At 42.5% G+C, this 115,343-nt stretch carries 100 protein-coding genes, 1 tRNA gene and 2 pseudogenes (1 of these 103 running past the window's edge); 55 read left to right on the plus strand and 48 right to left on the minus strand.

The genetic code is table 11. The features are described 5' to 3' along the window. Positions 1-67 precede the first annotated feature (67 nt). From lpcA to artM, 5 genes are all read left to right on the plus strand, one after another. A complete protein-coding gene (lpcA, locus tag HMPREF9064_RS07135) occupies positions 68-652 on the plus strand; it encodes a D-sedoheptulose 7-phosphate isomerase (RefSeq protein WP_006717286.1) in 585 nt (194 codons plus the stop codon). 141 nt (positions 653-793) lie between these two features. Then, entirely contained in the window at positions 794-1,528 is a 735-nt protein-coding gene (artP, locus tag HMPREF9064_RS07130) for an arginine ABC transporter ATP-binding protein ArtP (protein WP_006717287.1), read from the plus strand. Positions 1,529-1,545: 17 nt separating this feature from the next. Then, positions 1,546-2,265: a lysine/arginine/ornithine ABC transporter substrate-binding protein gene (locus HMPREF9064_RS07125; protein ID WP_006717288.1), complete on the plus strand. Its 720-nt coding sequence runs from the start codon at positions 1,546-1,548 to the stop codon at positions 2,263-2,265. Positions 2,266-2,269: 4 nt separating this feature from the next. Beyond that, positions 2,270-2,932 carry an arginine ABC transporter permease ArtQ gene (artQ, locus tag HMPREF9064_RS07120; protein WP_006717289.1) on the plus strand — a complete coding sequence of 221 codons (663 nt, stop codon included), beginning with the start codon at positions 2,270-2,272 and terminating at the stop codon, positions 2,930-2,932. Between the two features lie 2 nt (positions 2,933-2,934). Then, positions 2,935-3,615, plus strand: a complete 681-nt coding sequence (gene artM / locus HMPREF9064_RS07115) for an arginine ABC transporter permease ArtM (protein ID WP_006717290.1) — start codon at positions 2,935-2,937, stop codon at positions 3,613-3,615. Between the two features lie 180 nt (positions 3,616-3,795). Here the strand turns inward: artM and HMPREF9064_RS07110 are convergent, their stop codons facing one another. Beyond that, entirely contained in the window at positions 3,796-4,029 is a 234-nt protein-coding gene (locus tag HMPREF9064_RS07110) for a zinc ribbon domain-containing protein (protein WP_032997779.1), read from the minus strand. Between the two features lie 262 nt (positions 4,030-4,291). Between HMPREF9064_RS07110 and HMPREF9064_RS07105 the strand changes: the two genes are divergently transcribed. The 30 genes and pseudogenes from HMPREF9064_RS07105 to rlmKL all read left to right on the plus strand — a co-directional run bounded on the left by HMPREF9064_RS07105 (position 4,292) and on the right by rlmKL (position 38,371). Continuing rightward, positions 4,292-5,887, plus strand: a complete 1,596-nt coding sequence (locus HMPREF9064_RS07105) for a carbon starvation CstA family protein (RefSeq protein WP_006717292.1) — start codon at positions 4,292-4,294, stop codon at positions 5,885-5,887. 278 nt (positions 5,888-6,165) lie between these two features. After that, positions 6,166-6,624: a division/cell wall cluster transcriptional repressor MraZ gene (gene mraZ / locus HMPREF9064_RS07100; protein ID WP_006717293.1), complete on the plus strand. Its 459-nt coding sequence runs from the start codon at positions 6,166-6,168 to the stop codon at positions 6,622-6,624. Between the two features lie 102 nt (positions 6,625-6,726). Beyond that, positions 6,727-7,695: a 16S rRNA (cytosine(1402)-N(4))-methyltransferase RsmH gene (gene rsmH, locus HMPREF9064_RS07095; RefSeq protein ID WP_006717294.1), complete on the plus strand. Its 969-nt coding sequence runs from the start codon at positions 6,727-6,729 to the stop codon at positions 7,693-7,695. Then, on the plus strand, positions 7,695-8,012 hold the full coding sequence (ftsL, locus tag HMPREF9064_RS07090) for a cell division protein FtsL (RefSeq protein ID WP_006717295.1): 318 nt from the start codon (positions 7,695-7,697) through the stop codon (positions 8,010-8,012). The genes rsmH and ftsL overlap by 1 nt, the downstream gene beginning before the upstream one ends. 17 nt (positions 8,013-8,029) lie before the next feature. Further along, entirely contained in the window at positions 8,030-9,856 is a 1,827-nt protein-coding gene (gene ftsI, locus HMPREF9064_RS07085) for a peptidoglycan glycosyltransferase FtsI (protein WP_006717298.1), read from the plus strand. Positions 9,857-9,917: 61 nt separating this feature from the next. Then, entirely contained in the window at positions 9,918-11,384 is a 1,467-nt protein-coding gene (gene murE / locus HMPREF9064_RS07080; protein ID WP_006717300.1) for a UDP-N-acetylmuramoyl-L-alanyl-D-glutamate--2,6-diaminopimelate ligase, read from the plus strand. Positions 11,385-11,392: 8 nt separating this feature from the next. Beyond that, a complete protein-coding gene (gene murF / locus HMPREF9064_RS07075; protein ID WP_006717303.1) occupies positions 11,393-12,772 on the plus strand; it encodes a UDP-N-acetylmuramoyl-tripeptide--D-alanyl-D-alanine ligase in 1,380 nt (459 codons plus the stop codon). After that, on the plus strand, positions 12,766-13,851 hold the full coding sequence (gene mraY, locus HMPREF9064_RS07070) for a phospho-N-acetylmuramoyl-pentapeptide-transferase (RefSeq protein ID WP_006717305.1): 1,086 nt from the start codon (positions 12,766-12,768) through the stop codon (positions 13,849-13,851). Before murF ends, mraY begins: the two co-directional genes overlap by 7 nt. A 39-nt stretch (positions 13,852-13,890) precedes the next feature. Next, complete coding sequence (gene murD, locus HMPREF9064_RS07065) at positions 13,891-15,195, plus strand: UDP-N-acetylmuramoyl-L-alanine--D-glutamate ligase (RefSeq protein WP_006717308.1); 1,305 nt, start codon at positions 13,891-13,893, stop codon at positions 15,193-15,195. Between the two features lie 15 nt (positions 15,196-15,210). Beyond that, a complete protein-coding gene (ftsW, locus tag HMPREF9064_RS07060) occupies positions 15,211-16,401 on the plus strand; it encodes a putative lipid II flippase FtsW (RefSeq protein ID WP_006717310.1) in 1,191 nt (396 codons plus the stop codon). A gap of 45 nt (positions 16,402-16,446) precedes the next feature. Continuing rightward, positions 16,447-17,511 (plus strand): undecaprenyldiphospho-muramoylpentapeptide beta-N-acetylglucosaminyltransferase, encoded by a 1,065-nt coding sequence (gene murG, locus HMPREF9064_RS07055; RefSeq protein WP_006717313.1) that lies wholly within the window; start codon positions 16,447-16,449, stop codon positions 17,509-17,511. Positions 17,512-17,570: 59 nt separating this feature from the next. Then, positions 17,571-19,001: a UDP-N-acetylmuramate--L-alanine ligase gene (gene murC / locus HMPREF9064_RS07050; protein ID WP_006717316.1), complete on the plus strand. Its 1,431-nt coding sequence runs from the start codon at positions 17,571-17,573 to the stop codon at positions 18,999-19,001. A gap of 12 nt (positions 19,002-19,013) precedes the next feature. Next, on the plus strand, positions 19,014-19,943 hold the full coding sequence (locus HMPREF9064_RS07045; protein ID WP_032997780.1) for a D-alanine--D-alanine ligase: 930 nt from the start codon (positions 19,014-19,016) through the stop codon (positions 19,941-19,943). Then, on the plus strand, positions 19,940-20,707 hold the full coding sequence (locus HMPREF9064_RS07040) for a cell division protein FtsQ/DivIB (protein ID WP_006717319.1): 768 nt from the start codon (positions 19,940-19,942) through the stop codon (positions 20,705-20,707). Before HMPREF9064_RS07045 ends, HMPREF9064_RS07040 begins: the two co-directional genes overlap by 4 nt. A 22-nt stretch (positions 20,708-20,729) precedes the next feature. Continuing rightward, positions 20,730-22,010, plus strand: a complete 1,281-nt coding sequence (gene ftsA / locus HMPREF9064_RS07035; RefSeq protein ID WP_006717321.1) for a cell division protein FtsA — start codon at positions 20,730-20,732, stop codon at positions 22,008-22,010. 87 nt (positions 22,011-22,097) lie between these two features. Beyond that, positions 22,098-23,384 (plus strand): cell division protein FtsZ, encoded by a 1,287-nt coding sequence (gene ftsZ, locus HMPREF9064_RS07030; protein ID WP_006717322.1) that lies wholly within the window; start codon positions 22,098-22,100, stop codon positions 23,382-23,384. 43 nt (positions 23,385-23,427) lie between these two features. Next, entirely contained in the window at positions 23,428-24,345 is a 918-nt protein-coding gene (gene lpxC, locus HMPREF9064_RS07025) for a UDP-3-O-acyl-N-acetylglucosamine deacetylase (RefSeq protein ID WP_006717325.1), read from the plus strand. Positions 24,346-24,514: 169 nt separating this feature from the next. Continuing rightward, positions 24,515-24,967 carry a hypothetical protein gene (locus HMPREF9064_RS07020; protein ID WP_006717329.1) on the plus strand — a complete coding sequence of 151 codons (453 nt, stop codon included), beginning with the start codon at positions 24,515-24,517 and terminating at the stop codon, positions 24,965-24,967. A 145-nt stretch (positions 24,968-25,112) separates the two neighbouring features. Further along, on the plus strand, positions 25,113-26,276 hold the full coding sequence (locus HMPREF9064_RS07015) for a chorismate mutase (RefSeq protein WP_006717331.1): 1,164 nt from the start codon (positions 25,113-25,115) through the stop codon (positions 26,274-26,276). Positions 26,277-26,409: 133 nt separating this feature from the next. Beyond that, positions 26,410-28,293, plus strand: coding sequence for a molecular chaperone HtpG (gene htpG / locus HMPREF9064_RS07010; protein WP_006717333.1), 1,884 nt, complete (start codon positions 26,410-26,412; stop codon positions 28,291-28,293). An 82-nt stretch (positions 28,294-28,375) separates the two neighbouring features. Next, positions 28,376-28,720 (plus strand): ArsC family reductase, encoded by a 345-nt coding sequence (locus tag HMPREF9064_RS07005; protein WP_006717336.1) that lies wholly within the window; start codon positions 28,376-28,378, stop codon positions 28,718-28,720. 190 nt (positions 28,721-28,910) lie between these two features. Then, positions 28,911-29,246, plus strand: coding sequence for a hypothetical protein (locus tag HMPREF9064_RS09745; RefSeq protein ID WP_006717337.1), 336 nt, complete (start codon positions 28,911-28,913; stop codon positions 29,244-29,246). An 85-nt stretch (positions 29,247-29,331) separates the two neighbouring features. Further along, positions 29,332-29,781 (plus strand): hypothetical protein, encoded by a 450-nt coding sequence (locus tag HMPREF9064_RS07000; RefSeq protein WP_006717339.1) that lies wholly within the window; start codon positions 29,332-29,334, stop codon positions 29,779-29,781. Positions 29,782-30,007: 226 nt separating this feature from the next. After that, positions 30,008-30,262: a hypothetical protein gene (locus HMPREF9064_RS10080; RefSeq protein ID WP_314310886.1), complete on the plus strand. Its 255-nt coding sequence runs from the start codon at positions 30,008-30,010 to the stop codon at positions 30,260-30,262. Between the two features lie 330 nt (positions 30,263-30,592). Beyond that, a pseudogene (locus HMPREF9064_RS09620) lies at positions 30,593-32,395 on the plus strand (TonB-dependent copper receptor); the annotation flags it as partial. A 124-nt stretch (positions 32,396-32,519) separates the two neighbouring features. Further along, the gene (gene dapE / locus HMPREF9064_RS06990) at positions 32,520-33,653 is read left to right on the plus strand and encodes a succinyl-diaminopimelate desuccinylase (protein ID WP_006717342.1); all 1,134 of its coding nucleotides are present in this window, start codon (positions 32,520-32,522) and stop codon (positions 33,651-33,653) included. A 1-nt stretch (position 33,654) separates the two neighbouring features. Next, a complete protein-coding gene (locus HMPREF9064_RS06985; RefSeq protein ID WP_006717344.1) occupies positions 33,655-34,335 on the plus strand; it encodes a M15 family metallopeptidase in 681 nt (226 codons plus the stop codon). A gap of 232 nt (positions 34,336-34,567) precedes the next feature. After that, positions 34,568-35,191, plus strand: coding sequence for an ADP-ribose diphosphatase (gene nudF, locus HMPREF9064_RS06980; RefSeq protein WP_006717345.1), 624 nt, complete (start codon positions 34,568-34,570; stop codon positions 35,189-35,191). Between the two features lie 66 nt (positions 35,192-35,257). Further along, entirely contained in the window at positions 35,258-36,085 is an 828-nt protein-coding gene (gene cpdA, locus HMPREF9064_RS06975; protein ID WP_006717347.1) for a 3',5'-cyclic-AMP phosphodiesterase, read from the plus strand. Positions 36,086-36,223: 138 nt separating this feature from the next. After that, positions 36,224-38,371, plus strand: coding sequence for a bifunctional 23S rRNA (guanine(2069)-N(7))-methyltransferase RlmK/23S rRNA (guanine(2445)-N(2))-methyltransferase RlmL (rlmKL, locus tag HMPREF9064_RS06970; protein WP_006717349.1), 2,148 nt, complete (start codon positions 36,224-36,226; stop codon positions 38,369-38,371). Positions 38,372-38,470: 99 nt separating this feature from the next. Here the strand turns inward: rlmKL and HMPREF9064_RS06965 are convergent, their stop codons facing one another. The 7 genes from HMPREF9064_RS06965 to frdA form a co-directional block, all read right to left on the minus strand. After that, positions 38,471-40,720 (minus strand): nitric-oxide reductase large subunit, encoded by a 2,250-nt coding sequence (locus HMPREF9064_RS06965; protein ID WP_006717351.1) that lies wholly within the window; start codon positions 40,718-40,720, stop codon positions 38,471-38,473. Positions 40,721-40,986: 266 nt separating this feature from the next. Further along, positions 40,987-42,477, minus strand: coding sequence for a sodium/proline symporter PutP (gene putP / locus HMPREF9064_RS06960; RefSeq protein WP_006717353.1), 1,491 nt, complete (start codon positions 42,475-42,477; stop codon positions 40,987-40,989). Positions 42,478-42,489: 12 nt separating this feature from the next. Beyond that, positions 42,490-45,951, minus strand: coding sequence for a bifunctional proline dehydrogenase/L-glutamate gamma-semialdehyde dehydrogenase PutA (gene putA / locus HMPREF9064_RS06955; RefSeq protein ID WP_006717354.1), 3,462 nt, complete (start codon positions 45,949-45,951; stop codon positions 42,490-42,492). Between the two features lie 212 nt (positions 45,952-46,163). Next, complete coding sequence (frdD, locus tag HMPREF9064_RS06950) at positions 46,164-46,508, minus strand: fumarate reductase subunit FrdD (protein ID WP_006717356.1); 345 nt, start codon at positions 46,506-46,508, stop codon at positions 46,164-46,166. Between the two features lie 9 nt (positions 46,509-46,517). Beyond that, positions 46,518-46,910 carry a fumarate reductase subunit FrdC gene (gene frdC, locus HMPREF9064_RS06945; RefSeq protein ID WP_006717357.1) on the minus strand — a complete coding sequence of 131 codons (393 nt, stop codon included), beginning with the start codon at positions 46,908-46,910 and terminating at the stop codon, positions 46,518-46,520. An 11-nt stretch (positions 46,911-46,921) separates the two neighbouring features. Further along, on the minus strand, positions 46,922-47,692 hold the full coding sequence (locus HMPREF9064_RS06940; protein WP_006717359.1) for a succinate dehydrogenase/fumarate reductase iron-sulfur subunit: 771 nt from the start codon (positions 47,690-47,692) through the stop codon (positions 46,922-46,924). Positions 47,693-47,696: 4 nt separating this feature from the next. After that, positions 47,697-49,505, minus strand: a complete 1,809-nt coding sequence (gene frdA / locus HMPREF9064_RS06935; protein WP_006717360.1) for a fumarate reductase (quinol) flavoprotein subunit — start codon at positions 49,503-49,505, stop codon at positions 47,697-47,699. Positions 49,506-49,826: 321 nt separating this feature from the next. On the opposite strand from frdA, the gene epmA reads away from it, so the two are divergent. Further along, positions 49,827-50,798 carry an elongation factor P--(R)-beta-lysine ligase gene (gene epmA, locus HMPREF9064_RS06930; protein WP_006717362.1) on the plus strand — a complete coding sequence of 324 codons (972 nt, stop codon included), beginning with the start codon at positions 49,827-49,829 and terminating at the stop codon, positions 50,796-50,798. Positions 50,799-50,842: 44 nt separating this feature from the next. Here the strand turns inward: epmA and fecE are convergent, their stop codons facing one another. From fecE to HMPREF9064_RS06905, 5 genes are all read right to left on the minus strand, one after another. Continuing rightward, the gene (gene fecE, locus HMPREF9064_RS06925; protein WP_006717364.1) at positions 50,843-51,610 is read right to left on the minus strand and encodes a Fe(3+) dicitrate ABC transporter ATP-binding protein FecE; all 768 of its coding nucleotides are present in this window, start codon (positions 51,608-51,610) and stop codon (positions 50,843-50,845) included. Then, on the minus strand, positions 51,610-52,593 hold the full coding sequence (fecD, locus tag HMPREF9064_RS06920; RefSeq protein WP_006717366.1) for a Fe(3+) dicitrate ABC transporter permease subunit FecD: 984 nt from the start codon (positions 52,591-52,593) through the stop codon (positions 51,610-51,612). The genes fecE and fecD overlap by 1 nt, the downstream gene beginning before the upstream one ends. Further along, entirely contained in the window at positions 52,593-53,582 is a 990-nt protein-coding gene (gene fecC / locus HMPREF9064_RS06915; protein WP_006717368.1) for an iron-dicitrate ABC transporter permease FecC, read from the minus strand. Before fecC ends, fecD begins: the two co-directional genes overlap by 1 nt. Further along, a complete protein-coding gene (locus tag HMPREF9064_RS06910; protein WP_032997782.1) occupies positions 53,582-54,475 on the minus strand; it encodes a Fe(3+) dicitrate ABC transporter substrate-binding protein FecB in 894 nt (297 codons plus the stop codon). The genes fecC and HMPREF9064_RS06910 overlap by 1 nt, the downstream gene beginning before the upstream one ends. Before the next feature lie 82 nt (positions 54,476-54,557). Further along, positions 54,558-55,628 (minus strand): metallophosphoesterase, encoded by a 1,071-nt coding sequence (locus HMPREF9064_RS06905; protein WP_006717372.1) that lies wholly within the window; start codon positions 55,626-55,628, stop codon positions 54,558-54,560. Positions 55,629-55,836: 208 nt separating this feature from the next. Between HMPREF9064_RS06905 and HMPREF9064_RS06895 the strand changes: the two genes are divergently transcribed. The 6 genes and pseudogenes from HMPREF9064_RS06895 to HMPREF9064_RS09755 all read left to right on the plus strand — a co-directional run. Beyond that, positions 55,837-56,166, plus strand: a complete 330-nt coding sequence (locus tag HMPREF9064_RS06895; protein ID WP_006717376.1) for a YbaB/EbfC family nucleoid-associated protein — start codon at positions 55,837-55,839, stop codon at positions 56,164-56,166. Positions 56,167-56,241: 75 nt separating this feature from the next. Continuing rightward, entirely contained in the window at positions 56,242-56,844 is a 603-nt protein-coding gene (recR, locus tag HMPREF9064_RS06890; protein ID WP_006717378.1) for a recombination mediator RecR, read from the plus strand. A gap of 27 nt (positions 56,845-56,871) precedes the next feature. Beyond that, positions 56,872-58,794 carry a DNA topoisomerase III gene (locus tag HMPREF9064_RS06885; RefSeq protein WP_006717380.1) on the plus strand — a complete coding sequence of 641 codons (1,923 nt, stop codon included), beginning with the start codon at positions 56,872-56,874 and terminating at the stop codon, positions 58,792-58,794. 160 nt (positions 58,795-58,954) lie between these two features. After that, the gene (gene secG, locus HMPREF9064_RS06880) at positions 58,955-59,305 is read left to right on the plus strand and encodes a preprotein translocase subunit SecG (RefSeq protein WP_006717383.1); all 351 of its coding nucleotides are present in this window, start codon (positions 58,955-58,957) and stop codon (positions 59,303-59,305) included. A gap of 15 nt (positions 59,306-59,320) precedes the next feature. Beyond that, positions 59,321-59,406: transfer RNA gene (locus tag HMPREF9064_RS06875), tRNA-Leu, on the plus strand. Positions 59,407-59,639: 233 nt separating this feature from the next. After that, a pseudogene (locus HMPREF9064_RS09755) lies at positions 59,640-59,777 on the plus strand (excalibur calcium-binding domain-containing protein); the annotation flags it as partial. Between the two features lie 51 nt (positions 59,778-59,828). On the opposite strand, the gene nhaA reads toward HMPREF9064_RS09755, so the two are convergent. From nhaA to HMPREF9064_RS06825, 10 genes are all read right to left on the minus strand, one after another. Next, a complete protein-coding gene (nhaA, locus tag HMPREF9064_RS06870) occupies positions 59,829-60,995 on the minus strand; it encodes a Na+/H+ antiporter NhaA (protein WP_006717385.1) in 1,167 nt (388 codons plus the stop codon). Between the two features lie 175 nt (positions 60,996-61,170). Continuing rightward, positions 61,171-61,944, minus strand: coding sequence for a monofunctional biosynthetic peptidoglycan transglycosylase (gene mtgA, locus HMPREF9064_RS06865; RefSeq protein ID WP_006717387.1), 774 nt, complete (start codon positions 61,942-61,944; stop codon positions 61,171-61,173). Next, a complete protein-coding gene (trpR, locus tag HMPREF9064_RS06860) occupies positions 61,922-62,230 on the minus strand; it encodes a trp operon repressor (protein WP_006717389.1) in 309 nt (102 codons plus the stop codon). The genes mtgA and trpR overlap by 23 nt, the downstream gene beginning before the upstream one ends. Positions 62,231-62,262: 32 nt before the next feature. Then, entirely contained in the window at positions 62,263-64,497 is a 2,235-nt protein-coding gene (locus tag HMPREF9064_RS06855) for a transglycosylase SLT domain-containing protein (protein WP_006717391.1), read from the minus strand. Positions 64,498-64,591: 94 nt separating this feature from the next. After that, entirely contained in the window at positions 64,592-64,888 is a 297-nt protein-coding gene (locus HMPREF9064_RS06850) for a YciI family protein (RefSeq protein WP_006717394.1), read from the minus strand. Positions 64,889-64,907: 19 nt separating this feature from the next. Further along, positions 64,908-65,369, minus strand: coding sequence for an acyl-CoA thioester hydrolase YciA (gene yciA / locus HMPREF9064_RS06845; protein WP_006717396.1), 462 nt, complete (start codon positions 65,367-65,369; stop codon positions 64,908-64,910). Between the two features lie 3 nt (positions 65,370-65,372). Further along, positions 65,373-65,924 (minus strand): septation protein A, encoded by a 552-nt coding sequence (locus tag HMPREF9064_RS06840; RefSeq protein ID WP_006717398.1) that lies wholly within the window; start codon positions 65,922-65,924, stop codon positions 65,373-65,375. A 1-nt stretch (position 65,925) separates the two neighbouring features. Then, complete coding sequence (locus HMPREF9064_RS06835; protein WP_006717400.1) at positions 65,926-66,684, minus strand: hypothetical protein; 759 nt, start codon at positions 66,682-66,684, stop codon at positions 65,926-65,928. A 158-nt stretch (positions 66,685-66,842) separates the two neighbouring features. After that, positions 66,843-68,519 (minus strand): DNA repair protein RecN, encoded by a 1,677-nt coding sequence (gene recN, locus HMPREF9064_RS06830; RefSeq protein WP_006717403.1) that lies wholly within the window; start codon positions 68,517-68,519, stop codon positions 66,843-66,845. A gap of 74 nt (positions 68,520-68,593) precedes the next feature. Then, a complete protein-coding gene (locus HMPREF9064_RS06825; RefSeq protein ID WP_006717405.1) occupies positions 68,594-69,511 on the minus strand; it encodes an NAD(+) kinase in 918 nt (305 codons plus the stop codon). A gap of 127 nt (positions 69,512-69,638) precedes the next feature. Between HMPREF9064_RS06825 and grpE the strand changes: the two genes are divergently transcribed. Then, positions 69,639-70,217, plus strand: coding sequence for a nucleotide exchange factor GrpE (grpE, locus tag HMPREF9064_RS06820; RefSeq protein WP_032997785.1), 579 nt, complete (start codon positions 69,639-69,641; stop codon positions 70,215-70,217). A 107-nt stretch (positions 70,218-70,324) separates the two neighbouring features. Here grpE and HMPREF9064_RS06815 read toward each other — a convergent pair whose 3' ends face one another. From HMPREF9064_RS06815 to mnmC, 3 genes are all read right to left on the minus strand, one after another. Then, positions 70,325-73,321, minus strand: coding sequence for a TonB-dependent hemoglobin/transferrin/lactoferrin family receptor (locus HMPREF9064_RS06815; RefSeq protein ID WP_006717409.1), 2,997 nt, complete (start codon positions 73,319-73,321; stop codon positions 70,325-70,327). A gap of 278 nt (positions 73,322-73,599) precedes the next feature. After that, positions 73,600-76,749 carry a TonB-dependent hemoglobin/transferrin/lactoferrin family receptor gene (locus tag HMPREF9064_RS06810; RefSeq protein ID WP_006717411.1) on the minus strand — a complete coding sequence of 1,050 codons (3,150 nt, stop codon included), beginning with the start codon at positions 76,747-76,749 and terminating at the stop codon, positions 73,600-73,602. Between the two features lie 196 nt (positions 76,750-76,945). After that, the gene (mnmC, locus tag HMPREF9064_RS06805) at positions 76,946-78,964 is read right to left on the minus strand and encodes a bifunctional tRNA (5-methylaminomethyl-2-thiouridine)(34)-methyltransferase MnmD/FAD-dependent 5-carboxymethylaminomethyl-2-thiouridine(34) oxidoreductase MnmC (RefSeq protein ID WP_006717413.1); all 2,019 of its coding nucleotides are present in this window, start codon (positions 78,962-78,964) and stop codon (positions 76,946-76,948) included. 166 nt (positions 78,965-79,130) lie between these two features. Here mnmC and fabB point away from each other — a divergent pair, with 166 nt between their 5' ends. Further along, positions 79,131-80,351 (plus strand): beta-ketoacyl-ACP synthase I, encoded by a 1,221-nt coding sequence (gene fabB, locus HMPREF9064_RS06800; RefSeq protein ID WP_032997786.1) that lies wholly within the window; start codon positions 79,131-79,133, stop codon positions 80,349-80,351. A gap of 142 nt (positions 80,352-80,493) precedes the next feature. Then, positions 80,494-82,350 (plus strand): ATP-binding protein, encoded by a 1,857-nt coding sequence (locus tag HMPREF9064_RS06795; protein ID WP_006717417.1) that lies wholly within the window; start codon positions 80,494-80,496, stop codon positions 82,348-82,350. A gap of 83 nt (positions 82,351-82,433) precedes the next feature. Here the strand turns inward: HMPREF9064_RS06795 and mglC are convergent, their stop codons facing one another. From mglC to HMPREF9064_RS06775, 4 genes are all read right to left on the minus strand, one after another. After that, positions 82,434-83,444, minus strand: coding sequence for a galactose/methyl galactoside ABC transporter permease MglC (gene mglC / locus HMPREF9064_RS06790; protein ID WP_006717420.1), 1,011 nt, complete (start codon positions 83,442-83,444; stop codon positions 82,434-82,436). An 18-nt stretch (positions 83,445-83,462) separates the two neighbouring features. Next, a complete protein-coding gene (mglA, locus tag HMPREF9064_RS06785) occupies positions 83,463-84,995 on the minus strand; it encodes a galactose/methyl galactoside ABC transporter ATP-binding protein MglA (RefSeq protein ID WP_050540570.1) in 1,533 nt (510 codons plus the stop codon). Between the two features lie 73 nt (positions 84,996-85,068). Then, positions 85,069-86,061: a galactose/glucose ABC transporter substrate-binding protein MglB gene (gene mglB / locus HMPREF9064_RS06780; RefSeq protein WP_006717423.1), complete on the minus strand. Its 993-nt coding sequence runs from the start codon at positions 86,059-86,061 to the stop codon at positions 85,069-85,071. 216 nt (positions 86,062-86,277) lie between these two features. Further along, complete coding sequence (locus tag HMPREF9064_RS06775; protein WP_032997787.1) at positions 86,278-87,297, minus strand: substrate-binding domain-containing protein; 1,020 nt, start codon at positions 87,295-87,297, stop codon at positions 86,278-86,280. Positions 87,298-87,539: 242 nt separating this feature from the next. On the opposite strand from HMPREF9064_RS06775, the gene galT reads away from it, so the two are divergent. From galT to lnt, 5 genes are all read left to right on the plus strand, one after another. Further along, positions 87,540-88,583 carry a galactose-1-phosphate uridylyltransferase gene (galT, locus tag HMPREF9064_RS06770; protein ID WP_032997788.1) on the plus strand — a complete coding sequence of 348 codons (1,044 nt, stop codon included), beginning with the start codon at positions 87,540-87,542 and terminating at the stop codon, positions 88,581-88,583. Positions 88,584-88,804: 221 nt separating this feature from the next. Next, positions 88,805-89,959 (plus strand): galactokinase, encoded by a 1,155-nt coding sequence (gene galK / locus HMPREF9064_RS06765; protein WP_032997789.1) that lies wholly within the window; start codon positions 88,805-88,807, stop codon positions 89,957-89,959. Then, positions 89,953-90,990, plus strand: coding sequence for a galactose-1-epimerase (gene galM / locus HMPREF9064_RS06760; RefSeq protein ID WP_006717430.1), 1,038 nt, complete (start codon positions 89,953-89,955; stop codon positions 90,988-90,990). The genes galK and galM overlap by 7 nt, the downstream gene beginning before the upstream one ends. A 224-nt stretch (positions 90,991-91,214) precedes the next feature. Next, positions 91,215-92,111 carry a CNNM family magnesium/cobalt transport protein CorC gene (gene corC / locus HMPREF9064_RS06755; protein WP_032998092.1) on the plus strand — a complete coding sequence of 299 codons (897 nt, stop codon included), beginning with the start codon at positions 91,215-91,217 and terminating at the stop codon, positions 92,109-92,111. A 112-nt stretch (positions 92,112-92,223) separates the two neighbouring features. Continuing rightward, complete coding sequence (gene lnt, locus HMPREF9064_RS06750; protein WP_032998093.1) at positions 92,224-93,768, plus strand: apolipoprotein N-acyltransferase; 1,545 nt, start codon at positions 92,224-92,226, stop codon at positions 93,766-93,768. 59 nt (positions 93,769-93,827) lie between these two features. Here lnt and infA read toward each other — a convergent pair whose 3' ends face one another. Further along, on the minus strand, positions 93,828-94,046 hold the full coding sequence (infA, locus tag HMPREF9064_RS06745; protein ID WP_006717435.1) for a translation initiation factor IF-1: 219 nt from the start codon (positions 94,044-94,046) through the stop codon (positions 93,828-93,830). A gap of 217 nt (positions 94,047-94,263) precedes the next feature. Here infA and pepB point away from each other — a divergent pair, with 217 nt between their 5' ends. Both pepB and ndk read left to right on the plus strand, forming a co-directional pair. Beyond that, the gene (gene pepB / locus HMPREF9064_RS06740) at positions 94,264-95,571 is read left to right on the plus strand and encodes an aminopeptidase PepB (RefSeq protein WP_006717439.1); all 1,308 of its coding nucleotides are present in this window, start codon (positions 94,264-94,266) and stop codon (positions 95,569-95,571) included. Positions 95,572-95,582: 11 nt separating this feature from the next. Beyond that, on the plus strand, positions 95,583-96,008 hold the full coding sequence (gene ndk / locus HMPREF9064_RS06735) for a nucleoside-diphosphate kinase (RefSeq protein WP_006717440.1): 426 nt from the start codon (positions 95,583-95,585) through the stop codon (positions 96,006-96,008). A gap of 151 nt (positions 96,009-96,159) precedes the next feature. Here ndk and apbC read toward each other — a convergent pair whose 3' ends face one another. Then, entirely contained in the window at positions 96,160-97,272 is a 1,113-nt protein-coding gene (gene apbC / locus HMPREF9064_RS06730; protein WP_032997790.1) for an iron-sulfur cluster carrier protein ApbC, read from the minus strand. Between the two features lie 171 nt (positions 97,273-97,443). Between apbC and metG the strand changes: the two genes are divergently transcribed. Beyond that, on the plus strand, positions 97,444-99,504 hold the full coding sequence (metG, locus tag HMPREF9064_RS06725) for a methionine--tRNA ligase (protein ID WP_006717446.1): 2,061 nt from the start codon (positions 97,444-97,446) through the stop codon (positions 99,502-99,504). Positions 99,505-99,635: 131 nt separating this feature from the next. On the opposite strand, the gene iscX is transcribed toward metG, so the two are convergent. The 11 genes from iscX to trmJ form a co-directional block, all read right to left on the minus strand. After that, positions 99,636-99,830, minus strand: a complete 195-nt coding sequence (gene iscX / locus HMPREF9064_RS06720) for a Fe-S cluster assembly protein IscX (RefSeq protein ID WP_006717448.1) — start codon at positions 99,828-99,830, stop codon at positions 99,636-99,638. Beyond that, complete coding sequence (gene fdx, locus HMPREF9064_RS06715) at positions 99,830-100,171, minus strand: ISC system 2Fe-2S type ferredoxin (RefSeq protein WP_006717450.1); 342 nt, start codon at positions 100,169-100,171, stop codon at positions 99,830-99,832. Before fdx ends, iscX begins: the two co-directional genes overlap by 1 nt. A gap of 10 nt (positions 100,172-100,181) precedes the next feature. Continuing rightward, positions 100,182-102,041 carry a Fe-S protein assembly chaperone HscA gene (gene hscA / locus HMPREF9064_RS06710; RefSeq protein ID WP_006717453.1) on the minus strand — a complete coding sequence of 620 codons (1,860 nt, stop codon included), beginning with the start codon at positions 102,039-102,041 and terminating at the stop codon, positions 100,182-100,184. 23 nt (positions 102,042-102,064) lie between these two features. Continuing rightward, complete coding sequence (hscB, locus tag HMPREF9064_RS06705) at positions 102,065-102,586, minus strand: Fe-S protein assembly co-chaperone HscB (protein WP_006717455.1); 522 nt, start codon at positions 102,584-102,586, stop codon at positions 102,065-102,067. A gap of 11 nt (positions 102,587-102,597) precedes the next feature. Beyond that, a complete protein-coding gene (gene iscA / locus HMPREF9064_RS06700; RefSeq protein ID WP_032997792.1) occupies positions 102,598-102,921 on the minus strand; it encodes an iron-sulfur cluster assembly protein IscA in 324 nt (107 codons plus the stop codon). A gap of 41 nt (positions 102,922-102,962) precedes the next feature. Then, a complete protein-coding gene (locus tag HMPREF9064_RS06695) occupies positions 102,963-103,409 on the minus strand; it encodes a hypothetical protein (RefSeq protein WP_006717458.1) in 447 nt (148 codons plus the stop codon). Positions 103,410-103,421: 12 nt separating this feature from the next. Continuing rightward, positions 103,422-103,877, minus strand: coding sequence for a hypothetical protein (locus HMPREF9064_RS06690; protein ID WP_006717461.1), 456 nt, complete (start codon positions 103,875-103,877; stop codon positions 103,422-103,424). 87 nt (positions 103,878-103,964) lie between these two features. Then, positions 103,965-104,348 (minus strand): Fe-S cluster assembly scaffold IscU, encoded by a 384-nt coding sequence (gene iscU / locus HMPREF9064_RS06685; RefSeq protein ID WP_006717462.1) that lies wholly within the window; start codon positions 104,346-104,348, stop codon positions 103,965-103,967. Positions 104,349-104,404: 56 nt separating this feature from the next. Further along, the gene (locus tag HMPREF9064_RS06680) at positions 104,405-105,619 is read right to left on the minus strand and encodes an IscS subfamily cysteine desulfurase (RefSeq protein ID WP_032997793.1); all 1,215 of its coding nucleotides are present in this window, start codon (positions 105,617-105,619) and stop codon (positions 104,405-104,407) included. A gap of 37 nt (positions 105,620-105,656) precedes the next feature. Beyond that, a complete protein-coding gene (gene iscR, locus HMPREF9064_RS06675) occupies positions 105,657-106,139 on the minus strand; it encodes a Fe-S cluster assembly transcriptional regulator IscR (RefSeq protein WP_006717467.1) in 483 nt (160 codons plus the stop codon). 82 nt (positions 106,140-106,221) lie between these two features. Further along, positions 106,222-106,947: a tRNA (cytosine(32)/uridine(32)-2'-O)-methyltransferase TrmJ gene (gene trmJ / locus HMPREF9064_RS06670; protein ID WP_032998095.1), complete on the minus strand. Its 726-nt coding sequence runs from the start codon at positions 106,945-106,947 to the stop codon at positions 106,222-106,224. Between the two features lie 153 nt (positions 106,948-107,100). Between trmJ and suhB the strand changes: the two genes are divergently transcribed. Continuing rightward, positions 107,101-107,901 (plus strand): inositol-1-monophosphatase, encoded by an 801-nt coding sequence (gene suhB, locus HMPREF9064_RS06665; protein ID WP_006717470.1) that lies wholly within the window; start codon positions 107,101-107,103, stop codon positions 107,899-107,901. A gap of 106 nt (positions 107,902-108,007) precedes the next feature. On the opposite strand, the gene yedE is transcribed toward suhB, so the two are convergent. From yedE to putP (HMPREF9064_RS06640), 5 genes are all read right to left on the minus strand, one after another. Then, the gene (gene yedE / locus HMPREF9064_RS06660) at positions 108,008-109,069 is read right to left on the minus strand and encodes a YedE family putative selenium transporter (RefSeq protein ID WP_006717472.1); all 1,062 of its coding nucleotides are present in this window, start codon (positions 109,067-109,069) and stop codon (positions 108,008-108,010) included. A 179-nt stretch (positions 109,070-109,248) separates the two neighbouring features. Beyond that, a complete protein-coding gene (locus HMPREF9064_RS06655) occupies positions 109,249-109,920 on the minus strand; it encodes a DUF484 domain-containing protein (protein ID WP_006717475.1) in 672 nt (223 codons plus the stop codon). Positions 109,921-109,986: 66 nt separating this feature from the next. Beyond that, positions 109,987-111,285 carry an adenylosuccinate synthase gene (gene purA, locus HMPREF9064_RS06650; protein ID WP_006717478.1) on the minus strand — a complete coding sequence of 433 codons (1,299 nt, stop codon included), beginning with the start codon at positions 111,283-111,285 and terminating at the stop codon, positions 109,987-109,989. 88 nt (positions 111,286-111,373) lie between these two features. Further along, positions 111,374-112,339, minus strand: a complete 966-nt coding sequence (gene cmoB / locus HMPREF9064_RS06645) for a tRNA 5-methoxyuridine(34)/uridine 5-oxyacetic acid(34) synthase CmoB (RefSeq protein WP_006717479.1) — start codon at positions 112,337-112,339, stop codon at positions 111,374-111,376. A 23-nt stretch (positions 112,340-112,362) separates the two neighbouring features. Next, positions 112,363-113,883, minus strand: a complete 1,521-nt coding sequence (putP, locus tag HMPREF9064_RS06640) for a sodium/proline symporter PutP (protein ID WP_006717481.1) — start codon at positions 113,881-113,883, stop codon at positions 112,363-112,365. Positions 113,884-114,020: 137 nt separating this feature from the next. Between putP (HMPREF9064_RS06640) and rng the strand changes: the two genes are divergently transcribed. Beyond that, a protein-coding gene (gene rng / locus HMPREF9064_RS06635) for a ribonuclease G (protein ID WP_006717483.1) crosses the window boundary here: on the plus strand, positions 114,021-115,343 show its 5' portion. 153 nt of this gene lie beyond the right edge of the window; the window shows 1,323 of its 1,476 coding nt (coding positions 1-1,323); it begins with the start codon at positions 114,021-114,023; the stop codon falls past the right edge of the window.

A 115,343-nucleotide genomic window follows, 5' to 3' on the forward strand; every position in this document is an offset into this window, starting at 1 on the left:
AATTTACGTTGAGAGATCTTGTGTTTTTTCATACAATCTAGCGAATTTTACTTTAAAGGAGAAGCAGATGTACTTTGATAAAATTAAAGCTGAACTTACTGAAGCGGCAGATGTATTAAATAAATTTTTAGCTGACGAGAATAATATCAAATTAATCCAAAAAGCAGCATTATTGATTTCAGAGAGTTTTAAACAAGGTGGTAAAGTGCTGTCTTGTGGTAACGGAGGTTCTCATTGTGATGCGATGCATTTTGCGGAAGAATTAACGGGGCGTTATCGTGAAAATCGCCCCGGTTACCCAGCAATTGCTATTTCCGATGTTAGCCATTTAAGCTGCGTGAGTAATGATTTTGGCTATGATTATGTGTTTTCGCGTTATGTGGAAGCGGTAGGACAAAAAGGTGATGTTTTATTTGGTTTGTCTACTTCAGGAAATTCCAAAAATGTGCTTAATGCTATTGAAGCAGCAAAAGCGAAAGGAATGAAAGTCATTGCCATGACCGGTAAAGATGGCGGTAAAATGGCAGGAATTGCAGATGTAGAAATTCGAGTGCCTCATTTTGGTTATGCAGATCGCATTCAGGAAATTCACATTAAAGTTATTCATATTTTGATGATGTTAATTGAATTTGAAATGGCAAAAGCAAATTAATAAAGTGCGGTCGCTTTTTCATCTGTTTTTTAAATCCCAAATTTTTTTTGGGATTTTTTATATTTCAATGTTGCATAATTATTCATAAAATAATAATATATTTTCAATTTTATGATAATTGATACAGAGACGCAGTAAACAATGACAATTAGTGTTAAAAATCTGAATTTTTTTTATGGCGCCAATCAAGCCTTATTTAATATTAACTTATCCGCTGATGATGGTGATGTGGTGGTATTACTAGGGCCTAGTGGTGCAGGCAAAAGTACGTTGATTCGAACATTAAATTTACTAGAAGTACCACAATCGGGTAAATTGAGTATTGCCAATAATCAGTTTGATTTGTCTTCAGGGAATGATCTGAAACAACTTCGTCAGTTACGTCGTGATGTAGGCATGGTATTTCAGCAATATAATTTATGGCCGCATATGACCGTATTACAGAATCTTATTGAAGCACCGATGAAAATTCTTGGTGTAAGTGAGTCAGAGGCTAAACAACAAGCATTGGAATTGTTGCAACGTTTACGTTTAGAGGAGTTTGCTGAGAGATTTCCGTTGCACTTGTCCGGCGGTCAACAGCAGCGAGTGGCGATTGCACGAGCTTTAATGATGAAACCGCAAGTATTGTTATTTGACGAACCAACCGCCGCATTAGATCCAGAAATTACAGCTCAGATCGTTTCTATTATTGAAGAATTGCAACAAACCGGAATTACGCAAGTTATTGTTACTCACGAAGTGAATGTAGCGAAAAAAGTAGCAACTAAAGTGGTTTATATGGAACAGGGGCGTATCATCGAAATGGGCGATAAGACTTGTTTTGAGAACCCTCAGACGGAGCAGTTTAAACAATATTTATCACACAATATCTAATCTTGAAGGAGAATATTATGAAAAAATTATTATTAAGTGCAATTTTATTAGGCTCTGCAGTAGCGGCCCACGCGCAGGATTTAACTTTTGCTATGGAACCAAGTTACCCACCGTTTGAGTCTACTAATGAAAAAGGTGAAATTATCGGTTTTGATGTAGATATTGCCAATGCTATCTGTAAAGAAATTCAAGCTACCTGCCATTTTAAAGGCGAGGCATTTGATTCTTTGATTACTAATTTAAGATCAAAACGTTTTGATGCGGTTATTTCTGCAATGGATATTACGGAGGCTCGTGGTAAACAAGTATTGTTCTCTGATCCATACTACGACAGCACAGCCAGCTATGTTGCATTAAAAGGCAAAGCTACTTTAGAAAATGCGAAAAATGTTGGTGTACAAAATGGGACGACCTATCAGCAATATACAGTAGCGGAAACAAAACAATACAGCGTGAAATCCTATGCCAGCTTACAAGATGCGGTACTGGATCTAAAAAATGGACGTATTGATATTATCTTCGGTGATACAGCAGTGCTTGCGGATATGATCTCCAAAGAAGATAACGTTCAGTTTGTCGGCGATAAAGTGAATAACAAAAAATATTTCGGTAATGGTTTTGGTATTGCATTGAATAAATCTAACAAAGAATTAGCAGAAAGCTTCAATAAAGGTTTAGCGGCAATTAAAGCCAATGGCGAATATCAAAAAATCTACGATAAATGGATGACCAAATAATCCTATGTTTTCTGATTATTTTTCTTTAATGTTGACTGCGGCCCTGATGACTTTAGGGCTTGCGGTTTGTTCGTTAGTGTTAGGGCTTTTTTTAGGCATGCTATTTGCCGTGTTAGAAGCTAATCGTTTTGTCGGTAAACCCACCGCGCTGCTTGTTGCTTTATTGCGAGGCTTACCGGAAATTCTGGTCGTATTGCTGGTTTATTTTGGTTCTAGCGAATTGGTTGAATTGCTCACCGGTGAATATGTTGAATTCGGTGCATTCGGTTGTGGTGTATTCGCATTGTCCTTAATTTTTGCAGCCTATGCTTCACAAACACTCCGTGGCGCTATTCAGGCGATTGCTAAAGGTCAGTGGGAGTCTGGAACAGCATTGGGATTGAGTAAAGGCTACACTTTCCTTCGTATTATCATGCCACAAGTATGGCGTCATGCATTGCCGGGATTGAGTAATCAATGGTTGGTGTTATTGAAAGACACGGCGTTAATTTCTTTAATTGGTGTAGATGATCTGATGCGTCAAGCACAGCTGATTAATACGAATACACACCAACCTTTCACTTGGTATGGTATTGCCGCGTTGATTTATCTTTTAGTGACATTAGTGAGCCAAGTCGGCATTCGTAAATTAGAACTGCGTTTTACTCGTTTTGAAAGGGAAGTGTAATTATGTTTCAAGAATATTTAAGCGTGATTGCACAAGGTATTCCTACCAGTTTGCTATTAACCGTTGTGTCATTGTTGATTGCCTTTAGTCTGGCTTTGTTGTTTACCATACTACTTTCTATCGGTAATAAAGTGGTGAAAAGTGCGGTCAATTTATATCTTACTTTATTTACCGGCACGCCTTTATTGGTGCAGTTTTTCCTGATTTATGCAGGGCCTGGGCAGTTTCAATGGATTGTGGACAGCCCGTTGTGGCTGCTGTTTTCTAATGCTTGGTTTTGTGCTGCGTTAGCATTGGCGTTAAATAGTGCAGCCTATTCTACCCAATTATTCCATGGCGCAGTGAAAGCAATTCCTAAAGGCCAATGGGAAAGTTGTGAAGCGCTTGGGCTAAGCCGTTTGCAAACCTTGAAAATTTTACTTCCATATGCATTAAAACGCGCTTTACCTTCATACTCTAATGAGATCATTTTAGTGTTTAAAGGAACGGCGCTAGCTTCCACGATCACTATCATGGACATCATGGGCTATGCTCGCCAGCTTTACGGCACAGAATATGATGCGCTCACGATTTATGGTATTGCCGGTGGTATTTATCTCGTGATTACCGGTATTGCGACACTGTTATTACGTAAACTGGAAAACAAAGTGCTTGCTTTTGAACGGTTGGATATGCGTAGTTAGAAGTAAGTGCGGTTATTTTTTCGTATATTTTTAAATCCCAAATTTCTTTGGGATTTTTTTATATAGAGTAAACCGTTGGCTACCATTAAAATCAATGGTGAATATCAGAAAATTTATGATAAGTAAGTAGCAAAATAATCATTAATAAAATGAAAAATGGGCAATGTATTGCCCATTTTTTTATGCATGGTTTGTTATCCAGCTTGCTACGAGTAAGACCACCGTAAAAATTGCGCCCCAAATTAAGTGTAGCTTGACACTTTTGCGATTAATTTCTTCATTCTGTAAACGGCGTTCCTCTAGTTTTTTCTTGTAAGCTTCAAGATTCTCCGGTTTAAAGGAAAAACCGCAGTTTGGGCAGGCTTCTGCACTTTCGTTGATTTTTTTACGGCATTCCGGGCAACGATGTAACATGACTTCTCCGGTGAGATCAAATTTTAAGAAAAGCACAATGTAGTGATTTTTGTTTAAAACGCAAGAAATTTATACCGCACTTTTTAGTTCAATTTAAAAACGTGATTGATATCACATTTTGCAAAGATATTCTGAATCGATAGATTGCCGTTTATTTACTTCATTGTAACAGAAGCCTAAAATAGCGCGGCTTTACTCATATAGGAGTAATAGTTAAATATTAACCCGAACACGTTATGTGTTCTTTCCATAGGATTTTCATATGTTGTGGTTCTTCTTCTGTGTTCTGGTGTTGATTTTAGGTTATGCGATTTATGGCAAAATTATTGAAAAAATCTTTGTCATTAACCCTAAACGTCAAACACCAGCTTATCAAGTCAATGATGGCGTCGACTATATGCCGATGTCTAAAACTAAAATTTGGCTAATCCAATTATTAAACATTGCAGGTACAGGTCCGATTTTTGGTCCGATTCTTGGTGCGTTATATGGGCCTGTCGCTATGTTGTGGATCGTTGTTGGTTGTATTTTTGCCGGTGCGGTACATGACTATTTCTGCGGTATGTTAAGTATTCGTCATGGTGGTGCAACTATGCCTTACTTAGCCGGTAAATTCTTAGGTCGTCCAGTAAAAGTTTTTATCAACGTTTTAGCGCTTGTTCTTCTTTTATTAGTTGGCGTTGTCTTCGTTGCAAGCCCGGCGCAATTAATGGGTACGATCACCATGGACATCATGGGCGCATCTCAAGGTGCATTGCAATTAGGTGATGCCGAAGCGGTTCATAAGGCTGTTGAAGCTGGTGGTTTAACCGTATGGGGAATGGATAAAGCAACTGTAGTTTCCGTATGGACTGCGATTATTTTTGCTTACTATATTCTTGCAACCTTGTTACCAATTGACAAAATTATCGGACGTATTTATCCACTCTTTGGTGCGTTATTACTCTTTATGTCTGTAGGTATGGTGTATGGTTTAGTATCCGCACATTTCAGTGCGGTAGATCCTATCGAATTCTTCCGTACGATTGATGCAGATGGTCAAGGTTTAACCTTAGATAAATTCACACAAAACTTCCAAGTGAAGGGAGATGTACCAATTTGGCCATTATTGTTCTTAACCATTTCTTGTGGTGCATTATCCGGTTTCCACGCAACACAAACCCCATTAATGGCGCGTTGTGCTGAAAATGAAAAAGAAGGTCGTTTCATTTTCTACGGTGCGATGATTGCTGAAGGTATTATTGCATTAGTATGGTGCATGGTTGGTCTTGCATTCTATGAGAACCCGCAAGCGTTACAAGATGCGATTGCCGCAGGTTCACCATCTAAAGTGGTATATGACAGCTCATTACACTTCTTAGGTTTCGTTGGTGGTATCTTTGCAGTATTAGGTGTCGTTGTACTTCCAATTACTTCTGGGGATACGGCATTCCGTGCAGCACGCTTACAATTAGCGGAAATTTTCAAAATTGATCAACGTTCACTGCCTAAACGTTTATTAATTGCAGTGCCATTGTTCGTATTAGGTTATTTTGTTTCAACCATCGACTTCAGCGTATTATGGCGTTACTTCACTTGGGCAAACCAAATGACGGCAATGGTAATGTTATGGACAGCGGCAGCTTATTTATACCGCTATCATAAATTCCACTGGGTGGCATCTATCCCTGCATGGTTTATTACTACTGTCTGTGCAACCTATTTGTATTACAACAAAATCGGTTTCGGTTTAGACTATCAATTGTCAGTTTACCTAGGCTTTGCAACAACGGTTGTTTGTGTCGTGTTGTTCTTCGCTTTAGTTAAACGTTCTAATGAAGCAGACCCAGAATCTTTAGTAGATAGCCTTGCTAAATAGCAAAAATATTGACCGCACTTTTAGCGGTAAAGACTAAAATAAAATACCCTGTTGATGAAGATTAACAGGGTATTTTTTATCCGATGATTCCTTCATATCTAAATGCACATTCAACTTAAAAATAGATAAAACTTTCCTGATGCATCTCATTAAATTGCTTGCAACTTATACACACAAATAATAAAATTAATCAAAAGTGGTAAAAAGTGTTTTTTTGTGGAAAATTTTGGGGTTGAACTCCCGAATTGAAATAAACAGAACAACTAAGGTGAGAAAAAATGTTTCGTGGTGCGGCAACGATTAATTTGGATGTGAAGGGAAGAATTTCTATTCCTACCCGTTATCGTGCCGAGCTTTTGGAACAGAACCAGGGGCAAATGGTTTGTACCGTAGATATTCGTCAACCTTGTTTATTGCTTTATCCGTTAAAAGAATGGGAAATTATTGAGCAAAAATTGCTCGGACTTTCTAATTTTGATCCATTACAACGTACCTTACAACGAGTGATGCTGGGTTATGCCACTGAGTGTGAATTGGACAGTGCTGGACGAATTTTAATTAGCGGTCCTTTACGCCAGCACGCTAAATTAGAAAAATCCATCATGCTTGTTGGACAATTAAATAAATTTGAAATTTGGAGCGAGGCCGAGTGGCAGGCTCAAATTGAAAAAGACATGGCATTAGGTGCAACAGATAGCTTTGCACTGTCAGAAGAATTAAAAACGCTGTCATTATAAGAGTAAAACTCACCGAACAGCGGCACTAGCAAAAGATAAGCGGCAATTATGCCGCTCTATCTTATCTTTAAATTATATTTTATATATCACCGGTAATAATTTATGAGTCATTTAAATGCGTTTTCATCAGCTGAACATGCGACGGTTTTATTACATGAAACCGTTGATGGTTTGGCTTTAAAAGAAAACGGCATTTATATTGACGGTACGTTTGGTCGCGGGGGGCATTCCCGATTAATCCTTTCTAAGTTATCGGCTAACGGTAGATTAATTGCCATTGACCGAGACCCTAAAGCCGTCGTTGAGGCTCAAAAAATTCAAGATTCACGATTTCATATCGAACACAGCGCATTTTCAGATATTTTACCTATTTGTGAGAAGTTAAATTTAGTCGGCAAGATTGACGGCATTTTGCTTGATCTTGGTGTGTCATCTCCGCAATTGGATGATGCTGAGCGCGGTTTTAGTTTTATGAAAGATGGTCCATTAGATATGCGAATGGATGATAGTAAAGGCATGTCCGCAGCGGAATGGTTACAACATGTTTCTGAACAAGATTTGGCGTGGGTTTTAAAAACGTTTGGTGAAGAGCGTTTTGCAAAGAAAATTGCCTCGGCCATCGTGAATTACAATAAAAGTGCGGTGCAAAATGGCGGTGAATGTTTAACACGTACGTTACAACTCGCTGAATTAATTGCACAGACTGTGCCATTTAAAGATAAACATAAACATCCTGCTACACGAAGCTTTCAGGCGATCCGTATTTTTATTAATTCAGAGTTAGATGAGCTGGAAAAGGTCTTGCAGTCAGCGTTAACTGTGTTAGCCCCGGGCGGGCGTTTATCGATTATCAGTTTCCATTCATTGGAAGATCGCATGGTGAAACATTTTATGCGTAAACAAAGCCAAGGCGAGGATATTCCGAAAGGTTTACCATTGCGTGAAGACCAAATTCAACGTAATCAAACCTTAAAAGTGATTGGCAAAGCGATTATGCCAAGTGATGAGGAAATTGCCCAAAACCCAAGAGCACGTAGTGCCGTCTTAAGAATTGCGGAGAGATTAAGCTAATGTTAGAAAATAACGATAGATTCCCTTTGCGAAACATTATTCTTGAAGATTTATTTACGTCAAATAAATTGGTGTTGATTTTATTACTGGCGATTACGCTAAGTGCATTAGGCACGGTTTGGCTTACTCATCAAACACGTGGATTAGTGGCAGAGAAAGGTGATTTGGTTTTACAACATCAAGCGCTTGAGAATGAATATCTTAATTTAAGATTAGAAGAAGCAACCCTCAGCGATAATACACGCATAGAAGCTATTGCCAAGCAATTCGGCATGCAACGAGCAACCCCAGAACAAGAAGTTGTTATTCTTGAATAAACGCGGAAATCACAAATATGGTTAAATTTAATAAATCAATTAAGCCGATACAAGCGAAAAAGAATAACCCTAAACCGTCGCCACAAAATACTTCTTCGGTAAAACCGAATAAGCCTAAAATGGTTTATGAGAGAAGTTTCTTAAAAGGGCGTTATTTGTGGGCGTTAACCAGTGTTTTCTTGGGCTTAATGGCATTGGTTGCTCAAGCGGCTTATATGCAAATTATCAATGCGGACTCTTTGATGGGGGAGGCGGATAAACGTTCTCTACGCACACAAGAAATTCAATTTGTTCGCGGTTCTATTTTAGATCGTAATGGGCAACTTTTATCGGTAAGTGTGCCGATGTATTCTGTGGTAGCGGATCCAAAATTTATTTTTGATGAAAATTCGTTAAAAGACAAAGAACGTTGGCAAAAATTGGCGGAAGCGTTAGGGATTTCTTATAGCAATTTGGTTAAGCGAGTTGAAAAAGATCCGAAATCCCGTTTTGTCTATTTATCTCGTCAAATTTCACCAACGCTTGCACAGTATGTTAAAGAGCTAAAAATTACCGGCATTATCCTCAAAATGGAAGCGCGTCGCTTTTATCCTCGCGTGGAAGAAACAGCACATTTGATTGGTTATACCAATATTGATGGCGCAGGTATTGAAGGCATTGAAAAAAGCTTTGATTCCATGTTAGTGGGCAAATCCGGTTCCATGACATATCGTAAAGACCGATTCGGTAACATTGTCGAAAATATTTCTGATGTGAAGAAATATGATGCACAAGACGTGACATTGAGCATTGATGAAAAATTGCAATCCATGGTTTACCGTGAAATTAAGAAAGCGGTTGCCGAGAATAAAGCGGAATCTGGCACGGCTGTGTTGGTGGATGTGCGCACCGGTGAAGTATTGGCAATGGCCAATGCTCCTTCTTATAACCCAAATAATCGAGTGGGAGTAAAATCCGAGTTAATGCGTAATCGCGCGATTACCGATACCTTTGAGCCGGGTTCTACTGTAAAACCGTTCGTGGTTTTGACCGCACTTCAACGTGGGGCAGTACGTCGTGATGAAATTATTAATACTGGTCCGCTCATCTTGAACGGCCATGAAGTAAAAGACGTCGCACCACGTGATCAGTTAAGTTTAGATGGCATTTTAGAAAACTCCAGTAACCGCGGTGTGAGCCGTTTAGCGTTACGCATGCCGCCGAGTGCTTTAATGGAAACCTATCAAAATGCCGGTTTAGGCAAACCGACTGATTTAGGTTTGATTGGCGAACAATCCGGTTTATTGAATGCCAATCGCGCTCGCTGGTCTGATATTGAGCGTGCTAACGTAGCCTATGGTTATGGTTTGAATGCAACGCCATTACAAATTGCTCGTGCTTATGTCACTTTAGGTAGCTTTGGTATTTATCGCCCGCTTTCTATTACTAAAGTGGATCCACCGGTCGTGGGACAACGTGTGTTCTCTGAAAAAATTACACGTGAAGTTGTCAACATGATGGAAAAAGTCGCGATTAAAAATGGCCGTGCGATGGTCGAAGGTTATCGTGTCGGGATTAAAACCGGTACGGCGAAGAAATTGGAAAATGGCCGCTATGTAGATAAATATGTGGCTTATACCGCAGGTATCGCACCAATTACCGACCCACGTTATGCTTTGGTGGTACTGATTAATGATCCGAAAGCAGGGCAGTACTATGGTGGTGCAATTTCCGCACCGGTATTTTCCAGCATCATGAGCTATGCGTTGCGTAGCAACAATGTACCGCCGGATGGCGTTGAAACGGATAAAACAACAAAACGCACTGTTCGTTTGAGTAGCAAAAAGTCAAGTGAAGTCAACTAAATTAGACATAAAGTGCGGTGCGTAAATAAAGCGTTTTTCACTCATTCATTGAGAAAACATTATGTATCGATTAACTCATCTTCTCGGGATTCACATAGCAGAAAATGTGAATCTCACCGAAATGACATTAGACAGTCGAACTGCAAAGGCCGGCTGTCTTTTTGTTGCAATTAAAGGACATCAAACCGACGGTCGTCAATATATTCCACAAGCGTTGCAAAATGGCGCAAGTGCGGTCATTTTTGAGGCTGATTCTGAGACGCAACATCTTCAGGTGCGCTATGAACAACAGGTTCCGCTCATTGCGTTTTACCGTTTAAGCGAACATTTATCCCATCTTGCGGATGTGTTTTATGGGCAGCCTTCCAAGCGTTTAACGTTGGTTGGGGTTACCGGCACCAACGGAAAAACGACAACCGCACAATTATTAGCACAGTGGACAAAGATTTTAGGGCATACCAGCGCCGTGATGGGCACCATTGGTAACGGTTTATTCGGCCGAGTCAAAGAAGCGACAAATACCACAGGTTCTGCGGTGGAAATCCAAGCATCACTGGCGGAGTTTGTCGCACAAGGCGCAGATTTTGCGGCGATTGAAGTGTCATCTCACGGTTTAGTACAACATCGTGTAGAGGCCGTACATTTCAGTGCTGCGGTGTTCACTAATTTAAGTCGTGATCATCTGGATTACCATCACACGATGGAAAATTATGCCGCAGCAAAAAAACGTTTATTCAGCGAATTGGATAGCCGTCATCACATCATTGATGCGGATGATCCTGTTGGAGCCGCATGGTTAGCTGAGATGCCGGAAGCAGTTGCAGTAAGTGCCAACGCAGATTTTGCTCCACGACAAGCCAAATGGTTGAAAGCGGTAAACGTCTCCTTTAACCACAAAGGCGCTAGCATTCAATTTGAATCTTCTTGGGGCAATGGCGAGTTACAAAGCGCGCTTATTGGTGCATTTAACGTCAGTAATTTATTGTTGATCATGGCAACCTTGTTGGCGCTTGGTTATGACTTAGCCGAACTCATTGGTAGTGCACATAAATTAACCGGCGTATGTGGTCGGATGGAAATGCTGCATGCTCCGCATAAACCGACCGTGATCGTGGATTACGCTCATACACCGGACGCGTTGGAAAAAGCGTTACAGGCAGCACGGTTACATTGCCATGGTAAGCTTTGGTGTATTTTCGGCTGCGGTGGTGATCGCGATAGTGGTAAACGTCCACTTATGGCGAAAATTGCCGAACAGTTGGCGGATAAGGTCATTGCTACGGATGATAATCCCCGTACAGAAGATCATACGCAAATTATGGCGGATATTTTAAAAGGGTTTATTCATCCGCAAGCCGTACAAGTGATACACCAACGTGAAGAGGCCATTGCCACTGCGATTCAAAGTGCGGTGGAAAATGACGTTATTTTAATTGCCGGCAAAGGGCATGAAGACTATCAAATTATTGGTAAAACAAAGCATCATTTTTCCGATCAGGAAGTTGCCCGTCATTATTTATCTCAGTAACAAAAAATATGATTACATTATCTCTCTCTCAAATCGCCTCCATTTTAGAGGCTCAGCTTATCGGTGATGGCAACGTGACTGTCGAAAATGTGAGTACAGACAGCCGTAAAGCCGTCAACAATGGGTTGTTTTTTGCGTTGAAAGGCGAAAATTTTGATGCACATGACTACGTTATGAAAGCGGCTGAACAAGGTTGTGTTGCCGCCGTGGTTGAACATCCAACAGAGGGCAATATTGCCCAATTAATTGTGAAAGACAGCCGTCTTGCCTTAGGGCAGCTTGCCAAATGGTTGCGTGAGAAAATCAATCCGAAAGTGGTGGCGATGACAGGGTCATCGGGCAAAACCACGGTAAAAGAAATGACGGCCTCTATCTTGCAACAATGTGCGGTGGATTTTGACGACGTTTTATTTACCCAAGGCAATTTTAATAACGACATCGGTGTTCCGCTAACGTTATTACGGTTAACCGAAAAACATAAATTTGCAGTGATTGAACTTGGCGCCAATCATATTGGTGAAATTGCCTATACCACCGCCTTGGCGCAGCCTGATGTGGCGTTAGTCAATAATGTCATGGCAGCACATTTAGAAGGTTTTGGTTCTCTTGACGGTGTTGCAACAGCGAAAGGCGAAATTTTCCGCGGGTTAACTCATCATGGCGTTGCCATCATTAACCAAGCGCATAACTATCAACAAAAATGGCAAAAAGAGATTGGGCAACATGAAGTTCAATATTTTTCCTATGACAATCCACAAGCTGATTTTTATGCAGAACATATTCAGTTCTCCGAACAAGGGGCGTCTTTTGTATTACACACGCCACAAGGCAATGTGCAGATCGATTCCCCCTATTTAGGCGAACACAACGTATCTAATGCCTTAGCTGCTACAGCGTTGGCAATGAATGTGGGCGCAACGTTAGCGCAGGTAAAAAAAGGGTTGGAAACGCCATCCTTGGTGAAAGGGCGTTTATTCCCAATTCACCCTTGCGACAATCTTTTATTACTAGACGACACTTATAACGCCAATGTGGGCTCCATGAAATCCGCGATTTCCGTGTTGCAAAAATATCCGGCTTTTCGCGTCTTTGTTGTTGGTGATATGGGTGAATTAGGCGATAATACACCGCTTTGTCATCAAGAAGTGGGTGAGTTTGCCTGGGCAGCTAAATTGGATTTGGTGATTTCTTTTGGACGTTCCAGCTCCGTGATAAGTGCGGTCAATTTTGGACGCCATTTTACTGATAAAACAGAACTTGTCGCTTATTTAACGCCAATTATTAAACAACAATTAACACAACAAAAAGTCGTTGTTTTGGTGAAGGGGTCACGCAGTATGAAAATGGAAGACGTGATCGATTTATTAAAGGGTAATTTTTTATGTTAGTTTGGATTGCTGAGTTTCTCACCAAATACAATTCTGATTTCCATGTGATTTCCTATATTACCGTGCGTGCTATTTTAGCGTTGCTCACGGCACTTTTATTGTCCTTATGGATTGGACCGAAAGTCATTCGTCGCTTACAATTGCTGAAATTTGGTCAAGTCGTACGCAATGACGGCCCTGAAAGTCACTTCGCCAAAAAAGGTACACCGACGATGGGTGGTGTCATGATTCTTTTTGCCATCGGTGTGAGTACATTATTATGGGCAGATTTAACCAATCCATATGTCTGGTTTAGCTTGTTCGTTTTATTTGGCTACGGCGCTGTCGGCTTCGTGGACGATTACCGCAAAATTACCCGTAAAAGCACGGATGGCTTAATTGCCCGTTGGAAATATTTTTGGCTTTCTGTTATTGCCTTAGTGGCGATTTTCGGTATGTATGCGATCGGTAAAGACACCGATGCCACCCGCTTGGTTGTGCCATTCTTTAAAGAATTTATGCCGCAATTGGGCATTTTTTATATTGTATTGGCTTACTTTGTTATTGTCGGTTCCAGTAATGCCGTGAATTTAACGGATGGGTTAGATGGTCTAGCGATTGTACCGACCGTGATGGTGGCCGGCGCATTTGCATTGGTGGCGTGGGCGACAGGTAACATCAATTTTGCGGAATACTTACACATTCCATACCTGAAATTCAGCGCGGAACTGACCGTGTTCTGTACCGCCATTGTTGGCGCGGGTCTTGGTTTCTTATGGTTTAACACTTACCCGGCACAAGTATTTATGGGCGATGTGGGCTCATTAGCGTTGGGCGGGGCTTTAGGTGTGATTGCCGTATTGGTGCGCCAAGAATTTCTATTACTGATCATGGGCGGCGTGTTTGTCATGGAAACGCTGTCCGTGATTTTACAAGTGGGTTCTTACAAATTACGTAACAAACAACGCATTTTCCTGATGGCGCCGATTCATCATCATTTCGAGAAAAAAGGCTGGCCGGAGCCACGTGTTATTGTACGTTTCTGGATCATTTCCTTAATGTTGGTATTAATTGGTTTAGTGACCTTAAAACTACGTTAATCACCCTAAAAAGAGCGGTCATTTTTGAGAGAGAATTTCATGCAATATCAAGATAAAAAAGTCACTGTTATCGGACTGGGTAAAACAGGGTTGTCCTGTGTTGATTTTCTGCGCGCTAAACATGCAGATGTTCGTGTCATTGATACACGCAATGCACCGGCGGGCGCAGAACAACTTGATAAAGCCATTCCTCTGCATACCGGCAGTTTAAACCAGCAATGGCTCTTAGAAAGCGATTTGATCGTGATTAGCCCGGGTCTTGCAGTAAAAACACCTGAAATTCAGACCGCACTTCAAGCCGGTGTCGAAGTCGTCGGCGATATTGAGCTGTTCTGTCGAGAAGCGGATAAACCGATTGTGGCCATTACCGGTTCTAATGGGAAAAGTACTGTGACCACATTGGTTGCAGAAATGGCAAAAGCCGCCGGATTAAGCGTTGGCATGGGCGGAAATATTGGCATTCCTGCGCTTTCTCTCTTAAATCAATCGCATGATATTTACATTTTGGAGCTTTCCAGCTTCCAGTTAGAAACCACCTATTCGCTAAAAACCGTGGCGGCAACGGTGTTGAACGTCACCGAAGATCATATGAATCGTTACGTGGATTTACAGGATTATCGCCATGCGAAATTAAAAATCTACGACAATTGCCAAACGGCCGTGGTTAACGGAGAAGACCCGCTTACCCTGCCAACTACTCAACACCCGGAAAAACGAGTGAGTTTTGCGGAACATCATGCGGATTATTGGCTGAAAAATGAAAATCAGAAAACCTATTTAATGGCGCGTGGTGAGGTGATTTTAGCTTGTGATGAAATGAAATTAACCGGTCGCCATAATTACATGAATGCGTTGGCGGCGATTGCCTTGGCGCAAGCTGCAGGCATTAATTTGTTGGGAATTCAGACCGCACTTCGCGAGTTCGGTGGCTTGGAACATCGTTTCCAAGTAGCGCATATGGCGCACGGCGTGCGTTGGATTAATGATTCAAAAGCAACCAATGTCGGCAGTACGGTTGCTGCATTAACCGGTTTACAGGTCGCCGGGAAACTCTATTTATTACTCGGTGGTGATGGCAAAGGCGCAGATTTTTCTGAATTGGCGACATTAATTAATCAACCGCATATTTTTTGTTATTGCTTTGGGCAGGATGGTAAACAGTTAGCTGCACTTTCGTCACAAAGTCAATTATTCGACACCATGGAACAGGCCATTGCAGCAATTCGTCCGCAGTTACAAGCGGGGGATGTGGTGTTGTTATCACCGGCCTGTGCCAGCTTGGACCAATTCCCTTGTTTTGAAGCTCGTGGTGATGAGTTCACGCGTTTGGCTCGTTTAAGTTAAAGACGGATTTTATTCATGGAATTTTGGGCTAAACTGAAAACAACTTGGCAACAAACGACGACGATTACGCCGGCGAGTTTATTATATGATCGTGCGTTATTGTGGTTGTATCTCGTGCTATTGCTTATTGGTTTACTGGCGGTGTCTTCCGCTTCCATTCCAGTTGGAACACGCTTACATGGTGATCCGTTTTATTTTGCCAAGCGGGATGTGATTTATATTTTTCTTTCCTGCGTAACCTGTTATTTCACTTTGCAAATTTCCATGGATAAATGGGAAAAATGGCATGTTAGATTGTTTGGCATTGCGTTGGTTTTGCTTTTCCTTGTGATGATTCCAGGGATTGGGCGAGAGGTGAATGGTGCCCGTCGTTGGATCCCAATGGTTTTATTCAATTTCCAGCCTGCAGAATTTGCCAAGTTAGCCTTAACTTGTTTCCTCGCTAGTTATTTTACCCGTCGTTATGATGAGGTGCGTAGTCGTAAGTTAAGTGCGGTTAAGCCATTTTTGGTGATGGGATTGTTAGGTTGTTTCTTATTGATGCAGCCGGATTTGGGTAGTACCGTCGTTTTATTTGTCATTACCTTCGGTTTGCTATTTATTATCGGTGCAAAATTTGGACAATTCCTTCTCTTATTTGGTTTTGCTGCATTGATGTTTGTGTGGCTGGTACTTTCTTCTGCTTATCGTCTTAAACGTATCACCGGCTTTATGGACCCCTTCAAAGATCCTTACGGTACCGGTTTCCAATTATCCAACTCTTTAATGGCATTCGGCCGAGGTGGATTTTTCGGCGAAGGGTTAGGCAATTCTGTACTGAAACTAGAATATTTACCGGAAGCGCACACTGACTTTGTGATGGCTATTGTGGGCGAAGAATTCGGCTTTTTCGGCATTTTAGTGATTATTATTTTGCTTGGTTTATTGGTTTTCCGCGCCATGAAAATTGGACGAGAATCTCTAATATTAGAGCAACGTTTTAAAGGCTTTTTGGCTTTCGGTATCAGCTTTTGGATTTTCTTCCAAGGTTTTGTAAACCTTGGTATGGCTCTCGGCATGTTGCCAACGAAAGGCTTAACCTTCCCGCTGATCAGTTACGGTGGCTCCAGTATTATCATTATGTCGGTCACTGTCGGCATATTATTGCGCATTGACCACGAAAACCGCCTCATGCGCGGTGGTCAAGCAAGATTGCGGGATGACTAAGAACCAAAGTGCGGTCATTTTTTTGAGTGTTTTTAGAGAAAAGATATGGGTAAAAAATTATTAGTGATGGCAGGTGGAACAGGCGGACATGTTTTTCCTGCCATTGCCGTTGCACAAGAATTACAACAGCAAGGTTGGGAAATTCGCTGGCTGGGCACTAAAGATCGTATGGAAGCCCAACTCGTACCAAAACATGGCATTCCCATTGAATTTATCCAAATTTCAGGTTTACGTGGCAAGGGCATCAAGAGTTTATTATTGGCGCCTTTTGCTATTTTGCGCGCGGTGTGTCAAGCGCGTAAGATTATTCAACAATACCAACCCAATGCGGTATTAGGCATGGGCGGCTATGTTTCGGGCCCGGGCGGTATTGCGGCAAAACTTTGCGGCGTGCCGGTGGTATTGCATGAACAAAATGCCATTGCGGGGTTAACCAATAATTGGTTATCCAAAATTGCTGCTCGAGTGTTGCAAGCCTTCCCAAATGCGTTTCCTCATGCTGAAGTGGTAGGAAATCCCGTACGTCGTGATTTATTCCAAACAGAAGCCCCAGAAACACGTTTTGCCACGCGTGATAAAACCTTGCGTATTTTAGTAGTCGGCGGTAGCCAAGGGGCGCGCGTGTTAAATCAAACAGTGCCAAAAGTCGCAGAGAAACTCAGTGCCCAAGGTTTGGAGATTTATGTGCGTCACCAAGTAGGCAAGGGCAATTTAGCCGGCATTGAGGAAATCTATCAGGCAAATCAAAATGGCGTGGCGACTGAATTTATCGATGATATGGCAGAAGCTTATGCTTGGGCGGACATTGTGATTTGTCGCTCGGGCGCATTGACGGTGTGCGAATTGGCGGCAGTAGGTGTACCGGCTATTTTCGTGCCTTTCCAACATAAAGACCGTCAGCAATTTTTGAATGCCAAATATTTAGCGGATGCGGGGGCTGCGCTGATCATTGAGCAACCGGAATTTACCGAAGAGCGTCTCTTGAATGCATTAACTCCGTTGCTGGCAGATCGTGAAACATTATTAGCCATGGCGTTAAAGGCAAAAAGTAAGGCAACACCGTTAGCGGCTAAACGGGTCGCTGACGTGATTGAAGACGTGGCAAATTAAATTATAAGTGCGGTCGTTTTTTCAACTGTTTTGAACGACTGAGTAAAAAGGACATATTCATGGATAACTATCATCAACAGATTAGAGACATCATTCCGGAAATGCGCCGAGTGAAGCAAATTCATTTTATCGGTATCGGTGGCGCGGGGATGTGTGGTATTGCCGAAATTTTATTGAATGAGGGATATCATATTTCCGGTTCTGATATTGCGGAAAGTGCGGTGACTCAGCGTTTAGCTTATGCCGGCGCCAAAGTTTTTATTGGGCATAAAGCAGAAAATATTACCGGTGCCAGCGTGGTGGTGATTTCTTCTGCGATTCGTGATGATAACCCTGAAGTGGTGGCGGCAAAAGAAGCACGCATTCCGGTCATTCAACGTGCGCAAATGTTGGCGGAATTAATGCGTTTTCGTCATGGCATTGCGGTTGCCGGTACGCACGGTAAAACGACGACCACCGCGATGGTTTCTATGATTTATGCGGAAGCAGGTTTGGATCCGACTTTTGTTAATGGCGGTTTGGTGAAATCGGCCGGGACGAATGCACATTTAGGGCGCAGTCGTTATTTGATTGCCGAAGCTGATGAAAGTGATGCCTCTTTCTTGCATTTGCAACCGATGATTTCTATCGTGACAAATATTGAGCCGGATCATATGGATACCTATCACGGTGATTTTGATGAAATGAAGCAAACCTATGTGAATTTCTTACATAATTTGCCATTTTATGGGCTAGCCGTGTTATGTGCCGATGATGCCGATTTAATGAGCTTGGTGCCACAAGTTGGGCGTCAGGTGATTACTTACGGTTTCAGTGAGAATGCCGATTATCGCATTGAAGATTATCAACAAACCGGTTTCCAAGGACATTACACCGTGATTTGTCCGAGTGGTGAACGGATTGATGTCTTGCTGAATGTGCCGGGACGCCATAATGCCTTAAATGCAACGGCTGCATTGGCGGTAGCGAAAGAAGAAGGTATTAAAAACGAAGCGATTTTAGCTGCGTTAGCCGACTTCCAAGGTGCGGGGCGTCGTTTCGATCAGTTGGGCCAATTTATTCGTCCGAACGGTAAAGTGATGTTGGTGGATGATTATGGACACCATCCGACGGAAGTTGGGGTCACCATTCAAGCGGCGCGTCAAGGTTGGGAAAATAAACGGATTGTGATGATTTTCCAACCGCACCGTTATTCCCGCACCCGCGATTTATTTGATGACTTTGTGCAAGTCTTATCTCAGGTCGATGCCTTGATTATGTTGGATGTGTATCCCGCCGGCGAGGCACCGATTGTGGGCGCTGATAGTAAAGCGTTATGCCGTTCTATTCGCAATCTTGGTAAAGTGGACCCGGTTTTGGTGTCTGATACAGCGCAATTAGGTGAGGTGCTTGATCATCTCATTCAAGATGGTGATTTAATTTTGGCGCAAGGCGCCGGTAGCGTGAGTAAGCTTTCACGTCAGTTAGTCGAACGTTGGACAAAAGAATAAGTGGATAGCAAGATGAGTAAAACATTAAAACAAGAAAAAATCGCCGTATTATTGGGCGGAACCTCAGCCGAACGTGAGGTGTCTTTAAATTCAGGAACTGCAGTATTAAACGCGTTGCGTAAACAAGGGTATGATGCTCACCCAATTGATCCGAAAGAATTTCCGGTGGCGACTTTAAAAGAACAAGGGTTTGATCGTGTGTTTAATATTTTACATGGTCGCGGTGGTGAAGATGGCACGATGCAAGGATTGCTGGAGCAAATCGGTATTCCTTATACCGGCTGTGGCGTGATGACCTCTGCGCTTACTATGGACAAAATGCGTACCAAAATGTTGTGGAAAGCTTTTGGGTTGCCGGTCGCTGAAATGGAAATCGTTACCGTGGAAAATAGAGCAAACTTAAACCCTGAGTCAGTAGTCAAAAAACTCGGCTTACCGTTGATGGTGAAACCTTCTTTAGAAGGGTCTAGTGTAGGGTTAACCAAAGTGAAAGCGATTGCAGAGTTGGAAAGTGCGGTGGATTTTGCCCTTAAATTTGATCGCACCGTATTGATTGAAGAATGGCTTGCCGGTGATGAATTCACTGTGCCGGTACTGGATAACGAAGTGTTACCTTCCATTAAAATCGTGCCGGAAGGTGAGTTCTATGATTATGATGCAAAATACATTTCTGATAATACACAGTATTTTTGTCCGGCTGGGTTAAGTGATAAACGTGAGCAGGAGCTTCGCCATTTAGTAAAACAGGCCTATGATGTGGTCGGGTGCCGAGGTTGGAGCCGTATTGATGTGATTGCGGATGCGGAAGGAAACTTCCGTTTAGTGGAAGTCAACACGAATCCGGGTATGACTAGCCATAGTTTATTCCCAAAATCAGCGGCAACGGTCGGCTACTCTTTTGAGCAGTTGGTTGAGAGAATTTTAGAGTTGAGCGCGGAATGAATTTACTAAAACGCAAAACCACACAAAATATAAGATATGGTGAGCCGAAACCCAAAGTTTTTGTGCAAATTAAATTATTACTTGTGCTATTATGCGTTGGCATATTGTTCTATTCTTATTCAAATTGGCAAAATTTCCTAGAAAAATTAGATAGTAAGCCTATCAGTGCTTTTGCGTTGGTTGGCTCACCCAATTTCACGACAGATGCTGATGTGCGTGATGCTTTATTAAAAATGGGCGATTTAAAAGGCTTTTTTGGTCAAGATATTGATGCTATTCGTGAACAAATTGAAACAATGCCTTGGGTAAAAGGGGCGGTTGTTCGCAAAATGTGGCCGAACAGATTGAGCATTTGGGTAACGGAATATAAACCGATTGCTATTTGGAATGAAAGCGACTTTTTGTCCGAAGATGGTGCGGTTTTTCAATTACCAATGAGTAAATTAAAAGAAACTCATTTACCTCGTTTAGCAGGTCCTGATTTCCAAAGTGAAAAAGTGTTGGACGCTTGGAATAGAATTTATGCCGATTTAAAACAGAAAGGTTTAACGCTTAAGGCGGTAGCCATTGATGCTCGCGGTGCTTGGCAAGTCGTGCTGGATAATGATGTGGTGCTGAAACTGGGGCGTGGTGAATGGAAAACAAAACTGGATCGTTTTGTCACAATTTATCCCCAAATTGAAGTGCCTGAAAATAAGAAAATATCCTATGTTGATTTGCGTTATGCCTCCGGTGCTACAGTGGGTATGGTTGATTTAAATTAATTATTAAGTGTGAAGTTAGAATATGTCTAAAATTGTGGAATCAAAGACCATTGTTGGTTTAGAAGTGGGCACTTCTAAAGTTGTTGCAGTCGTTGGTGAGGTATTGCCTGACGGTGTGGTAAATGTACTTGGCGTCGGCAGTTGTCCTTCAAAGGGGATTGATAAAGGAAGCATTACTGATTTAAATGCGGTCGTCACCTCTATCCAGCGTGCAATTGAAGCGGCGGAGTCAGTTGCTGACTGTCGCATCATGAGCGTGACGTTAGCCATTACCGGGGAACATATTCAGAGTCTTAATGAGAATGGTTTCGTGCCTATTGCAGAAGGCGAAGTGACGCAAGATGAAATTGATTCTGCAATTCATACGGCAAGTTCGGTAAAAATGCCGGAAGGCTTGTCTTTGCTTCATATTATTCCGCAAGAATTTGCTGTTGATAAACAAATGAATATTAAAAATCCATTGGGATTACAAGGTGTTCGTTTGAAAGCACAAACTCATTTGATTGCTTGTCATCAGGATTGGTTAAATAACCTGAAAAAAGCGGTAGAACGCTGTAAATTAAAAGTCGATAAAATTGTATTCTCCGGTTTGGCTTCAAGTTATTCTGTATTAACAGAGGATGAAAAAGACTTAGGAGTTTGTTTAGTTGATTTTGGTGCGGGTACGATGGATATCATGGTGTATATCAATGGTGCTTTGCGCTTTAGTAAGGTGATTCCTTACGCTGGAAATCGAGTTACCGATGATATTGCCTATGCTTGTGCTGCTTCTAGAATGGAAGCAGAAAGTATCAAAGTTAACCACGGTAGTGCATTAATGCCTCCAAAATATCATGCAGATAAGAAAATTGAAGTTTCTGGCATTGGTGGGCGTGGGCCTCGCGTATTAACAAAAGAACAACTGTCATTTGTAACATCAGCGCGTTACAAAGAATTACTTGGTTTAGTTAAAAACGAATGGTTACGTTTAAAAGCAGATTTAGAATCCAAAAATATGAAATGTGAGCTTATCGCGGGTATTGTGATTACTGGTGGCGGTGCTCAAATAGAAGATTTAAAAGAATGTGCAGAAGAGGTTTTTGGCTCTAATCATCAAGTAAGAATAGGCAGTCCGTTAAACATTACCGGTTTAACGGATTATGTGAATAAACCTCAATATTCAACCGTTATTGGTTTACTTCAGTATGAACATAGCAATGAAGATGATGGATTGATTCATGAGGAAAACTCGGGAAGTAATTTCCTAAATTCCTGCGGTAATGTGTTGAAAAAAATCTTTAATAAAGTGCGGTCAGAATTTTGATAATTTTGATTTTTCATCTACAATATGAAAAATTTGGGCTTTAATTTATGCTGATAATATGTCGGCATTCACGGAGAATAGATAATTATGTTTGAGCCAGTAGAGTACGATCTTGGTGAAATGAGTGGCGCGCTGATTAAAGTTGTCGGTGTTGGTGGTGGCGGTGGTAATGCTATTAACCACATGGTCGCCAGTGTTTTAGAAAAAGAAGTTGGCGGTACTCTAATTGATGAATCCATCATAAATACGGATGAACATGGCAAGATTGAATTTTATTCAGTAAATACTGATGCTCAAGCTCTTCGTAAAAGCCAAGCCCAGCAAACAGTTCAAATTGGAGCAGAAACCACGAAAGGTCTAGGGGCTGGTGCAAACCCTAATGTTGGACGTAAAGCGGCTGAAGATGACCAGGATGCTATTCGTAAGATGCTAGAAGGTGCTGACATGGTATTTATCGCTGCGGGTATGGGGGGGGGTACAGGTACTGGTGCCGCTCCAATTGTTGCTCAAATTGCAAAAGAATTAGGTATTCTTACTGTTGCAGTTGTAACAAAACCGTTTTCCTTTGAAGGTAAAAAACGAATGATGTTCGCTGAAATGGGAATTAAAGAATTATCAAAACATGTAGACTCCTTGATTATCATTCCGAATGAGCAGTTAGCCAAGGTTATGCCTAAAAATGCAACGCTCATGCAAGCATTTTCTGCTGCAAATGATGTTCTACGTAATTCCGTTACTGGCATCTCAGATATGATTACTTCCCCGGGGTTAATTAACGTGGACTTCGCTGACGTGCGAACTGTCATGTCTGAGATGGGACAGGCTATGATCGGTTTTGGCTCTGCCAAAAGTGCGCCTGGAGAAGGTCGTGCAGAAGATGCAGCTAAGATCGCTGTGAAAAGTGATTTATTAGAACGCGTTGATTTGTCCGGCGCAAAAGGTGTGTTAGTCAATATTACTGCTGGAATGGATTTAGGATTATCCGAGTTTTACGCGGTTGGTGATACTGTTAAAGCATTTGCATCTGAAGAGGCGACGGTTGTTATTGGTACGACACTTGTACCAGACATGGTTGATGAAATTCGCGTAACTATTGTAGCAACTGGTATTGGTGAGCCTGACGCACCTGAAATTCAAATTTCACCTCGTCCACAAGTTGCACAAAATTCACAACCAGGACTTCAACCGGTAAATACTTCTTTTGGTGGTTTAGGAACTCGTCCGCAAAGTTATAGTCAAAATTCGCAAGATGAAAATCATCAACAGAATGTTCAAAATCATCGTAGAGATGATTTAGATACCCCAATTACTGAACGCTTGAAAGATACGAATTTATTTAACGTTCAAGGATTTATGCGTAATAACGACAAATAACGACAATTATTTTGTTGTATAACAATACGTTAAGAGACAGATTATGATTAAGCAAAGAACCTTAAAACAAAGCATAAAAGTAACAGGTGTAGGATTACACAGCGGTAACAAAGTGACATTGATTCTACGTCCTGCAATGCCAAATACCGGTGTTGTTTATTGCCGTACTGATTTAAATCCGCCGGTTACATTTCCTGCAAATGCAAATTCAGTGCGTGATACTATGCTTTGTACTTGCTTAGTGAATGAACAAGGTGTGCGCATTTCAACAGTTGAACACCTAAACGCAGCATTAGCGGGTTTGGGTATTGATAATGTGATTATTGAAGTTGATGCACCTGAAATTCCAATTATGGATGGTAGTGCAAGTCCATTTATTTATTTATTGCTTGATGCCGGCATTGAAGAACAGAATGCACCGAAAAAATTCATTCGTATTAAGCAAAAAGTGCGTGTAGAAGACGGTGATAAATGGGCTGAGTTCTCCCCTTATAACGGTTTCCGTTTAGATTTCACTATTGATTTCAACCATCCGGCAATTAGTAAAAATGTACGTAACTATGTGATGGATTTTTCTGCGCAGGCTTTTGTTCAACAAATTAGTCGCGCTAGAACCTTTGGTTTCATGAAAGATATTGAATATCTACAGTCACAAGGTTTAGCTTTAGGCGGTAGCTTGGATAATGCCATTGTGCTTGATGATTACCGCATTTTGAATGAAGACGGTTTACGTTTTAAAGATGAATTAGTTCGTCACAAAATGTTAGATGCCATCGGTGATTTATATATGTGTGGTTATAACATTATTGGTGATTTTAAAGCCTATAAATCAGGTCATGGTTTGAATAATAAATTATTAAGAGCGGTATTAGATAATCAAGAAGCTTGGGAATTTGTCACCTTTGAAGACAAACAACAAGTTCCGGAAGGTTATGTTGCTCCTGCTCAAGTTTTGATTTAAAAAATATTTTCTTAAAAGCTATATTTCAATGAAATATAGCTTTTTTTTATCCTTTAAAAGGCATTTTATTAGTGTGGCTTATAAAAAGTGCGGTCAGAAATTAAAATGTTTTTATTTGTCTTTTGATTTAATGAATACCAATAATCCATAACCTAACAGAGAAAACCAAATGAAAAAATTCTTCTTTCTATTTCTATTAAGCTTATCCAATGTGACTTTTGCAGCAAGTGATATTATTGTTGATGCCGTTACTTGCAAGACATTTGAGGGGAAGGATTTAAAACTCATTTTTGTTCCGGAAAGTCAGTTGTTTAGTTTATCTCTTGATAATGCTGTAGTGGTTGAAACAACAATAGATAAGATTTACCTTCAACCCTATGCAACGCAAAGTACAATATATTTTCCTCCTAAGTCCGCTGATAATCGTTGGTTTCTGGTCAGGGAAGATGATTCGGATAAAACAGGCTATACCAACGTTTCTTTGGAAATTCGTCAAGATCAGAGTGGAAAATTGATTAAACGTTATCAATGTAAAAAAGAAACGATTTCTTCCATGTTGATGGAGTTTTCCGCAGATGGTAGGGAAGTGCCTGAAAATATTGAGAGCCTAATGCATCAATAACAGGCTTAAAGTGCGGTTAAAAATAGCAATGTTTCCTATGCCCATTTCAGAATAAATAAGTCGTTTATGAATGAATACGGGCTTTATTGACATCACTAAATGTGAATAGAGAAAGATGTCCTAGTATTTAAATAAAGGAAAGCTTATGTCATTGGATTTAAGTGAAATTCGACAACAAATTACCCAAATTGATCGCAGTTTATTAAAGCTCCTTTCTGAGCGTCATCGTTTAGCGTTTGATGTTGTTCGTAGCAAGGAACTTACCCAGAAACCGTTGCGTGATGCAGAGCGTGAGGAGCAATTACTACAAGAGTTGGTGCAATTTGCCGAAAATGAAAATTACCAATTAGAACCGCAATACATCACCTCAATTTTCCAAAAAATTATTGAAGATTCGGTGCTGACGCAACAAGTGTATTTGCAGAAAAAACTGAATGCGCAACGTGAACAGAATATTCATATCGCCTTTTTAGGTAAGCGAGGGTCTTATTCTCACTTGGCGGCGCGTAATTATGCTACTCGATATCAAGAAGAATTAGTGGAAATAAGTTGTGCCAGTTTTGATGAGGTTTTTGCTAAAGTACAACATGGTGAAGCCGATTATGGGGTTCTTCCATTAGAAAATACGACATCCGGTGCCATAAACGAAGTTTATGACCTATTGCAGCACACCGATTTGTTTTTGGTAGGTGAATTGGCTTACCCTATTCAACATTGTGTCTTGGTAAATGGGCAAGATGATTTAAGTAAAATCGATACGTTATATAGTCATCCCCAAGTGATTCAGCAATGCAGCCACTTTATTCACGGCTTAGAACGTGTGCATATTGAATATTGCGAAAGTAGCTCGCACGCCATGCAATTAGTTGCAGGCTTGAATAAACCGAATATTGCCGCTTTGGGCAATGAGGATGGTGGTAAGTTATATGGTTTGAACGTGCTGAAGCGTAATGTTGCCAATCAGGAAAATAATATTACACGCTTTATTGTCATTGCCAAAAAGCCGCACAGTGTTTCACCGCAAATCCATACAAAAACCCTATTGTTAATGAGTACGGGGCAGCAGGCGGGCGCTTTGGTCGATGCGTTGTTGGTATTTAAAAAACACCATATCAACATGACAAAATTGGAGTCACGTCCGATTTATGGGAAGCCTTGGGAGGAGATGTTTTATTTGGAAATTGAAGCCAATATTCATCATCCTGATACGCAATCGGCGTTGGAAGAATTAAAACAATTTAGCCACTATCTCAAAATTCTTGGTTGTTATCCTAGCGAAATAGTAAAGCCAACAGCCTTGCCGAAATAAATATCTAAAGAAAGTGCGGTGGAAAAACAGATAAATTTTCCACCGCACTTTTCTTCTTTCCTGCTCTTGAAATTTCACCTTCCGCACTTATATCCATAACGTTTTCAATTTATTCAACATAAGTAGGAAGAATATGAGTACAAATCAAGAAACCCGTGGCTTCCAATCGGAAGTCAAACAACTTCTCCAATTAATGATTCATTCTTTATATTCCAATAAAGAAATTTTCTTGCGCGAGCTGATTTCAAATGCCTCCGATGCGGCGGATAAATTGCGTTTCAAAGCCCTGTCTAATCCGGCTTTATATGAAGGTGACGGCGAATTGCGTGTGCGCGTCAGTTTTGATGCGGATAAAGGCACCCTCACCATCAGCGATAATGGGATTGGGATGACCCGTGAACAGGTTATTGATCATTTGGGCACAATTGCCAAATCCGGAACAAAAGAATTTTTGACCGCACTTGGGCAAGATCAAGCGAAAGACAGTCAGCTTATCGGTCAATTCGGTGTGGGTTTCTATTCGGCGTTTATCGTTGCCGATAAAGTGACGGTGAAAACCCGTGCGGCAGGTGAGGCAACGGATAAAGGCGTGCTTTGGGAATCTGCCGGAGAGGGCGAGTATTCCGTGGCGGATATTGAGAAAAAATCCCGTGGCACTGACGTGATTTTACATTTACGTGAGGACGAAAAAGAATTCTTAAATGAATGGCGTTTGCGTGAAATTATCGGTAAATATTCCGATCATATTGGTTTGCCGGTGGAAATGCTTACCAAAGAATATGATGACGAAGGCAAAGAAATCGGTGAAAAATGGGAAAAAATCAATAAATCGGATGCCCTTTGGACACGTTCTAAAAACGACATTTCCGATGAGGAATACAAAGAGTTTTATAAGCATCTAAGCCATGATTTTGCGGATCCGTTATTGTGGGCGCACAACAAAGTGGAAGGTAACCAAGAGTACACCAGTTTACTTTATGTGCCGTCTAAAGCGCCTTGGGATTTATTCAACCGTGAACATAAACACGGCTTGAAACTCTATGTACAACGCGTGTTTATTATGGATGATGCGGAGCAATTCATGCCGAATTATCTGCGTTTTATGCGTGGGTTAATCGACAGCAATGACTTGCCGTTAAACGTATCCCGTGAAATATTGCAGGACAACAAAACCACGGCAGCGTTACGTAAAGCGTTAACCAAACGTTCATTGCAAATGTTAGAGAAATTGGCGAAAGAGGATGCCGACAAATATCAGCAGTTCTGGAAAGAATTTGGCTTAGTGCTAAAAGAAGGTCCGGCAGAAGATTTTGGTAATAAAGAAACCATTGCGAAATTATTGCGTTTTGCCTCTACCCACAAAGATAGCAGTGAACAAACCGTGTCATTAGAAGACTATGTTGCCCGCATGAAAGAAGGGCAAAAAGCCATCTATTACATCACAGCAGACAGCTATGTAGCGGCCAAAAACAGCCCGCACTTGGAATTATTCAATAAAAAAGGCATTGAAGTCTTATTGCTTTCCGATCGTATTGACGAATGGATGTTAAGCTACTTAACGGAATTTGATGGCAAATCACTTCAAACTATCACGAAAGCCGATTTGGATTTAGGTGATTTGGCGGATAAAGAAGAAAACGAAGCGCAAAAAGAACAAGACAAAGCCTTTGATAGTTTTATTGAGCGCATAAAAACCTTGCTGGGCGAACGCGTGAAAGAAGTGCGTTTAACTCACCGTTTAACGGATACACCGGCAGTAGTTTCCACCGGTAATGACCAAATGACCACGCAAATGGCAAAACTTTTTGCTGCGGCAGGTCAGCCTGTGCCGGAAGTGAAATACACGTTTGAATTAAATCCGGAACATCACTTGGTGAAAAAAGTGGCTGACACTGCCGATGAAGCGGAATTTGCCGATTGGGTGGAATTGTTGTTAGAGCAAGCTATGCTTGCAGAGCGCGGTTCGTTAGAAAATCCGGCGGCGTTTATTAAGCGCATCAATAAGTTATTGAGCTAATCTATTTGTGATTGATTAATGTAATGGTTAAAATCCTCAGTCTGAATAAGATTGAGGATTTTTTATTTTTAGAGGTGAGAATATGATTATTGTTTATGGCATTAAAAACTGCGATACGGTGAAAAAAGCATTGAAGTGGCTAACTGAACATAATATTCAACATAAATTACATGATTATCGTGTGGATGGATTAGATACTCAATTCTTACAACAAGCAGAAGCCCAATTTGGTTGGGAAAATTTAGTCAATAAACGTAGTATGACTTGGCGTAATCTTGATGAAAATGTGAAAAATACACTCTCGAAATCTACCGCACTTTCCGTATTAGCTGAAAATCCAACGTTAATCAAACGCCCGATTATTTTGCAAGATGGTAAGGCATTGATTGGCTTCAACGAAAAAGAATATATTACAGCATTTAAGTAGTATTAAAGTAGAGAATTTATTTTTACTTGTTTATCTACTTATTAGAACTACTAATTTTGATTAAAAAAGGAAATATAAAAATGAATAATGAACAACAAAGTGAACAGCAAAAAGCCATACGACGTTTTTTATTGGGAGTTTTTTTATTGCATTAGTATGCGCTGCCCTCGGTTATTTATTTATTACTTTAATGACTCCCAGCTCAGATGAGGTGGTATTGATATTTTTTTATACTTTTTTTATCGTATTTATACCTAGTGCGATTACAACGTTTGTTTTTTACATCACTCAGGAAAAAGCAAGTAGCTACTATTGTCGGTATTTTTTACTGGCACTTTTGATGCCGTTCTTTTTAATTCCGATCCTGACCACATTATTCGATTTGATTTATTTAAACCGTTGGCATGATGCTATTGATATGCTTGTAGCGAATTATCTAGGGTACAGCATTCCTTGTGGTATATTAGGAGTAGCTCAACTGGTGTTAGCACAAGCGTGTTTTATAAAAATATGGGACGCACAGTAACCGCTTAACCTTATTCTTTATTAAAGCTGGAGGTTTTTTTTCTGCTTATTGGAGTTATTAATTTTATTTGAAAGGAAATATAAAAATGAATAATGAACAAAAAAGTGAACAGCAAAAAGCTATACGACGTTTTTTTATTGGGAGTTTTTTTATTGCATTAGTATGCGCAGTCGTCGTTGATTTATTTCTTGCTTCAATGGATGGCAGCTCATCAGATGACGTGGTATGGGTATTTTTTTATACTTTTTTTATCGTATTTATACCTAGTGCGATTACAACGTTTGTTTTTTACATCACTCAGGAAAAAGCAAGTAGCTACTATTCGCGGTATTTGGTACTGGCACTTTTGATGCCGCCCTTTTTAATTCCGATCCTGGCCACATTATTCGATTTGATTTATTTAAACAGTTGGCATGATGCTATTGATACGCTTGTAGAGTATTATCTAACGCACGGTATTTTGGCTTGTATATTGGGAGTAGTTCAACTGGTATTAGCACAAGCGTGTTTTATAAAAATATGGGACGCACAGTAACCGCTTAACCTTATTCTTTATTGAAGCTGGAGGCTTTCTTATCTGCTTATTAGAGCTATTCATTTTATTTGAAAGGAAATATAAAGATGAATAATGCATTACAAAAGGCTATACCGCGTTTTTTATTGGGAGCTTTTTTATTGCATTATTATGTGCAGTCATTATTTCTGAATTTGTTGGAGAGGCATTTTTTCTTTCTTTTCTTATTTCATTTATACCTGGGGTGATGGCAACACTTATCTTTTTTGTTACTCGAGAAAAAGCAAGTCGCTATTATGGGCGGTATTTATTGGTGGCATTTTTTATACCTTTTTTAATCCCTATTATCGTCGGATTATCTTTGCATTTTGTTGATTTAAACTGGAATAGCACTATTGATACAATTATAGGCACTTATTTTTTATTAGGCCTTCCTTGTACTATTTTGGGGATAGTTCAATTGGTGCTGGCAGTAGTATGTTTACCAGAAATGCATAAGTAAATAGTCATCTTTTAACCTTGCCTTTTGTTCTTAATAAGAATAAGATTCATTACAGTATTGTTACAATCTCAATCATTGATGTGATAAATGTTTCATAACTGTTGGTATTTGTTTGAAAGATTTTATGTGGTTGAATTGTGGTTTTTATGACTCAAGTGCCAAAACAAGGGATTGATTATGCATAACAAATCTTATTTTGCCCTTCTTCCTCTTCCGTTCTTTTTATCCAATGCGTTTGCGGAGGAGCCTCAATTTACCACCTCACTTGCTCCGATTGTTGTGACCGGTGTGTAGCAAAAGAGTGCGAATACGGTAAAACTTAACCCTAAAACGACGCTTCAACCTTTGCCGGCTGGTGATGGGGCAGATTTATTGCAATCCGTTGCAAATATGAGTGTGATTCGTAAAGGCGGGAGTTCCGGTGACCCCTTATTTCGGGGATTGGGTGGCTCCCGTTTGAGTATTCAGGCGGATGATCAATTTATTCATGGTGGTTGTAGCAACCGAATGGATCCACCTACAGCATATATTTTCCCATCGGCTTATGATGAAGTGGTGGTGACTAAAGGACCACAAACGGTGACACAAGGGACGGGGTTGGTTGCAGGCGCGGTGCGTTTTGTGCGGAAAGAACCTGAATTTGATACGCAAAACACTTATTTAAACGGCAGCCTAACCCTTGGCGGAAATAAACGTCATGATGCTTATTTTGATGCGATGGCCGGCGGTAAATACGGTTATTTACGTACCAGTGTGTCACATAATGAAGCCGGCAATTACAAAGATGGTGACGGTAATCGCATTCATTCTTCCTTTGAACGTCGTAACCAAATGCTACAACTTGGCCTTACTCCGACAGAAAATACATTGCTGACAGGAACCTATGAGCGTAGCCGAGGTGAAGCGGCTTATGCGGATCGTATGATGGACGGCAGTAAATTTGACCGCGATGCATGGAATGTGCGTTTTGTGCAACGTAATATTGCGCCATGGTTTACTGAGCTTGAGTTGCGCTACGGTCAAAGCAAGATCGATCATGTGATGGATACTTATAGCTTGCGCTATTTGCGCATGATGGGAAGCCAAGTCAAAAAAGCAATGAATCCAAAACGTGAAACAGACACCGGACACCTAAAAGCGACCTTTGATTGGCCGGATATTAATTTGCAGACCGGAATTGATTATATGCGCGACAAACACCTTGCTCGCATGGAAATGCACGGTGAAGGCTATACGCATAAACCTTATCAGCCGCAACAAAACTTCACCCAATGGGGCGGATTTGCAGAAGGGGCATGGACGGTTAATGATAGCCGTAAGTTCATAGCAGGTTATCGTTATGATGAAGTGAAGGCGGAATACGATACCTTGATGGCAAATCATCCGAATAAAAAACGCACCTATGATTTACACGCGGGTTTCTTCCGTTGGGAAGAAGAAATCAATGGCATTAAATATTATGCCGGTTTAGGCGTTGCCGAGCGTGCGCCGGATTATTGGGAGCGTCGTGTAAGCCAAGTGTTGAATAAAGAACAGAATCGTCAAATTGATACGGGACTGATTTGGAAAAATGATGTTTTTGATCTTTCCCTCTCGTTTTTTGGCAGTGATGTGCATAATTTTATTATGTTAGAAAGCATAAATAACAATGCGACAGCCCGCAATGTGAAAGCGACCCGTTTAGGCGGTGAGGTTGAGGGTAAATGGAAATTTGCCGAACATTGGGAAATCGGCAGTAGCCTTGCTTACACCTACGGTAAAAACCGTACCGATGATCGCCCGCTGGCTCAAACGCCTCCGTTAGAATGGAAAAACTCATTAACTTGGGATAACGACACCTTGAGCGTAGGTTTGTTATGGCGAGTGGTTTCTGCCCAAAAACGCTATGCCGAAGGGCAAGGTAATATTGTTGGGCAAGACATTGGCCCATCAGCCGGATTTGGCACATTGTCCTTAAACGCAGGATGGAAGATTAACAAATATGTGACTTTACAGGGCGGTATTGATAATCTCTTTGATAAATCCTATGCCGAATTCGTCAGCAAAGGTGCCGATCCTTCTGCAGGGGTACAAACCACGCGGGTAAATGAACCGGGCCGTCAATATTGGATGCGGCTACAAGTGCAATTTTGATGTTGCAAAAATAACAAAATGGATAGCCAAGCTATCCATTTTTTGTTCAATAAGATTTGAATAAAAAAGAAATTTTGTTAAATTACACCGCACTTTTACTTATTCAGCCAATTTCCTCAATGCTATGAAACACCATATTATTCAATTATCTCAATCGCTTATCCGCCGACCCTCGATCAGCCCGAATGACGAAGGCTGTCAGCAACTCATTGCCGAACGTTTAGAAAAATTAGGTTTCCACATTGAATGGATGCCTTTTAACGACACCTTAAATTTGTGGGCAAAGCATGGTTCTGGTGAGCCAGTGATTGCCTTTGCCGGGCATACGGATGTGGTGCCAACAGGGGATGAAAGCCAATGGACTTATCCACCGTTTTCTGCCGAAATTGTGGATGGCATGCTTTATGGACGTGGTGCGGCTGATATGAAAGGCTCATTAGCTGCGATGATTGTGGCGGTGGAAGAGTATGTGAAAGCCAATCCAAACCATGAAGGAACAATCGCTTTATTAATTACTTCAGATGAAGAAGCTACAGCGAAAGACGGCACGGTGCGTGTGGTAGAAAGCTTAATGGCGCGCGGTGAGAAAATCACGTATTGCATGGTGGGCGAGCCGTCCAGTTCGAAAATTTTGGGCGATGTGGTCAAAAATGGTCGTCGCGGTTCGATTACAGGCAACCTCTATATTCAAGGCGTTCAAGGCCATGTGGCATATCCGCATTTGGCGGAAAATCCGATTCATAAAGCCGCGCCATTCCTACAAGAGTTGACAACCTATCAGTGGGATAACGGCAATGAATTTTTCCCGCCGACCAGTTTGCAAATCGCTAATATTCATGCCGGTACGGGCAGCAATAACGTGATTCCGGGCGAGCTTTACGTGCAATTTAATTTGCGTTATTGCACGGAAGTCACCGATGAAATCATCAAGCAAAAAGTCGCTGAAATGCTGGAAAAACATGGGTTGAAATACCGCATGGAATGGAATCTTTCCGGCAAACCGTTTTTAACCAAACCGGGTAAATTATTAGATGCGTTAACTGCAGCTATCGAGCAAACCACAGGCATTACACCACAAGCGGAAACCGGTGGTGGTACCTCTGATGGGCGCTTTATTGCGTTGATGGGCGCAGAAGTGGTGGAATTTGGGCCGCTTAACGCGACCATTCATAAAGTGAATGAATGTGTAAGTGTGGATGATCTCGCTAAGTGCGGTCAGATTTATCATCAAATGTTAGTCAATTTATTGGGCAAATAAGATGAAATTAACCCCTGACATGTTGACCGGCAAATCGCGAGAACATTTGGTGCATTTGCCGACACTGCATTCGACTCATCATTTTTTGCAGGCGCAGGCAATGAAAGCCTTTCAAGGGCTGCAACAAAGTGCGGTCAAAAATGGCTTTAATTTACAACCCGCCAGCAGCTTTCGTGATTTTGCGCGCCAACAACTTATTTGGAACGGCAAATTTAGCGGTGAACGCAAAGTGCATGATGATGCAGGTAATGCGTTAGATTTGACCCACTTGGACGATTGGCAAAAAGCGCAAGCTATTTTACGTTGGTCGGCGTTACCGGGGGCGAGTCGCCATCATTGGGGTACGGAAATTGACATTTTCGATCCTGATCTTTTGCCTCAAGGTCAACCCTTACAGCTTGAGCCTTGGGAATATGAAAAAGGCGGTTATTTCTTTGAACTGAGTGAATTTCTCACTGAAAATCTACCGCACTTTGATTTTAGTTTGCCTTTTATGCAAATGCCGGCAGAGAAAAAAATCGGGCGTGAACCTTGGCATATCAGCTACATACCATTGGCGGAGAAAGCAAAACAACTTTTTTCTGCGGAGGTGTTGCTACAGGCATGGGAAAAAGAAGAAATTGCTGGCAAGGCTACATTACAGCAGCATTTGCCTCAAATTTTTGAACAGTATTTTGTATAGATTGATTAAAAAGTGCGGTGTGTTTTTAGTGAACTTTTCAGCAGTAAAAAATACGTTAAAAACACACCGCACTTTTTTTGATTTATGTGTTGTTACATTTCTATCACATCTCTTTTCTTCTCTTAGACTTTTGTGAGCTACTTCAAAAATCCGGAAATTTTACAAAGAATTACATTTTTTTTGTACTGAATGAAAGTATCCTACTCGCTAGCTGTAATTTAGGGAGATAAAGATGTATCAGTTTCAGCAGTTTACTCAAAAAGATATTGAAATTTTGAAGGATGAAACGATTTATCAAGGTTTTTTTAAGCTAAATAAAGTTCAATTCAAACATAAACTTTTTGCCGGCGGTTGGAGCGGCACGGTGACCCGTGAATTGCTCGTCAAAGGTGCTGCCTCTGCTATGGTTGCCTACGACCCAGTGTTAGATAACGTAGTGTTGGTGGAGCAGGTGCGTATCGGTGCTTATGATCCAACGTCAACTCAATCACCTTGGCTGTTAGAGCTCATTGCCGGCATGGTCGAGGAAGGCGAAACACCGGAATCCGTGGCATTACGAGAAAGTGAAGAAGAAGCCGGCGCGAAGATTTCTCATATGCAACATTGTTTGAGCGTATGGGATAGCCCGGGTGGCGTGCTGGAGCGTATTCACGTTTTTGTCGGTAAAGTGGATAGCACCACAGTCGGCGGATTACACGGTTTAGCAGAAGAGAATGAAGATATTCGTGTTCATGTCGTGAGTAGGGAAACAGCATATCAATGGCTTTGTGAGGGTAAAATTGATAATGGCATTGCGGTAATCGGATTACAATGGCTAGAGTTAAATTACCGAAAATTGAAAGAGCAATGGCTGTAAGCATTTTATTATCTGACGACATAGGTAATTTAGACTAAGTTTAATATTAAGTAGTAGGAGTTTACTTTGTTAAATACCTATCAATATAACACCCAACAAGACGTGTTCCGTATTGTTCAAATTACGGATCCGCATCTTTTTAAAGATACTAACGGTGAATTGTTGGGCATCAATACGCAAGCAAGTTTTTCCCAAGTTTTAAGTGAAATTCAACAACAGCAATACGACTATGATCTTGTGTTAGCAACGGGCGATTTAGTACAGGATAATAGTGATGAGGGCTACTTGCGTTTTCGTCAAGACGTGAAAGCGCTCAACAACAAAATGGTCTTTTGGATCCCCGGGAATCATGATTTTCAGCCGAAAATGTTTGAAATCCTAAAAGAAGAGACTGTCAGCGCGAAAAAACATATTTTGTTAGGGGATAAGTGGCAAATTTTGCTTTTGGATAGCCAAGTGCAGGGCGTGCCACACGGACAATTAGAAGCGGAAGAGCTGGATTGGTTAAAGCTAAAATTGCAGGAATATCCTGAACGCTATTCTTTGGTCGTATTGCATCATCACCTTCTTTCCACAGGTTCTGCTTGGTTGGATCAACATAACTTACGTAATGCCAATGAATTGGCGGAAGTATTAGCGCCATTTAAGCATGTCAAAGCCCTACTATACGGACACATTCACCAACAAGTGGATAGTGAATGGCTTGGTTATCAAGTGATGGCAACGCCTTCTACGTGTATTCAATTTAAAGCGGACAGCAACACTTTTGCACTGGATGTTGCTCAGCCCGGCTGGCGCGAAATAGATTTACATGCTGACGGGCATATTGAAACCCGTGTAAAACGTATTCAACAGGCATCTTTTTTACCGAATATGCAGGTTGAAGGTTATTGATCGTTGAAAAGTGCGGTCATTTTTTAAAGGGGATTTTTAATCCCCTTTATTTTTTATTAGAATCCACCGCACTTCAACGCACTTAGTCGCTTAAAACTGCTATAATTCCCGCCAATTTTTTCCAACCATTGAGACCTTATGAAACAACTTTTTGCCACCACAGCCCGTGGGTTTGAAGAGCTTCTGAAATCCGAATTAACCGAGTTAGGTGCACAGGATGCCAAAGTCGCGCAAGGCGGCGTGCATTATTGGGCAGATGACGAAACCCTGTATCGCACTTTGCTTTGGAGCCGCTTGAGTTCACGTATTTTATTGCCTATCGTGCAAGCTAAAGTCTTTAGCGATTTGGACTTATATTCCGCTGTGGTGGGCGTGAATTGGTTGGATTATTTTGATGAAAAAGTCCATTTTTTCGTGGATTTTAATGGTACGAACCAAGAAATTCGCCATACCCAATTTGGCGCGATGCGTGTGAAAGACGGCATTGTGGATTATTTTGAACGCCATGGTCTAGCCCGTCCAAACGTGGATAAAGAACAACCGGATATTCGTATTCATGCGTATTTGAATCGTGATGACGTGGTGCTGTCGCTTGATTTAAGCGGCGATGCGTTGCACATGCGCGGTTATCGTGAAGACACCGGCAAAGCGCCGTTGCGTGAAACCTTGGCGGCCGCGATTGTGTTGCGTTCCGGTTGGCAAAAAGGTACGCCGTTGGTGGACCCGATGTGCGGTTCGGGTACGCTATTGATTGAAGCGGCACAAATGGAAGCGCAAATCGCACCGCAATTATATCGTCTGCATTGGGGCTTTAATTTTTGGCAGGGGCATAATCAGGTAGCGTGGGAAAAGGTGAAAGAAGAGGCTTTAGCCTTGGCGGAAGCCGAAAAACAACGTGAAAATCCACCGCACTTTTATGGTTTCGATTTGGATCATCGCGTGTTGCAAAAAGCCAAACAAAACGCTAAAAATGCGGGCGTGGCGCATTTGATGCAATGGCAACAGGGCGATGTGGCGGCGATAAAAAATCCAAGTCCGAACGTAGCAGGCACGGTGATTTGTAATCCGCCGTACGGCGAACGTTTAGACACAACGCCGGCGCTGATTGCCTTGTATTCTGTGTTTGGCCAACGCTTGAAACAACAATTTGCCGGCTGGAACGCATCTATTTTCAGTGGTGAGCCAAGTCTATTGGATTGCTTGCGCTTACGTTCTCATCGTCAGTTTAAAGCGAAAAACGGCCCGTTAGATTGTGTTCAGAAAAATTATCAAATAGCCGAGCGCGCAGAGCAAAGTGCAGTAGAAAATGCCCTAGAATTTGACCGCACTTCTTCGGTAACGTCTGAAGTCGCGCTGGATTTCGCTAATCGCCTGCAAAAAAATATCAAGAAAATTGAGAAATGGGCGAAGCAGCAAGGGCTAGACGCGTATCGCTTATATGATGCGGATTTGCCGGAATACAATTTGGCAGTGGATCGTTATGCCGATCACATTGTGGTGCAGGAATATGCTGCGCCGAAAAATATTGATGAAAATAAAGCCCGCCAACGGTTGTTGGATGCGGTGAATGCCATCTTGCAAGTGACCGGCATTGAAACCAATAAGTTGATTCTGAAAGTGCGCCAAAAACAAAAAGGCACCAATCAATATGAAAAATTGGCGAACAAAGGCGAGTATTTTTATGTGAACGAATACGGCGCGAAATTGTGGGTGAATTTAACGGATTATTTGGATACCGGCTTGTTTTTGGATCACCGCCTGACCCGTAAAATGCTCGGCGAAATGTCGCAAGGCAAGGATTTCCTCAATTTGTTTGCTTACACCGGTTCGGCAACGGTACATGCGGCGCTCGGCAAGGCAAAATCTACCACTACCGTGGATATGTCGAATACCTATCTCAACTGGGCGGAACAGAATTTGTTGTTGAACGACATTGAAGGTAAACAACACAAACTGATTCAAGCGGATTGCTTGCAGTGGTTAGAAAAATGCGATCGTCAGTTTGATTTGATTTTTGTTGACCCGCCGACATTCTCCAATTCCAAACGCATGGAAGACAGTTGGGACGTGCAACGGGATCATATTAAGTTGATGACAAATTTAAAACGCATTCTGCGCCCGAACGGCACCATTGTGTTCTCTAACAACAAACGCGGTTTCAAAATGGATTTTGCTAAGTTGGAAGAATTAGGTTTAAGTGCGGTGGAAATTTCTCACAAAACCTTGCCGTTGGACTTTGAACGCAATAAGCAAATTCATAATTGTTGGCTGGTGACGTTGAAATAAGAAAACAAAATAGGGCAGAAATTCCGCCCTATTTTTGTATCTCTTTGTATGAAAAGCTGCTGATTTTAAATCAGCAGCTTTGTTTTTTGCTCAATTTACTTAATTGGCAATATGTTTTGGTTTGAAGAAAACCATGGTGAAAATTTGCCAGAAGAATGCAAGCGCACCAAAGATGAATACAACGTCACCCACTAAACGTACCCAGCGTAAGGTGTCGAATAACGGTTGTTGCATGAATTCTTCACTGCGGGCATACCATAAACCTTCAGAGATACTCGCGTAACCTTGAATGATACCGATTGGTAATAGGCTGGAGACGATCATTAAGACCAACCCGCTGTTAAGCAACCAAAAGCCCCATTTCATCAATTTGTCGTTGAATGGTGTGTTTGGACGTAAGTAACGTGCGATTAAGAACACGAAACCTAATGCCAAGAAACCATATACCCCGAACAATGCCGCGTGGGCATGTACTGCGGTAGTGTTTAAACCTTGGATATAGTAGAGGGAAATCGGTGGGTTGATTAAGAAACCAAACACACCCGCACCCAACATATTCCAGAAGGCAACGGCAACGAAGCAGTAGATAGGCCATTTTAAGCGATCCATCCATGGTGCTTTTTGTTTCATTTCCCAGTGTTCCCAGGCTTCATGGCCAAGTAAAACTAATGGCACAACTTCAAGTGCGGAGAAGGAGGCACCTACAGCGATAATTGGCGTTGTCGCACCGGCGAAGTATAAGTGGTGGAAGGTTCCCGGAATACCGCCAATTAAGAACAATGCCGCTTCGGTGATGGTTGCCACAGTCGCTGTGCGACGGGAAACTAAACCTAAACTTACGAAGATGAAGGACAGTGCCGCTACGGAGAATACTTCAAAGAAGCCTTCTACCCAAAGGTGAACTACCCACCAACGCCAGTATTCCATCACAGATAAGTGTGTGTGTTCGCCGTAGAATAACGCCGGGCCATAGAATAAGCCGATGGCGATAACGGAGGCGAAGAACAAGGCAAGTAAGTTTTTGTCGCCCGGTTGTTTGAACGCATTCACGGTACCGCGTAGCATTAAGACCAACCAGAATAAGATACCTGCGAATTTCACTGCTTGCCAGAAACGACCTAAGTCGATGAATTCATAACCTTGGTGACCGAACAAGAAGCTCCATTCTTCAGGGATGATGTGCGCGATGGCCAAATAGCTACCGGTGAAGGAGCCTACTACTAAGACAACCAATGCCCAGAAGAGAACATCTACGCCAAGTTTTTGGTATTTCGGATCTTTACCGCCGTTGATAATCGGTGCAAGGAATAAACCACCAGCCAAGAATGCCATGGCGATCCAGAATAACGCCGCTTGAATGTGCCATGTACGTACTAAAGAATATGGAAGATATTGGGAAATATCTAAACCATAGAATTCCTGACCTTCAACCGTGTAGTGCGCCACAACGGCACCTAAGTTCACTTGCACGAAGAAAAGCGCAAGTACGGTAAACAAATATTTACCTAAGGCTTTTTGCGATGGCGTTAATTGCAATTTAGTTAGCGGGTCAACTTCCGGGGAAATCGGGTCTTTTTCATCTTCACGACGCTTAAATGACCAAATCCACACCACGAAACCGATACCGGCAATGAGGAAGACGATACTGGCGATAGACCACATGACGTTTTCCGGTGTCGGCACGTTATTGATTAACGGCTCATGCGGCCAGTTGTTGGTGTAAGTGGCATGGGTATTCGGACGCTCTGCAGAGGCAGTCCATGCTGTCCAGAAGAAGAATTTCGCTAAATCTTGACGAGCTTCTAAGCTCGGCAAGGTATTGTCTTTCATGGCGAAGTGTTCACGCGTTGCTTTGCTCGCGGGATCATCACCATATAAAGAAATATAGTATTGCGCCGTTTTATCGATTGCCGCTAAACGGTTGGCGGAAAGCACTACGGTGCCATTTTCATCAACTTTACTGCCGCGGTATTCTTTGGTTAAACGGCTTTTTAAGATAGTTTGTTGGTCATCATTTAAATCGGCGAAGTTTTTGCCGTATTCTTGATTTGCAACAATGTCTAGCCAGTTGGTTAATTCACGGTGTAGCCAGTCGGCGGTCCAGTCCGGTGCTTGATATGCGCCATGGCCCCAAACGGAACCTAATTGCATACCACCGGTGGTTTGCCAAGCGGTTTGACCGTGTAAAATATTGTCATGTGTGATAACCGGTTCGCCTTGTTCCGTCACGTATTGTTTCGGAATTGGCGGAGCTTCACGATAGATTTCAAACCCGTAGTAACCGAGAATAGAGAACGCTCCTATTAACACGGCAACTAACAGGAACCAGAACTTCTTATATTGTCCCATTTGATCACTCCTTGAGAAAATTAGAGGTAGATAACTTAATTATTTGTGTCAGACACATTCAGATTTTACGATTGAAAGTAAAATACCTGACTAATTATATCGGATTTAAAGAGGCAGTATATTACCGAATAGTGAGTAAATATAAAGGGAAAAATAATAGCTATAAATTAAGCAACGTTGTTTAGATAGGAATAACCTAAAGAGAATAGAAAAAGATAAGGGCGGAAATTCCGCCCTATTTTACATTTAAAAATCACCGCACTTTTTTAGCGTCGTGCTTCAAATTCAGCTAAAGCAGCATCAAATTGTTCCATCACTTTCGGATGTACCGGTGCGAACACGGAAGAGGTAATGGTGATGAAAGAACAGACCAAGAAACCTGGGACGATTTCATAGAGGTGAGATAAATCTTCCCAGCCCAAGTATTTCATTAATGGACTCCAGACCACCACGGTGATAGCGCCGGATAACATTCCCCATAATGCCGCTTTGGAGCTAATATTGCGGTTGAACAAAGAAAGAATCACCACTGGGCCGAAAGCGGCACCAAAACCAGCCCATGCATAAGAAACCAAGCCCATTACTTTAGAGTTTGGATCTTGTGCGATAGCGATGGCAACCACCGAGATTAACAATACCATTAAACGACCGACCCAGACCAATTCAAGGCTGGAAGCGCCTTTACGGAAGAAACCTTTATAGAAATCTTCTGTAATTGCTGCGGAACACATTAATAATTGGGCGGACAAGGTACTCATCACCGCTGCTAAGATCGCGGATAAAACGATACCGACAATCCAAGGGTTAAACATTGCTTTACTTAACTCAATGAAAACCGCTTCTGCATTGTATAGTTGAATATTTTGGGTGGTGAAATAGGCCAATCCGAAATACCCTACTGCAACGGCGCCGCCAAGACAGAGGAACATCCAAGAAATTCCGATTTGACGGGCTTTTTCGAGAGAGGCGACAGAGTCTGCTGCCATGAAACGGGCAAGAATGTGTGGCTGTCCGAAATAACCCAAGCCCCAAGCCAACGCAGAGACAACGCCGATACCGGAAACATTGTGCAGCCAGTTGCTGTAAGGAATGCCGGTGACAGCAGATTTGGCTTCCAAAGACATCGTGATTTCATCCCAGCTGATGTTGAGCAATACCATGACCGGTGCCAAAATCAAGGCGAAAATCATTAATGAGGCTTGGATGGTGTCGCTCCATGAAACCGCTAAATAGCCACCGATAAAGGTATACGTAATGGTCGCTAATGCCCCTAACCAAAGTGCGGTGGAATATTCTAAGCCCAATAAGCTTTGGAATAACTTCGCTCCCGCTACCACGCCGGAAGCGCAGTAAATGGTAAAGAAGAAGAGAATAATGCCTGAAGAAATAATCTTTAACGCTTTTTTCTGACGCGGAAAACGTTGTGCAAAAAATTCAGGTAAGGTCAGCGCATTGCTATATTTCTCAGTGAAAATCCGCAAGCGTCCTGCCACAACGCGATAGTTCAGATAGGCGCCAACGGTTAAGCCGACAGCAATCCATGCTTCGGAAAGGCCTGATAAGAAAATCGCGCCGGGTAACCCCATTAATAGCCAACCGGACATGTCGGAAGCACCGGCTGACATGGCGGTCACGAAACTTCCCATTTTTCGTCCACCCAAAATGTAATCATCAAAATTTTTGGTGGAACGATAGGCGTATAACCCAATGCCTAAAATAATTGCCAAATAGAGGCCAAAGGTGATGTAGATTTGCATAAAACACTCCTTTTATTCTTCTTGAGAGGACATTAATGAGGTGTTTCCACCTGCCGCAGTGGTGTTATAACTGCGAGAAAACTCATCATACAATGGCAGTAAATCTTGGGTATCTTGCCAGTCGTAACATTTGAAAATAGCTTGACTGTTTTCAGCCAACCATTGACGTTTAGCTTTATCAAGTGCGGTCAAATAAATGCCTTTTTGACAATAACCTAACTTCGTATCCACACGAATGCCCGGTTTGGCTTTGGCGGCTAATGGATGCTGTGGTTCCACCAAAATGCTAAAACCTTTGGCAAGCAATTTTTCTGCCGCTTTTTCTGCTGCCGCTAAGTCGCCGTTGAGAATGGCTACTTCACAAGGCAGATAAGCTAAGGAGTTGTGTTCACCGGTGATACTTTCTAATACCGGTTTGGTTGTGCCTAGCGTATTTTCATCGCCAAATTGGCTGTAATAGCGAGGCGTACGGGTTAAACGTTGCAAATAGAACTCACCGCCGGCTTTCGGCCCTGTGCCGGATAATCCATGTCCGCCGAACGGTTGAACACCAACTACCGCGCCTACAATATTACGGTTGATATAGAAGTTGCCGCAGTTTAAGTGGCGTTCCACAATATCCATATGTTTGCGGATACGGGTATGGCAACCACCGGTCAGCGCATAACCTTTTTCATTTACCGCTTTGAGGACATTGAGTAAGTTATCTTTTTTATAACGTACGATGTGTAGAATCGGACCGAAGACTTCACGCTGTACTTGATCGAGGTTATCCAACAGATACACACTTGGTGCCACAAAATGCCCTTGAGTCGGCGTGTCGATTTCCGCATAAGCGCGGGCGACTTTGCGCATGGCTGCCTTGTGGTTTTCTAGATTTTGTTTAGCTTCTTCATCAATCACAGGACCGATGTCGGTAGCCAATAGACGTGGGTCGCCTAAACTTAATTCTTTAATGGCTTCCGTGATCATTTTGTAATAATGATCTGCCACATCTTCTTGTAATAATAAGATGCGTAATGCGGAACAACGTTGACCTGCCGAGTCAAAGGCGGAGCTGAGAACATCAGCAACGACTTGTTCCGGTAAGGCTGAAGAATCAACAACAAGCACGTTTTGACCGCCAGTTTCCGCAATCAACACAGGATCGTTATCTGCTAATGTCAGACGTTGCTCAATGAGTTTGGCCACTTCGGTTGAACCGGTAAATACGACGCCATCAAAAGCTTGTTGGACTAACGCAGCCCCTAAATCCCCCGCTCCTAACACCAGTTGTAGGGTTTCTTTCGGGATGCCGGCTTGGTGTAAGAGTTTCACGGCGGCGTACGCAATTAATGAGGTTTGTTCAGCCGGTTTTGCAATCACTGCATTGCCAGCCGCTAAAGAGGCGGCAATTTGGCCGGTAAAGATGGCTAATGGGAAGTTCCATGGAGAAATACAAAGTACTTTTCCACGGGGCTCGGCAAGGTGATTTTGTGTTGCGAGCTGCTCTAATTGAACGGCGTAATAACGTAAGAAATCCACGGCTTCACGCAATTCAGCAATGGCGTTTGGCAAGGTTTTGCCCGCTTCAACCACGGCGAGTTTCATCAATAAGCCGAAATGTTCTTCATATAAGTCGGCAGCATTACGTAAAACGTTAGCTTTTTCCACCGCACTTTTGGCTTTCCATTGGGTATTGTCGGCAGCGGCAAACGCATTTTCCGCCTGATTCACAGCTAAAAAGGCGACTTCTGCAACCGTTTCATTGAGGTTGGCCGGATTGGTGACTTGATGTGCCGGTGCATTTTCAGCATTTTCAGCATTTTCAAACGCAACCAAAGAGGTAGCGTTTTCAATGGTTGCCGAATTCAGCGCTTGTTCTAATCTTGCTAATTCCAATTCATTACTCAGATCGAAACCGGCGGAGTTTTTACGGTTTTTAAATAATTCTAACGGTTTGAGAACCGACTTATTCGGCTCGCCATGAGATTTGGCATAAAGCTTCCATGGTGGTGTCACAAGTTGTTCGACCGGAATGTTTTCATCAACCAGCTGGTGAACGAAAGAGGAGTTTGCACCGTTTTCTAAGAGGCGGCGGACTAAATAGGCTAACAAGGTAGCGTGTGTACCCACCGGAGCATAGACACGCACTTGTCGATTCAGATTGTCTTTCCCCACAATATTGTCATAAAGAGATTCCCCCATGCCGTGTAGGCATTGGAATTCAAAGTTTTTACCTTGGCCTAATTCGTGAATCGTGCACATGGTTTGCACGTTATGGGTGGCAAATTGCGGATAAATGACATCTTGCGCAGCAAATAATTTTTTTGCACAAGCAATATAAGAAATATCGGTGTGATTTTTACGTGTGTAAAGTGGGAAACCGTCCAAACCGTCCGCTTGCGCCCATTTGATTTCGCTGTCCCAATAAGCGCCTTTAACAAGACGAATCATCAAATAGCCTTGTTTTTCTCGGGCTAAATTAATCAAATAATCCAACACAAATGGACAACGTTTGGAGTAAGCCTGTACTACGAAACCAATGCCTTTGTAGCCTTGTAATTCCGGTTCATCTAATAATTTTTCCACAAGATCGAGGGAAAGCTCTAAACGATTGGCCTCTTCCGCATCAATATTGATACTGATGTTGTATTTTTTCGCTAATAAGAAGAGTTCTTTTAAGCGAGGGTAAAGCTCATTGATGGTACGATCATATTTGGAGCGGCTATATTTCGGATGAATCGCAGAAAGTTTAACGGAAACACTGTTGCCGTTATAAATGGTTCTGCCGGCTGCGTCTTTGCCCACTTCTTCAATGGCGTGTAAATAGTCATTGAAATAGCGTTGTGCATCGGCTTCAGTCATTGCAGCTTCACCCAACATATCAAAAGAGAAGGTAAACCCTTTTTCGTAACGTGGTTTGATGTTTTGTAGCGCCTCTTGCATGGTCACGCCGGTGACGAATTGTTTACCCAAAATTTGCATAGATTTGATAATTGCCATACGCATAATGGGCGCAGACAAACGGGAGAAACTACGGGTGAGCGCATTCGATAAACTGTTTTCATCCAGGCTTTCGCTAATTTTTTTACCAAACAGTAGGCCATAACTGGCTGCATTGATGAAGAATGAATTGGAATTGCCAATGTGAGATTTCCAGTTCCCTTCCTGTAATTTCTCATAAATCAAATCATCACGAGTTTGTGCATCAGGAATACGTAACAAGGCTTCTGCCAAACACATTAACGCCACTCCCTCTTCACTGCTTAATGAAAACTCTTGCATTAAGGCATCTGCGCCATATTGTTTTTGTTTAAGTTGGCGTAATTTTTTAATTAACTTAATAGCATTGTCTGTGATGCGTTGTTCTTGTTCCGGAGAAAAATCTAATGTTTTCACTAAAGAATCGACCGCACTTTTCTCATCTAAACGATAGTTTGCAGTGATTGCTTGGCGAATAGGGCTATATTGTTTTGATAGTGTGAATTGCATGAGAAAACCTCCTTTTGTTATATAATTGTTAACAAAATATAGATGGCGTGTTTATTAGTAAATGACTTTTTTGGCGTTCTGTGATTGAAGTCACATAAAAAATAAGGTTTTGTTGTTCGTAATATGTACGAATTGTGCGTTTTATAGACTGAAAAGAGACTAGAAATAAAAAACTCCCTACAGTGAGGGAGTTTTTCATTTGGGATGAGAGATTATAGGTTGAACACGGCAAATAACACGATAATGCTATAAAGTGTTGCCAAACCGTAGAAAATAAATCCGCCGGCCGGTACATGAACTTTAATATCATGCATACCGTGATGAACGCGGTGTAAGCCTCCCCACATTGGGAAAATTGTGAGAACGAGAATAACTAATTTCCCTAGCCAGTGGTGTGCAAAGGCAATGATATTCTCTGGACTAACGATACCGAAAGGCAATAGGAAGCCGAGAATAAGAATTAACACAGGGAAAGCCAAAGCACTTACCATGCCACCCGCACTGAACATTAACCAGACAGGTGGTTCGTTTGAACGTTTTGGATTTTGATTAACCATGACTTCCCCCTAGATAAATACTAACACTAAAGCCAATACGGTGACGGCGACAAACGCGCCACGTAAAGCATTTTTAATGAGTTTTGCCGGCAAACCAGTGGTACCTGACATCACTTCGCCAGTCATATCAAATAATGTGACTGCATGGAGCAATAAAGCGGCCAATGAAATGATGTTAAGAATAACAACAAGTGGATTTTGTAAGAATGGAATGAAACTCATGACAAATCCATCTGCTTTGCCTAAACAAATCACACCGTAAAGCAATACTAAGCTGAACCAAACGGTTGGCACGGCAGTCGCTTCACGTAGCATGTAGAATTTGTAGAAATCCCAACTTTTCCACCAAGTCGGGGTGATTTCACGAACGTATTTTTTACGTTTACTTACTGTTGTAGTCATAATCTTTCCCCTTACGCCTTCGGTTTAAGCATGGAAATGAGATAATCTTTGGCACTTTCTAATTTGCCTTGGTTAATGGCGGTTGCCGGGCCTACATGTTTTGGACACACTTCGGAACAGGCACCTACGAAGGTACAAGACCAAACGCCATTTTCACCATTCATGATTTTCATCCGTTCTGCTTTACCGTGGTCGCGGTTATCTAAGTTATAACGATGACCTAAGGTTAATACGGCTGGACCAACGAATTCTGGGTTTAAACCGAATTGTGGACAAGCGGCATAACATAAACCACAGTTGATACACATCGAGAATTGGCGATATTTTTCCAATTGAGCCGGAGTTTGTTTAGTACGGCTTTGCGCTAATTCTTTCGATGGATGCGGTTTACCATCTAACTCAGGCGCTTTGTTACCAATCACATAAGGTTTGATGGCTTCTAGGCTTTCGATAAAGTGGCTTAAGTCCACGATCAAGTCGCGTTCAATCGGGAAGTTTGCTAAGGCTTCAATACGCATATGACCACTGTAGTCACGCAAGAAGGTTTTACATGCCAATTTTGGAATGTTATTTACCATCATGCCGCAAGAACCACAGATCGCCATACGGCATGACCAGCGATAAGAAAGTTCCGGTTCAAGTTTATCTTTAATGTAACCTAAAGCATCAAGTAAGGATGTTTGGCTGTCATAAGGCACTTGATAGGTTTTTAAGTGCGGTTCCTTATCAACTTCGGGGTTATAACGTAGAACTTCAACGTTCATGATTGATTGTTCGGCCATATTATTACTCCTTACCCGCTTGAGCTTGTTCTTTTGCTTTGGCGGCTGCTTCTGCTGCTTCTGCTTCGGCACCGTAAACACGTTTTGCCGGTTGTGATTTAGTGATTTTCACCGGGCTGTATTCAATGCGTGGTGCACCGTTTTCGTTATAGAACGCCAAGGTATGTTTCAAGTAGTTCACATCATCACGTTCGGTGTAATCCAAACGTTGGTGCGCACCACGAGACTCTTTACGTTCAATCGCAGAGTTCGCAATAGATTGTGCCACGTCCAAAATGTAACCCAATTCAACTGTATACAATAAGTTTGTATTAAATACGCTAGAACGGTCAGTAATACGAATGTGTTTGTAACGTTCTTTGAGTTCTGCAATCTTATCTACTGCTTGTTGCATACTTTCTTGGGTACGATAGATACCGCAGCCTTCTTCCATAGCTTGACCCATTTCGTCACGAATTTCAGACCAAGACTCAGTACCTTCTTGGTTATAGAGGTCGCTCAAGCGTTTTACAATATCTTGCGCCTGAGCATCAAGTGCGGATTGGTTAGCTGGTGTGGCTTCAATTGCGCGTTGTGCCGCGTATTCACCCGCAACACGACCTAATACCACTAATTCAGCCAAGGAGTTGGAACCTAGACGGTTAGCGCCATGTAAACCGGAAGAGGCACATTCACCTACCGCAAATAAACCTTTAATGCGGGTTTCGCTGTTGAAGTCAACTTCGATACCACCCATGGTGTAGTGAACCACCGGACGCACAGGAATTGGCGCTTGTGCCGGATCGACACCTTCATAAGCTTTTGCTAATTCACAAATGAATGGTAAACGTTCGTGTAAGTATTTTTCACCAAGGTGACGTAAGTCTAAGTGCACCACATCAACGCCTTTGGCTGTTTTCAATGTGTTGCCTTTACGCCATTCTTGCCAGAATGCTTGGGATACTTTGTCACGAGGGCCTAATTCCATGTATTTGTTTTCCGGTTTGCCGATTGGTGTTTCCGGTCCCAAACCGTAGTCTTGTAAATAGCGATAGCCGTCTTTATTGACTAAGATACCACCTTCACCACGACAACCTTCGGTCATTAAGATACCGGTATTTGGTAAGCCGGTTGGGTGATATTGAACGAATTCCATGTCACGTAATGGTACGCCATGGCGATAAGCCATTGATAAGCCGTCACCGGTAACAATACCGCCGTTAGTGTTGAAACGGAATGCACGGCAACCACCACCTGTGGCGATAACAACGGCGTTAGCATTAATTTGTACTAAAGAACCTTCCATCATGTTCATGGCAACCATACCACGTGCATGGCCGTCATCCACTAAAATATCTAATACAAAGTGTTCATCGAAACGAATGATTTGTGGGTATTGAATGGAGGTTTGGAATAACGTGTGAAGTAAGTGGAAACCGGTTTTATCGGCAGCGAACCAAGTACGTTCGATTTTCATCCCACCGAAACGACGTACGTTTACATCGCCATCGGCTTTACGGCTCCAAGGGCAGCCCCAGCGTTCAAGTTGAGTCATTTCCACCGGAGAGTGTTCCACGAAATATTCCACGACATCTTGCTCACACAACCAGTCGCCACCGGCAACGGTATCGTGGAAGTGTTTATCGTAGGAGTCTTCTTCTTTAATCACAGCCGCAGCACCACCTTCAGCCGCAACAGTATGACTGCGCATTGGATAAACTTTTGATACTAAAGCAATTTTAAGATTTGGATTAGCTTGAGCTGCAGCAATCGCCGCACGTAAACCACCGCCACCTGCGCCAACAATGGCGATATCGACGTTAACAGTTTGCACGATATTCCTCCAAGTAAAGGGATGATAATAAAAACACCAAATAGATTTTTGGTACTGTTAGGGTGAAGTCATTTTGCCATTATTTTTTGTGATTAGAACCTTTTTTCTCAAACTTTGTCGCGATTTCGTGATCTACCTCAAAAAGTTAACAAACAGAACCAGTTGTTTACATTTTGTCTTATTGTTAACAAGTCATTAACGTTGAGTTAACTAAAAAGTGCATAAAAGTGCGGTGGAAAAAGGATTCATTTATGAATTTTGATTCACTTGTTTTAGAATAAGTCGCAAATTTTTCAAATTATCTTCAGCAAAGGCATATTTATGTTTGAACAAGAAGCATGGCAACCAACGGCATCCATCAAAAACTTACTTGACCGTGCAAAATTAATTGCAGAAATTCGTCGATTTTTTACTGATCGCGGTTTGTTGGAAGTGGAAACGCCGGTGTTAAGCGAATTTGGCGTGACAGATCTTCATCTGGCCACATTCAGCACTGAATTTGTTTCTCCTTTCGGAGAGCAATCTAAAACATTGTGGCTTTCCACCAGTCCGGAATATCACATGAAGCGTTTATTGGCCGCCGGCAGTGGTCCGATATTTCAAATTGGCAAAGTGTTTCGTAACGAAGAAGCGGGTAATCGCCATAATCCGGAGTTTACGATGTTGGAGTGGTATCGACCACACTTTGATATGTACCGCTTAATCAATGAAGTAGACGATTTATTACAACAAATATTGGAATGTCCGCCGCCAGAAAGCATGAGCTATCAGTTTGCTTTTCAACAATATGTTGGATTGGATCCGTTGTCGGCGGAATTATCCGAACTTGTGGAAAAAGCGAAAAAATATCAGTTAGTTGATGCTGAAAAAGAGAATCGTGATACGTTGTTGCAATTTCTTTTCAGTACGGTGGTGGAACCACAAATCGGGCATGATTGCCCGGTCGTGGTATATCATTTTCCGGCAAGTCAAGCGGCGTTAGCACAAATTAGCTCGGAGGATCTGCGCGTTGCAGAGCGTTTTGAGTTTTATTACAAAGGGCTAGAGCTTGCTAATGGTTTCCATGAATTGGCGGATGTGCGGGAACAATTACATCGCTTCGAGTTGGATAATCGTCAACGGGAAAAAGCCGGTTTGCCGGTGCGAGATATTGATAAACGTTTGTTGGGGGCGTTACAAGCCGGAATTCCAGATTGTTCGGGCGTCGCTCTTGGTGTGGATCGCTTGCTCATGATTGCCATGGGCGCAGAGAGTATTAAAGAGGTGATTTCCTTTTCGATAGACAATGCGTAAAGTGCGGTCGAAAAATAAAATGTTTTTTATGACCGCATTTTTGTTTACTTCAAAATAAACATGGGTGTTTGGCTAATTGGATCGCGGTGAATAACTACTTCTAAATCAAACACCTCTTTTAACAGCCCCTCTGTCATCACTTCGTCAGGCGTTCCTTGAGCCATAAGGTTGCCGTCTTTGAGAACGATTAAATAATCACAATAACGACAAGCCTGATTTAAATCATGGAGTACCGTAATGACGGTTTTGCCGTTTTGTTGCATTTGACGCATCATGCCCATGAGTTCCGCCTGGCGGTTGAGATCCAAATAAGTGGTGGGTTCATCCAACAGAACAAGCTCTGCATCTTGCGCTAATGTCATGGCTAAGAAAACCCGTTGTTGTTGCCCGCCGGATAAATCCGATACCAAATGTTCCGCCAGTTCCGCGGTGTGGGTTTGTTCCATAGCCCAAGCCACTAATTGCTCATCTTTATCACTTAATTTGCCCCACAAATTCAAATAAGGCGAACGGCCGTAAGCAATTAATTCGCGTACTTTAATGCCTTCCGGCACCAAATGTTGTTGTGGCAAGAACGCCAATTGTTTGGCGTATTCTTTCGGGGTGCTTTGCCAAATATCTTTGCCTTTGTGAGTAATTGTGCCTAGACGAGGCTTGAGCAAACGGGCCACTGCTTTCAGTGTTGTGGATTTGCCACACCCGTTCGGGCCAATTAAGGCAATAATTTGGTTGCTAGGAAAGCTGAGAGATAAATCCTGTACGATAGTTTTATCTTGATAGCCTAATTGTAACTTATTGATCTCAATGCTCATTATTTCGTTCTCATCAATAAATAGAAGAAGTAAGGGGCGCCGATAATGGCAGTGAGAATACCGGCGGGCAGTTCTGTCGGCGGATCGATAACCCGCGCTAAAATATCGGAAATTTGTAACAACAACGTGCCGATTAGCATGGCCGCCGGCAATAATGTGCGGTGACGTCCACCGACCAATTTGCGTGCTAAGTGCGGTGCAACTAAACCGAGAAATGCGATGGGGCCGCAAATGGCGACGGCTGTGGTGGAAAGTGCAACAGCCAGCACTAATACCAAGATTTGCGTTTTATTTACGCTTACTCCCAAGGTGGCCGCTTTGTTTTCACCTAAACCTAAGGTGTCCAAATCTCGGCAGAAAATAAACGGTAACGGCAATAACACCAGCAACCAAGGCAAAACGACATCGATATAAGCCCAACTTCTGCCCCACAAACTTCCGGTGAGCCAAAGCATAGCTGTGTTGATTTCTACCGGATTGGTTAGCATTAAATAATGGCTGATTGCCGCCCATAGGGCAGAAAGCGCCACGCCGATAATGGCCATTTTGATCGGGCGGAAGTTAAAACCACATATCATCCATAACAAAATGAAAGACAGGACACCGCCGATAAAGGCAAAAATCGGTAGCCAGTAAAAGGCTAAATTCGGTAGGAAGATTAATACGGTGACGGCGACTAAACCGGCGGCGTTATTGATTCCTAAAATATCAGGAGAGGCCAACGGATTACGCACGACACTTTGCACCAATACCCCGGAAATGGCCAATGCACCGCCGATAATAATGGCCAGTAGCGCGCGTGGCAGACGGTATTCCATTAAAGTGAAATAGTTTTTATCGTCAGGGTGAAAGGCCTGGCTAATTTCATCAAAGGATAGCGTGTAAGTGCCGTATCGAATGCTTAATACAAATAATAGCGCGACTGTACAGAGTGCCGATAAGTAAAAGCCGATTGCACGGAATCCTGAATGAGAACGGCGCATTAGTGTTTTCCTCTGGCAAATAATACAAAGATTGGCGCACCGATTAAGGCTAAAATGGCACCGGCAGGCACTTCACTTGGAAAATCAACAGCACGGGCAACGGTATCCGCCGCCAACATTAAAATAGCGCCTAATAACATGGACATGGGTAATGATTTTCGTAGATCATAGCCTATCCAATAACGCGCTAAGTGTGGAATTAACAAACCAATAAAGGCGACCGGGCCGGCTACGCTAACGGCTGAACCCACAATTAATAATGCTATGATATTGGCATACCAACGCAGACGGAACAGATTAATTCCCAAGGATTGAGCGGATTCGTCGCTCAAATTGAGTAAATTTAAACGGCTGGCAAAGAAGAGGCAAAAGAGAGCGCTCGATAGCAGAAACGGCCAAATAGCGTGCCATTCGTTCCAGCGGGCGTGAGAAATGCCGCCGGCAAGCCAACTCATTACGCCAAAGGCGTGATCTTCCGACATAATTAAGGCTAATTTGGTGAGAGCAGTACACAACAACGACACGGCAATCCCTGCCAAAATCACGCGGCTGCGATCGCCGCTACTGTCTTTCCACGCGTTGCTGATCAACATTACAACCAACCAACTGATTCCACCGCCGATACTTGCCACCAAGGCAATGCTATAGCCTGATAATAAGGCCGGGCTAATGGCACTCGCCGTTACCATGGCCAAACTTGCGCCGGAGTTAACGCTTAATAGCGTTGGTGAGGCCAGTGGGTTGCGGGTGATGGTTTGTAATAATGCCCCGGCTACCGCCAAATTGGCGCCTAATGCGATCGCCACTAACGCCCGAGGGAAACGTAAATCGACCACGGTGATCTTGGTCAATTCATCGCCATTGGGGAAAAAGGCGTTTAGCGCATCTAATGGTGAAATTTCAATAGGGTAGTATAAAAACAGGCTTCCCCATAACAAGAAAGCCAGTCCTAGTAGGGGCAAGCCCCAACGAAAAGCTGTGCCAAACATTATTTTTGATTAACGAATTGTTCAACTTGTTTTGCCATGATCTCGCTGGCCGTAATGCCGCGTCCGCGCGCCCACATATCGGCATTGACGCTAAATACATGTTTGGCTTTTACGGCAGGAATGGCTTGCCATAATGGTTCTGCTTCCCATTTGCGGGCGATACTTTCTTGGCGATAGTGGGCGATAAACATATAGTCCGGTTTTTCCATCACTAATTGCTCAAGATTGATTTCAGCAAAGGCTTGAGTGGCGTTTGGTAATTTTGGCGAGTTAAAACCTAGAACACCAAGGAAACTGGCGACATAACCACTGTCATTTTGTAAATTGAATTTGTCTTCGCGAGAGGTGCCGAAAATCCCTTTTTTGCCTTTCACATTGATATTTTGCGCAATGCTTTCGATAATTTTATTGTGTTTATCAATTTGCAATTTCATTTCACTGCCTTTACCGACAACATCGCCGATTTTTTGTGCCGTATCAAGATTTTCCTGATAGCTTTCATGGCGGGAGTCAAACATCATGGTCGGGGCGATTTTTTTTAATTCTTCATAAACTGCTGTATGACGAGAAGGATCAGCGATAATTAAATCGGGTTTTAATGCGGCAATGGCTTCAAGACTAGGTTGTGAACGGGTACCGACAGATTGCCAAGGTTGTATCTTATCTCGTACTTCCTGCAAAATGCGGGTTTTATCGTTGTCATCGGCAACGCCGACCGGGCTAACACCAACTTGAGCAAGGGCATCAACGAAAGAATATTCTAACGCGACAATGCGACTTGGGGTTTTATCTATAGTGAATTCACCTTTAGCATCGGTGACGGTCACAGCACTTGCCGTCACAGATGCCATAAGGAAAAGAGAAGTAAGGGTTGCGTTGACGAATTTTTTCATTTTCGAGTCCTCTGTCATCATAAAAACATAAGTACAACGGGTTAAATTATACACAGGGCTCGGTATTGAGAATAGTTCTTTTTTAATGTCCGACCAGATCGATAATTATCACTTCTGATTGCGACCCTAATCGCATCGGCACGCCCCAAAAGCCATAACCTGATGTGACAAAAAAGTGCCCTTGATTGATTTTTTCATAGCCGTAACTTAAGCGATAAATCAGTTTTACAACAAAATTTGCCGGGAAAATTTGTCCATTATGGGCGTGTCCGGAAAGCTGAATATCAATCGGCAAATTGGCGTGTTGTTCAATCTCTGTTGGGCGATGATCCATTAAAATCACCGGTAATGCGGTGTTGACACCTTTTAGTAATTGCGCCGCCGTTGGTCTGTTTTTAACGAGGTCGTCATTGCGACCAATGAGGGTAAAACGTCCATCAATCACGATACTTTCATCCATCACGGGAATGATCCCTGCTTTGCGCATTTCCGCTTCAATGCGTTGTTGATCACCAAAGAAGTCATGGTTTCCCAGGGTGGCATACACGCCAAGTGGGGCTTGCAGGTTGGCAAAGTGCGGTTGCATTTTTTCTGCTAAATAGGCGTTGACGTTATCATCCATAATGTCACCTGGGAGCAAAATAATATCTACCTTTTCCTGCCGCATGATGTCAGCCAACGTATCTAACTGTGTTGAACCAAACAAACGCCCTAAATGCAAATCGCTTGCCATACCAATGCGTAAAGGTTGCATTGGTTTATCTAATTTCACCTGAAAATGGCGAATGGTAGGCACATAAGCGTTGTAACAGGCGGTGGCGATGAAACTGAGAAAAATCACAGGATAAAGCCATTTTATTTGATTACGCCATTGTTTGAGAAGCAGGTAAAGGAAAGCCACAATCAGACTGCTAAATGTTGAAAATAATAATAGAGTGAGAAGCAAGGCGCTTACTCGAAAACTTTCGGCATAAAGACGCAACGGCGCAGTAGAAACCAAAATATTGAAGAACAAAAAGAGGATGATGCTCAGCTTGGTGCGTGTTTTTTGGTTGAGATTAAAAAGCCAGCCGAGCGTACGACTAAAACCGAATAACATGAATTGTAAGGCCAGCACGGCAACGGCCATGGTGATGTAGTGTCGGGTTTCCATAATTTTTCTGTTAAAAGTGCGGTTGTTTTATTGTGCGTTTATCTTCAAAAAGCAGTGCTTTTTTATCAGAAGAAGGGTGGGATCGGATAATAATATGGATAAAGGCACCGCGCAACGACACGGTAAATTGATCGTTCCCAATCGGCAATTTTTTCGCTAAAATGCCCACACTTTTTTTACTCAACTTTTTAATAACGGAAGAAAATTTATGTTCGGAAAAGGCGGTTTGGGCAACTTGATGAAACAAGCCCAGCAAATGCAAGATCGTATGCAAAAAATGCAAGAAGAAATTGCACAATTAGAAGTGACCGGCGAGTCAGGCGCAGGGCTAGTGAAAATCACGATTAACGGTGCGCATAACTGCCGTCGTATTGACATCGACCCTTCTTTAATGGAAGACGACAAAGAAATGCTGGAAGACTTGATCGCCGCTGCATTTAATGATGCAGTACGCCGTGCTGAAGAGTTACAAAAAGAAAAAATGGCGTCTGTCACCGCCGGCATGCCATTGCCACCGGGTTTCAAAATGCCATTCTAAAAAACGTCCGTAAAACTTACCGCACTTTATGACTAAAGTGCGGTTTATTTTTTCAGTCAATTCACCGAGAACCTTATGCAAACTAGTCCCTTGTTAGAAAATTTGATCGAAAGTTTACGTGTATTACCGGGCGTTGGTCCTAAATCCGCACAACGTATGGCGTATCATTTATTGCAACGTAACCGTAGTGGCGGTATGCGTTTAGCACAAGGGCTGACTGAAGCTATGTCAAAAATTGGGCATTGCGAACATTGTCGTACTTTCACGGAAGAAGATGTTTGCCATATTTGCAAAAACCCTCGTCGTCAAAATTCGGGGTTGCTTTGTGTGGTGGAAATGCCGGCAGATATTCTTGCGATTGAGCAAACCGGGCAATTTTCCGGGCGTTATTTTGTGCTTATGGGGCATTTGTCGCCATTGGACGGCATTGGCCCACGAGAAATTGGCTTGGATTTATTGCAAAAACGTTTACAAACAGAATCCTTCAAGGAAGTGATTTTGGCGACAAATCCCACTGTCGAAGGCGATGCCACGGCGAATTACATTGCAGAATTGTGTTTGCAACAAAACGTCAAAGTCAGCCGCATTGCCCACGGCATTCCGGTGGGCGGTGAATTGGAAATGGTGGATGGCACCACGCTGACCCATTCTTTCTTAGGCCGCCGCGAAATCGGCTAATCTTTTCTCCTCTGCGTTTTCTTGTTTATGCGACTTTTTATAGCAGAAAAACCGAGCCTTGGGCGCGCGATTGCGGATGTTTTGCCGAAACCGCATCAACGCGGTGATGGCTTTATCAAATGTGGCGATAATGACTGCGTGACCTGGTGTGTAGGGCATTTGTTAGAACAGGCAGAACCTGATGCCTATGATGCGCGTTTCAAACAATGGCGCTTAGAGGATTTGCCGATTGTGCCGCAAAAGTGGCAGTTAATTCCGAAAAAAGAAACCTATAAACAGCTAAAGACCGTTGAAAAGTTGGTGCAGCAAGCGGACATCCTCGTCAACGCAGGCGATCCGGATCGTGAAGGGCAATTACTGGTGGACGAAGTGTTCAGTTATCTCAATTTACCACCGGAAAAACGCAATGCCATTCAGCGTTGTTTAATCAGCGACTTGAACCCAAGCGCGGTAGAAAAAGCCATCAAAAAATTGCAACCGAATCGTGATTTTGTGCCACTTTCCACCTCCGCGTTGGCACGTGCGCGCGCCGATTGGCTCTATGGCATTAACATGACACGGGCTTATACCATTCGAGGCAGACAGGCTGGTTATAACGGCGTGCTTTCCGTTGGGCGGGTACAAACGCCCGTACTTGGCCTTATCGTACGCCGTGATTTGGAAATTGAACATTTCCAACCAAAGGATTTCTTTGAGGTGTTGGCTTGGTTGCGTGACCCAAAAGAGGAAAAAACACCGAAGAAATCGACCGCACTTTTTTCTGCGTTGTGGCAGCCGAGCAAAGCCTGTGAAGATTATCTGGACGAGGATGGGCGCGTATTATCTCATGCACTGGCAGAAAATGTGGTGAAGCGCATTACCGACCAACCGGCGGAAGTGACGGATTATTCGGATAAACGGGAAAAAGAAACAGCACCGTTGCCCTATTCCTTGTCAGCGTTGCAAATTGATGCTGCCAAGCGGTTCGGGATGTCCGCACAGGAAGTGCTGGATACCTGTCAACGTTTGTATGAAACCCATAAATTGATCACTTACCCACGTTCTGATTGTCGTTATTTGCCAAAAGAACATTTTACGGATCGCATGGCGGTGATGAATGCTATTTCTACCCATTTAACGCAATTTCAACCTTTGCCGGAAATTATTGATCCTGAACAAAAAAATCGTTGTTGGAATGATAAAAAAGTCGAAGCGCACCATGCCATCATCCCGACGGCAAAGAACCGCCCGGTGAGTTTGACTCCGGCGGAACAAAATATTTATTTTCTGATTGCTCGACAATACCTCATGCAGTTCTGCCCGGATGCAGAATACCGTAAATGTAAAATCACCTTGAATATTGCCGGAGGAACTTTTATCGCGCAGGCGCGTAATTTGCAAATTGCCGGTTGGAAACAGCTTTGGGGTAAAGAAGACAGCGACGATGAACAGCAAGATACGCTGCTGCCGGTCGTCAAAAAAGGGCAAATGTTGCATTGCGAAAAGGGTGAAATTATCAGTAAAAAAACGCAACCGCCAAAACCTTTTACAGATGCGACCTTGCTTTCTGCAATGACAGGCATTGCTCGTTTCGTGCAAGACAAAGAATTGAAAAAAATTTTGCGTGAAACCGATGGGTTAGGCACGGAAGCGACGCGTGCAGGAATTATTGAATTATTGTTTAAGCGTGGTTTTCTCTATAAAAAAGGCCGTAATATTCACAGCACCGAGGCGGGACGAATTTTAATTAACGCCTTACCAGATATGGCAACGCAGCCTGACATGACGGCACATTGGGAGTCACAGCTTGATGGCATTAGCCGTAAACAAGCAAGTTATCAGCAATTCATGCAAAACCTCACCCAGCTTTTGCCTGAATTATTGCACTACATTAATTTTTCCGCTTTACGCGAGTTGAGTCGGCATAATCCAGGTGTGAACAAGACCGTACCGAGGGCAAAGAAAAGTTAATGAGGCCTAAAAGTGCGGTCGTTTTTCAAAATGTTTTTTACTGATCGAATTTGCACCAAACAGCGTAAAAATACATAAAACAACTTGCGGAGCGCCGAGATATCCGCTAATATCTGCGCCGTTATTTTTCATTAGAATTTGCTAAATCAGAGAAGATAAAATGTACTCAGCGTTGTTAATCATTTATTTGGTCGTTTCCATTGCCCTTATCGCTTTTATCCTGTTACAACAAGGTAAAGGTGCGGATGCCGGTGCATCTTTCGGTGGTGGCGCATCCGGTACCGTTTTTGGTTCTGCCGGTGCAGGTAACTTCCTTTCTAGAACAACAGCTGTTTTAGCGATTATTTTCTTTGTTATTAGTATCGTTATCGGTAACATCAATTCGCACAAAAACAATGCAAAACAGGGCGCATTTGATGACTTATCCGGAACTGCTGAACAAATTCAGCAACAACAGCAAAAAGCACCTGCTGTGTTAGACACAAAAAATAGCGATATTCCTCAACAATAAAATTTATCAAATTAAGCTCTGGTGGTGGAATTGGTAGACACGCTATCTTGAGGGGGTAGTGACCGTAGGTCGTGCGAGTTCAAGTCTCGCTCAGAGCACCAAAAACAGAACCTAGCAGAAATGCTAGGTTTTCTTTTTTCTCCTTTTCTAAAATTTCCTTTCTGAAGTGATTTACCTATAATTGTGCTTGCAGTCACTGATTTTAATTGAGTCTGTATTCTGATTTCATCTTAAAATCCTAATAAAGGAATTTATTATGCAGAAGATATTTTTCATTTTTGTTGCACTTGGTCTGGTATAGTTTGCCGTTGCGAAATCAAATCATCATGAGGAGTTCAGTTGTGATGAGCGGAAGTATTGCAAAGAAATGCGTTCTTGTGCTGAAGCGAAATACCACTTTAATGTCTGTGGTGAGGGGCGTCTTGATCGGGATAATGATGGGATTCCTTGTGAAAATGTTTGTCGCAGATAGTTCATCGATATAAAAAAGCCTTGCTGATTAGCAAGGCTTTCTTTTTGCCGCTTAAGCTTGAGCGGTTGTTTTTCTTAATAAAACATAGCCAACAACAGCGGACACACCTGATCCCAATAAAATCCCTAATCGAGATAGCGTATCAAAGCTGTTATATGCCGCTTCACCGAAAGCAAGACCTGCTAGGAACATCGACATGGTAAAACCGATGCCGCAGAGTATTGCAATAGCAAAAATTTGAGCGAAATTAACCCCTTGTGGTAACTGGGCAAGACGTAATTTGACCGATAGGTAACTAAATAGAAATACGCCTAATGGTTTTCCAACGATTAATCCGAGTGCGATACCAAGAGTAAGAGGCGAATTAAGGCTGGATAAGCCCACGTTTTCTAAAGGAACTCCCGCGTTAGAAAAAGCAAATAACGGTAGAATTAAATAAGAGCACCAAGGCGCCAGAATATGTTCAAATTGGTGTAATGGGCTTGAACCGTTACGACCTTCCATTGGAATGCAAAAACCAATAATGACGCCAGCGAGAGTCGCGTGTACGCCGGATTTTAATACGGATGCCCATAAAATCAAGCCGACGACCATATAAGCGCAAAGAGCGCTGACTTTAAAGCGATTCATGGTGACTAAAATACTGATGGTTACCACAGCGATAATCAGTGCCGGGGTACTGAGTTCATGTGAGTAGAAGATCGCAATGACGATAATAGCACCAAGGTCGTCAATAATGGCAAGTGCCAATAAAAATACTTTGAGTGGTAAAGGGACGCGCTTACCTAAAAGAGCAACGATCCCAATGGCAAAGGCAATATCTGTGGCCATAGGAATTGCCCAGCCGGAATAGATTTCCGGTGTACCTTGGGCAACCATAAAATAGATTAATGCCGGTACCACCATCCCACCAATTGCCGCAATAGCAGGGAAAATCGCTTGTTGATAGCTTGATAGTGAACCTTCCAACATTTCACGCTTGACTTCCATACCAACCAAAACGAAAAAGACTGCCATAAAGCCGTCGTTGACCCACATTAATAAAGGTTTAGCAATGCTGAAAGCACCGAACTGAACGCTGACCGGTGTATCGAGGAAACCGAAGTAATGTTGATTAAAAGAGGTGTTGGCAAGCAGGATAGCCATTGAGGCAAAAAGTAATAATAGTATGCCGCCTGCTGCTTCTGATTGGAAAAATGTTTGAATACGCCTAATCAATGTGAATACTCCCCAAAATAGATAAATAATTTAAAAATAAAATATAGATAAGGATTAAGGAAGTTACCTTAATTTGATATTTTTTTCAAGAAAATGGCGAATTTATTAATCAAAAAGTATTTAATTAAGGTTTTTTTAGTAATTTATTTATTTTTGATTTTGAAATAAATCGGAACTAATTGAGCGTTTCTAAGTATGATTTACCCAATTGTTCCATTTGACGTTGAATCCAAAGCTGTCTGCGCTTGGTATAAGCACTCGGGGCATTGGCTTTATAAATGAGCGGATTGGGCAGCGTGGCGGCTAAAAGTGCGGCTTCATTTTGCGATAAATTTTTGGCCGGTTTTTTGAAGTAAAAACGGCTGGCAGCCTCTACGCCATAAATGCCTTCGCCAAATTCCGCGATGTTTAAATACACTTCGAGAATACGCTTTTTGGACCACAAGGTTTCTAACATTAAGGTTGCCGGCACTTCGATTGCTTTGCGTAACCAACTTTGTCCATGCCATAAATAGAGATTTTTGGCAGTTTGTTGAGAAATGGTGGAGGCACCACGGATTCGATTGCTTTTTTGATTATGCAGAAAAGCCCGTTTAATTGCGGTGAAATCAAAGCCGTAGTGTTCGGGGAAATTCTGATCTTCAGCCGCAATCACCGCCAGTTGCATTTGCCAAGAAATATCCTCTAAGCTCACCCAATCGTAGCGTGTTTGATAAGTAAAATCACCGGACAAAATATGAGATACTTTTTGTTCCAGCATATAACTTGAATAAGGAATGGGAATAAAACGAAAGGCAAAGGTGACTACTAAAGTAGCAAGTAAAAAACGATATAAAAAACGTACCGCACTTTGAGTGGGAAATTTCCTGAAAAGCCGTAATCTACGCAAGGATAGATTGCGCAGATTGGCTAGCTTGAATGGAAATTTAATGGTTTTTTTCTTGCGCATTGAGTTGCGTTTTTATCCAATCAATAAAAACAGGATCCATGGTTTTTAACATGTTAGATCCCCGAGTGATGGTGGCCGCACTGGTGTTCAGATTTTGTTGAATTTCCCGTTGTGGCAGCTCTTTATTAAGTAATTGGGCGATAATTTGCAGGCGAAGCCCTAACGCATCGCGCTCATCAGGGGTAAGCAATAAGGTTAATACATCCTGAGCCTTGCCTTGTTCAAAGGCGGTTTGCAACATATTGAGGAAGGCATTCCATTGTTCTAAATTGCGACTAATATACATATTAACAATCCTATACTATTAAACTAGTCCGGCTAGTATAGCCGATCAAATTCCTCTTTGCTAAAGGTTTGTGGCTCTTCTTTTTCTTGCAATATTTGATAGTAAAAATCGTAAGTCAGCACATTTTGAACATAACCACGGGTTTCATAGAACGGAATAGATGCCACAAATTCATCCATTTCCAACTTGCCATTGGCGCGCGCCAACCATTTTTCCACGCGATGAGCGCCCGCATTATAAGCTGAGGCGATCAGAATACGGTTATTCGGATATTTGGCGTTTAGCTCCGCTAAATGTGCCGTGCCTAGCAAAATATTATTGAGCGGCTTAAATAAATCCGCCTCACCCGCATAAGGCAATTTGGCATTGTCTGCCGTTGCTTTGGCAGTAGTTGGTAGCAATTGCATTAATCCGCGTGCATTGGCGGAAGATTGTGCTTGTGGGTTCCAGGCGCTTTCCTGACGAGAAATCGCCATGGCGAAACTTTTACTGACATTGGTATTTAGCGCGGCTTGCGGTTTGGTTTTGCTTAACGCCGGGCGGCTTTTGAGAGCAATATCATAATAATCGCTATAGGCAATTGGTAAGCGCAACTGAATGTAATCAAACGCTTTAGCAATGATGGAGCCATCCACACCTAAATCAAACCAGTTTTGTTGGTTGGCATATTGACTAAGCGCCATTTGTTTCTCTTTTTTGGCATCACCGGACAGATTTTCCAACAAGAAACGCCAACGCTGTTTAGCCGGGCCAAATCTTTCGAGTTGACGTAGTTCGGCAATTTCCTCCAATGTCGGTTTTACTTTTTTGAATTCATCAGCCCAATAAGGATCGGAGATACTCGGGGCAATAAGTAATTCAGGTTGACCGAAATCATAACCGTTGCCACGGGTTTTCAGATCTAATTTGGCAGCTGCCAACATTGGATAAAAACCCCGTTCATCAGAAAGTGCGGTCAATATTTCTTTTGTTTTTTTGCTATCGCGTTTCACTATCGTTTTGGCCAGCCAATAACGCCATTCTTGTTTTTGCTGACCTTCTATTGAAAGCGCGTTAAGCCATGGGGTTAAATCGGTCTTTTGCCAAATGGCCATACGCAAACGGCGTTCGGTAAGGTTATCTGCTTTTAATTTGAGAATTTCCGCATCCCGCCATTGTTGGAAATTCGGGCTTTCATTGTCAAAAAAACGACCAAGAAAAGCAATTTCCCACTCACGAATTTGCGCATCTGTTAATTGCCAATTTTTTGCCCATTGTTGATAGGGGGCAAAGTTAGGCTCTTTCATTGTTTCCGATAGAGTGCGTAAATAACGCGGAAAGGTCTGCACCACTGCAAATTTTGTGACGATTTTATTATTTTCTTCAATGAGTGGTAGTCTATCGGCCAATTCAGGGAGGGTTGCCGGATTTTTTAATAGGGATTCAAAGCGTTTTAAATTCGCCAAAACCATTTCGTCTTCTTTCGCGCTATCAATTTTATTTAATTCCGATGATAGCAACGCCATCCCGTTCGCATCATTTTGGGCAAAGAGTTCCTCGGCTTTTTGGTAGATTTTATCTTGTGTCCGTTTGCCATCAGAATACCATTTTGCCCAAAGTTGCGCGTCATTAGGGAGTTTACCGTTGGTTAACCAAAGTTGTTCATAGCGGGAAATAATGCTTGAGCTATTGGAGTTTTGCTTTTTATCTGTTTCATTTTTTATGCGTTCAAGCTGAAGTTCGGCATTTAATACGGCTATTTGCATCTCCAAGGAACTTGGCTTAACGCGTTGTGCATAATGAACTAATCCTTCCGTATCATCAGCATTTATTAATAGTGTGAAAATGCCTTGTTCCCATTGATTACGTAAAAAATGCGTAGGATTTTGCGCGATAACTTGTTCGATTTCGTGTTTTAATGCTTTTACTTCTTCAGGTAGCGTATCTTTACTCATGCTTTTAATGCGGGCATCAATGTAGGTGGTTGTCGCATCCATTTTCAATGGATAGTCTTTTAAAGACTCAATGAGGTTAAGATATAACTCAGCATTATCAGAAACGTTGTTATTTTTCACCGCACTTTTAAGCAGACTTTCCAATTGAAGGAACGTTGAACGCTGCTTAATCAAAAGCAATTCTGACTCGTGTTGCTGTTGTGTCCACTTTGCTTGTTCTTGCGCTAAATTGATTTCGTGGGGTACGGCGCTTTCGGTTTTTGCTGCCAAGGCAGAGAAAGAAAGTGCGGTTAAAATTAACAGAGAAATTGAGGTTCGTTGCAAGTATCGCATGGCTATTTTCCATTAGTCCTAAATCAAAGGCGGGTACTTAGATCCGCCTTTGTTATCATTAGTTCAACATGTTTCCGTGATGACCGCTTGAAAATTAAAATACTTTTTTAAACGGCTTAATAATGACATCGCCATACACACCGGCTTCTACATAAGGATCTTGAGCTGCCCAGTCTTTTGCTGCTTGCAAGCTATCAAACTTGGCAATGACGGTCGAACCGGTGAAACCGGCCTCACCCGGATTTTCATCATCAATAGCTGGGTTTGGGCCTGCGGTTAATAAACGATCTTCCGCTTGGAGTTGTTTCAAACGAGCAAGGTGTTGCTCACGCACTGCCAAGCGTTGAGCCAACGTGTTCGGTTTGTCTTGAGCAAAAATGACGTAGTACATTTTGAGTCCTCTTGTTAGTTTATGGCGTTTTCATGTGTGCCAAAGCGGCATCTAATTCGTGATTATTTTCGCGTGGAATGGCGCGAGGTTTGCCTTGTGGATCAACGGCGACAAACGTAAATTGCGCTTCTGTCACGCAATAGCGTTCACCGATAGGTTCGCTTGCAACTTTTTTAACCCATACTTCCACTTTGATTTTAATTGAGCTACGTCCAACGTGTAAACATTGTCCATAGCAACAAACTACATCTCCAACAGAAACCGGTTGAATGAAATTCATGCTTTCGACGGCAACAGTCACAACGCGTCCGTGAGCGATTTCTTTTGCTAAGATTGCACCGCCAATGTCCATTTGAGACATAATCCAACCACCAAAAATATCGCCGTTAGCGTTGGTATTAGAAGGCATCGCTAACGTTCTGAGCAGAAGGGTGCCGTGAGATTGTTGCCCGGTTTTGCTATCAATTAATTGAGGTGACATTGATTATTCCTTGTTTTTTTCTTGTTGTGTTTGAGGTAAATAGCGATAAATATAAATTCCGGTAATGAGAGTGGCGGCAAAGGTCATGCCGATGATGCCGAAGGATTTAAAATCGACCCAAATATCATCGGATAAATATTGGCTGATATAAATGTTGATTAACATACATAAAATAAAAAAGCCGCTCCAACCTAGATTTAAGTTTTTCCAAACATGTTCCGGCAATTGGATTTCTTTTCCAAGGAGTTGTTTAATCAACAGTTTTTTGAAACCAAATTGAGCAATAAGCAAAACCAATGCAAAGAGCGCATAAATAATTGTCACTTTCCATTTTAAAAACTCAAGATCGTTAAAATAGGCGGTTAATGAGCCAAAGAAAATGACTGCGCCCGCAACAACTTTTTGTTGTGTTTCAATTTTGCCGTATTTCACTTTTAAAATAATGAATTGCACGATAGTCGCGATCACCAAGGTGATTGCCGCTTCACGAATACCAACTAATTTATAAACGGCAAAAAAGAGAATTAAGGGAATAAATTCAAGTAATTGTTTCATGTTATGCCTTTGCAATGAATAACGTATAAAAACGGTAAGTGACAATCAATGCAAACACGTTGATTAATGCCGCAATGATACCGGTAATGACAGCCATGATGGCATTGCTTGACAAGCTGATTAGAAAACTTTCAGCCAAAGGCACGAGAACATAAATCAGTAAACAGAAGATAAATAACACAGCCGCTCGACCCATCGCAGCGCGCCAGGTAATTTTGGCGGAAGCACTTATGCCGACATCAGTTAATAAATAATGCACCGGCGCCAAACAAAGACGAATATATAAGCCGATACCGATAATAATCGCAAATAACGAAATAATGGAAGGCTGTACTTTTTGTTGAATGGCGATCATCGCTTCTGTGAGTCCCACAAGAATTGGGATAAAAATCAAAAAGCTTAGTAACATAGCACCCCAAATACGTTTTAGTGTCGAGGCAAAACTCTGCAAAACAGTACTGAATTGTCGCAAGCTAATTTGATGAATGGTGACTAAACACCATGCACTGATAAAAATATAAATAAACTGTTTAAGAAAAAAGAAAGTCACCAAATTGATGCCTTGTTCTTCCGAGATCGCCGAAGAAATTTGGTTGTTTGACAGAGAAACAACGATTTCATTTGGCAACATCGCTGATTGCAACAACACCATGATGATGTCGGCAAAAAAGTAGAGGGCGCACAAGACGATGATGTTTCGCTTTTCATTTTGCATGAAATGAAAGCTATCTTTAATAATTTGGGTAAAGTTTATTGGCATTTCATTTACTTAATTAAGACTGAAAGAAAAGAGCCTAATTATACTGACCTTTCAGGATAAAAACATAAAAAAACGGAAATTTGTATTAAAACAATTTTATTGTTTTTTCCATATAAAAATTGGGCGTTATTTTCGCCCAATTTTTTTGTCTTCTTCACTTATGCTGCAGCATCTAGCATTTCTTGTGCATTGGCTAATACGGCATCCGTAATTTTGCTTCCGCCTAACAATTTTGCTAATGCCTTGACCCGTTGTTGAGGGGAAAGTGCGGTCATTTTTGTTTCCGTTTTTTGATCGATGGTCGATTTTTCAACGGAGAAATGATGTGTTCCATGGCAGGCGACTTGCGGCAAGTGGGTAACACAAATGACTTGGCATTTTTCGCTGAGTTTTCTTAATAATTTGCCGACCACATTTGCTGTAGCACCACTGATACCGACATCAATTTCATCAAAAATTAATGTTGGGATGGCGGTTTGGTTAGATGCCTGTACCTGAATGGCTAAGGCAATGCGAGAAAGTTCACCGCCGGAAGCAATTTTGGCGAGCGGTTGAGCGCTTTGACCTAAGTTACTTTGTAGGGTGAAAATCGCATTATCTGCACCGTTTGCACTTATCTTGTCATAGTCACTATGCAATTCAATAAAAAATTCTGCGTGTTCCATCGCTAATTGTTTGATGGATTTGGTCACTTGCTGTGCTAGCTTTTGTGCGCCTAATTGACGGCTTTGATGAAGTGCGGTCGCTGTAGCAAGCATTTTTTCGTGAGCCGCTTGTTCTTGTTGAATGAGCATTTCTTCACTGCCGGAAAAATCTTCCAATTCATTCAATTCCGCTTTGAGACGTCGGTGTAATGCCACTAAATCTTGTGGTTTTACATTGTGCTTGCGCGCTAATTGCACGGTTTGTCCTAGGCGTTGTTCAATGTCAGCCAATAACGCCGGATCTTGCTCAATATTGCTACTTAACGATTGAATTTCATTGGTAGCTTCTTGCACTTGAATCAATGCTTCATTTAATAGATTTTGTACGTCGGTATAACGATTATCTAACTCGCAGAGTTCACTTAAATGTTGCACAGCGCGATAAAGTAGCGAATCTGCGCTGACCGTTTCATTTTCACTTAATAATTGCAAAACTGATTGGGAAAGCTGCGTTAATTCTTCGCTATTGGAAAGACGAAGATGATCCGCTTCTAATTCCTCGTATTCATTTTCTTTTAAATTAAACTCATCCAGTTCACTGACTTGATACTGTAAAAGCTGTTTTCTCGCTTCGTTTTCCGCGCATTTTTGTTGGAAGGTTTTGACTTGATGTTGCAAATTACGCCATGTTTGATAATCAAGGCTCATTTGTTGTAAAAGTGCGGTATGTTGACAGAAATTATCAACTAACTGCAGTTGGTAGTCGTTTTTCAGTAAACGTTGTGACGCGTGTTGTCCATTAATTTGAATGAGATGTTGCCCGATCTCTTTTAATTGGGCTGCCGACACCGGAATGCCATTAATGAACGCTTTAGAGCGTCCGTCATGATTAATAATGCGGCGTAAAATGCAGTCTTCCGGATTATCGGGATCTTGTAATTCGTTTTCTTGTAGAAATTGGAAAGCTGGGTTGTTACTGTTTAGATGAAACGTCGCGCAAATATCAGCGCGTTCTTGACCTTCTCGTAACATGGAGGCTTCTGTCCGTTGCCCGAGGCAGACACTTAGGGCATCAATAGCAATCGATTTTCCCGCGCCGGTTTCCCCGGTGATGACGGACATTCCTTGTAATAATTCAATATTTAACTGACGAACGATAGCAAAATTATTAATGGTGAGTTGGGTCAACATAAGCAAATCCTCTCTACTGTATGTTTGTCAGTATATTACTGTTTTAATATACAGTAAAGAGGGTTTGTTAATCTTTAAGAAAAGTTACGTAACCAACCTAATTTGGAACTTAATACTTTGTAATAATTGTAGCTTTTAAGGTGCAGTAAACGGAGAGGATAGTCACATTTTTGAATGTGGATAATATCATCAGGTCCGAATTGGAGCGCAACTTGACTGTCGCAACCTAACTCTAATTGAGAGGTGTTGTATTCTGCAAAGCGAATAGAAATTTTGCTGTTGCCATCCACTACGAGTGGGCGTGAAGACAAGGTGTGCGGAAACATCGGCACCAGTGCGATGGCGTTGAGTTGTGGGGTTAAAATCGGGCCACCGGCGGAAAGAGAATAAGCGGTTGAGCCGGTTGGCGTTGAAATGATTAAACCATCGGAACGTTGTGAAAACGCAAACTGATCATTGATATGCACATGAAAATCAATCATATGCGCAATTTTTGCCGGGTGGATCACCGCCTCGTTGACAGCAATACTGCTGGCAATAATTTCATTGTCACGTTCCACACAGGCTTTTAATAGGAAGCGTTCTTCTACAAAAAACTCGCCGTTTTCCAAGCAGGCTTGTAATTGGGAATAGGCGTTTTTCGGGTCAATGTCCGTTAAAAAACCTAAATTGCCACGGTTGATACCGATAAGCGGAATATGATATTCGGCTAAAATGCGGGCACGACCCAACATATTGCCATCGCCACCAATCACAATGGCAAGTTGGGCGGATTTACCGATTTCCTCTAAGCTGGCTAAATGTTTTGGCGGAAGCTCAATTTTTTTACCGATGTCTTGCTCAACCAACACGTGATAACCGCGTTCAATTAACCAAAAAAACAGGTTTTTATGCATTTGTAGGTTGATGTCATTTCTCGGTTTACCGACTAATGCAATGGTTTGAAACGAGGTATGCAACGTTTGCGGTTTTGCCGAATTTAACGTGTCCATATTGTTTTTACACTAACTTGAATTCAATGAATTGGGCACTATATTACAACAGAAAGCCTTTTACTCAAGTGGTAAATGCGGCATTTTTTGTTATAATCGCCCAACTTTTATTAATCGGAGAATGACAATGGCAGACGAACAAAAACAAGAACAAAACGAAGAATTAGAACAAGATCTTCAATCGCAAGAAGTGGATGTTGAAGAACAAAAACAAGTGGAAGATCCTTTGGAAGAAGCTATCGCACGCGTACAAGAATTAGAGGCGCAATTAGCGGAAACCGCAAAAAAAGAACAAGATTTATTGTTGCGTACTCGTGCTGAAATCGACAATATTCGTCGTCGTACAGAACAAGATGTTGAAAAAGCGCATAAATTTGCGTTAGAAAAATTTGCCAAAGACATTTTAAACACCATTGATAACTTAGAACGTGCCCTAGCCACGCCGGCAAATATTGAAGATGAAAGCATTAAGGCTTTATTTGACGGCGTAGAGTTAACCTTAAAAGAGCTATTGGCAACGGTTGCCCGTTTTGGTGTTGAGCCTGTAGGCGTTGTCGGTGAGGTTTTCAATCCGGATCTTCACCAAGCTATTTCTATGCAACCGATGGAAGGCTTTGAAACTAACCAAATCACCACCGTATTGCAAAAAGGCTACTTGCTTAACGGTCGCGTAATTCGCCCGGCAATGGTGATGGTAGCGGCGTAAGTTAATTACAGATAAAAGAGCGGTCAGTTTTTAAAACGTTTTGAAATCCGACCGCACTTTAGAAGAAAGAAAAAGGAGAAGTTTGAAACTTCTCCTTTTTTGTTGGGTTAGAAGGTAAGTTCTGCATTTAAGCGGAAGTTTCTACCTGGTGCATAGAAACGCTTGATTCCGGCACCGGTATTTTGATCGATTAAGTTAAGTGTTCCGATTGCGCGAATAGAACGTGCAGAATCCCAGGTGATGTATTTACGGTCAGTGATGTTATATACACCCGCCGTTAAGGTGAGATTCTTAATTGGTCTAGCGTAAACGATGGCATCTAAAATAGTGTAGTGTCCACTTCGCCAAGCTAATGTACTGTCAGTAACTCGTTTACCTTGAACAAGTCTATTTGGGTCTTCACTTTGTGTTTTCCAATACATATTGTAGGTATCGCTGCGTTTTTTCGGTGCAACATCCGTGATAAATAAATCGATCCCATATTTATCACCTTCAGTAGAGTAGCCGAGATTATATACAGATGTGGTTGGCTGAATGGCATTCATTGGGATATTGCCGTTAACTTTACCTTTTTGATGCGTCAACTTATAGCCTATTCTAAATCCTTGTAAAATTGGTGTTAGATCGCCTAGTTCAATATGTGAATTTACTTCAACACCAGTTACTTTTGCACCATCGCGGTTTTGGTTTTGATAGAACGGATAAGTTAATGCGCTGCCTTGCTCAATGGCTCTTTCTCCCATAAAGACTAAATCAATAAAGTGATCATAATCGGTTCTAAATGCACTGAGCGTGAAATAACTACGATCTTTATAAAATGTAAGCGCAACTTCCTTAGTTTTAGCAATTTCTGCTTTTAACTTGGTGTTTGGGGTAATTGAAAAGCTTGGATGCTTAAAGGTCATATACACTTCATCTGAGGTTGGCGCCCGGAACCCGTTGGAATACTTGAATTGTACCCGCATCCAATCACGTGGATCTAAGTTGAGTCCAATGTTATAAGAATGGTGTTTATAGGATGTCGTACGCAAGAGTTGCTCTAGATTTTGAGCAAAATTTTTGTTCATACAGTCTGTGTTATAACCACAGTTTGCACCCGGGCCGTAAGGAACCGCACCGTCAGGGAAAGGAACAAAAATCCCAGCAATAAGACCTTTCGGTACAGGAATATTTGGATTATAGCTTGGAAGATGTTTGATCTGGTCATAGCGATAATTTAAATCAAGCCCTACCCAATCGGTAAATTTAATATTATCACCTAAATAGAACGCATGGTTTTTTGTGGTGACCGGGATTAAGTAACTAGATAAGTTTCCGGTTTTAGCTCGGTAATTACCTGTACATGAACCGGAAGGCCATTTATCGGGCGCAGGTTTGCGTTCAACCGGATAAGTTCCATCAATCGGTTCATTACAGAAGAAATTATCAGCCCACCATTGCACGTTTCCACCCTGGTAGCCGTCTTTGTTAACCATGCTTTTTTCAGTTTTGGAATATAACCCGCCATATTTCAAACTATGACTAGTTTTTCCAAGATCAAATTCTTTATCAAAATCAAAATTAATTTGGTTGGTATCCGTATTTAAATCACGATCGTTATAGTCATTACGGCTATAGCCTGCGGAACGTGGGAATAAATAAGACAGTTCTTCCTCTTGTAATCCTCCCCAAGTATTTGGAATAGATTTTAATGGGATATAACCATATTTTTTTCCATTTGGTAATGTTTTAGTTTCGATTTGACGATCTTCAAAATGGTATTTACTTTCATACTTCTCATTGTTTTTAACAAATACCCTGTATTTTTTAGAGCAATCTAATTTTTCACAGTCAATCAATGTCGATTCCACAGATTGTTCTTTATAATCAAACCCGGAGAGTTTTTCACCTTTGGCGTTTCGGTATTCGGCTTCTGTGCTCCAACCGCTTTCAATACCTTTTCCTGTGATTTCTCCGCCTGTCTTATCAACAACGCGATAAACGCCATTTGATTCTGCTAAATGTAATCCTTGTTTATTTTCGACTTGAATACATTTTGAGGTATAACAATACTCATCTGTTCTGGCATTATTCGTAATTTTTTGCGAGGAATAGGAAACCTTAAAATGATCCCAAAGTGGGGTTTGGGTAAAGTTTTCATAGGTAAATTGGGTATTTTTGCGTTGGGATTTATCATTGGTTAACCGTTCTCCATAACGTTCAGTATCTGTTCTGGAGTGCGCTCTTAAGCTATAAGACAGGTCAGCGCCTTTGGATTTTAATTTGGAATCATCTAATGCCACACTGAAGCGATGTTCATCGTTTGGTTGAAAGCCAATTTTGATCAAATTGCTGTTACGGGTAATACGGTAGGGATCCGCTTTTTCACGAGTACGCCCAACCGCCGCATGATCGGCTTCCTCATTTGGATAAATATCGTAATAATAGTTTTCTATTTCATGACCTTTTCGTTCGGTATTAATGAAAAGCACGTCAAACCATTTATATTTTCCGGCGAGCGTGACGGAAGTTAGGTTTTGATTATTCATGGTTTGATAACCGCGTTTAATACCAATGTGATAATTTTTATTCAGCAAAAAATCACGCGCATCTTTTGTTTCAAAGGCTACAGAACCACCTAACGCCCCGCTACCAGATTTCATGGAATCAGCACCTTTAGTAATGGTTGCCATTTTAACGTTTTCTATTTCAACATCATTTCTGGTGTTATTAAAGTTACCATAACCTTCAAAGAGTTCTTTAAATCCTTGAGAGCTTAATGTTTCAGCTTGGCGAAGGCCATCAACCATAATGCCCACACGGTTTTCATCAACACCTCGCACGGCATAGCCACTTGATCCGGTTCTTCCTGTTTCAACAACAGTAATGCCTGTTTCGTAACGAACTAAATCTCGGCTATCCGCAGCTTGTCGTTTACTTAGTTTATGAGAAGTAATTTGTGTTTCACCCACTTTTTTCTCTTGTACATTGGGCTCGGAAGCATTGCCTGAAACGACAATTTCATTGAGCTGATCTTGAGTCGTACTGTTTTCAGCATAGGCAGTAGACATAGTGAGAGTAGCGAGAATGGAATAGGTGAGATAGTTTGGTTTAAATTTATGCATAAATTTATGGCTCCAGGTAAATAAAAATATAATTTATACAAGTAAAAATAATTTTTATTATTATATAAAGAAAGGGATGGACGTAAAATAGGTGTATGAGAATTTTGTGATTTATTTGATGTATATCACTAAATTTTTTCTGTTTGTAACCTTATGTAAAATAGGTCGCTAAGAAAGAATTTAGCTCATAGGAAAAATGGATAAAATTTGTGATAAAAAGCGACTGCACTTTAGAAGAAAGAAAAAGGAGAAGTTTGAAACTTCTCCTTTTTTGTCGGTTAGAATTCTAATTGCATAGAGAGTCGATAGTTTCTACCCGGTGCATAGAAGCGGTTAATACCTAATCCGGTATTTTGATTGATCATATTACTTGTTCCAAACGGACGTATTGATCTCGCCGAATCCCAAGTGATGTATTTACGATTTGTTAGGTTATAGACACCCGCTCTTAATGTGAGATTTTTAATTGGTTTAATATAGCCCAGTAAATCGAGGGTTGTATAAGAATCACTTCTCCATTTAAGCGTTGTTTCTTTCTTACCTTCTTCTTTGTGATACATATTATAAGTATCTTCCGCATTTTTGGCAGATACGTGAGAAACATATAAATCTAATCCAAATTTTTCATCAGGATGAGCATAACTAATTCCATAGATTGCTGTTTTCGGTTGAATTGGATTCATTGGAATATTGCCATCCATTCTTCCTTTTTGCTGACTATATTTATAACTTAGGCTAAATCCATTGAGGAATTTAGTGAGATAGCTTAATTCCAGATGAGATGAGATTTCAAAGCCGGTTACTTTCGCATTTGGGCGATTTATATTTTGATAAACGCTAAATGGCAATAATTTAGAATGTCCTTTAAAGTTGTAATTTCCTTTATAGGATAAATCAATAAAGTTATGGTATCTGGTATCAAAAACAGACCCTGTGATATACCCCATGTCATTATGGAAAGTTAAAGAGAGTTCTTTTGTTTTTGCTGTTTCCGGTTGAAGATTTTTATTCGGTAAAATAGAAAAATCCGGATGTTTAAAGGTGAAATAAATTTCATCACTTGTCGGTGCACGGAATGCCTTACTGTATTTTACTTGTAGGCGTACCCAGTCTAACGGATCAATTGTTGTGCCAAAGGAATAAGAACTTGCAGAGAATTTTTTAGGTTGCGCAATTTCTTTAATATTGGCAATTGCATTGGCTTCTTTCTTAGCTAATTCCGCCATATCCGTATCGGCGCGATCAGGATCAAACTTAGGCTCTGTGATATAGAGGTTTGTTACCATATCGTCAGGGATCTTCGGTGTGACACCCGGAATGTATTCAGGTTGGTATTTTACGCGGTCATAACGATAGCCCATATTAAAGGCAAAATGATCATTCACACGGAAGTCATCAATAAAATACAATGCGCCGCTTTTGGTTTTAACCGGAATTAAGAAAGAAAATACATTTTGTTTGTTACAGAGAGTATGTGATCTGTCCGGGTTTAATTTTGTCGGACTTAAGAATGTATCGCAGTTTGCAGGATATTCTGCCCACCATTTCAGGTTACGCGGGCTGACCCCTGATGTATTTACCATGGATTTTTCCATCTCTGCCCACAATGCACCATAGGATAGCTCGTGTTGAGTCTTACCTAATTCGATATGTTTGGTCAGATCGAGATTAACTTGTTTGGTTTTGCTGACTAGATCGCGTTGTGACCATAAATTGTCTTGATAGCCTTTTTTATTTGGCATGAAAAACATCGGCCCGCTCAATTGGCTATTACTCATGATGGCTGTTTTGGCATATTTTTTGCCATCTTTTTCGAACACTTCAATAGGAATATCGACTGGTGTTCCGTCTTTTTGAAAGCCGGTAATGTTTGGTTTATTACAATTAAATGCCTCACAGCTAAAGATGTGATGAACGTTGGTTGAAACAAGCTGTTCATCGCCGATTAAACCTTTATCGGCACCCAAGAGATCATAGCTTTTGCCATTTATATTTAACTTGCTTTCTGCTGGGGTAGTGCTTCCTTTTTTGGATAGTGTAGCTTTACAGGTTGATACATCTCCCACTTTTGGTGAGTCCCAAGAGCGGAAATCATTATCACAAGACTTATTGCCTGGTTTTACATAATAATCTTCATAGCCACTAGGAAGTTTATCCCAGTTAACTCGTTGCCATTTGTATTTTTTGGTTTTTCCATTATATGGTTCTACTGGCAGATCAACTGTTGTATCTGAATCAGGTTGAGACATCGCCGGTTTATTGTAATAAGACGCTAATTTATCATCTTTACCGACAAGTTTGTTTTCATCGTTATATTTCATTCCTAGTGGGTTACCGGCCAAGGCACATTTGTCATTCCCATCACAATAGTCATCAGTTCTCGCACGAGTGGTGATTTTTTGTTGGGAGTAGGTGATTTTTAAGGTGTCCCAAAGCGGTGTTGAGGAAAAGTTTTCATACGTAAAGGCAACATTTTTACGTTCGACTTTATCGTCTGTATGACGTAACTCGACTTCATCATAACTTTGATACTGCGTATTCGCTTTCAACGTGTAAGAGAAGTCATGGCCTTTAGAGGTTTGTTTATATAAATCGGCCATTACCGAGAAACGATGATTGTCCGTCGGTTGGAAAGCGAATTTCATTAATGTACTGTCTAGCGTACGACGATAAGGGTCTGCTTTTTCTCTTTCTTTACCTTGAATATTGTCTTTAAAATCTTTGTAGCCAAAGTTTTCGAGTTCATTCCCTTTACGCGATGTAGCCACAACAATGGCATCAAACCATTTATAGCGTCCTGCCAATGTTAATGTGTTTAGATTTTGATTATCCGCTGTGTTGTAACCGCGCTTGTAAGAGGCATAGTAATTTTTCTCGATTAAATAATCGCGTGCGTCTTTGGTTTCAAAATTTACTGAGCCGCCGAGTGCACCGCTACCGGATTTCAATGAATCCGCACCTTTACGAATCGTTGCTTGTTTAAGTGTTTCTATTTCTGCACTATTACGTGTGTTATTAAAATTGCCATAGCCTTCAAACAGTTCTTTGAAGCCCTGTGATGAAATTGTTTGTGCTTGGGCTAATCCATCAATTTGAATAGCAACACGGTTTTCTTCTACACCACGAACGGCAAAGCCACTGTTCCCAAATCGACCAGCTTCAACAACGGTGATACCCGTGTCATAACGCACAAGATCTTTTACATCTTGTGCTTGTTCTTTTTCTAATTTTTTTGCCGTTTTAACGGTTTCTGCAATTTTGGGTGGGGTTTTATCTGCGGTATTTCCGTTACCATTTGAATCGCCCGAAACCACGATTTCATTTAATTGCTCTGTCGGTTGATTGCTTGTTTCTGCCGAAGTAATAGAAGACACACTTAATGCAGTGAGAATGGAAAGGGAAAGATAGTTTGGTTTAAATTTACGCATAAATTTATGGCTCCAGGTAAATTAAAAATAGGACTTGAGTAAATAATAATAATTTGCGTTATTATATTCTGGTGTTTATTTTGCGCAAAGTATTAAAAACAAATTGTTTTTAATTTTTTTGATATACATCACATTTCATTTTTTGGATTGATGAAAAAAAGACCTATTTTTTCAAATAGGTCTTGGGAAGGTGGACTTAAAGATCTGCGACAGAAGTCCCTTTCAACAATTTTCTTATCCAACTTCGGCTTGCGGACAGGTGATGAATTAAGTCTTCGCTCAGCGGCAACGGTTCGTTATAGATAAGCGAAGCCAAAGTTTCGCCCAGTATTGGGGCTGACGTTAAACCGCGTGAGCCGAGGGCGCCGATGAGATATAAATTTGGAAATACGGCAGCCGGCGGAATAGGTTGTTTGCGACGGCGTAAGTTAAACAGATTTTTATAATCCACGCATTGCTGTTCAAAATTCGGCACATTACCTACCATTGGGGTGCGATCCCGCACGGCGCAACGTACACCGATTCGCGCCAGATTGGCAGAGATATCCGCCTCTTTCACCCAAGGCATACCCTCTAGGTTCTTTTGGATTTTTTCCTGATTTTCCCGTTGTTCCTGCTCGCTAAAGGTGCGGTCAGCGCAATCACGCACATGGCTGGCGCCAATGCAATGGCTGGTTTTAGCCTGATCAGCAGGCGTGAGGTAGCCATCATAACAGAGCACGGATTTCAGTTTCAGCAGATGTTCTGACGTGGGAATCTGGCTGACTTGCCCACGCACGGCATAAAGCGGTAGCGACTGCATTTGAGGAAATTCATGCAGTTGATGACCGTTGGCGAGGACGACGATTTGATGATGGAACCTGTCGTTTTCAGCATTCGTCACTAGCCAGCCGTTTTTTTGAGGGGAAAGTGCGGTCACTTTTTGCGATGTTTTTATGATGAGCCCGTGCAGCTGTAAATAAGCAAACAGATTCTGCACAAATTGTTGTGGCGCAAGCCATCCGCCCTGTGGAATAAATCCGCCACCACAAGGCAACGGGAGACCGACTTTATCGCTTAATTCAGCTTGGTTTAGGCTTTGATAAATGCTTTCTGGCAGCTGAAGTTGCGAAACTTTCTGTAATTTGACTGCACTTTTTTCGTTATATCCGCACAGTGCCACACCACAAAATTCATGTTCAAATTCAATGAGGTTTTCGGCGTTGCGTAATTGTTGTAAGCCGTAAGCGAAAGCCTGTATGTAAAAGCGAATGTTGCGTTCATCATCGTCGCTCAGTTGAGGATAAAATGCGCCTTGTTTGTTGCCGGAGGCGTTCATCGCTGGCTGTGGATCTTCACAATAAAGGGTGACGTTCGCGCCACGTTGTATTAAGGCGAATGCAGTAAATAAGGAGGCGATGCCGCCGCCTACAATGGCAACATCCGCCACATCTTCAAATTGGGCGGATTGTGGTAGGTACCATGGGGTGAAAAGTGCGGTTGGTTTTTCAAGTGTTTTTTCGCCAACCAAACACTCCCGTTTTTTGCCGTAACCTTTGCGCTTTTGCACGCTGAAACCGGCATTTTCCAAGCCTTTGCGAACGGCACTAGCGGCAGTGAAAGTGGCGAATGTGCCTTGCGGTTTGGTGTAACGGTACATTTGCGTATAAAGCGCGTCATTCCACATATCAGGATTTTTACTCGGGGCAAATCCATCTAAAAACCACGCATCGATGTTGTCACGCATATAATCGCCGAGCCGTGGCAAGTTGTCGTGAATATCACCAAACCAAAGATCGAGCGAGGTTTCCTCAAAATGAAAACGATAGCAACCTTCAATGGGATCCAACCAATGTTGCTGTAATTGTGCGGAGAGAGAGGCAAATTGCGGATAATGTTGATGAGCACGCGATAGGGCTTCTACGGTTAGCGGATATTTTTCAAAGGAAATAAAAAATAGCCGTTGTAATGTTGCCTGTGGAAATTGTTGGCGGAACTCACGAAAAAGCGTGGTGACGGCGAAAAAATTCAATCCGGTACCAAAACCGGTTTCTGCAATGACGAAGTGCTTTTGTTGATGTTGCTGCCAGCGTTGCCACAGTTGATTGCCTTGTTGAAAAACGTAGCGACTTTCTTCCAAACCGTCTTGGTTAGAAAAATAAACATCGTCAAATTGATTGGAAACAGGCGTGTTTTCTTGGTTAAAACAGATGTCCGCATGGCTAATAACGCGCATTGGTTTAATTCCTTAAATGATTTCATTTGGGCGATATCATACGCTGATTTGGCCTAACTGGTCGAACGTTATAATTAATGCTTGCAATATTTTGGTTTCATAGTAAATTGCGCTCAGCTAACAAATGTAAGTCGAAATGATTTTCCCAACTCATAAGGAAGAACGAATGAAAAGAGCAGTAATCACCGGATTTGGTATTATTTCCAGTATTGGTAACAACAAAGAAGAAGTCTTGGCTTCATTAAAAGCCGGTAAATCCGGTATTGAAATCGTACCTGAATTTATTGACATGAAAATGCGTAGCCATGTTGCCGGTACCATTAAATTAAATCCGAGCGAGTTAATCGATCGTAAAGTGTATCGTTTCATGGGCGATGCGGCAGCCTATGCTTACCTTTCTATGAAAGAAGCGATTGAAGATGCCGGTTTAACTGAAGAACAAGTGTCTAACGAACGTACCGGTTTGGTGATTGGCGCCGGCACAGGTTCTGCTCACAACCAGTTAGTGGCTTGTGATGCTGTGCGTGGTCCACGTGGCGTGAAAGCAGTTGGCCCTTATGCGGTAACCAAAACCATGGCCTCCAGCGTATCTGCGTGTTTGGCAACTCCGTACAAAATTAAAGGCGTAAGTTACAGTATCAGTTCTGCTTGTGCCACTTCAGCACACTGTATTGGTAACGCATTAGAACTTATTCAATTAGGTAAACAAGATATCGTTTTCGCCGGTGGCGCAGAAGAGTTGTCTTGGGAATGTGCGACTGAATTTGACGCGATGGGTGCAGTGTCCACCAAGTACAATGAAACCCCAACCAAAGCATCCCGTGCGTATGATGCAAACCGTGATGGTTTTGTCATTGCCGGTGGCGGTGCAGTGGTGGTTGTAGAAGAATTGGAACACGCATTGGCACGCGGTGCGAAAATTTACGCAGAAATCGTGGGCTATGGTGCAACCTCTGACGGTTATGACATGGTGGCGCCAAGCGGTGAAGGTGCAGAACGTTGCATGAAACAAGCCATGGCAAACATTGACACACCAATCGATTACATCAACGTGCACGGTACATCAACGCCAGTTGGTGATGTGAAAGAATTGGGCGCGATTAAAAACGTATTCGGCGATAAAATCCCGGCGATTTCTTCCACCAAATCTATGACAGGTCACTCTTTAGGGGCTGCCGGTGCGCATGAAGCCATTTATACCTTGTTAATGTTAGATAACGATTTCATCGCACCAAGCATTAACATCGAAACCTTAGATGAACAAGCTGTAGGTTGCAACATCGTAACAGAAACGAAAGAAAACGCCGGTTTACAAACTGTGATGTCCAATAGCTTCGGTTTTGGCGGTACTAACGCGACTTTAGTCTTTAAACGTTACAACGGTTAATCCTTCGGGTTAATTTCTCTTAAAAGTGCGGTCGAAATTCAATGTGTTTTTCGACCGCACTTTTTTTGTCTCTAAAACGGCTCAACATCCTTTGTACAGTTAAGGTACAATATTTATTATTTCTCTCTTTCCATGGAATCCTATGAAGAATATTAAACAGTTCGGTAGTTTTGCTCGTCGCTATGTGGATTGGGTCGTCCGCCTGGGGAAAATCCGTTTTTCTATTTTAGGTGTGTTAATTCTGGCCATCTTGGCGTTATGTACACAAATGGTATTAAGCCTCATTTTTGTTGGCACAATCTATTGGCAAGATCTTTTACGTTCTATTGTATTCGGGATGATTTCTGCGCCTTTTGTGATTTATTTCTTTACCTTATTGGTGGAAAAATTAGAACGTTCTCGCCAAGCATTGTCTCGTTCGGTGGTGAAACTACAAAATGAAGTGCAAGAGCGACTTTTAGCGGAAAAACGCTTATCGGCGGCATTGGATAAAGTGGAAAAGATCAGCCGAGATAAAACCACATTAATGACCACAATTAGCCATGAATTACGTACGCCGTTAAACGGCATTATCGGGTTAAGTCGTATTTTATTGGAAGAGCAGCCGACAGCACGCCAGAGTAGTTATTTACGAACCATCAACAGCAGTGCAATTTCCCTTTCTCATATCTTCAGCGATATTATCGATTTAGAAAAAATTGATGCGCGTCGTATTGAGTTAGACCGTAAAGAAACGGATTTGTATGCGTTGCTGAATGATATCAGTAATTTTGCGGTGCTCATTGCAGGAGAAAAACACTTAGAATTTCGCTTAATTTGCCCGCCGACATTACCGAATTGGTTGATGTTGGATGGGGTGCGATTAAGCCAGATTTTATGGAATTTGATTACGAATGCGGTGAAATTTACTCCGCAGGGAAGTGTGACCTTATCTATTGAGCAAACTGCAGAAGATGAATTTGCCATTCGTGTGACGGATACCGGCATCGGTATTGCAGAAGCGGATTTAGAAAAAGTCTTTGAATTGTATTATCAAGTGGATTCTCATCACTACAAATCTTTGGGCAGTGGGATTGGCTTATCAATTTCCAAAACCATTGCACAGCTAATGGACGGCGATTTGACGGTAAGTAGTGAATTAGGAAAAGGTTCAACTTTCTTACTGACCTTTAAAGCAAAAGAGGCCCAACAACCGGTAGAAAGTGGTAATAAAGTGCCGTTAAAATTGCGCATTTTGTTGGTGGAAGACATTGAAGTGAATATCGTTGTCGCAAAATCTATGCTGCAAAAACTCGGTTACCAAATTGATGTGGCTATGACTGGGGCAGAAGCGATTCAAAAATTTGAGGAGAATTATTACGACCTCGTCTTCTTGGATATTCAGTTACCGGATATGTCAGGTTTTGATATTGCCCATCATCTGCGTGAAAATTATGAAAATGGCATTTATGATTTTCTTCCGCCATTGATTGCGTTGACAGCGAATGTGGTGCAAAAGAAAGAAGCTTATTTGGAACAAGGCATGGACGATGTCATTCATAAGCCGTTATCTCTCGATGAATTAAATCAATGTTTGTTGGATTATTTTGGTGAAGAGATTAGACATTTTGATGTAATGGAAAAGAAACCATTGCAGGAATCTACAGATTTTGACACGAAAATGCTGGGTGAATTAATTGAAATGCTGGGTGTGAAGTTTGTGCAAGATAATCTCACTTTATTTGAACAGGCAATGAGTGGTTATGTGATTGAATTGCAACAGGCTTATCAAGCGTATGAGAAGGCGCCGAAACAGCAAGCTGAGTTGCTTTCAACCGCGCATAAAATAAAAGGCGCTTTAGCATCGGTGGGGTTAAAACGCTTGCAACAAATTGCTGCGTTGGCACAGAACGGTGACGCGGAAAATTGGCATGAGAATATTGCGCATTGGGTGGATATTTTGGTGCAAGAATGGCAGTTAGATGTTAATAAATTACGTCACTGGCTCAGTGATATGTAGTTAAAATACAAAAAATAACGACCGCACTTTGGTAAGTGCGGTCGTTTTTTATGGCGTTTTTCAATGTTTCATGAATCGGAAGATTATTTTTTCTTCGCGTATTTCAAGGAGTCGATAGCTACCGCGAGGATGATGATGCTACCTTTGATGATGTATTGCCAGTAAGGGTTTACACCGATATAAGTCAAACCATAGTTAATTACGGTGAAGATGATTACCCCGGTAATAACACCAATAACCGTACCCACACCACCGGCGAAAGACACACCGCCTACCACGCAGGCTGCGATAGCATCCAATTCATACATGAAACCGAGGTTATTGGTTGCAGAACCGATACGACCGGCTTCCAACATACCACCGAACGCGTAGAACATACCGGCAATCATGTAGATGACAACAAGGTTACGAGCAACGTTTACACCGGAAACTTTTGCCGCTTCAGGGTTACCGCCGATAGCAAAGATATTTTTACCAAAGCGTGTTTTATTCCACATCACCCATACACAGAAAGCACAAATAGCGGCATAAATAGTGATATAGGAGAGCTTAAATGAACCTAGACGGATGAAACCTTGAGCAAAAACAGAGAAGTTTTCGCTGAAACCGGCGATAGGAGAGCCGCCTACAGCATCGTAATAAAGGGAGTTGAAACCGTAGACGATAATCATAGTACCCATGGTGGCGATAAACGGCGTTACGTTTAAGTAAGCGATAACCAAGCCATTGACTAAACCGATGACTGCACCCACAGCACAAACAGCAAGGATAACTACCGGAATTGGAATTTCACCGAGATCAGGGAAAACACGGTTCATGTTTTCCATGGATTGCAACATGGTCGCGGAGATTACCGCAGCGAGACCAACCTGACGACCGGCAGACAAGTCGGTACCTTGTGTGACCAATAAGCCGGCAACCCCAAGAGCGATGATTAAACGCACGGAGGATTGCGTCAGAATGTTACTGAAGTTAACCAAGTTAAGAAATGTCGGATCTTGTGCGATGATGATGCCAAGTAAAATCAACAACACAAAATAAATCGCATTTTGTTTTAGGAAATCGAATGATTTATTTTTTTCTAAGGCACTCATAATTTGTTCCTTTGTTATTTATAAATATTTTGCGGCAAGTTGCAAAATTTCTTCTTGAGAGGTTTTTGCCGTTTCAACGATACCAGCAACTTTGCCATTACTCATCACGAGAATACGGTCGGTTACCCCAAGGAGTTCAGGCATTTCGGAAGAAATCATGATGATACCTTTATCCTTTTTCGCCAGTTCCTGAATTAATTGGTAAATTTCAAATTTTGCACCGATATCGATCCCGCGGGTCGGTTCGTCCAACATCAGAATCTCCGGTTGGGTTAATAACCAGCGACCGATGATGACTTTTTGTTGGTTACCGCCGGAAAGTGAGCCAATCGTTGTTTTGTGCGATGGCGTTTTGACATTCATTGAATCAATAACCCATTGTGTGTCACTGCTCATTTTCTTATTGCTGAGCAATTTCCAAGGGGTTAAATAGGATTTCATGTTGGAAATCAGAGAGTTGAATTCAATGCTTAAGTTAGAGTAAATCCCCGTTGAACGACGTTCTTCGGTTACCAAAGCAAAACCGTGGTTAATTGCCTCAAGTGCGGTATGATTTTTTACTGTTTTTCCATTGAGTTTAATGGTGCCGCTTTTCAGTTCGCGCACGCCGAAAATGGCTTCAACGATATCTGTACGTTTCGCGCCGACGAGACCTGCAATCCCTAAAATTTCCCCTTTACGCAAATTGAAAGATACATCTTGAATAGAAGGTTGGTTTAATGCCGTCAGATTTTCTACTTCTAAGGTGATTTCTTTTGGTACGTTAGTTTTTTCCGGGAAACGTTGGGTGAGTTCACGGCCTACCATCATGGAGACGATTTCTTCCATGGTGGAGGTTTTTACCGGTACGGTATTGATCCATTTGCCATCGCGTAGAATAGTGATTTCATCACAAATTTTGAAGATTTCGTCCATTTTGTGAGAAATATAAATAATACCGCAACCGCGATCTTTTAATTTTTGAATGATTTTAAACAGATGTTCCACTTCTTTTTCAGAAAGTGAGGATGTCGGTTCATCCATAATCACAATTTTTGCGTTATAAGAAAACGCTTTCGCAATTTCGATCATCTGCATTTGTGAAACGGAAAGTTTGGCTACTTTTTCTTTTGGATCAACATCAATGTCCAATTCATCAAAAATAGCTTTGGTATCACGGTACATTTTCGCGTGATCGACAAAAGGCCCTTTAAGTGGGTAACGACCTAGCCACAGGTTATCCATTACGCTGGTTTGACGCACAAGGTTAAGTTCTTGGTGCACCATGGAAATGCCGTTTTCTAAGGCTTCTTTTGAGGTTTTAAAATTCACGGGTTTGCCTAAAAACAAGATTTCACCTTCGTCTTTAGAGTAAATGCCGAACAAGCATTTTAACAACGTGGATTTACCCGCACCGTTTTCCCCCATCAATGCGTGTACAGAATGCGAACGGACGCTTAAGTTTGCGTGATCTAAGGCTTTTACGCCCGGAAAGGACTTGCTGACATTAGTCATGGTAAGCAGGACTTCGCCATTTTGGCTTCCGCTTTGACTTTGAATTTGCTCTGTCATATCCAACCTCATAAATAAAGGGGAAGGGACATAAGTGTTGTCCTACGCTTCCCCTTACATTAATAAAACAAATTTATTTTAAGAATTCAGATAAGTTATCTTTATCTACACCAACATAAGGAACACGTACAACACGATCTTTAAGTTCCCATTTGGTACCTTCAGTTGCCGGTTTGCCGTTTGCTAAGTTATTAGATAACTCAACAACCGCTTTACCTTGGTTTACACCGTCATTTAACACGGTACCTGCAAGTTCACCTTTCTTGATCAGTTGTAATGCTTCAGGTAGGGCGTCAACACCGAAGATTGGTAATTTTTTACCGTGTGCTTTGGTTGCTTCTAATGCACCTAATGCCATACCGTCATTGTTAGAAATGATCACTTCGATGTCATTTGCTTTAGAGCTGGATAACCATGCATCGACTTTATCTTTCGCTAAGGCTGCATCCCACATACCGGTATCAATGAAGAGTTGTTCAGTTTGGATACCTTGTGCATTTAATTGCTCAATAACATATTTGGTACGTGCTTCAGCATCTGGGTGGCCCGGTTCACCTTTTAATAAAACAAATTGGATTTTACCGTCTTTGTTTAAGTCTAATGCCGGCATGGCTTTCCATTGTTTTGCAATTAAGTCGCCTTGGATAATGCCTGATTCTTTCGGATCTGTACCTACAAAGTAAGCGTTATCATAAGAAGCGATTGCTTTTGCACCCGGGTCTTTATTGAAGAACACAACAGGAATATTGTCCGGTTTTGCTTTACCGATGATGGTTGGTGCCGCAGATGGGTCAACTAAGTTGATCGCTAACGCTTTGACGCCTTTTGAAAGTAATACATCAACTTGGTCGTTTTGAATAGACTGTGCGTTTTGAGAGTCATTCATTAATAATTTCACGTCTTTTAATTGATCTGCATCTTTTTGGATTTCTTTACGCATCAAAGACATAAAGTTGTCGTCATATTTATAGATTGTCACACCGATACGGGTTTCTGCTTGTGCTGCACTGATGCCGGCACCGAAAGCTACTGCTAAAGCAACTGCACTTAATACTGTTTTTTTCATAATGCATGTTCTCCATTAATTGTTCATATAAAGAATAAAGAGGGGTTTATTTTAGTGATAATTCATTAAAGCATTATTATCAAAATCTTACCTTTTTACACTGCAATCGCTACTCGGGTAATTGGTGGTAAGGATACCTTGTTTTTTAGGGAAAGAATGTGATCATATTCACATTTATGAAAACGATTACATCTCTCGCTCAAAAATAATGCAATTTTAACGTTTTTCCTCCTTTGGGTAGGCATTTTCCACCGAAAAACGTCTGACTAGTGTCGGATTAAATTGCGGATTAATAGGTAGGGAAAGGGTTTTATCAACCAAACTTAGAGCTAGTTTTGCGGCATAATTTGCCATAAGATCAATAGGATAGCGAATTGTTGTGAGTTTAGGCACCAAATAACGGGCAATTGGCATATCGTCAAAACCAATAATAGAGAACTGTTTCGGCACTTTGATATTGTTTTCATTGAGTACGGATAACGCACCTGCCGCCATAGAATCATTGTAGGCAACAACGGCTGTTAAATTATCGTTATAACTCAATAGGTTAATCATGGCTTCTTCACCACCTTCGAAATCCGGTGTGCTATGTACGATGGCGTTTTCGACAATGGGGATACCATGTTCTGTAAGCGCATTCAAATAACCTTGTTTACGCTCAGCTTCATCGTTAATTCTATGGTTTGAGCCGATATAACCAATATGGCGATGCCCTGCGTTAATCAGCGTATTGGTAGCAATATAAGTGCCTTTTTGGTTATCCAATCCGACACAGCGGGATTCATAACCTTTAATACAACGGTTGATAATTACCATTCCCGGCACACTTTCTAAATAATCCGCTAAAGTTTGATCATCTAACGCTTTGGAATGCACGACCAAACAATTACAACGTTTACGCAGTAGGGTATCAATGGCTTCTTTTTCTTTTTCTGCCTGATGGTATCCCATGCCGATCAAAATATTTTTGCCATGCTCCATGGCGACGTGATCAACCGCTTTCACTAGAATTGCAAAAAAAGCGTCCGTTACATCGGTCACTACAACGCCTAATGTATCGGAACTTTGCGAAGCCAAAGCCTGCGCATTGGCATTTGGACGGTAGCCTAATTGTTCAATAGCGTTCAATACAGCGGCACGGGTGTGTTCTTTCGCACAAGGGTGATTATTTAATACCCTAGATACTGTCGCGACAGAAACGCCAGCCTGTTTAGCAACATCTCGAATAGTAACCATAGATATCCCTTCATTATGTATGACTAAAGCCCAAGGAATCATAATCGGAAAAAAGACTTTTTGGAAACGCTTACTTTTAAAAGTGTCGTGTATGTCACAGTTTTTCTCATCGCTTTATAGCTTAAGTAAATAGAAATTCATTTTTGTGATCTTGATAACAGTTTAATTTGTTAAATATGCTATTTTATGCCATATTTTGTAATCGTTTTCATAAATTAAATACAACCGAACAGAGGTACATTATGACAACTGTTTTTGAACCTACCGATCATCCGCACCGCAGATATAACCCGTTAACCGACCAATGGGTTTTAGTTTCTCCTCATCGCGCTAAACGTCCATGGCAAGGACAACAAGAGAAAGTCAATGAAGAACAAAAGCCAAGTCACGATCCGAATTGCTATCTTTGCCCGCGTAATAAACGCATTACCGGTGAGCCCAATCCCGATTATCACAAACCTTATGTGTTTAAAAATGACTTCTCCGCACTGTTAGAAGACACACCGGCACCGCAAAATAACGACAATCCGTTATTCCAAAGTTCACAAGCTCGTGGTGAAAGTCGCGTGATTTGTTTTTCGCCGGATCACAGTAAAACGTTGCCATTATTGACCGCACTTGAGATCGAAGAAGTCATTAAAGTCTGGCAGGAACAGCTCCGTGAGCTCGGACAAAAATACCAATGGGTACAAATCTTTGAAAACAAAGGCGCAGCGATGGGCTGTTCTAACCCGCATCCACACGGACAAATCTGGGCAAACAGTTTCCTGCCGAATGAAGTGGCGAGAGAAGATAAAGCACAACGTCAATATTATGAAAAATATGGTTCTGTGCTGTTGGTGGATTATGTCCAACAAGAACTGGCCCGCAAAGAACGTATCGTTGTGGAGACAGAGCATTGGGTTGCTGTGGTGCCGTATTGGGCGGTTTGGCCGTTTGAAACGCTATTATTACCAAAAATGCACGTTAAACGTTTGACGGAATTAAGTGATGCTCAAGCGAAAGATTTGGCGGTGATATTGAAAAAACTCACCACTAAATACGACAACTTATTTGAAACTTCTTTCCCGTATTCCATGGGGTTCCACGCTGCACCGTTTAACGGCGAAGAAAACGACCATTGGCAACTACATGCTCATTTCTATCCACCACTTTTACGTTCCGCTACCGTGCGTAAGTTTATGGTGGGCTATGAAATGCTCGGCGAAAGCCAACGTGATTTAACCGCAGAACAAGCAGCAGAAAGACTGCGTGCGTTGAGTGAAATTCACTATAAACTGAAATAATGCGCCCAATTCCCCTCTTTAGCAAAGAGGGGTTAGGGGAGATTTACTCGCTTCGCTCGCACTTCGTGCCGTTGCTAAAGCAACGTTCAAACGCAAGCGTTTGTGGCAGAAGCTATACCAACCTCATACGAAATTTAAATATCACAATTAAATCTCCCCCTGCCCCTCTTTATAAAAGAGGGGAGTGGTTTGAGAGATATGATAAAGAGAAAGGAAATAACATGACCCCAATCCAAAAATCCCAACACATTTTCAAGCAAAAATATAATCAACAACCTGAATTGACCGTGTATGCGCCGGGTCGAGTCAATATTATCGGTGAACATACTGATTACAACGACGGCTTTGTGATGCCATGCGCCATTAACTATGGCACGGCGATTGCCGGCGCGAAACGCAACGATCATGTTTGGAATGTGTATGCCGCCGATTTGGATCTGTCTGATGAGTTTTCACTAGATAAAGAAATCCCTCAAAGTGAACAAAAATGGGCAAATTATGTGCGTGGTGTGGTGAAGTTCATTCAAGAACGTTGCCCAGATTTCAAACAAGGGGCGGATTTGGTGATTTCTGGCAATGTGCCTCATTCTTCCGGTTTAAGTTCTTCAGCTGCGTTGGAAGTGGCAACAGGAAAATTTTGTCAGCAGCTAGGCGATTTGCCTTTAAGCCATACAGACATTGCGCTTATCGGGCAAAAAGCAGAAAACAAATTTGTTGGTGCCAACTGTGGCAATATGGATCAGCTAATTTCTGCGCTTGGACAACAAGATCATTTATTGATGATTGACTGCCGTAGTCTTGAAACCCAACCAACGCCCGTGCCGCAGGATGTGGCGGTGATTATTGTGAACTCTAATGTGCCGCATGATTTGGTTACTGGCGAATACAACACTCGTCGTCAGCAATGTGAACGTGCGGCAGAATTTTTCGGCGTGAAAGCCTTGCGTGATGTGTCCGTGGCACAGTTTAAAGAAAAAGAAGCAGAATTGACCGCACTTGATCCGCTGGTGGCAAAACGCGCCCGCCATGTGGTGACAGAAAATCAACGCGTATTAGATGCGGTAGACGCCTTGAAACATAATGACTTAACCCGTCTTGGCGAATTAATGGGGCAGTCGCATGATTCTATGCGCGATGATTTTGAAATCACCGTGCCACAGATTGACTATTTAGTGGAATTGGCACAGTTGGTCATCGGTAAACAGGGTGGTGCACGCATGACCGGAGGGGGCTTCGGCGGTTGTATTGTTGCTCTTGCGCCACACGATAAAGTAGAAGCCGTACGCAAAATCGTGGCAGACAATTATGAAAAACAAACAGGCTTGAAAGAAGACTTTTATGTTTGCACGGCTTCACAAGGGGTGCGTGTATGCTAGAACAACACGCCCAAGGCACTGCGCCGGACGGTTTGCCGTTTCAGCTTTTCACGTTGCAAAATACGCAAGGAATGCGTGTGCAATTTACCGATTGGGGCGCAACTTGGACGTCTTGTCGCGTGCCGGTCAACGGAGAATTGCGAGAAGTGTTGCTGGGTTGCAAGTTGGAAGAGTATCCCGTTCAGCAAGCCTATTTAGGCGCGAGTGTCGGACGCTATGCTAACCGTATTGCCAATGCCCAATTTACGCTTAATGATAAAATTGTGGCCTTAACCGCCAACCAAGGAACGCATCAACTTCACGGTGGTGTAAACGGTTTTGATAAACGCCGTTGGGCATTAGAAAAGTGCGGTGAAAATTTCGTGTGTTTTTCTTTGCATTCTACCGACGGTGATCAAGGTTTCCCTGGTAATGTGGATGTGACGGTGACTTATACGTTAATGGAAGAAAATTCAGTCAAAATTGAGTATGCAGGGAAAAGCGATCAGGATACGGCATTGAATTTAACTAACCACGCTTATTTCAATTTAGAAAACGCTGAGCTGGGTACGGATGTTCGCCATCACCGCTTGCGCCTGAATGCGGATTTCTATTTGCCGGTAGATAGCGAAGGCATTCCAAATTCACCGTTAAAACACGTTGTCGGCACCAGTTTTGATTTTCGCGTTGCCAAGCCGATTCAACAGGATTTTCTGCAAGGCGAACAGCTTGCCACCAAAGGCTACGATCATTCTTTTGTCGTCAACAAAGCCTGGCAAAAACCTTGTGTTTTACTGAGTTCACCAAATGACGATTTGCATTTGGAAGTGTTGACTTCACAAGCCGCATTACAGGTTTACACCGGCAATTTCCTCGGCGGCACACCTACTCGACATGGCAAACAATACGCGGATTACAGTGGCGTTGCGTTGGAAACCCAATGTTTGCCAGACACGCCAAATCACCCCGAATGGCAAAATTACGGTGGCATTGTGAAAGCCGGTGAAGCGTATTACCAATGGACGGAGTATCGTTTTAAAGGTAATGATTAAACTAAAAGTGCGGCTAACATTTGCCGCATTTTTTCTTTCTGCAGTTTGTATCTCATAGCCGTTACTTAAGTGATTAACGATCCTATGCTGATGACTGCCTGTTTTGTGATATGCCACAAAATTTAAGAGAAAAACAGACCGCACTTCCGTTCTTCCTTTTGCGCTTTCGTGACAAATATGGTACTTTCTCCCCTGTCAATCCGACGGCAACTTTTTTAATTTTTATGAACGAAGAACACTCGACCAACCAATCTGAAGTTACTAAAAAATCTTTTTTCCAATCTCTTTTCGGACGTTTCTTTCAAGGCGAACTAAAAAATCGCGATGAGTTAGTAGAAGTGATCCGAGATTCTGAACAAAACGATCTCATCGACCAAAATACCCGTGAAATGATTGAGGGCGTGATGGAAATCGCTGAATTGCGTGTACGCGATATTATGATTCCGCGTTCTCAAATCGTTTTCATTGAAACCGATCAGGATTTAGATTCTTGTTTGGACACCATCATTGAATCTGCCCACTCCCGTTTCCCGGTAATTGCCGATGCGGATGATCGCGACAATATCGTAGGGATTTTGCATGCGAAGGATTTGCTGAAATACCTGCGTGCGAATGCGGAAGAATTTAATCTGTTACATATGATTCGTCCGACCATGATTGTGCCGGAAAGCAAACGAGTGGACAGAATGCTAAAAGATTTCCGTTCCGAGCGCTTCCACATGGCGATTGTGGTAGATGAATTTGGTGCGGTGTCAGGTTTGGTAACCATTGAAGATGTGTTGGAGCAAATCGTCGGAGACATTGAAGACGAATTTGATGAAGAGGATGTGGCGGATATTCGCCAACTTTCCCGCCATGCTTACGCGGTGCGTGCCTTAACGGATATTGAAGATTTTAATCAACAATTTAACACCCAATTTAATGACGAAGAGGTGGACACTGTTGGTGGTTTGATTATGCAGGCATTCGGCTATTTACCAAAACGTGGTGAAGAAATTACACTGGAAAATCTGCACTTTAAAGTGACCTCTGCAGACAGTCGTCGCATTATTCAACTTCGCGTTACCGTGCCGGACGAATATTTGCCGGAAATGGAGAATGTCGAGAACCTAGCGGAGTAGTTTTCTCCGTTTGTAAGTAGCCAATCAGCCCGTTCTTTACAAAGAGCGAAATGGCATACCAACATATTGAAAGGATAAAAAGCAGGCATTTTGCCTGCTTCACTATTTTATGATGAAGAAATATCTCACTTACCTTATTGCGCTTATTTCAGGTGCCATCGGTGTATTTGCTTTTGCGCCTTTTCATTACTGGGCCTTGTCCTATGCGTCTTTGTTCGGTTTGATTTGGGTTATCAAAACACCACAAAAATCCACCGCACTTTTATCTGCTTTTTTATGGGGCTTGAGCTTCTTTACTTTTGGGGTGAACTGGCTACATGTCAGTATTCATCAATTTGGAGAGGCTCCTTTAGCAGTGAGTTATTTCTTGGTGGTGCTGTTAGCCGCATATTTGTCGTTGTATCCGCTCTTATTTGCGTATTTGGTGCGCCGCTTACAGGTGCAACGAGCAGTGATGTATCCCGTATTATGGACGTTAACTGAATTTTTGCGCGGTTGGGTTTTCACCGGCTTTCCTTGGTTGCAATTCGGTTATACGCAAATTGATAGCCTGTTTGCTGGGATTGCGCCGATTTTTGGCGTTACCGGTTTAACCTTCTTGGCTATGTTCTTAAGTGCGGTCGCTTTTAACATCGTTTCTGCGTTATGGAATTCACCGAAAAAATGGAATGTTGTTTTGGCAAATAGTCTTATTTTAGTGGCTATTGGTGGGACGGCAAGTTACACATCAAAGATTAATTATGTAAAAGAAAACCCTGAAAAGGCGCTGAATGTTTCTTTAGTGCAAGGCAATATCGAACAAAATTTGAAATGGGATCCGAATTATCTGTATCAAACCATGGAAAATTATGGGCGATTAATTGGCGATAATTTGGGAAAAACGGATTTGATTATTTTGCCGGAAGCCGCATTTCCAACCTATGAAAACAGTATTCAGCCATTTTTCCAAATGTTGCAATCTTTGGCGGAAAAAACCAATACGGAAGTGATGGTCGGCACGATTTATCAAGATGAAACCCTTGGCAAATTATTTAACTCTATTGTGGTGGTGGGGAATCAGACGGCACCTTATCAGATGCAAACGGCAAACCGTTATAACAAACATCATTTGGTACCGTTTGGTGAATATGTTCCGTTAGAAAGTATTTTGCGCCCGCTCGGTTCTGTGTTTAATTTACCCATGTCGGCTTTCCAAAGCGGCGCCCCAGTGCAGCAAACCTTGCTGGCAAAGAATCTGAATTTCACTGCAGCGATTTGTTATGAAATTATTCTCGGTGCGCAATTACAGAAAAATCTCACGGCAAACAGTGATTTTATTCTCACGGTGTCTAATGATGCTTGGTTTGGTAATTCCATCGGCCCGTGGCAACATTTACAAATGGCACAAATGCGTGCGTTGGAACTTGGTAAACCGGTGATTCGCGCAACGAATACAGGCGTGACGGCATTTATTGATGCCCAAGGCAACATTGTGGCGCAAGCCCCGCAATTTGTGGAAACGGTGTTGACGCATCGTATTGCGCCGACACAAGGTAAAACCCCTTACAGCGTCTTTGGCGATATGCCGTTATATGTCTTAAGTGCGGTCTTTTTCCTGTTGCATTTGTTAGGTATGTTGCTTCAGCGCCTGCTCTTGAAACGGGTAAGAAAAGCTTGATTCGAAAAACAAAAACACCGGAGATTATCCGGTGTTTTTGTTTATGTCATAAAGCGAAATTAACGGCTACGGAATACGATGCGGCCTTTGCTTAAATCGTATGGTGTCATTTCTACGGTCACTTTGTCGCCGGTTAAAATACGAATGTAGTTTTTACGCATTTTGCCGGAAATGTGTGCAATTACCACGTGGCCGTTTTCCAATTCAACGCGAAACATAGTGTTTGGCAAGGTTTCTAAGATGGTGCCTTGCATTTCAATGGAATCTTCTTTTGCCATTTGATCCTCTAAAATAATTAATCATTTTTTCCGCCGCCTACTTTTGGCGGAATCTCATACAAAAAGTCGGTGCGGATTATACCGTTTTTGTTGGTGGCAAGAAAGTTTTTTAACGCAGATGCCCGTAGGAAGCGCTTTTTTATTGGATTCATGATGAGAAAACCCAATAAAACTGATATATTACAAGCCGTTATTCTCAATATTTAAAGGAGAAAGTATGTCTATGCAGGTTTTACTTTCAAACCAACCGGCTTCGGCGGTTTGGGGTGAAAAGGCACTCATCAGTTTTAATGAAGATAAAGCGACCCTTCATTTAACTGATTTTTCCGATCGCACTTCCATACAAAAAGCGGCACGCAAGTTACAAAATCAAGGCATTTCTGATGTTGCACTAAGCGGAGAAGGGTGGCGGTTGGAAAATTGTTGGGCGTTTTATCAAGGTTTTTACAATGCGAAAAAACAGTTTAAATTACAGTTTCCGGCATTATCTGCGGAGCAACAACAAGAACTGAATCACCGTATTCAATGTGGCGATTTCGTGCGTGAAATCATTAATCTGCCGGCAGCCATTTTAACGCCGGAAGAGCTTGCCCAACGCGCTGCGAAGTTTATCGGGCAAATGGTAGAACAAGCCGCTAAACAAAGTGCGGTCAGTTTTTCCATCGTTTCTCGAGAAGCATTGCTAGAACGTGGTTACCACGGTTTGTGGCAGGTGGGGAAAGGCTCGCAAAATCTGCCGGCCATGTTGCAGTTGGATTTCAACCCGACCGGCAATCCGGACGCGCCGGTGTTGGCCTGTTTGGTGGGTAAAGGTATTACGTTTGACAGTGGCGGTTACAGTATTAAACCGAGCGATGGCATGAGCACCATGCGCACTGATATGGGGGGCGCCGCGTTATTGACAGGGGCGTTAGGCTTGGCGATTTTGCGTGGTTTAAATCAACGGGTGAAATTATTCCTTTGCTGTGCAGAAAACTTGGTGAGTAGCCGCGCCTTCAAATTGGGCGACATTATCCAATATCGTAACGGTGTCAGCGTAGAAATTCTGAATACCGATGCCGAAGGCCGCTTGGTATTGGCAGATGGTTTAATTGATGCAGATGCCCAACAACCTCAATTTATCGTGGATTGCGCTACGTTAACCGGTGCGGCAAAAGTGGCGGTAGGCAATGATTATCACAGTGTGCTATCCATGGATGATCAGTTGGTCTCTGATTTATTCCGTGCTGCCGAGCAAGAACAAGAGCCATTTTGGCGTTTGCCGTTTGCCGAGTTGCATCGTGGGCAAATTAAAACGGCGTTCGCTGACATTGCCAATACCGGCACGGTTCCTGTGGGTGCAGGTGCTAGCACGGCAACCGCGTTTTTATCTTATTTCGTGAAAAATTATCAACAGCATTGGTTACACATTGATTGTTCTGCCACGTATCGCAAAGCCCCAAGCGATTTATGGGCGACCGGCGCGACCGGTATCGGTGTGCAAACCCTTGCCAATTTATTATTAGCTAAAGCAAAACAACAGTAAGAGGATGTGAAATGAGCTTACAACGAACCTTATCTATTATTAAACCGGATGCCGTAAAGCGTCATTTAATCGGCGCGATTTTGGCACGCTTTGAGCAACAAGGCTTCAAAGTGATTGCCGCTAAGATGGTACACTTCACCCAAGAGCAAGCGGAAGGTTTTTATGCAGAACACCAAGGCAAACCTTTTTTTGCGCCTTTGGTGGAATACATGATTTCTGCACCGGTATTCGTGAGTGTGTTAGAAAAAGAAAACGCGGTGCAAGACTACCGCACTTTAATCGGTACAACGAATCCTGAAACGGCGGCAGAAGGCACGATTCGTCGTGATTTTGCATTAAGTCAACGGGAAAACTCGGTGCATGGTTCCGATAGCCCGGAAAGTGCGGCACGGGAGATTGCTTATTTCTTCGTTGATGATGAGATTTGCGATTATTAAGATTGCGATTTAAACAAAAAGCCATTTTGTCAAAACAAAGTGGCTTTTTTATTACGATAAGAAAAAAGTGCGGTGGATTTTTCGGATGTTTTAAAACATCTTGGAAATCCACCGCACTTCTATTTTATACAAGATAATTTAAGTAACGCCGTTACTTCACTTCGCGGAACATAATTTCGCTCGGAATCACAGAACCTTGCCAGTAAAGTTCGGTCGCAACTTTTTCCGCTAATTTCAAGAAACCTTGCGCAATTTCGCTGTCTGGCGCGGCAATTACGGTTGGTTCGCCGCGATCCAAATCTTGACGAAGGCGGATGTGTAACGGTTGTTGTCCCAATACTTTGATATTGTATTTATCCGCAATGCGTTCTGCACCACCGGCACCGAAAATCGCTTCTTGGTGACCGCAGTTGCTGCAAATGTGCATGGACATGTTTTCCACAATACCTAATACAGGCACGGAAACACGCTCAAACATGGAAATCCCTTTTACTGCATCCAATAGGGCGATGTCTTGTGGTGTTGTGACAACCACAGCACCTGTCACCGGAATTTGTTGGGACAGGGTAAGTTGAATGTCACCGGTGCCCGGAGGCATGTCGATCACAAGATAATCTAAGTCAGGCCATAGGGTTTCTTGTAATAGTTGGCTTAATGCGCTACTTGCCATCGGACCGCGCCAAATGGTGGCGTTGTCTTCGTCCATTAAGAAACCGATGGAGTTAGCATACAAACCGTGCGCTTCTATCGGGGTGATATGTTGGTTATCCGGTGATGTCGGGCGTTGATGTGGTGCACCAAGCATGTGCGGAATGGAAGGGCCGTAAATATCCGCATCTAAAATCCCTACGCGGGCGCCTTGTTGGTGTAATGCAATGGCAAGGTTCACAGAAACGGTAGATTTACCCACACCGCCTTTACCGGAGCTCACCGCAATAATATTTTTAACGCCTTTCACCGCAGGATGGTTGTTGGCGCGTTTAAGAGTAGCAATTTGATAGCTAAGCTGCCATTTGACATTTTCCACTTCTGCTGCGTCTTTTAATGGTGCGGTTAACGCGTCTTTTAATTCGGCAAACGCGGTGTTCCAGGCAAAAGGCATGGATAATTCCACGCGTAGAGTATTTCCGCCTTTTTCGACTTTTTTCAATGTATTAAGAGAAATGAGATCTTTTTGCAGAGTAGCATGTTGAAAGTTTTTGAATAACTGAACAATCTGTTCCTTTTGTTGTTCCGTTAAATTTTCAGAAAATAACGTCGCCATAATGCTTCCTTTTTTAGTGTAGTAAATTCGTTGGTTATATTTAATCATGACCGCCTTTATCTGTTAAGTTAAAAATGCCTAAATCATGATTAAACTAGAAAAAATACCCTCAATAAGGTAACATAAGCGCCAATTTTTTTCCGTTTTTTAAGTATTTTAAAGGTCAATATTATGTCGAATTCCAAGCGTAAAATTTTAGTTACTTGTGCCTTGCCGTATGCCAACGGTCCGATTCATTTAGGCCACATGTTGGAGCATATTCAAGCGGATATTTGGGTACGTTTTCAACGGATGCGCGGAAACGAAATCCATTTTGTGTGCGCCGATGACGCACATGGTACGCCGATTATGCTAAAAGCGGACCAAATGGGCATTACGCCGGAGCAACTCATTGACGATGTACGCCACAAACATATGGCGGATTTTGCCGGTTTTAACATCAGCTTTGATAACTACCATTCCACCCATAGCGAAGAAAATCGCGAGTTTTCAGAATTTATTTACAACCGTTTAAAAGAAAACGGTTTTATTAAAAGTCGCACTATTTCCCAACTCTATGATCCGGAAAAAGGGATGTTCTTACCTGATCGTTTTGTGAAAGGCACTTGCCCGAAATGTAAATCGCCGGATCAATATGGCGACAACTGCGAAGTGTGCGCGGCTACTTATAGCCCGACGGAACTCATTAACCCGCGTTCTGTGGTGTCAGGCGCAACGCCGGTCATGAAAGATTCCGAGCATTTCTTCTTTGATTTGCCAAGTTTTGAAGCCATGTTGAAAAACTGGTTGGGTTCCGGATCTTTGCAATCAGAAGTGGTGAATAAAATGCAGGAATGGTTTGAAGCAGGTCTTCAACAATGGGATATTTCCCGCGACGCGCCATATTTTGGTTTCCAAATTCCGAATGCAGAAGGCAAATATTTCTACGTTTGGCTGGATGCGCCTATCGGTTACATGGCGTCTTTCAAAAATCTGTGTAAACGTGAAACCAGTATTGATTTCGACAGTTTCTGGTGTAAAGACAGTGATGCAGAGCTTTATCATTTCATCGGCAAAGACATCATGTATTTCCACAGCTTGTTCTGGCCTGCTATGTTAGAAGGTGCAGGTTTCCGTAAACCGAGCAATATTTTTGTGCACGGCTATGTGACGGTGAATGGCGAGAAAATGTCAAAATCCCGCGGTACATTCATTCAAGCGGCAACCTATTTGAAACACTTGGATCCGGAATGTTTGCGTTATTACTACGCGGCGAAATTAAGTAATCGCATTGATGATTTGGATTTGAACTTAGAAGATTTCGTTCAGCGCGTGAATACGGATTTGGTGAATAAACTGGTGAATTTGGCTTCCCGTAACGCTGGTTTTATCCAAAAACGTTTTGACGGCAAGTTGGCGGCAGCATTAGATGATCAGGCTTTATTTAGTGAATTTATTGCACAATCTGAGCAAATCGCCACGTATTACGAAAATCGCGAATTCGGCAAAGCCATTCGTGAAATCATGGCATTAACCGATAAAGCCAACAAATATATTGACGATAAAGCCCCTTGGGTAATTGCGAAAGAAGAGGGCAAAGACGCGGAGTTGCAAGCGGTATGTTCCATGGGGATTCAATTATTCCGCGTGCTTATGGGCTATTTGAAACCGGTGTTACCAAAACTGGCAGAACGTGCGGAGGCTTTTTTACAAGCGGAATTAACCTGGGCAAATTTAGCGCAGCCTTTATTAAGTCATCAAATTGCACCGTTTAAAGCCTTGTTCTCCCGTTTAGATGGTAAGCAAATTGAAACGATGATTGAGGCGTCTAAAGCGGAAAACGCGCAAGCGAACGCTACGCCTGTTGCGAAAAGTGCGGTCAAAAATACAAATGAATCTGTGGGATCTATCGAGCCAATTGCAGAGGCTATCACGATTGATGATTTTGCTAAGTTAGATATGCGAGTGGCGAAAGTATTGAAATGCGAAGCCGTGCCGGAATCCAATAAATTATTGCGCTTTGAACTGGATTTGGGCGATCACAAACGCCAAGTTTTTTCCGGTATTAAGGCGGCTTACGATAAGCCGGAAGAGCTGGAAGGTCGCTTTGTGATTATGGTGGCAAACCTTGCACCACGCAAAATGAAATTCGGTGTGTCTGAAGGCATGATTTTAAGTGCGGGCACCGGCGGCGCGGATTTATTCCTGTTGTCTGCTGATGCAGGCGTGAAAGCGGGAATGCAGGTGAAGTAAGCATCATTCCACATTGTAGGGACAGACTTTATGTCTGTCCGACAATCTGATGATACGAATAGGACAGGCATAAGCCTGTCCCCACGGTTAAAGTTTGCGTTCAAAGTGCGGTTGTTTTTCTGAGAGAATTTCTACTCGTACTCTTCCAACCACTTCAGCAAAATCGCTTCTAAGATTGTTTCGTTTGATTTTTGCGGATCATCGTCAAAACCGTCTAGCTCACAAATCCAGCGGTGCAAATCGGTAAAACGAACGGTTTTGGGATCCAGATCCGGATTGTTGTCATACAACGCTTCGGCAATGCGTTGGGCGTCCGTCCATTTCATTAGTGCGCCGCCTCATTTGCGTGGTTAATATTGTATTTAGGAATTTCAACGACTAAGTCTTCATCACCAATAATACATTGGCAAGACAGTCGGCTTTCCATTTCTAAGCCCCAGGCTTTATCTAACATATCTTCTTCTTGATCGCTTGGTTCATTTAAAGAATCGCCTCCTTCACGCACTACCACATGGCATGTGGTGCAAGCGCAAGAGCCATCGCACGCGTGGTGAATTTCTACGCCAGCGTTGTGGGCCACTTCAAGCAAATTGTCGCCGGCGGCGGCATCAACTACCATGCCTTCCGGGCAAAATTCTTCATTGGGTAAAAAAATCACTTTTGGCATTTTAACATCCTTACTTTCCTACAATATCTTCAACGGAGTGCCCTGCCAAAGCCGTGCGAATGGATTTGTCCATACGCCGTGCGGCAAATTCCTGCGTTGCGAAATCTAACGCTTTGATTCCTTGCTTGATGGCAAGGGAATCGTCCAGCTGCTTTAATTGTTCCAACGAAATAATCGCATTTTTGACCGCACTTAGTTCGTCGTCATCTAATAAATCGTAATCTTGCGCGAGTGCCGAGCGCACGCTTTCCAGCACGCGTTCTGCTTCTACCCGCTGTTCCGCCAATAAGCGCGCCTGAATGTCTTCTTTGGCGTTTTCCATGGAGGCTTTTAACATATTGGCGATTTCATCGTCGGTTAAACCGTAAGACGGTTTCACTTGAATGGAGGATTGCACGCCGGTGGTTTTTTCCATGGCGATGACGCTTAATAAACCGTCCGCGTCCACTTGATAGGTCACGCGAATGTGCGCCGCGCCGGCGGCCATCGGCGGAATGCCGCGTAGCGTGAAGCGGGCAAGAGAGCGGCAATCGTTAACCAATTCCCGTTCGCCTTGTACGATATGCACCGACATTGCGGTTTGTCCGTCTTTGAACGTAGTGAATTCTTGCGCACGCGCGACAGGAATGGTGGTGTTGCGCGGAATGATTTTTTCCACTAAACCGCCCATAGTTTCGATGCCAAGGGAAAGCGGAATAACGTCCAATAACAATAGCTCGGAATCCGGTTTGTTGCCGGCGAGAATATCGGCTTGAATCGCCGCGCCAAGGGCGACCACTTTATCAGGATCGATAGAGGTCAGTGGTTGTTTTTGGAAAAATTCACCTACTTGTTCGCGCACATAAGGCACTCGGGTAGATCCACCCACCATCACCACTTCACGCACATCTTCCGCTTCTACGCCGGCATCTTTTAAAGCGCGGCGACAAGCAAGCAAAGAACGTTTAACCAACGGTTGAATCAGTTCGTTAAATTGTTCTCGGGTGATACTGCCAAGCCAGTTACCGTAATGAATTTGAACTTCCATTGAATTTGAAAGTTCTTGTTTGAGGCGATTGGCTAATTCGATCAGTTCACGATATTGGCTGTCATTTTCCGGTTTTACTGCAGATTGTTCGATAATCCAATCGGCTAAGACCAAATCAAAATCATCACCACCTAGCGCCGTGTCGCCGCCGGTTGCCAACACTTCGAACACACCACGGGAGAGGCGCAAAATGGAAATGTCAAAGGTGCCGCCGCCTAAATCATACACGGCAATCACGCCTTCTTGTCCGCTATCCAAGCCGTATGCAATGGCGGCTGCAGTCGGTTCGTTTAATAAACGCAGAACATTAAGTCCAGCTAATTTTGCGGCGTCTTTGGTACTTTGGCGTTGTGCATCATCAAAATAGGCAGGTACGGTGATCACTGCACCGACAAGGTTTCCGCCTAAGCGTTGCTCACCAAGTGCGGTCAATTTTTTCAGGATTTCTGCGGAAATTTCAATCGGACTACGTACACCTTGACGTGTTGTTAATAAAGGTAAACCGTTTTCACTGGCGACAAATTGATAAGGCAGATTCGGATAACGTTGTTGAATATCCGCAAGGCTGCGACCGATTAAACGTTTGACGGAAATCACTGTGTTTTGCGGATCTTGCGTGGCAAGTTCGGCAGCTTCATAACCGACAATCACGTTGTCATCTTTGCCAAAATGCACAACAGAGGGCAATAACGGACGATTTTGTTCGTCCAATAAAACATCACTGTGGCCGTTGCGTACGGTGGCAATCAGGGAGTTTGTGGTGCCGAGATCGATGCCCACGGCAAGTTTTTGTTGATGGGGTGCGGCACTTTGTCCCGGCTCTGCAATTTGAAGTAACGCCATGTTGTTTCTCGATATACTTTACATTAAAAATCTAAAAGAGTCTCTTCAACTCGCTCAATTTCTGCTTGAAGTTTTTTGATAAAACGTAATTTGTCTGTGATTGCCCGTGCGATGTCCCATTGTTGCGCATCAAGTGCGGTGGATAATTCGTCTAAAATTGCGCGGCGGGTGCGTTCGATGTCTTTAGTGAACGCCGTCAGTTCGTCGCTGTCTTTGTTATTTTCGATATTTTCTAAGGTTTCGCGCCATTCCATTTGCTGCATCAGAAAACTGATGTCTTTACTGCTTTTTTCTTCTACGTTTTCCACCTCGCCGGTGTGAATAGCAATAATGCTGTCGGCGCGGCTAATCGGATCTTTTAAGGTGCGTAAGGCATCGTTGATTTCCGCCGATTTTTGAATCGCCAAGCGCTGTTCTTGCGCAGACGCGGCGGAAAAATTATCCGGGTGCAGGGATTTTTGTAAGGCCAAATAACGCGTCGCCAATAAATCCTGATCCAGTTGAAAAGACACGGGTAAATCAAATAAAGCAAATGGATTGTTCATACCTTTCTCGATTAAACGTTAAAACTCTCACCGCAACCGCATTCGTCTTTGACGTTCGGATTGGTGAATTTGAACCCTTCGTTTAAGCCTTCTTTGGCAAAATCCAGCTGGGTGCCGTCTAAATAAACTAGACTTTTGGTGTCCACGATGACTTTCACGCCGTATTGTTCAAACACGTGATCGTCTGCATTTAACGCGTCCACAAATTCAAGCATATAAGACAATCCGGAACAGCCGGAGGTTTTAATGCCCAAACGAAGCCCGATCCCTTTCCCACGTTTTGCTAAAAATGTTCTCACGCGATCTGCCGCGCTTTCGGTTAATGTGACTGACATAATCATTCCTCTGATTTTGCTAAATAAACGTACAGTCGTTTTTACTGATCAAATAACTTGAATCCTACGAGACCAACGATAAAAGATAAATAAGTCAATAATACGCTACAAATTGCCGCACGAAGCCAAGATTTTTGCATAAATTGCGGCTTAAAGAGCGCCGGAAAAATAGACACGAAACCAGCGGCAAGACTCCATATAAGATAAATTACCCACATCGCCGCCCCGCCTTTAGGATCGCCGCTGGTGATTGATAAATAAGCGAAAAGCGCAAACAGCGAAGTAATTGCCAACGCCGAACCGGTGACTGCTGCTGCGCGTACCCGCGTATAGAAAATCGTCGCGGCAAACAAACAGCCCCAATAATAAGCTAAATTTAACAGGGTCAATTCGTCAAAAAACGTCGGTGTAATATAGGCGGTATATATCACCGGCACCAAAACACCGACGAGTATTGCCGCGATAGCCAATTTCTTTTCTGTGGTCATGTGTTTCCTCGGTTAAAGTGCGGTTAATTTTAGAATTAATATCGCCAGTACAACGCTTAAATAAGTATATCCCGCGGACGCAATTAACGCGCTTAACCAAGAGCGGGTAAATAATTTAGGCTTTTTTCGTGCAGGGTAGAGGGAGAGCAATCCCGCAAACACACTCCACGCGAAATAAAGCGTCCAAAATATCGTATCGCTTTTCGGATCGCCGCTCATGCCTAAATCAACCAGCAGAAAAAGGCTCATGGTGGCCAACTGGGCGCCGATAAACGCGGCGGGGCGAAGGCGGCTATAAAGCACGGTCGGCAGAAACAGGGTGATCCAATAAAAAAGTGTGCCGCCGCTAATGAAATCGGCTTTGCCGAACGTGTATCTGAGATATGAACCGTAAAAATGTTCATAAGCTAGCGGAAATAAGATGCCGATACACAACACGGCAAGGGCAATTTTCTTTTCAGTCGTCATTTTTATGTTGTTATAAAGTACAAAGTGCGGTGACTTTTTTACCCGTTTTTAAAAACGCGCCAAAAAACGACCGCACTTTTTTGCCGATTAAGACCCTTTTTTCGCTTTGTAGTCGGCGATGGCGGCTTTGATGGCGTCTTCTGCTAAAATGGAGCAGTGCACTTTTACCGGCGGTAATTCAAGTTCTTCCGCGATTTGGCTGTTTTTAATGGCGCCCGCTTCTTCCAAGGATTTGCCTTTTACCCACTCGGTGATGAGGGAGCTGGAGGCGATTGCCGAGCCGCAGCCGTAGGTTTTGAATTTGGCGTCTTCAATAATGCCGTCATCATTTACGCGGATTTGTAATTGCATTACGTCGCCACATGCCGGTGCGCCCACCATGCCGGTGCCGACCGCGCTGTCTTTTTTGTCCATAGAACCCACGTTACGCGGGTTTTCGTAATGATCGATCACTTTTTCGCTATATGCCATTTTTTATTCCTTCCTAAAATATTGTTTTTATTGGGCGGTTTGCTCCGCCCGTTAAATTAGTGGGCTGACCACTCAATGGTGTTTAAGTCGATGCCTTCTTTGAACATGTCCCAAAGCGGAGATAATGCGCGTAATTTTTCCACCGCACCTTTCATTAAGCTGATGGTGTAGTCGATTTCTTCTTCGGTGGTGAAACGGCCTAAAGTGAAACGAATCGAGCTGTGTGCCAATTCATCATTGCGGCCTAACGCACGTAACACATAAGACGGTTCAAGGCTCGCAGACGTACAAGCGGATCCTGAGGATACCGCAATGTCGCGTAATGCCATCATTAAAGACTCACCTTCTACATAATTGAAACTGATGTTGAGGTTGTTGGCGACACGGTGTTCCATGGAGCCGTTAACGTAGGTTTCTTCGATATCTTTTAAACCGTTGTATAAACGATCGCGAAGGGCTTTAATGCGTGGAATTTCTGTTGCCATTTCTTCTTTTGCGATGCGATAAGCTTCACCCATACCAACGATTTGGTGGACAGGTAATGTACCGGAACGCATACCGCGCTCATGACCACCACCGTGAATAATCGCTTCTAAGCGAATACGTGGTTTGCGGCGAACGTACAATGCACCGATGCCTTTTGGTCCGTATAATTTGTGGCTGGACATGGACATTAAATCGACCGGTAATTCAGCAAGATTGATCTCCACTTTGCCCACACTTTGGGTGGCGTCTACGTGGAAAATGGTTTTGTTTGCACGGCATAATTCGCCAATCGCTTGAATGTCTTGAATCACACCGATTTCATTGTTCACGTGCATAATAGAGACGACGATAGTATCAGGGCGAAGTGCCGCTTTGAATTTTTCTAAATCCACTAAACCATCGGATTCCGGTTCTAAATAAGTAACTTCAAAACCTTCGCGTTCTAGTTGACGGCAAGTATCCAACACCGCTTTGTGCTCAGTTTTGCAAGTGATAATGTGCTTGCCTTTGGTTTGATAAAAATGTGCCGCACCTTTGATCGCCAGATTGTCTGATTCTGTTGCGCCGGAAGTGAAAACAATTTCACGGGAATCGGCACCGATGAGATCGGCAATTTGATTACGCGCAATATCAACCGCTTCTTCGGCTTGCCAGCCGAATTTGTGGGAACGAGATGCCGGGTTGCCGAAAACGCCATCGATGGTTAAGTATTCCATCATTTTTTTCGCGACGCGTTCGTCCACCGGGCAAGTTGCCGCATAATCTAAATAAATAGGTAATTTCATCATTCACTCCTAAATAGTTTTATTTTAAACCGCACTTTTAGCTATGTTGTGCGTTATTCGTTTTTATTACGAGAAGATTTTCTAAATCTTGATGTTTGTACTGGGATGGCTTCTTTTGTTTGTGTTGAGAGACCAATTCAGCCAATGTGATTTCATTTAAGAAATCTGCAATACGTTGACTCAGCTTGTCCCATAAGGTATGCGTTAAGCATTCCTGTCCGTTTTGGCAATTGCCTTTCCCTAAACATTTCGTGGTATCAATATTTTCATTTACCGCAGCAATGATCATACCGATGGAAATGTCTTCCGGCATGTGACCTAATTTATAGCCGCCACCCGGTCCGCGCACACTTTTGACTAAATTATTGCGGCGTAGTTTTGCAAACAGCTGTTCCAAATAAGAAAGGGAAATGTGTTGTCGCTCGGAAATATCGGACAAACTTACGGGACCATTATCGGCATGAATAGCAATATCTAAGATTGCGGTGACTGCATAACGACCTTTCGAGGTTAATTTCATCTTTTATGTTCCTAAATAAAAAAATAATCAATTAAGCGAAGAAATCTTACATTGTTGACTCTTACAGTCAACTATTATTCTTTTACGATTTAAGTTTTTTTTCAACCGCACTTAACATGCCGAGCAAAATATGAAGTTCTGTTTTTTCGACTTCAGCACGGCTATATAAGCGTCGGAGTTTTTGCATGACACCTTGATTTTGAATAAAGCCAAGGGATTGATAAAGCTGCTCGGTACGCGTAAAAAAATAGTCCAACTCTTGCATTTGCGGATATACGTCAGGCTGCGTTTGTGTCATTTTCTGATTTTCTTCGCGCTGTGTTGCCAAGTAAGCCATGCGTATTTCGTAACTGATTAATTGTACCGCCATGGCTAAATTTAACGAGGCATAATCCGGATTTGCAGGAATCGTCACATGATAGTGGCATTTGAGCAATTCTTCATTGGTTAAACCGACACGCTCACGTCCAAATACAATCGCTACTTTTCCACTTATCGCATGATTAATGGCTTTTTCCCCACATTCGCGTGGCTCAATGAGCGAGTTTTGCAAATGACGCAATCTTGCACTAGTGCCAATTACTAACGAGCAATCGGCAACGGCTTCGGAAAAGTTTTCTACAACGACCGCACTTTTCACCACATCTTCTGCGCCGGCAGCAAGGGCAATGGCTTGATCATCCACGCCTTGTTTTGGCGCCACTAACACTAAATCTGTTAATCCCATTGTTTTCATTGCTCGTGCGGTGGAACCGATGTTGCCACTGTGCGAGGTTTCAATTAAAACAATTCGAATATTTTCCAACATGATCATTTTTATCTTATTCAATAGCGGGGCGTATTCTACCATAAATACCCCTTGTATTTAGTCAACAATTCTAAAAATTTTTCTGATAGCTATTTTCTTTTAAATCTCTTATAATCGCGCACCTAAATTGTTCTTTAAAATCCGGTGGAATTTATGAATCCTATGTTAAATATCGCGATTCGTGCAGCACGAAAAGCGGGCAATATTATTGCAAAAAACTACGAACGTCGTGACGACATCGTCACCATGGAAAAAAGCAAAAATGACTATGTAACCAACGTAGATAAAGCGTCAGAAGAAGCGATTATCGAAGTCATTAAAAAATCTTACCCCGACCACACCATCATCACCGAAGAAAGCGGTGCATTAGAAGGCAGTGATAACGATGTTCAATGGGTGATTGATCCACTGGATGGCACCACAAACTTTGTAAAAGGTTTGCCTCATTTCTCCGTTTCTATTGCTATTCGTGTTAAAGGCCGCACCGAAGTGGCCGTGGTTTATGATCCTATCCGTAACGAATTATTTACTGCAGTGCGTGGCGAAGGCGCAAAATTAAACGAACAGCGTTTACGTGTTGAAAACAAACGCGATTTATCCGGTGCTGTACTTGCTACCGGTTTCCCATTCAAACAACCGAAATACATGCCAATGCAATTCAATATGATGCAAAGCTTGATTGAAGAGGCGGCTGATTTCCGCCGCACCGGTTCTGCTGCGTTGGATCTTTGCTATGTGGCATCCGGTCGTTTAGACGGGTATTTTGAATACGGCATCAAAGCTTGGGATGTGGCGGCAGGCGATTTAATCGTTCGTGAAGCAGGCGGTATCGTGACAGACTACAATGCTGGTCATAGTTACTTAAAAGCCGGCCATATTGTTGCCGCAGCACCACGCGTGCTAAAAGAAATGTTGAATAAAATTCAGCCTTGCTTAGCCGAAGATTTAAAATAAGACGAAAATCGACCGCACTTTTGTATTGAGTTTTCAATGTTGTCGAATTTCAGAAACACAAAACGCCCGTTTATTACGGGCGTTTTTTTATCTCGCTATGGAGGATTTAGGCTTTTGATTTATTGGTTACGCCAATGTAAACACAGGCGGCAAAGCCAAGTACTAAAACGTGCGGCGTATAAGCTGTAACACCGTTAGGTGAAGCTGCTAAACCGAAGTTATGTGCCGCAGCCGCACCTAATAGCATACCTAATACAAATAATGCCGCGTCATTGTTTCCTTCTCCGATATTCACCAATTGTTTACCCGGGCAACCGCCACCAAGGGAGAAACACAATCCGCATAATGCCATGGCAAAGAAGTTCCAGATATATTGATTATGTGCGATAGGTTGCTGTTCAAATCCTACATGGAATTGTCCGAGCAAGCTGTTGGTGATCGCAGCGAACACAACCAAGGCGATAACACCGTTCAAAAGCTGTGTGTCGCGGAACAATACGAAGTTACGGAATGCGCCAATTGTGCAGAAACGGGATTTTTGCATTAATACACCAAGCAATGCGCCGCCGGCAAGCGACATCCAAACGGCAGGGTGTTGTGCGCCCGGGCCTTTTTCTGAAAAGTAAATAGCCAGATTTTCGCCAAATTTAAATTGAGTTAAAAGCAAGATGAGTAAGGCCAAGGTAAATAGCACGCCAATGAGCCCTGACGATTTGCTTTGTTCACTTGATTTTCCTAAGGAAAAACCGCGATTCGCAAAGAAAATACCGCCTAATATCCCGGCGAATAAACCAACGATTCCCGCAATGGCAGTGAGATCGCCACCGCCTAGGCGCAAATAAGCACGCCATGGACAGCCTAAGAAAATCAGTGCACCGATCATGGCAAAGAACCCAAGGATAATGCGAGCCAACGGCGCAGAGCCACCGCGTGGTCGGAATTCCTTAGAAAAATAGGCACTGGCAAGCGCACCTAAAACTAAGCCGATAAGTTCGGGACGAATATATTGTAGCGGAGCGGCGCGATGGAGCCCTAATGCACCGGCGGTATCTCGTAAGAAACACGCCGCACAGAAACCCATATTGCCGGGATTGCCATTGTAGGTTAGAAGTGGAGCAACGATACCAAGTGCAGCACCTGCAACCACAGGCCAAGTGAAAATTTTCATAATGAGACCTTTGTGATATCTGAAGTTAAATTGAATTGTGTGTTTTTAATGATTAAAAACACACACATTGTAGAAAAGTCGCCAATATAAAGAAACCGGCTTTTTATCAGATCGTGAGCTGGATCAAGGATTTGCAAAAACAAGGCGAAAATGCACCGCACTTTCTAGTCTAAATGGATTCACAGCCAACGGGTTAAATGCAATTCCACAATATCCACGATGTGTTTTAAGAATGTAGTGTCTTGCCCATTATGGAAACGGGCAGTATCTCGGGAGGTGAATAATAAAAGTGCGGTCGGTTTGTGGCTTGTTTTTGCGCCAAGCAGACAAATTGCCACGGAGCCAATGGGAAATTCTTCCGGCAGAAACATCAGGTGTTTTTCTTTGTTGCTTAAATCGCCCAAGTAAAATTGGCGCAAGCCGAGACGTTCCAAGCGAATCAGTTCAAACGCCTTGCGATCAATCCAATATTGTTCGGGAATGGATTCATTTGTTTGCCATGCATCTCGAAACAGCAATATTTTTGCACCGTCCAGTTCATAGGATTGCGCCCACTGTTTCAATTTTTCTTCGCCCTGTTGGAAATCTTCCGCTTGAAACAATTTCTTTTGTAAGGGCATAAGCGCATAGAAAATGTCCGCCTCTTGATAGGCAAGCTGATGAAATTTTTCTAAGAACGCTGTAAGTGTTTTGATTTGTTGGCGTTGCTGTTCTAGCTGTGCTTCTACTAAAGATAGCGTGCCTTTTTGCGGATGAACCACGGACAGTTTGGCAAGCAAATCAGGATGAGTGGTGAAAAAATTAGGGTATTCGGTTAGGTATTCGACGACGTTTTTTTCCTGTTCATTCATAAAAAACTCTCCAAAAAAGAACCGCACTTTGATGGCTCAAAAGTGCGGTCATTTTTCTATGCGTTTTTACGCAGCAAACGGATCTTGTAAAATCATCGTTTGTACACGATCCGGTCCGGTTGATAGGATAGAAACCGGTACGCCGGTGACTTCTTCGATACGTTTGATGTAATTACGGCAAGTTTGCGGTAATTGATTCACATCGGTTACGCCGAAGGTATTTTCTTTCCAACCCGGCATAGTTTCATAAATCGGCTCAACACCTTCCCAGTCTTTCGCGGCAAGTGGTGCGTATTCTACAATATCGCCGTTTGGCATTTTGTAGCCCACGCAGATTTTCACTTCATCGAAACCGTCTAACACGTCTAATTTCGTCATGCAGAAACCGGAAATAGAGTTTAATTGAATTGCGCGACGAATGGCGACCGCGTCGAACCAACCGCAACGACGTGGACGACCGGTGACCGCACCAAATTCGTTCCCTTTACGGGCAATTTCTGCACCGACTTCATCGAATAATTCCGTGGTGAACGGGCCGCCACCCACGCGGGTGCAATAGGCTTTGATGATACCTAACACATAATCTAAATTGCGCGGGCCGAAACCGGAACCGGTAGCAACGCCACCGGCAGTGGTGTTGGAGCTGGTCACATACGGATAGGTACCGTGGTCAATATCCAACATGGTGCCTTGTGCGCCTTCGAATAAAATGTTGTCGCCATTTTTGCGCGCGGTATCTAAAATGGTGGTAATGTCAGCGACCATACCGGTGATAATATCGGCAACAGCGAACACGTCATCTAAGGTTTTTTGATAATCAACCGGTTCAACTTTGTAGTAGTTCACTAATTGGAAGTTGTAGTAATCAAGAATATTTTTGAGTTTTTCGGCGAAGGCTTCGCGATTAAATAAATCGCCTACACGTAAACCGCGACGAGCCACTTTGTCTTCATAAGCCGGGCCGATACCACGACCGGTGGTACCGATGGCTTTTTTGCCAAGTGCCGCTTCACGAGCGTGGTCCATCGCAACGTGGTAAGGTAGAATTAATGGGCAAGCTTCAGAGATTAATAAACGGTCACGGACATTGACGCCACGGCTTTCTAATTCTCCCATTTCTTGCATGAGGGCAGACGGGGAAAGTACAACGCCATTACCGATTAAACAGGTGACGTTATCGCGCAGGATGCCTGATGGAATTAAACGTAAAACGGTTTTCTCACCGTTGATGATTAAGGTGTGACCGGCATTATGACCGCCCTGATAACGAACCACATATTTGACGCGGTCGGTGAGCAAATCAACGATTTTTCCTTTTCCTTCATCGCCCCATTGCGCGCCGAGAACAACAACACTTTTACCCATAATTTTCCGCCTTTTTTAAGCTAGTTTATAAAAATCAACGGTTGCTTACTTTACTCTTTTTAACCTTTGATCTCAATGAGATTTATGACTATTTATTGGCTAAAATGACCGCTCTTTTCGGGGCAGGATAGCCTTCGATGGTTTTGCTGTGATCTGCCGGATCGAGAAAATCAATTAAGGATTCATTTTCTAACCAATCGGTTTTGCGCTGTTCCTCTAATGAGGTGACGGCGACATCCACACAACGCACATTTTTAAAGCCGGTTTTTTGTAGCCAATGAATCAGTGCGGCAACGGACGGAATAAAATATACATTTTTCATTTTGGCGTAGCGATCCATCGGCACCAACACAGTGTTTTCATCGCCGTCCACTACTAAGGTTTCGAGCACCAATTCACCGCCGTTCACCAATTGGGCGCGCAGTTGGGAAAGATGATCTAGGGGCGATTTGCGGTGATATAACACCCCCATAGAAAACACCGTATCAAACGCCGCAAGCGGTTGCATTTGCTCAATACCGAGCGGAATCAAATTGGCACGACGATCGTCATTTAATAATTTGCGTACCGCTTCAAATTGACATAAGAACAATTCCGTCGGGTCGATGCCCACCACCATTTTTGCGCCTTCGCCCACCATGCGCCACATGTGATAGCCACTGCCGCAACCCACATCTAAAATCGTGCGATCTTGCAACGGCGCTAAATGCGGTAGCACGCGATCCCATTTGAAATCGGAGCGCCATTCGCAATCCACATGAATGCCAAGCAAATGATAAGGCCCTTTGCGCCATGGCATGAGTTGTTTTAAATGGTGAATAATGCGCTGGCGTTCGCCATCGGAAAGCGCAGAATCGCACTCAGATTTGACCGCACTTTTTAGATCAATACGGGATGCCGACAAGTGCGGTAGGAATTCTACGACTTTTGCCCATTTGGCATATTCCCCGTGGGTTTGCTGTTGCCATTGTTTCATTTGTAATGGCAAGGTTTCCAACCAAGGGGAAAGATGGGTCGTAGCAATTTGTTGATAAAAAGGGCGAAAATCGATCATATCGTTATCTCGGTGAATTAAGGTTACAGCGCATCATGATACGCTTTTTGGGCTTTTTCAAAGGTGTCGGTAATGGCCTCGTCGGGTTTCGCGGACAAGAGAGACACAATAATAATGGCGATGGCAGCGAACATAAAGCCGGGAATCATTTCATACACTTGCGCCCATTCGCTTTCTTGCGGTAAACATTCTTTCCAAGCAAACACGGTTATTGCGCCGGTGAGCATGCCTGCCATGGCACCGGAGGACGTCATGCGTTTCCAAAATAATGAAAGTAAAACTACCGGACCAAAGGCACTGCCAAACCCAGCCCAAGCAAATTCCACGAGTTTCAACACCTTACTGTTTTGGTCTTGTGCAATCCAAATGGCAATGGCGGCAATCACCAACACCATGGCGCGACCCAGCCAAACTAATTCTTTTTCTGATGCCTTCGGGCGGATAAAGCCTTTGTAAAAGTCTTCCGTAATGGCACTGGAAGAAATTAACAACTGGCAACTTAGGGTACTCATCACCGCGGCAAGAATCGCGGAAAGCAAAATACCGGCAATCCACGGATTAAATAATAATCGGGATAATTCAATAAAAACTTGCTCAGGTTCATGGTTTACCAAAGCCGCAGAAGCGGTGTTTGCATTTGCATAGAAATACGCCATACCAAAGAAACCGATGGCAACGGCACCTACTAAGCAAAGCACCATCCATGTCATGCTGATTTTGCGAGCTTTATTGAGGGAACGCACGGAGTCTGCCGCCATGAAACGAGCGAGAATATGCGGTTGTCCGAAATAACCTAAGCCCCACGCCGCAAGGCTTAACAAGCCCATAATGGTGGTACCGCGGAATAAGTCGGTGAATTCTTTTTGTGCGCTCATTTCGGCTTGTTGCACGACGTTTTGTAAGTCGTCAATACCGCCGATAGAAATCACCACAAAGACAGGGGTAAGCAATAAGGCGAAAATCATTAGCGTGGCTTGAATGGTGTCTGTCCAGCTCACCGCAAGGAAACCGCCAATAAAGGTGTAGGCGATAGTCGCCAGTGCGCCATACCAAAGTGCGGTGGAATAATCGATTGAAAAGAGGTTTTGGAATAATTTTGCACCGGCAACCACGCCCGAAGCGCAATAAATGGTGAAGAACACCAAAATAATGGAGGCGGAAACGATTTTTAACGCATTGTGACGCGTACCAAAACGATGATGAAAATATTCAGGCAGGGTTAATGCGTTCTGATTAAATTCGGTGTAAACCCGTAAACGTCCAGCAACGAAGAGCCAGTTTAAATAGGCTCCCAAGGTTAAACCAATTGCAATCCAGCCTTCGACCAAACCGGATAAATACACGGCACCCGGCAACCCCATTAACAACCAACCGGACATATCCGAGGCACCGGCAGACATCGCTGTGACGAAACTGCCTAAGCGACGCCCACCCAAAATGTAATCGGATAAATCCTTGGTGTAATAATAGGCGGCAACCCCAATGCCAATCATGCCGAAAATATAAATAGTAAATGTAACAATTGTCGGATCTAAACCAAACATCCTATCAACCCTAAAAATAGTTCTTATATTCAAAAAAAGGGGAGCATTTTACCTTATTTGCCCCTGTTATTCTATTTTCCTTTTCGTTAGACTAATTGGCAAAATCAATAACAACGACATTTTGGATAAGATATTTTATGGATTCTGTTGAATTATTGGTCAATGTGACACCAAGCGAAACGCGTATTGCCTTAGTGGAAACCGGTTTGCTCAAAGAAGTGCATATTGAACGCCAAGGCAAACGCGGTATTGTGGGAAATATTTATAAAGGCCGCGTCACCCGTGTATTACCGGGAATGCAATCGGCATTTGTGGACATCGGGCTGGAAAAAGCCGCTTTCTTACACGCGTCAGATATTGTATCGCACACCGAATGTGTGGAAGAAAGTGAACAAAAGCAATTTGTGGTGAAAGACATTTCCCAACTGGTACATGAAGGGCAGGATATTGTGGTGCAAGTGGTAAAAGATCCGCTTGGCACGAAAGGTGCGCGACTCACCACCGATATTACCTTGCCTTCCCGTTATTTAGTATTCATGCCGGAAAACAGCCATGTGGGCGTGTCACAACGCATTGAAAGCGAGGAAGAACGTAATCGCTTGAAAGAACTCACCTTACCTTTGTGTGATGAATTGGGCGGTTTTATTATCCGTACTGCGGCCGAAGGGGCGACTGAACTGGATTTACAACAAGATGCCGAGTTTTTAAAACGCTTGTGGCGAAAAGTGTTAGAGCGCCGTGCGAAATACCCGACCCGCTCCATGCTTTACGGCGAATTGGCGCTGACCCAGCGTATTCTGCGCGATTTTATCGGCGGTAAATTGGATCGCATTCACATTGACTCCCGACTTTGTTTCAATGAAGTGAAACAATTCACCGAAGAATTTATCCCAAATCTCACGGATAAATTGATTTTATACACGGGAAATCAACCGCTCTTTGATGTGTACAGTGTGGAAAAGGGGATTCACCATGCGTTAGATAGACGAGTGAATCTCAAATCCGGTGGCTATTTGATTATTGAGCAAACAGAAGCCATGACCACGATCGACATTAATACCGGTGCATTCGTGGGGCATCGTAATTTGGAAGAAACCATTTTCAACACCAATATTGAAGCCACCAAAACCATCGCGCAACAACTTCAACTGCGCAATCTCGGCGGCATGATTATCATTGATTTCATCGATATGCAAAGTGAAGAACACCGTAATCGTGTGTTGGAGTCCTTGCAAGATGCCTTATCGCGTGATCCGGTGAAAACAAACGTTAATGGCTTTACACAATTAGGTTTGGTGGAAATGACACGCAAGCGTACTAGGGAAAGTTTGGAACATGTATTGTGTTGCGAATGCCCAACCTGCCAAGGTCGCGGACGAGTGAAAACAGTGGAAACCGTGTGCTATGAAATCATGCGCGAAATTATCCGCGTGCATCATTTATTTGCCAGCGAACAATTT

It is taken from the genome of Aggregatibacter segnis ATCC 33393, from assembly GCF_000185305.1.
In the GTDB taxonomy this organism is placed as follows: domain Bacteria; phylum Pseudomonadota; class Gammaproteobacteria; order Enterobacterales; family Pasteurellaceae; genus Aggregatibacter; species Aggregatibacter segnis.

Excerpts from the sequence above, each read along its gene's own strand:
- lpcA (WP_006717286.1), top strand. The coding sequence starts at position 68 with ATGTACTTTGATAAAATTAAAGCTGAACTTACTGAAGCGGCAGATGTA.
- artP (WP_006717287.1), top strand. The coding sequence starts at position 794 with ATGACAATTAGTGTTAAAAATCTGAATTTTTTTTATGGCGCCAATCAA.
- HMPREF9064_RS07125 (WP_006717288.1), top strand. The coding sequence starts at position 1,546 with ATGAAAAAATTATTATTAAGTGCAATTTTATTAGGCTCTGCAGTAGCG.
- artQ (WP_006717289.1), top strand. The coding sequence starts at position 2,270 with ATGTTTTCTGATTATTTTTCTTTAATGTTGACTGCGGCCCTGATGACT.
- artM (WP_006717290.1), top strand. The coding sequence starts at position 2,935 with ATGTTTCAAGAATATTTAAGCGTGATTGCACAAGGTATTCCTACCAGT.
- HMPREF9064_RS07110 (WP_032997779.1), bottom strand. The coding sequence starts at position 4,029 with ATGTTACATCGTTGCCCGGAATGCCGTAAAAAAATCAACGAAAGTGCA.
- HMPREF9064_RS07105 (WP_006717292.1), top strand. The coding sequence starts at position 4,292 with ATGTTGTGGTTCTTCTTCTGTGTTCTGGTGTTGATTTTAGGTTATGCG.
- mraZ (WP_006717293.1), top strand. The coding sequence starts at position 6,166 with ATGTTTCGTGGTGCGGCAACGATTAATTTGGATGTGAAGGGAAGAATT.
- rsmH (WP_006717294.1), top strand. The coding sequence starts at position 6,727 with ATGAGTCATTTAAATGCGTTTTCATCAGCTGAACATGCGACGGTTTTA.
- ftsL (WP_006717295.1), top strand. The coding sequence starts at position 7,695 with ATGTTAGAAAATAACGATAGATTCCCTTTGCGAAACATTATTCTTGAA.
- ftsI (WP_006717298.1), top strand. The coding sequence starts at position 8,030 with ATGGTTAAATTTAATAAATCAATTAAGCCGATACAAGCGAAAAAGAAT.
- murE (WP_006717300.1), top strand. The coding sequence starts at position 9,918 with ATGTATCGATTAACTCATCTTCTCGGGATTCACATAGCAGAAAATGTG.
- murF (WP_006717303.1), top strand. The coding sequence starts at position 11,393 with ATGATTACATTATCTCTCTCTCAAATCGCCTCCATTTTAGAGGCTCAG.
- mraY (WP_006717305.1), top strand. The coding sequence starts at position 12,766 with ATGTTAGTTTGGATTGCTGAGTTTCTCACCAAATACAATTCTGATTTC.
- murD (WP_006717308.1), top strand. The coding sequence starts at position 13,891 with ATGCAATATCAAGATAAAAAAGTCACTGTTATCGGACTGGGTAAAACA.
- ftsW (WP_006717310.1), top strand. The coding sequence starts at position 15,211 with ATGGAATTTTGGGCTAAACTGAAAACAACTTGGCAACAAACGACGACG.
- murG (WP_006717313.1), top strand. The coding sequence starts at position 16,447 with ATGGGTAAAAAATTATTAGTGATGGCAGGTGGAACAGGCGGACATGTT.
- murC (WP_006717316.1), top strand. The coding sequence starts at position 17,571 with ATGGATAACTATCATCAACAGATTAGAGACATCATTCCGGAAATGCGC.
- HMPREF9064_RS07045 (WP_032997780.1), top strand. The coding sequence starts at position 19,014 with ATGAGTAAAACATTAAAACAAGAAAAAATCGCCGTATTATTGGGCGGA.
- HMPREF9064_RS07040 (WP_006717319.1), top strand. The coding sequence starts at position 19,940 with ATGAATTTACTAAAACGCAAAACCACACAAAATATAAGATATGGTGAG.
- ftsA (WP_006717321.1), top strand. The coding sequence starts at position 20,730 with ATGTCTAAAATTGTGGAATCAAAGACCATTGTTGGTTTAGAAGTGGGC.
- ftsZ (WP_006717322.1), top strand. The coding sequence starts at position 22,098 with ATGTTTGAGCCAGTAGAGTACGATCTTGGTGAAATGAGTGGCGCGCTG.
- lpxC (WP_006717325.1), top strand. The coding sequence starts at position 23,428 with ATGATTAAGCAAAGAACCTTAAAACAAAGCATAAAAGTAACAGGTGTA.
- HMPREF9064_RS07020 (WP_006717329.1), top strand. The coding sequence starts at position 24,515 with ATGAAAAAATTCTTCTTTCTATTTCTATTAAGCTTATCCAATGTGACT.
- HMPREF9064_RS07015 (WP_006717331.1), top strand. The coding sequence starts at position 25,113 with ATGTCATTGGATTTAAGTGAAATTCGACAACAAATTACCCAAATTGAT.
- htpG (WP_006717333.1), top strand. The coding sequence starts at position 26,410 with ATGAGTACAAATCAAGAAACCCGTGGCTTCCAATCGGAAGTCAAACAA.
- HMPREF9064_RS07005 (WP_006717336.1), top strand. The coding sequence starts at position 28,376 with ATGATTATTGTTTATGGCATTAAAAACTGCGATACGGTGAAAAAAGCA.
- HMPREF9064_RS09745 (WP_006717337.1), top strand. The coding sequence starts at position 28,911 with ATGACTCCCAGCTCAGATGAGGTGGTATTGATATTTTTTTATACTTTT.
- HMPREF9064_RS07000 (WP_006717339.1), top strand. The coding sequence starts at position 29,332 with ATGAATAATGAACAAAAAAGTGAACAGCAAAAAGCTATACGACGTTTT.
- HMPREF9064_RS10080 (WP_314310886.1), top strand. The coding sequence starts at position 30,008 with ATGGCAACACTTATCTTTTTTGTTACTCGAGAAAAAGCAAGTCGCTAT.
- dapE (WP_006717342.1), top strand. The coding sequence starts at position 32,520 with ATGAAACACCATATTATTCAATTATCTCAATCGCTTATCCGCCGACCC.
- HMPREF9064_RS06985 (WP_006717344.1), top strand. The coding sequence starts at position 33,655 with ATGAAATTAACCCCTGACATGTTGACCGGCAAATCGCGAGAACATTTG.
- nudF (WP_006717345.1), top strand. The coding sequence starts at position 34,568 with ATGTATCAGTTTCAGCAGTTTACTCAAAAAGATATTGAAATTTTGAAG.
- rlmKL (WP_006717349.1), top strand. The coding sequence starts at position 36,224 with ATGAAACAACTTTTTGCCACCACAGCCCGTGGGTTTGAAGAGCTTCTG.
- HMPREF9064_RS06965 (WP_006717351.1), bottom strand. The coding sequence starts at position 40,720 with ATGGGACAATATAAGAAGTTCTGGTTCCTGTTAGTTGCCGTGTTAATA.
- putP (WP_006717353.1), bottom strand. The coding sequence starts at position 42,477 with ATGCAAATCTACATCACCTTTGGCCTCTATTTGGCAATTATTTTAGGC.
- putA (WP_006717354.1), bottom strand. The coding sequence starts at position 45,951 with ATGCAATTCACACTATCAAAACAATATAGCCCTATTCGCCAAGCAATC.
- frdD (WP_006717356.1), bottom strand. The coding sequence starts at position 46,508 with ATGGTTAATCAAAATCCAAAACGTTCAAACGAACCACCTGTCTGGTTA.
- frdC (WP_006717357.1), bottom strand. The coding sequence starts at position 46,910 with ATGACTACAACAGTAAGTAAACGTAAAAAATACGTTCGTGAAATCACC.
- HMPREF9064_RS06940 (WP_006717359.1), bottom strand. The coding sequence starts at position 47,692 with ATGGCCGAACAATCAATCATGAACGTTGAAGTTCTACGTTATAACCCC.
- epmA (WP_006717362.1), top strand. The coding sequence starts at position 49,827 with ATGTTTGAACAAGAAGCATGGCAACCAACGGCATCCATCAAAAACTTA.
- fecE (WP_006717364.1), bottom strand. The coding sequence starts at position 51,610 with ATGAGCATTGAGATCAATAAGTTACAATTAGGCTATCAAGATAAAACT.
- fecD (WP_006717366.1), bottom strand. The coding sequence starts at position 52,593 with ATGCGCCGTTCTCATTCAGGATTCCGTGCAATCGGCTTTTACTTATCG.
- fecC (WP_006717368.1), bottom strand. The coding sequence starts at position 53,582 with ATGTTTGGCACAGCTTTTCGTTGGGGCTTGCCCCTACTAGGACTGGCT.
- HMPREF9064_RS06910 (WP_032997782.1), bottom strand. The coding sequence starts at position 54,475 with ATGAAAAAATTCGTCAACGCAACCCTTACTTCTCTTTTCCTTATGGCA.
- HMPREF9064_RS06905 (WP_006717372.1), bottom strand. The coding sequence starts at position 55,628 with ATGGAAACCCGACACTACATCACCATGGCCGTTGCCGTGCTGGCCTTA.
- HMPREF9064_RS06895 (WP_006717376.1), top strand. The coding sequence starts at position 55,837 with ATGTTCGGAAAAGGCGGTTTGGGCAACTTGATGAAACAAGCCCAGCAA.
- recR (WP_006717378.1), top strand. The coding sequence starts at position 56,242 with ATGCAAACTAGTCCCTTGTTAGAAAATTTGATCGAAAGTTTACGTGTA.
- HMPREF9064_RS06885 (WP_006717380.1), top strand. The coding sequence starts at position 56,872 with ATGCGACTTTTTATAGCAGAAAAACCGAGCCTTGGGCGCGCGATTGCG.
- secG (WP_006717383.1), top strand. The coding sequence starts at position 58,955 with ATGTACTCAGCGTTGTTAATCATTTATTTGGTCGTTTCCATTGCCCTT.
- mtgA (WP_006717387.1), bottom strand. The coding sequence starts at position 61,944 with ATGCGCAAGAAAAAAACCATTAAATTTCCATTCAAGCTAGCCAATCTG.
- trpR (WP_006717389.1), bottom strand. The coding sequence starts at position 62,230 with ATGTATATTAGTCGCAATTTAGAACAATGGAATGCCTTCCTCAATATG.
- HMPREF9064_RS06855 (WP_006717391.1), bottom strand. The coding sequence starts at position 64,497 with ATGCGATACTTGCAACGAACCTCAATTTCTCTGTTAATTTTAACCGCA.
- HMPREF9064_RS06850 (WP_006717394.1), bottom strand. The coding sequence starts at position 64,888 with ATGTACTACGTCATTTTTGCTCAAGACAAACCGAACACGTTGGCTCAA.
- yciA (WP_006717396.1), bottom strand. The coding sequence starts at position 65,369 with ATGTCACCTCAATTAATTGATAGCAAAACCGGGCAACAATCTCACGGC.
- HMPREF9064_RS06840 (WP_006717398.1), bottom strand. The coding sequence starts at position 65,924 with ATGAAACAATTACTTGAATTTATTCCCTTAATTCTCTTTTTTGCCGTT.
- HMPREF9064_RS06835 (WP_006717400.1), bottom strand. The coding sequence starts at position 66,684 with ATGCCAATAAACTTTACCCAAATTATTAAAGATAGCTTTCATTTCATG.
- recN (WP_006717403.1), bottom strand. The coding sequence starts at position 68,519 with ATGTTGACCCAACTCACCATTAATAATTTTGCTATCGTTCGTCAGTTA.
- HMPREF9064_RS06825 (WP_006717405.1), bottom strand. The coding sequence starts at position 69,511 with ATGGACACGTTAAATTCGGCAAAACCGCAAACGTTGCATACCTCGTTT.
- grpE (WP_032997785.1), top strand. The coding sequence starts at position 69,639 with ATGGCAGACGAACAAAAACAAGAACAAAACGAAGAATTAGAACAAGAT.
- HMPREF9064_RS06815 (WP_006717409.1), bottom strand. The coding sequence starts at position 73,321 with ATGCATAAATTTAAACCAAACTATCTCACCTATTCCATTCTCGCTACT.
- HMPREF9064_RS06810 (WP_006717411.1), bottom strand. The coding sequence starts at position 76,749 with ATGCGTAAATTTAAACCAAACTATCTTTCCCTTTCCATTCTCACTGCA.
- mnmC (WP_006717413.1), bottom strand. The coding sequence starts at position 78,964 with ATGCGCGTTATTAGCCATGCGGACATCTGTTTTAACCAAGAAAACACG.
- fabB (WP_032997786.1), top strand. The coding sequence starts at position 79,131 with ATGAAAAGAGCAGTAATCACCGGATTTGGTATTATTTCCAGTATTGGT.
- HMPREF9064_RS06795 (WP_006717417.1), top strand. The coding sequence starts at position 80,494 with ATGAAGAATATTAAACAGTTCGGTAGTTTTGCTCGTCGCTATGTGGAT.
- mglC (WP_006717420.1), bottom strand. The coding sequence starts at position 83,444 with ATGAGTGCCTTAGAAAAAAATAAATCATTCGATTTCCTAAAACAAAAT.
- mglA (WP_050540570.1), bottom strand. The coding sequence starts at position 84,995 with ATGACAGAGCAAATTCAAAGTCAAAGCGGAAGCCAAAATGGCGAAGTC.
- mglB (WP_006717423.1), bottom strand. The coding sequence starts at position 86,061 with ATGAAAAAAACAGTATTAAGTGCAGTTGCTTTAGCAGTAGCTTTCGGT.
- HMPREF9064_RS06775 (WP_032997787.1), bottom strand. The coding sequence starts at position 87,297 with ATGGTTACTATTCGAGATGTTGCTAAACAGGCTGGCGTTTCTGTCGCG.
- galT (WP_032997788.1), top strand. The coding sequence starts at position 87,540 with ATGACAACTGTTTTTGAACCTACCGATCATCCGCACCGCAGATATAAC.
- galK (WP_032997789.1), top strand. The coding sequence starts at position 88,805 with ATGACCCCAATCCAAAAATCCCAACACATTTTCAAGCAAAAATATAAT.
- galM (WP_006717430.1), top strand. The coding sequence starts at position 89,953 with ATGCTAGAACAACACGCCCAAGGCACTGCGCCGGACGGTTTGCCGTTT.
- corC (WP_032998092.1), top strand. The coding sequence starts at position 91,215 with ATGAACGAAGAACACTCGACCAACCAATCTGAAGTTACTAAAAAATCT.
- lnt (WP_032998093.1), top strand. The coding sequence starts at position 92,224 with ATGAAGAAATATCTCACTTACCTTATTGCGCTTATTTCAGGTGCCATC.
- infA (WP_006717435.1), bottom strand. The coding sequence starts at position 94,046 with ATGGCAAAAGAAGATTCCATTGAAATGCAAGGCACCATCTTAGAAACC.
- pepB (WP_006717439.1), top strand. The coding sequence starts at position 94,264 with ATGTCTATGCAGGTTTTACTTTCAAACCAACCGGCTTCGGCGGTTTGG.
- ndk (WP_006717440.1), top strand. The coding sequence starts at position 95,583 with ATGAGCTTACAACGAACCTTATCTATTATTAAACCGGATGCCGTAAAG.
- apbC (WP_032997790.1), bottom strand. The coding sequence starts at position 97,272 with ATGGCGACGTTATTTTCTGAAAATTTAACGGAACAACAAAAGGAACAG.
- metG (WP_006717446.1), top strand. The coding sequence starts at position 97,444 with ATGTCGAATTCCAAGCGTAAAATTTTAGTTACTTGTGCCTTGCCGTAT.
- iscX (WP_006717448.1), bottom strand. The coding sequence starts at position 99,830 with ATGAAATGGACGGACGCCCAACGCATTGCCGAAGCGTTGTATGACAAC.
- fdx (WP_006717450.1), bottom strand. The coding sequence starts at position 100,171 with ATGCCAAAAGTGATTTTTTTACCCAATGAAGAATTTTGCCCGGAAGGC.
- hscA (WP_006717453.1), bottom strand. The coding sequence starts at position 102,041 with ATGGCGTTACTTCAAATTGCAGAGCCGGGACAAAGTGCCGCACCCCAT.
- hscB (WP_006717455.1), bottom strand. The coding sequence starts at position 102,586 with ATGAACAATCCATTTGCTTTATTTGATTTACCCGTGTCTTTTCAACTG.
- iscA (WP_032997792.1), bottom strand. The coding sequence starts at position 102,921 with ATGTCAGTCACATTAACCGAAAGCGCGGCAGATCGCGTGAGAACATTT.
- HMPREF9064_RS06695 (WP_006717458.1), bottom strand. The coding sequence starts at position 103,409 with ATGACCACAGAAAAGAAATTGGCTATCGCGGCAATACTCGTCGGTGTT.
- HMPREF9064_RS06690 (WP_006717461.1), bottom strand. The coding sequence starts at position 103,877 with ATGACGACTGAAAAGAAAATTGCCCTTGCCGTGTTGTGTATCGGCATC.
- iscU (WP_006717462.1), bottom strand. The coding sequence starts at position 104,348 with ATGGCATATAGCGAAAAAGTGATCGATCATTACGAAAACCCGCGTAAC.
- HMPREF9064_RS06680 (WP_032997793.1), bottom strand. The coding sequence starts at position 105,619 with ATGAAATTACCTATTTATTTAGATTATGCGGCAACTTGCCCGGTGGAC.
- iscR (WP_006717467.1), bottom strand. The coding sequence starts at position 106,139 with ATGAAATTAACCTCGAAAGGTCGTTATGCAGTCACCGCAATCTTAGAT.
- trmJ (WP_032998095.1), bottom strand. The coding sequence starts at position 106,947 with ATGTTGGAAAATATTCGAATTGTTTTAATTGAAACCTCGCACAGTGGC.
- suhB (WP_006717470.1), top strand. The coding sequence starts at position 107,101 with ATGAATCCTATGTTAAATATCGCGATTCGTGCAGCACGAAAAGCGGGC.
- yedE (WP_006717472.1), bottom strand. The coding sequence starts at position 109,069 with ATGAAAATTTTCACTTGGCCTGTGGTTGCAGGTGCTGCACTTGGTATC.
- HMPREF9064_RS06655 (WP_006717475.1), bottom strand. The coding sequence starts at position 109,920 with ATGAATGAACAGGAAAAAAACGTCGTCGAATACCTAACCGAATACCCT.
- purA (WP_006717478.1), bottom strand. The coding sequence starts at position 111,285 with ATGGGTAAAAGTGTTGTTGTTCTCGGCGCGCAATGGGGCGATGAAGGA.
- cmoB (WP_006717479.1), bottom strand. The coding sequence starts at position 112,339 with ATGATCGATTTTCGCCCTTTTTATCAACAAATTGCTACGACCCATCTT.
- putP (WP_006717481.1), bottom strand. The coding sequence starts at position 113,883 with ATGTTTGGTTTAGATCCGACAATTGTTACATTTACTATTTATATTTTC.